Source organism: Streptomyces sp. BK022 (assembly GCF_004217355.1).
Taxonomy (GTDB): domain Bacteria; phylum Actinomycetota; class Actinomycetes; order Streptomycetales; family Streptomycetaceae; genus Streptomyces; species Streptomyces griseoluteus.
On record NZ_SHKU01000007.1, the window covers coordinates 397,668 to 508,571 of the forward strand.

The following is a 110,904-nucleotide window of genomic DNA, read 5'->3' on the forward strand; positions in this document are numbered from 1 at the left end:
TGGTGGTGCCCGGCTCCACGACGTGCCGGGACCGGATGCCGGAGCGTTGGAAGATCCAGTCGGCCGAGCACCCCAGCCGCTCCGCCAGCTCCTCGTTGCCCACCCTGCGCGGCGGGACGCACGACCCGACCCCCGCCAGAACAGACGCCGGAACCGCTCGGTTGCTCACTGCCCCTGCCCTCACTCCGGGAGACCGACCGGAAGCCTCACGGGGATCGCTGCTGCACAGCTTCTCCAGGCGTCCGGATAAAGGACCCATGTAGTCATGAGCGTGCGCAAATCCCCCACAGGGAACAGTGGTACCACACCCGAGCCCGACGCTCCCAGCGACGCGCGGTCCTGCAGCCCGCGACGCCGCCGGCCACCGCAGGGTAGGGCGAGGACGGCCCACAGCGGCATGAGCTGCAGCGCACCGACCACGCCGCGCGAGAGGACGACGGCGAGAAGAAGAAGGCCGGCGACCTCGGCTGGGCTGTCCCGGCCCTGGTCGGTGTGGGGTGTGCGAGGCACCTGCTTCTGTCGCCTCCTCCTTCCGCCGCTGACGCACCTCCCTAGCACGTCGAGGATGTGCTGGTTGCCGCGCACGAGGCGGAACATCTCGGAGATGTGCACCGTGTCGCCCGGCCGCGCGTACCTCAGCAGCTCGCCGAACTTCGGCCGCTGGAGCGGGTGGAAGGGCTGGAGGTGCCGGGGTCCTCCTCGAAGAAGACCGGGTCCTCGATCCCGGCCTCCTCCAGGACGAGGTCCTGCCGGGCGGTGGACTGCTGGTCGGTCGAGACCCGCTTGTAGACCAGGTTCGCCACCGTGGGCCCCTTCCGTACGGAGGATCGGACCCTATCTGTCGTCAAACCCTGTCAGCAATCACCATCGGATCTGATTGGATTCGCGCCGCCGTGAACCCCCGGATTGCACGGGTTCATTGGACGCACCGGCGGCCTGTCGTCAAACGATCGTTTGACGACAGCAATGAAGTAGCAGCGCCCGCCCTGCCTGGCGGCGAGGGCGGGCGGGGGCGGCTGCGCTCCCGAATCTACGGCGAGGTGACGAGTAGCTCTCTGTAGCGAATTCCCGACTGGACCGTTGGCCGCGGGTGAGGTGTCGGGCCAGGGAGAGTCCGAGGAACGGCGAGGGCGGTCGTTCGTTTTACTGAACGCTATGTTCACCAACTCATTCGTTCGTTATAGTGAACATATGGTTCATTCAAGCGAGACGCTTCGGGAAGCTGTCCAGGACGCCACCTACCTGGATGACACGTATCTGGATCAGACCGACACGCGGGTGACCGCCGTGGGTGAGCGGGACGGTGCGCCGTGGGCTGCCGTCGAGCACTGCCTGTTCCATCCGCAGGGCGGCGGTCAGCCCGCTGACCGGGGCTGGCTGGACGACGTGGAGGTCGTCCCGGTCCGGGACCGGGAGTCGGGGCTGGTCGTGACGGTGGCGCCCGAGGGCGGCAAGCTGCCGCCCCTCGCCGTGGGGCAGGAGGTGAGGGCACGGATCGACCTGCAGGCCAGGATGACGCACGCCGCGCTGCACACGGCCGGGCACCTGGTCGAGGCGGTCGGACGCCTTCAGGGGTGGGAGATGCTCAGCAACAACCACTTCCCCGGTCAGGCCCGCATCGAGTTCCAGGCGCCGCAGGAAGACGCCCGGCTGGCCGATGCGGAAGGGCGGGAGGCGGCCACCGCCGCACTGCGGGACGCGGTGGCCGCCGCGATCGCCGACAATCTGCCGGTCTTCGCGCGGTACGAGGGTGAGGGTCGGCGCGTGGTGCACCTGGACGCACTGCACTGCGCGCCGTGCGGGGGCACCCACGTGCGCAGCCTCGGCGATCTGGCCGAGGTGGTCCTGCCGACGCTGAAGGTGAAGAAGGGCCGTATCAAGGTGTCCTACTCCGCCGCCCACCGGAGCCACTGATGGCCGCGCCTGGGCTTGGCCGGCAGCCGGTGAGTAGTACCGCGGCCGCGGTCGGCGCGAAGATCCGTCTGCGTCGCCAGCAGCGCGGCATGAGCGCCGCAGAGATGGCCCGGCGCGCCGGGCTGAGCAAGGCCACGCTGTCGCAGCTGGAGGCTGGCAACGGCAATCCGACGATCGACACCCTGGACGCGATCGCCGTCGCGCTGCGCATCCCGATCGCGGACCTGCTGGCGCGCGACGCCGACACCGGGCCCGTCTACCGGCCGGGCACACCCGCCGAACCGGGCGAGGTCGCCCGGGAGCTACTGCGCCGCATCAGCAGCGGCAACAGCCTGGAGATCTGGCGGCTGCGCATCCCGCCCGAGACGGAGCTGGCCGGCGTCCCCCACGCCACCGGCACGATCGAGCACCTGCTTATCGCCTCCGGGCACGTGACCGCCGGACCGGTCGATGCCCCGCAGGACCTGGGCCCCGGCGACATGCTCGCTTTCGCCGGCGACGCCCCGCACTTCTACCGCACCGGTACCGAGGCGGTGGACATCACCGTTGTCTTCGCCTCCCCTATCAGCACCTGAGCAAAGGAAGACCCACCCATGAGCACCACCACCGACGTCATCGGCTCCAACCGGGCCTTCATCAGCGACAACATGGCGGGCGCCTCACCCGAGATAGCGCGGGCCGTCGCCGCGGCGGCGGCCGGGCACACCCTGCCCTACGGCAACGACCCCTTCACCGGCAGCGTCCGCCACCAGCTGAGCGAGATCTTCGAACGTGACGTCGAGGTCTTCCCGGTCTCTACCGGAACCGCCGCGAACTGCCTGGCCCTGGCCGCCCTGACCCCGCCCTGGGGCAGCGTGCTGTGCCACCCCGACAGCCACATCAACAACGACGAATGCGGCGCGCCGGAGTTCTTCACGAACGGCGCCAAACTCGTCACCGTCCTGGGCGACGACAGCAAGATCGACCCCGACGCGCTCCGCGAGGCGGTGCGCCGCAAGGCCGGTGACGTACACAGCGTGCAGCCTTCCGTGGTGAGCATCAGCCAGGCCACGGAGAGCGGCAGCGTCTACACCCTCGACGAGATACGCCGCCTGACCGTCATCGCCAAGGACGCGGGACTGCGCGTCCACATGGACGGCGCCCGCTTCGCCAACGCCCTGGACCACCTCGGAGCCACCCCGGCCGAGATGACCTGGAAGACCGGCATCGACGTCCTGTCCTTCGGCGCCACCAAGAACGGCGGGATGACCGCCGACGCCATCGTCTCCTTCGATCCCGCACTGGCCACCGAACTCGCCTTCCGTACCAAGCGCGCCGGCCAGCTCGCCTCCAAGATGCGCTTCCACACCGCCCAGCTCGACGCCTACCTCACGGACGGTCTGTGGCTGCGCAACGCCCGCCAGGCCAACACGATGGCCACCCGGCTCGGCGACGGCCTCAAGGCCCTCCCCGGCACCGAACTCCTGGGCAGCCCGCAGGCCAACATCCTCTTCTGCCGCCTGACCCAGCAGGTCACCGAGGGGCTCCTCGCGGAGGGCTACACCTTCTACCACGACCGCTGGGCACCGGGCATCGTCCGCCTCGTCACCTCCTTCTCCCACACCCCCGAAGACATCGACCAGCTCCTGGACGCGGTCCGCCGCCACACCCGCTGACCACCAGGCCCGACCTGGCCAGGCGGCTTGGGAGAACCCAGGCGGCTTGGGAGAACAGGGCCTCAGCAGCGGCTTACTCCCGACTGCCGCCGTCGTCGTCCTCGTCCAGTTCCGGCGCGTCTGGGTCGCGCAGCCGGGCGCAGGGCGCCGGCGGCCGGGACGCTGGCGGTGAAGCTGTAGCGGCCGAGGAGGTTCAGGTTGCGGTGCTTGAGCGGGGACAGACGGGCGATGTCCTCGTCGCGGATCTCGTGGCCCTCGGCGCGGAGCTGGGCGACGGCGGCGTCGATGTACTTCGTGGTCCACAGCACGATGGCGTTGAGGACCAGGCCGAGCGCGCCGAGCTGGTCCTCCATGCCGTCCCGGTACGCCTGGTGGATGGTGCCGCGCTTGCCGTGGCACACGTCCCGGGCGAGCTTGTGGCGGGACTCCTGCACGGTGAGCTGCCGGTTCATCTGCCGGCGGTAGGTGTCGTCGACCGGGTCGACCACGCGCAGCAGGTGCTCGGTCTTCGCGATCCGCCCGTACTCGGCGAACGCCGCCCCGAGCGGGGTGGGGCGGCCGTCGCGGCCGAACATGCGCAGCAGGTCGTAGGCGCGGACCTGGTTGGTGACCAGGGAACCGGCGACCTTCAGCATGTCGGGCCAGTGCGTGATCACCTTGTTCAGGTTCACGCGGTTGCGGGCCAGGTCTTCCACCGCGCCGTACGTTCCGGTTTCGACGCCGGGCATGGTGGCCCGCCAGAACCGCTGGTCGTCCAGGTCGCGGAAGCGGGCTGAAGTTGTAGCCGAGGATCTTGAACAGGCCGAACACCATGTCGGAGTACGAGGCGTTGTCGGTCGCCACCATCTCCGGCTTCACCCCGCCATCCAGGTTCAGCAGGGCGTCCAGGATGTGCAGGGAGTCGCGCGGGGTGCCGGGGACGACCATCTGCCCGATGCCTGCGACCTGGTCGTTGACGGCGTTGAGCCAGGTGATGCCGCGCTTGAACCCGAAGTACTTCGGCGACGGGGCGGCGTTGACGGTGCGCACCGGCACCTGGAAGCGCAGCCCGTCCACGGAGGCGAGCAGCCCGTCGCCCCAGTAGCGCACGATCGGGATGTCGGCCTGGGCGGCGATGAGAGCTGCGTTCGCCGCGGCGATGGTGTCGGCGCGCAGGTAGTACTGGTCGACGTGCACGAGCCGGGCCCGGGTCAGGGCCCACATAGAACTGCTGCCGGGAACGAAGCCGAAGGCGCTGATCTGGACCGACGAGCGCATTGCTCGCTGGCTGGAGACAGGCGAGAAGCCATCGCCGGTCATGGTCTGGACACCGGAACAGACCGCTGTCTTCCTCGACTTCGTCGCAGGGGACCGGCTGTACATGCTCTGGCGGCTCATCGCCTTCCGAGGCACCCGCCGAGGAGAAGCCTGCGGCGTCCGCTGGGAGGACCACTCCGCGAAGGGGCGCTCCCTGGCCATCGCCACCCAGCTCGTCCAGGACGGTTGGGAGGTCCACGAGGGTGCTCCCAAGACCGACAGCGGCCTCCGCCTGATCGCCCTGGACGACGACACCAACGAGGGCCTGCGTAGCCACAGGGCCCACCAGCAGCGGGAGCGTGAGGCGTGGGGCGAGGGCTGGCAGGAAACCGGGCGCATCTTCACCCAGGAAGACGGCTCTCTTCTCCACCCAGGGAAGGTCAGTGACCTGTTCGAGCGTCTCGTGCAGGCGGCTGGCCTACCGCCCATCCGTCTTCACGACCTTCGCCACGTCGCCGCGACTCTGATGCTCTCGGCCGGGGTCGATATCAAGGTCGTCTCGGAGACCCTCGGCCACTCCGATACCCGGATCACGCGGGACATCTACCAATCCGTCCTCGACGACCTCGCCCGCGACGCCGCCGAGAAGGTCGTGCAGCTCGTGCCGCACGCCCGCAACCCGCTGTCTGCTGTTCCCGATGTTGCGCCGAAGACCAACACGGCTTCTCGCCTGCCGAGGATGGCGCCGCCGCGCAAGGAGGTTGCACAACAGCAGAATCGTTCAGCCTAACGGCGAACAGAAGGGAGCCCCGGTCAGAGGGAAGCTGACCGGGGCTCCGGCCTTTGTGTGGGACTGATCCGCGTACCCGTCACGTGCTCAGACGGGTTTGTCCACGACCGTCAAGAGCGCTGCGGCGATGGCGAGCAGCGCTTTAGCCTCGTCCCGGCTGTACTTGAATGCCGACGTCACGTCGTCCTTGTGCATCGCTCCGCTCGCCTGGTCCTCAACGGCAAAGCGGATCGAGGCCCACCGTTCGTCCTGCAGACGCTCCAACCTGGGCTTGCTGCCAGGCCAGTTCCAGCCGCTATGGCCCTTGACCCATTCGAGGGCGCGGCGGGCTTCCAGGATCGCGCCGTCGATGTCGTCGTCCAGGAGCCGACGCTGGGCGTCACGCAGGTACCGTGCCGGCTCGGCGCGGGGGTCGTCCTCCAGGGGGAACGGAACCTGCATCTCGAAGGCGACCGAGGGGCCGAGCGCGGTGATCTGATCGATCCAACGGCTCTTTGCCACACTGAAATGCAGCACCTCCGTAGTGCTACCGGGGTAACCAGGGGCCTGCGGGAGCGCGCCGGTAACCTCCAGCTCCATCCGCAGGTCCCCGTCGCGAGCCTCGTTGATGGCGTGGAGCTGGGCCGGGGTGATGAGGAACTTCAGGACCGGGCGCTGGACGCCGATCTCGGGGGTGAACGACAGCATCTCCGTCACGCGCCCGACAAGCATCCGTTCGTACGAACCCCGGACACCGTAGAGGTCAGCCTGCAAGGCCAGGAACCTGCCGGCCTTCGTGGCGACGGGTGCCTTCACGTCCAGCCCCAGTTGGAGGCAGATCGTTCCCATACCTCTGAGGAGCTGCACGCTCTCCTCCCGGACGACGAGGGCGAACTCCCCCGCCTCCGCATCGAAGCGCATCACGTTCACGACTGGCTCCTCCGTAACGATCTCCAGGCGTGCCGATTCTCCATCACCCAGCGCCGCGGGATCGCACTTTTATGGGAACCCCCCAAGAGCGCGAGCGGCACGGCATCCCCGGCGAGCAGCGGATACGCCCATGAGGCGCCCCCTTCATCGCCCTCCGGCGGCCACCCGCTTGTCCACCGGTTTGCACGCTCGCTGCACGCCTGTCCACCGGTTGTCCACCGGTGGCGATCATGGTGTCCCGAGATGAGCGCCTCATCGCCACGGATTGCCCTTGGAAAGCACAAAGGCCCAGGTCAGACGGCGTCTGTCCTGGGCCTCGTAAGAGCCCCCTGTCGGATTCGAACCGACGACCTACGCATTACAAGCTGTCCGGGCTTGGTCCGTGGCGGTCCGGGAACGTCCGTCAACAGGTTCGCGTTGCAGGTCAGGCGACGTGCCGGATGTCTACGGACGAGCACGCACCGAGTCGGATTGAGCAGCAATCGAGACTGAAACTGAGACTGGCTGCCAAGTCCACGAGGCGGCTTGTAAGGCACCCTCGACAGCGCGCTCCGCCTCCCCTAGACAGCGTGGGGCCGGCAACTCCTTTCACCAGTTGGCTACATGCCGCTACGCCGAGCTGGGTCGATAGAAGAAGCGGGCACGTGGCGGCATGGCAATCGGTCAACTTGCTGGCCGCACCGTGCCGAGCTGCTGAGGGCCGCTGGTGTCCGCAGTGATTGCCGTCAGGCGTTGCGGTGGGCGCTGGCGCCCTACTGCAGACTCGGCCGACGACAGCCATAGAACAGCTGACCGGTGGGTATGGAGGCTCTAAGGCTCAAGCGCGACCTCGCTATGTCCCGTAAGTTTCTTGTGTCATCAGCAACACGACGGCGATCATGTGCTATCGCTAGACGAGCATGACCCGCTGATGCCGACGGGACGACTCACCGCATATGGGTCAGACCACTCAAACTTGATCGCTACCGACAGAAAGGGGGGGGAATGCTATTGCGATTCCGAGTGTCGAATTCCTATTCAATTCGCGATGAGCAAGAGTTCACCATGATCGCTCTTGAGAGTATGCCAGACTACGCAGAGTTTGACGTTCCTGGCACCTCGGAGAGAGCGCTACCGGTTTTGGCGATTTTTGGACCGAATGCATCTGGGAAGTCGAACTTTGCCCTGTCTCTAGGGAGCATGGTCACGGCAGTAAAATATTCCCATCAGCGCTGGAAGCCGGAAGACGGCTTTCATCGCCATCCGTTCTCATTGGATGAACAAAGTCGAGAGCTACCCACCACCTATGCGGTCGACTTTCTGGTAGACGGAATTCGCTACGAGTACGGCTTCGCTGCGGATGACGAAAGGGTTATTGAGGAGTGGCTTTACAGCTATCCCAAAAGACAGAAAAGAATTCTGTTCGAACGTGATGGAAGTCGTGACGTAAAGTTTGGCGATACTCTGCGCGGCCAGAAAAAACTTATCGCTGATGTGACCCGGCCGAATAGCCTTTATCTCTCAGCAGGCGCAGCCAACAATCACCCGCAACTAGCACCTATCTACAACTGGTTCCGCAAGCTGCGAGTGGCCCTCTCTACGAACGCATTGGGTCGCCTCGAAGAGACCGTTCGCATGACTCGGCAGGAGGATGAGCGTAATCTGATTCTTTCGATGCTTCGTTTCGCGGATCTCGGAGTATCCGGGATAGTCGTGGACGACAGGACAGAAGATGAAAGCGAGGACGGGGAAGACGAAAATGATCGCCAAGAAAGGCCGCAGCGCCGAAAGTTCCGTCGCAGGGATGTGCGCCTAATCCACAGCGTGGGAGGCCATGAAGAATCACTGCCCCTTTATACTGAATCTTCAGGAACCCAAGCTTGGATGGAGATCTTGGGGCCGATTGTCTCGACCCTACGCGGCGGAATGGTCCTGGTGATGGACGAAATGGATGCAAGTCTGCATCCATTGCTGTCAGCGCGCATCGTTTCGTTTTTCCAAGACCCCAAAATCAACACACGGGGCGCCCAGCTGGTATTCAACTCACACGACGTTACGCTATTGTCCCCCGGATCCGCAGCAAAACTGAGGCCAGACGAAGTGTGGTTCACAGAAAAGGACGAGACGGGGGCCACTCAAATCATGCCTCTGACAGAATGGGCTGACAGTGATTCCATCGAGGATCTGGAGAAAACATACATCGTCGGACGGCTAGGTTCAGTGCCTTTCCTCGATCAGAATCTAGTTGAAAAGGTGCTTGGCGCCTGAGGTACGCACAGTGGGGGGAAAATGAAGCGTGTCGGCGGGAATCTCAAAAGGTCGAGAGGGCGGCGAGCTCTTAAACAACGCTTCTTGATCTATTGCGAGGGAGCTGTAACCGAGAAAGAATATCTCGACGGCTATCGACTCCTGCTTCGAAGCCCAAATATTCAAATTAAGTTCGGGAGAACTCACGGGGTTCCGTCTGAGCTGATCGAAGACGCCGTCGCTCATCAAGCGCGTGCACCGCGTAGTGCCGAAGATAAGCATGAGCGATATGACCAGGTGTGGTGCGTGATGGATGTTGAGGCTCCGCAACAGCACCCCAACCTGGAATCAGTACTCACAAAGGCGCGTAAAAACCAGATTAAATGCGCTATATCGAACCCTTGTTTCGAGGTCTGGCTCATATTGCATTTTGTTAATCGCTGCTCCTACCTGAGTTCACATCAGGCTTGCGTTGAGCTGCAGGGTCATGACTGCGGATATAGCAGAGACGCCAAACACTTGGATTTTGAAAAGTTTCCACCCCTGTATGAGATGGCTAAGAATCGCGCCGTTCAGCTTCGAGCGGGCGCTGGATCCTTCTCTATCGGCGGCAATCCTTCCTCAAGCGTGTATGAACTTGTAGATGAGCTTATAGCTCACTCGTAGCCCGTAAGTGGGCGGAGCGGATTTGGGTTTAAAGCTGGCTTGGGGGCGAGTAATCGTAGTGGCTCCGTAGGCTTCCGGCGTGTCGGGCAGTCTGGGGACCCGCTCGTTAAACACGACGCTGAGGTCATGATCTGAGAAGGCCCGCCCCATAGCGGCTGCCAAAAGCCGTGGAGGCGACCGCCCCAGCCACAGAGGGTCCTCACCTCGATGCCCGCAGCCACCGAGCGTGTCGCCGGGCGCGGCAAGCCGGGGCGGAGACAGGAGGCATGCCGCGCGCTGGCGCCGTGCGCGAGCCTTGGGGGAGTAGAGGAAGTTCTACGGCGCTGAGAGCAGGCGGCGTCTCGGCCCCATAGACCCATCCTTGTCTCCAAGTGCCTGTCACTCCACAGCGTGCCCGGTGAGCCCCAGGTTGGCCGTAGCCAGCCTCACAAGGCTCCCGTGATGGCGTCATTTCCGCTCTGCGGTGCCCGCCACCAGTCGACTCGTGAACCCGGCGGCGCGCAGGCGCTCAAACGCTGCGACCACGTCTTCGGGTACGAACTGCTCGACCATGAACCCCTGTTGCGGGTAGATCATGAGCCGTTGCTGCGCGCCGGCCAACATGTCGATCACCAGGCGTGCGTCACCGATCGAGTCTATGTAGTCAGACAAAGACATGGGTGTGGACGCGCTGACCCACTCGACTTCGGGCCACAGTTTGCGGGCGGTGGCGTAGGCCCGTCGTTCCTCGTACGGCTTGCTGACCAGCAGGACGGATGACACTGCGGCCCGGTGCTCTTCGAGCAATGCGCGAGAGAAGCGGATGTTCTCTCCCGTGTTCCGGGCCCGCGGTTCGACCAGGATGGCATCGGCCGGCACCCCCAGTTCCATCGCCCGCTCCCGGTAGTGCTCAGCCTCACCACGCGGCATGCGGTCGCGGGTGGTGAGACTGGTCGCCCCAGTAAAGACGATCAGCGGCACCACGCCCTGGTGATACAGATCAGCGGTTGTCTCCGCGACCCCGAGGTCATGACTGCCGAGTCCGATCGCGACAGAGCACGGACGCAGCTCATGGCCCATCTGCTGAAAGTCCCAGAGCCGCTGAGCGTCGGCCCACGCTTGTGCTGAGATCACGTGCTCTCGCCCTTCGCCTGCGCCGAGTCGGGGACCTTGAAGTCGTACGTCCAGGCGAAGCGTGTCGCCGCGTGAACCCCGATCGCGAACTCCACCACGGTGCCGTCGGCCGTATACGTCGTTCGGTGCAGCTCCATCACCCATTCGCCCGGCGCGAGCTGGAGGAGTTGGACTTCGTCCGCCGTGGGAACCCGAGCGAACAGCGTCTCCTGCATGTGGTCGATCTCGTATCCGGCGTCGTACAGGACGCGGAAGCCACCGCCCCGGCCGGCAGGCCCCGGCGTCGGGTCGACGATGCGCGTCCCTTCCACGTGCTCGGGACGGTAGTAGCTCGTCAGCGTGTGGGTGGGCTGTGCGCCCTCCTTGACCACGCGCGCACGTGCGTAGACCTCCGCACCTTCCGGCAGACCGTGCGCCTGAGCCACGGCGGCGGGCGCCGGCACGCGGCTGACGGTCTGAGTCTGTTCATTTCTCTTGTACGTGCGTCCGGATGCCACGCGGTCCGCGATGAACGCCACTTCATCGCCGTCTCGCCACTTGGCTTTGTCGTATCGCGCGATGCCGAGCCGCTTGAGCGGGGCCCGCTCACGGACGACCGTGCCGTGTCCACGTGACGACGTGACCAGCCCTTCGGCTTCCAACGCCTTGTAGGCCGCATGGACCGTGGACTTTGAGCCTTCGCCCGCTTCCACCAGGTCCCTGATCTGCGGCAACTGGGCACCGGGCGCGTATTCGCCGTTCCTGATCTGTTCGGCCAGTCGGTCCGCAAGCTCCCGCCACTTGGGCGCCATGCAGCACTCCTCTCGACACCGACCAGTGAAACACAGTCCCAGGACTGTTGACAGTCCTGGGACTGTGCGCCATGGTCTTATTGAGCGGCCCGCAGTCCTAGGACAGTGGGCTCGGAGTGTCCCCATTGGGCTGCTCCCACGCCGCCCGGAGGGCTCCGTGAAACGGGCTCGAAGGAAGCGCAAGCGCCTTGAAAACTGCACACAGGGAACTGCCGGTAACCCGTGGTCCGCCTGCCCGAAGGGGTCGGAAACAAGGCGGAGAAGACCGGCATGCCTCCTACGGAAGTCTGATCGGTTCAAGCCCGGTCCGAGGCGCTGCGGCCACTACTCAGTGGCCATGCCGCGCGTGATGTGCGGCTTTCCCCATCAACGGCGCGCACCCCCGGAGCGGCTACTCCGAGGGTGCTGTTCGGGCCGTCCCACTGTGAGAGGAACACGACCCAATGGACCACGTTACTGTTCAGGACGCTGTTACGGCGTTCGAGGACTTCATGGAGCCGACGGCTGCGGAGCTGGACGCGATTGAGCGGGAGATGCCCGTCATCCTGGCGGACGTTGAGCTGCTGGACGCGCAGATCATCACGATCGACCGTACGCCGAGTGAGCTGGATGCCCGCCGTATCCGCCGGGCCCGGCGCCGCTTGCTCGCTGCTCACCGTGACCACGTCAACGGCCTGAGCGGGCAGACGGGCGGTGCCGCGTGATCCGCATCGTCACCCGATCCCGCCTCGCGCAGCTTGAGGAAGACGCCCGCGCCGCTATCGACCGTGCGGAGCGTGCTAAGGCCACCACCGCCGAGGTGGGCGCGATCCTCACCCAGGTCATGCGGGAGCTGTCCGCCGCGCAGCAGGAGCTGCTGCTGAAGGACATCGAGATCCGCCGGCTCCGCGAGGAGCTGGGGCGCGGGCCGGTGGAGGGCGAGACGCTGACGGTGCTGCTGCACCACGGTGAGCCGCACACCATCTACGCCTCCCGCGCGGACGCCTACGCCGACACCGCCACGCACGGGGCGCCGCCGGACCAGGTGTGGAAGCCGTGCGGTGAACGTCCGGCCGCCGCGTTCACGTGGCGCTGTGAGGCGTTCATCTACAACCCGGCCTCCAACGGGTTCCGTCGTCTGCACCTGCCCGCTGAGAAGACGCTCGGGGAGGCGGCGTGAACAGCGTTCAGACCCGTTCAGCCGAGCGCGCGTTGTCGGGTGGGACGTGGCTGATCGTGTGTGGGGCGATGCTCTACTCCATCCTCACGGTCACCCCGTTGATGGCCAAGCACACGGCCGACCAGTGGGCCTGGACGGCTCCGATCCTGCCCCTCGTGGTGGACGCGGCTGTGGTCATCGTGGTCAAGCTCGATGACGTGCTGGCCCGGTTGGGTGGGCACGGCGGACGCTGGCCGATCGTCCTGCGATGGATGACCGGGCTCATGACGCTCGCCCTCAACACGGCCGACTCCGCGTTGAAGAAAGACCTGGTCGGCGTGGCTGTCCACTCGGTTGCGCCGCTGCTGCTGATCGTCACGGCTGAGACCAGCCTCGCCTACCGCCGCGCCATCGCCGCCGCGATGGCGCGGCTGGAGACCGAGCAGCGTGCCGAGCGGGAAGCCCGCGAGCGGGCCGCACTCGAACGACGGGAAGCGGCGGATCGGCGGGCCCGTGAGGAACGCGAGCATGCAGCGCAGTTGGCGCGTGAGCAGCGTGAGCATGAGGCCCGGCTTGCCCGTGAGCAGACCGAACGCGAGGAAGCCGCGCGGCGTGCCGAGCGGTCCGAGCGTGAGGCGCGTGAGCGGGCGGAGCGGGAGGCTCGTGAACGCCGTGAGCGGGAGCGTGAACAGCAGCAGCGCGAGCGTGAACGCGTCGAGCGGGAGGCTGCGCAGCGCCGTGAGTGGGAGCGGCTGGAGCGCGAGCAGGAAGCACGCCGGCAGCAGCAGGAGCGGGCCGAGCGTGAACGCCGTGAACGCGCCGCCCTGCTGTCCGGTGGGCCCGCCACGGAGAAGCTTCCCGAGGACCGGGCCCGCGTCGTGGTGCACGCGGCGTTCGGTGAGGGCCTGCCGGTGCGTGCGGCTGCGGAGCTGTGCGGCTGGTCGGTCGGCTGGGTGTCCGCCCGCTACTCCGAGCACCGCGACGGTGCGGGGCTCGTGCTTGAGGGGGCGTCCTCATGAGCGCTCTCACTCTTGCCGTGGCCGCGGCCGTGCTGGGCACGACGTGGTCCGTGCACACGGTGTGGATGGTGCGCCGGTTACGGACCGCCCGCCGTGACCCGCTGACGGGGCTGTGGACGCGGGACGCCTTCACCCGCCGCGCTCGCCGCCTGCTGCGCAACAAGCGGGCGGTCGTCCTGTTGGCGGACGTGGACCACTTCAAGCAGGTCAACGACCGCTTCGGCCACGCCGCCGGTGACGCCCTGCTCGCCACAACCGCCGCCCGCCTCACCCACGCTGTGGGTCACGGCGGCACGGTCGGCCGGCTCGGTGGGGATGAGTTCGCGGCCGTCTTCATCGACCGCGACCACACCGCCCCGGACCAGCTCGACATCCTCGCTCGCATCCTCGCCCGCCCCGTCGACGGCACCCCGCACGTGCACACCACGGTGTCACTCGGCTGGGTCCGCGCCGCCGACCACCACGGCGAGGACTTGTCCGGGTTGCTGCGCCGGGCGGATGAGGCGATGTACGCGGCCAAGCGGTCGTCCTCGCTCGTGCACCGGGCGCGGCTCGGTCGGTTGCTCGCGTCGGTCGCCGGGCGCCGCCCTGGCCGCCGGGGTGCGGCATGAGCACGCTGCCGGTCTACCGGTGGCGCCTCGCCCCGGACGGCTTGGCCACGCGGCGGCAGCTCCGTGCCGCTGGTCTTCGGCCCGGCGGTCAGGACGTGGCCGCACAGCTCGAACGTCCCCGCCGCCGGAGCGGCCCGCTGGTCGCCTACCTCTACCGCATCGACCTGGCCAAGCCGGTCCGGCCGATGACCCCGGCCCGGCGGTCCGCTCTCGCCGAGCCAATCGCGCCCGGCGCATCTGCCCTACGTGCCGGCGTGATGCCGGATACGTCATCCCCGCCTCGCTGGGTGCGTGCGTGCCCTGCGCTGACTCCGACTGACCTGGGAGATTCCCCGTGGACTCCAGCAACCTGCCCGTGCCGAGCGTCGTCCGTCACCCGGACGGCCGCTACGTCTACAGCGACACCGCCCCCGCGTACGTCGTCCCGATGCCGCCCGAGCAGGCGGTGCCGACGGTGATTCAGCACATCCACCAGGCTCCGCCGGACCGCACGGTGCAACGCATCGCGCTCGGATCCGGGGTCGGCGCCGGGGCGGTCGCCGCCGGCGTCTACTTCGGCCCGCTCCTCGTGGGCGTCCTCACTGCGATCGCCGCGAACCTGGCGATCCTCGCCCTGCTGGCCGCAGTCGTGGCGTGGGGCGTGGTCACCGTCGTCCGCTACGTCGGCGGCACCGACGGCAAGGCCGCCGCCAAACGGCTTGGCCGCAAGGACCGTTGATCCGAAACCCGTAGGCGCCCCGCAGAACCTCCGACCCCCCTCGCGTGTGGGGTAAGACCCCCCGGCCCATGAAGGGCCGTGGAGGGCCCCGCGAGGGGGTTGCACGGCCCCGTTTTCCGGCGCCCTACGCGCGCGTGCGCGTAGGGCCCCCACCCCTCCCTACCGCTCAACTCTGCAACTTCGCAGGTCACAGGCGGTTGCAGGGGGTCAACCGGTCTTGTCGACGCAACCGACAGCCGCGCCCCCTGCAACCAGGGCGGGCCGGTGACGCCACGCAACGGTGCACCGGTCCTCATCCACGGTCTTGAAGGGACCCTCTCGTGGACTGGAAACAAGCATGGTCGACCACCGCCAACACCACCAACAGCGCGCTGGACGCGCTCGCCCCCGTCTGCGTGCCGTTCGCGGTCCGTTGGGATCTTGAGGCGGACCGCCGGGACAAGCTGCGCACCCCGGAGCACTTGAAGGCGCTCATGGCGGCGCAGAAGGAGCACAACGCCGCGCGCTCCACGCACGCCACGGCCAAGTCGCAGCAACTCACCGCGCGGGCCGCGTCGAACAACCCGTTCGCGGCCGGCCGCCGCGCGGCGCGAGTGGCGAGCAAGGCAGCCTCGCGGCACGAGCGCGACACCCGCGCCAAGCTCAAGGCCGCGCGGGTGAACTACCCGAGCACACTCAAGGCCCGCGCGATTCAGGCGCACTCGCTGCACGCCGTGCCCACCGTCATCACGTCCGTGGTCATGTCCGCCTCGCATCTGACGCTGTGGCCGGCCGCCACGTCGGCCGTGCTGATCGGGGCGAACGTGGCCGGTCTCGCGCTCGGTCGCCGCAAGCTCCGCGTGCCGGTCGATGAGTCCGTCACGGTGGAAGAGCGTCAGCTCATGGAACGTCTCGACCCGTCGTACTGGGTGGAGCACGCCCCGGACCGTGGTCTGTCCGGCACGGTGACCACGCCGCCCGCGATGGAGCCCGGCGGCATCCGGTGTGAGATCCGTCTGGACGGCACGTGGACGGTCAAGACGCTCGCGGACAAGGCCGACTCCATCCGTGCGCTGCTCGGTGCCCGCACCGCGCTGCGCATACGGATCACCTCCGCCTCCCGTGGCGGTTGGGCCGCCCTCACGCTGGCCACCCGATCGGCAGCCGCGGGCGTTTCCTCGCTGTGGACACCGGACCGCATCCCGGCCGATCCGCTGGCGATGAGCCTCGGTCTGGACACCGAGACCGGCGATGAGGTCCTGATCCCGTTTGACGAGCGGCTGTTGGTGTCCGGCGCGTCCGGCACCGGCAAGTCCTGGTCGTTCCGCCCGCTCATGGCAACCGCGCACCTGCGCGGGGACCTGCTGCTGATCGACGGCAAGGGCGAAGAGGCCACCGTCTGGGAGCACGCATGCCGCGTCGCCGTAGAGAGCGACGAGATCACGGCCGGTGTGGACGACGCGCACGCGGAGATGACCCGTCGCAAGGCGGACATGAAGCAGCGCGGCATCTCTGTCTGGGACGGGCGTCAGCTCACCGTCGTGGTGGATGAGGGACAGGTAATCCTTGCCCTGATCAGCAAGGACAAGGAACGGCTGCAACGCCTGATCGAGTTGTCCTCGCTCGGTCGCTCACGTGGGGTTGTGCTGTGGTGGGCGACTCAGTACCCGCTCACCGATGGCGGGGCGCCGGGCGTGCACAAGCTGATCGCACCGAACCTCCTGACTCGGTTCTCGCTGAGGGTCGCCGGCACGACTCAGGCACAGGTCGCCTTGGACGACTGCGCGCACTACGCCCCGCACCAGATCCCCGAGGGCCGCGAGTACCGAGGTCACGGCTACCTCAAGGGCTACGGACCGCGCATGCTCCGCACCTGGACCCTGGACGACGCGGGCGTCCGCAAGCTGCCCAAGTCCATCTGGACCCCCGAACAGTCCGGGCAAGGACCGGCCGCCCCTCTGCACCTGGTAAAGGAGCCCGCCGCATCGTCCGGCGCGCTGAGCAACCGGGACAAGGTGCTGGCAGCCGTGCAGGCCGGTGCCCGCACGGCCAAGGACGTTGCCGACGCGACGGGCCTGAACAAGGGCACCGTCTCCCGCGAGATCAAGAGCCTCGTGGCATCCGGCGCACTGGTCCGCAGCGCTGACGGGCGGCTCCTGCCCGGCCAGCAGGCTGCCTGACCACCCCGGACGCACGAAAACGGCGGCCCCAATCCGACCAAGAGCCGGGGCCGCCGCCCATCCAGCACGCTGATACCGAACTGGAGACCTCCAGCATGACCCAACCGACCGACATCCGGCGAGACCACCTCGCCACCGCGCTCTACCTCGCAGCATCCAGGGTGCCGCCGCTCCCGTTACGAGCGGGAAAGGTGCCGTTCGGAAACTGCCCGACCTGCGCCAAAAACGCCTGCGGGGGCCGACCCAACATGAAGACCCCCGGCCCCTGCAACTGCCCCGCCCCGTGCCACGGCTGGGCCGCCGCCACCACCGACCCGAACGTCATCAACTCGGCGCCGTGGGCACGGGCGTGGCGGGAAGCGGCGGGCGTTGCCTACCACCCCGGCGGTGCTGGTCTCACCGTCGTGGACCTCGACAACGCCGAAGCCATCGCATGGGCCCGCGAGAGCCTGCCCGCCACAAGGACCGTGCCGACGACCCGTGGTCAGCACTGGATTTACCGGGGCGCCATGCAAGGCGCCAACGGCGTACGGCCCGGCGTAGACATCAAGTCGACCATGGCCTACGCCCGATGGCTCGGACCCGGCACCGGCACTATGACAACCCTGCCGGACGCCGTGCGCGCCTTGACGGTAAAGGAGCCGACCCCGGCCCGACCGGTGGCCCTTACGGTGCCCTCGCTGGCCGGTGGCGGCCAGTGCCCGCACCGCACGCCGACCTACCTGGATCGTGGCATCGCCATGGCGGAGCAGCGCATCACCGAGGCACGCAGCGCGGTGCACGCCACCGTCTATCACACGTTCCTCGCGGTGCTGTCCACACACGGCCGATGCGGCTGCCTCACCCAGACGCACACCGCGCGCCTGTTCACCGCCGCACAGGCCAAGGGCGAATCGCCCCGGCACTGCACCGAGGCGTGGACCAACGCCCTGACCACGTTGGGACTGACCCATGGCTGAGGACGAAAAGACCCCCGCCCGCCAGATCATCGCGGACTACGCGCAAGAACACTTCCGCTACTTCCGCACTGCCGACGGGACCGTGTACGCGCAGCGCAACGGCCACCCCGTCGCCCGCCCGATCCGCTCCCAGGGCACCACCGGCAGCCACCGCCAGGAACTCATGGTCGGTCTGTACCGGGACGGACGCGGCTCGTTCAACGGGTCCGCGATCAAAGAGGCATTGGACCTGATCGAAGCACTCGCGCTGACCGAGGACGTGCAGCCCGTGCACATCCGCGTGGCTCCGGGGTTCGACGGGGCGACGTGGCTGGACCTAGGACGCGATGACGGGCAGTCCGTCCGCATCCATCCGTCGGGATGGGACATCCTCACGCCGGACCCGCGCGAGGTCTGCTGGCGGCGCACCCAGCTCACCGGGGAACTTCCCCTGCCGGCCAAGGACACCGACGGCAAGGGCATCGACCTGCTGATGCGACTGTGCAACTTCGCCAACGCCGAGACCGAATGCCTCGCCATCGCGTGGCTCATCGGCTGCCTCGGGCCCTCGGTGCCGGTCCCCGCACCGTTCCTCACGGGTCCGCAAGGGGCGGGCAAGTCGACCGGGGGCCGGATGCTCACCCGAATCATCGAAGGCATGAGCGGGGACCTGCGCCGGGCACCGAAGGACGAGGAGAACCTCATCGCGGCCGTGGCGGCGGGATGGATCACCGCGCTGGACAACCTGTCCCACATGACGCCGGACCTGTCCGACGCCATGTGCTGCATCGTCACCGGAGCCGAGAGCGTCAAGCGCGCTCTGTTCACCGACGGGGACGTGTTCCGCGTCGGCTACCGCCGCCCCCTGCTCCTGACCGGCATCGACGTGGGGGTCATCCGGCCCGACCTTGCCGAACGGCTCCTGCCCCTGCGGTTGGAGCGTCCCAAGGTCCGGCGTACCGAGGCCGAACTGTGGGCCGACTACGCGGAAGCACTGCCCGTCGTACTCGGCTCGCTCCTGGACCTCACGGTGAAGGTCCGCGCCGTGGACGCGGAGACACCGACCGATCTGCGGATGGCGGACTTCGCCCACCTGTGCGCACAGTTCGACGCGGCAACCGGGCTCGGGGCTCTGCCTGCGTACCGGGCGAGCTTGGACGATCTGAACGACGATGTGATCGAGGGTGATCTCCTCGCGCAGACCGTCCTTCTGCATGCCGAGAGCATCGAGCCCGGCGCGGCGCAGCAGATGACCTCCACGGAGTGGCTGGCATGCCTGAGCCGCCTCTACAGCGGCGACGACTGCCGGGCGCTGCCCAAGGGGTGGCCAACCACCGGCAAGGTGCTCTCGGACCGTCTCAAGCGCCTCCAGCCCACCCTGGCGGCTCGGGGGGTGCTCATCGACTCCGGGCGCACCAAGGCAGGCCGTTACCTCGAAATGACCCGCACGGCCGCCCTGACCCTGCCTCCGCAGGAGCAGACGCAGGCGTTCTGACCCGCGATCCGCAGGCTCAAGCGAACGACAAGAGGAGCACGTGCTCCTCTTGCTGTTCGGCGGAACGCCGCCCCAAGGACGCGCCGCGCAGCGGCTCCTTCTTCGCTCTGTAAGGCGCACCCAGGTACTACAGGCAGCCCCTTCTTTGTCCTAAGTAGGAAGACGCTGCGTCACCTGCGTCACCACGGCCGGAAAACAGCCCCTGGCCTGCGGCAACAGCGGTGACGCAGACGGATTTCTCTGCGTCATCCTGCGTCACCTGCGTCACCTGCGTCACCCGGTGACGCAGACGGTGACGCACGGGTGACGCAGGCCCGTCCCACCTCGTCACCGAAAGATGCAGGTCAGAGCCCTAAATGACGCAGGTGACGCGGTGACGCAGGAATCCGAGCTTCGGACACACACCGGCCTAGGACCCGCGCACCACTCCCCCTGGCAATGCCGAACTGCCCCGGAGGCACCCCGGATGAGCACCACACTCGCCGCCCCCATTGATCGGCTCCTGTACAAGCCCGAAGAAGCGGCCGAAGCCCTCGCGATCGGCCGCTCCACCGTCTACGAGCTGATGGCCGAAGGCTCCCTGCCGTACATCAAGTTGGGCCGCACGCGCCGGATTCGGCGGGCCGACCTTGAGACGTACGTGGCGAACCTCGCTCCCCTGCCCAACTGACCCCGAACACGTCACCGAGGCGCTCCGAGCATCACGCTCGGGGCGCCTCCCGCATGGAGGAACAGATGAGCCCTCGCAAGTCGAACCTGGAATCCACCATCTACTTCGGCGATGACGGTTGGTGGCACGGCCGCGTCACCATGGGCGTGCTCCCCGACGGCAGCCCCGACCGCCGGCACCGTATGGCTCGCACCGAAGCGGCGGTGCGCCGTAAGGTCCGCGAGCTGGAGAAGCTGCGGGAGGAGGGACGCGCGACCAAGGCGGGCCGTAAGCCCACGGTCGCACAATGGATGGAGACCTACCTGACTGACATCGCGAGCCTGAAGCTCAGGCCGCGCTCCCTGGACGACTACTGGTCCAAGACTCGCAACGACATCATCCCCGGCGTTGGGAAGCACCGCATCGACAAGCTTGCCCCCGAGCATCTTGAGCAGATGTACCGGGCGTTGCTCGATGCCGGGCGGGCCCCGTCCCACGTAGTCAAGGTGCACCGGATCCTGTCGCGGGCTCTGAAGATTGCCCACCGTCGACGGATGATCGGTGAGAACGTCGCCGTCTTGGTCGACCCGCCCAGCATCGAGGAGACCGAGACGAACCCGTTCACTCAGGAAGAGGCGAAAGCCTTCCTGCTAGCGGCGGCCAAGCGCCCCACGTTCATGCGATGGATCGTCGGGGTCGGCATGGGGTTCCGGCAGGGCGAGACCCTCGGGCTCCGGTGGCCATACGTAGACCTTGAGGCGGAGCTGTTCCACCCTAGGTGGCAACTCCAGCGGCTCACGTGGCGGCACGGTTGCAGTGACGCACACGCCTGTGGGGCGCGTCTGCACCGGTTCGAGCCGTGCCCGCCGGACTGCACCACGCACAGGGGCTACAAGCGCGGTTGCCCGAAGCCCTGCACGACGACGTGCGTCAAGCACGCGAGTAGCTGCCCTGAGCGCAAGGGTGGAGGTCTGGCGTTCACCCGGCCGAAGACGAAGAAGAGCACGAACCCCGTGCCGATCCCGCCGGCCTTCATCCCGTACCTGCTCGCGCACAAGACGCAGCAGGACAACCTGCGCGAGGCGGCCGGGGAACTCTGGCAGGAGCACGAGGCCGTTTTTACTAGGACCGACGGTCGGCCCATCGACCCGCGTGACGACTGGGGAGAGTTCAAGGAGCTACTGGCCGAGGCGGGCATCGGTGACCGTCGTCTCTACGACGGGAGCCGCCACACGGCAGGCACGATCCTGAATGAGCTGGGCGTGGACATGCCCACGATCATGGAGATCCTGCGGCACACCCAGATCAGCCAAACCCGCCGCTACGTCAAGGGCCGCTCGCACCTCTCCAAGGACGCCATGCGCCGCATGGGAAACGCCTTCCTGCCCGCCCCGGCTACAGCCCCTGAGCCCGCGACTGAGACTAGAACTGAGACTGCGGACCGCCGTGCGGCCCGCGCCCGCGCTCGCCGCCGTATCCGCTGAACACAAAAGCCCAGCTCAGATCCTGTCTGAGCTGGGCCTTTCCGGAGCCCCCTGTCGGATTCGAACCGACGACCTACGCATTACAAGTGCGTTGCTCTGGCCGGACTGAGCTAAGGAGGCGGGGGCCGGTGGGCCCGCGTGTGTGCAGTGTACCCATGAGGGGGTGTGGGGCGGTGGGGGAAATTCGGGGGCGTCCGGGTACTGACAGGGCAGGTCGGAGGCGGGTACGGTCCTGCCAGTTCACCTGGGTGAACCAATGAACCACCTTCCTACAACGGATCGTCCGGCACGTTCCTGCCGGTAGAAGGGGGCCCCTCACCATGGCCACTGTCACGTTCGACAAGGCGACCCGGATCTATCCGGGCTCCACCAAGCCCGCCGTCGACGCGCTGGAGATCGCGATCGAGGACGGCGAGTTCCTCGTCCTCGTCGGTCCGTCCGGCTGCGGCAAGTCCACCTCGCTCCGCATGCTCGCGGGGCTCGAGGACGTCAACGGCGGCGCCATCCGCATCGGTGACCGCGACGTCACCCACCTGCCGCCCAAGGACCGGGACATCGCCATGGTGTTCCAGAACTACGCCCTCTACCCGCACATGACGGTCGCCGACAACATGGGCTTCGCCCTGAAGATCGCGGGCGTCAACAAGGCGGAGATCCGGGCGAAGGTCGAGGAGGCCGCCAAGATCCTCGACCTCACCGAGTACCTGGACCGCAAGCCCAAGGCGCTCTCCGGCGGTCAGCGCCAGCGTGTCGCCATGGGCCGCGCGATCGTCCGCGAGCCGCAGGTCTTCCTCATGGACGAGCCGCTGTCCAACCTGGACGCCAAGCTCCGCGTCTCCACCCGTACCCAGATCGCCTCCCTCCAGCGGCGCCTGGGCATCACCACCGTCTACGTCACCCACGACCAGGTCGAGGCCATGACGATGGGCGACCGGGTGGCCGTGCTCAAGGACGGGCTGCTCCAGCAGGTCGACACCCCGCGCAACATGTACGACCGCCCCGCCAACCTCTTCGTGGCCGGCTTCATCGGCTCACCCGCGATGAACCTGGTCGAGGTGCCGATCGCCGACGGCGGTGTGAAGTTCGGCAACAGCGTGGTGCCGGTCAGCCGGGACGCGCTCTCGGCCGCCGCCGACCGCGGTGACACCACGGTGACGGTCGGCGTCCGCCCCGAGCACTTCGACGTGGTCGAGCTGGGCGGCGGCACGGCGGCCGCCACGCTCACCAAGGACAGCGCCGACGCCCCGGCCGGCCTCGCCGTCTCGGTGAACGTCGTCGAGGAGCTGGGCGCCGACGGGTACGTGTACGGCGCCGTCGAGGTCGACGGTGACGTGCGGGACCTCGTCGTCCGGGTGAACGGGCGTCAGGTGCCGGAGAAGGGCTCCACGCTGCACGTCGTGCCGCGGCCGGGCGAGATCCACGTGTTCTCGACCTCCACGGGCGAGCGTCTCTCCGACTGACCGGGCAGCACAGGCAGTTCACAGGAAGGGGGTCCCCCGGGGCCCCCTTCCGCCGTACCCGGCGCGGTTCGGCGGATATCCCGGCACAGGGACCAATTCGGGCACCCGGCGTCAACCCCCTACCCAGAAAGCAGCGCGACTTCATCCCCCGTAAGGGTGACTAAATGTCGCCAAATCAGTACCGAGCGCTACCCTCACTCGCGTGACGCACTCCACCACCCCTCAGACCCGACGCGGCCACCGGGGCGGCCCTGCCCGCCGGATCGGCCGCACTCTCGCCCTCGTCCTGCCTGTCGTCCTGGTGCTCTCGGGAACCCTCGCGGTCACGCGGGTCAACTGGACCGGGGACTCCGAAGGCTCCGTGCTCACCGCCTCGGACGTCGCCCAGGCCCCCGCGAAGGCCGGCACCGCCCGTACGGTCACCGCGAAGAAGGCGGCGCCCCAGGACGTGCTGCGCGACCGGCTGCTGACCGAGCTTCAGGACAAGAACCCCGGCGTGGTCCTCACCCACCTCCAGCAGGCGGTCAACGGCCACCCCGCGCTCGCCGAGCACTGCACCTCCATCGCCCGCACCCTCGGCCGCGCCGCGGTCCGCCTCTACGGCGCCTCCCGAGCCCAGTCCTACGCCCGCCCGGTGTGCGACACGTCCTTCGCGACGGGTGTGCTGGCAGCACACAGCTGACCGGCACACAGCTGACAGCCACATAGTCGCCCGCCACACAGCCGATCGGCACACAGCCGATCGGCACACACAAGCGGCCCTGTCATGCCCCTGGACGCCGCCGGGGCGCCACGTACAGTTCGGGGCATGACCCATCCGAACGTCGCTGCGCGCCCCACCCAAGCCGTTGTCCTGGCCGGGGGCCAGGGGTCCCGGCTGCGCCCCTACACGGACGACCGGCCCAAGCCGATGGTCGAGATCCCCGGCACGGGCACCCCGATCATCGGCCACCAGCTGAGCTGGCTGGCCGAAGAGGGCGTCACGGACGTGGTGGTCTCCTGCGGCCACCTCGCCGAGGTCCTCCAGAAGTGGCTGGCCACGGCCGAGCTGCCGCTGTCCGTCACCACCGTCGTGGAGACCGAGCCGCTCGGCCGCGGCGGCGGCCTGAAGTACGCCGCCGCTCACCTCCCCCGCCCCGACCGGCCCTGGTACGCCACCAACGGCGACATCTGGACCCGCTTCTCGCTGCGGGACATGGCCGACTTCCACACCGAGCGGGACGCGGTCGCCACCCTCGCGCTGGCCCGGCCGCGCATCCCCTGGGGCGCCGTACGCACGGACGGCTTCGGACACATCACCGACTTCATCGAGGCCCCGCCGTCCACCGTCGAGATCAACGCCGGTGTGTACGTGTTCTCCCCCGAGTTCCGCGACCTGCTGCCCGACCGGGGCGACCACGAGCGCGCGACCTTCCCCCGCCTGGCCCGCGAGCGCAAGCTCGCCGGGTTCCCGCTGCCCCAGGGCTCGTACTGGCGGGCCATCGACACCGTCAAGGACCTGACCGAGGCCGCCAAGGAACTGGACGCCGGCCGCGCCTGACGAACACGCGCCGAAGGGCCCCGTACCTCACCGCGAGGTACGGGGCCCTTGGCGTGCCGAGGGGATCAGTTGCCGAACAGACCGCCCACCAGGCCGGGCTGACCGGTGGAGGACCCACCCGCGTCGCCGCCCCCGCCCGGCTGGGTGCCGCCGCCCGACGTACCGGAGCCGGTGCCGCCGGTCGCGGTACCGCCCGCGCTGCTCGGCCCCGCCGTGGTGCTGGGGGCACCGCCACCGCCCCCGGTGGTCGGGGTGGTCCGCTGGGGCGGAGCCTGGCCCGTGGTGCCCTGGGTCTGGCTCGGCGCGGCAGGAGCCGTACCGGCCGTACGGCCCGCGCCGGGAGTGCCGGCCGCGCCGGACGGGCTCGCGCCCGCCGAGGCGCCGCCCGTGGGCGAGCTGGACGCCGAGGGGCTGGCCTGCCGGCGCGGAGCGCCGGGCTCCGAGGGCAGTGGTGAGCCGGGCTGGTTGTTGCGCGGCGCCTCACCCGGACCGGGCACGACCACCCGGCTCGAGTCGCGCACCGCACCGCCGAGCAGCGAGCCGACCAGCAGGGTCAGCCCGACGGTGACGGCCGTGATCAGCGCGCCCCGGCGCAGCACGTAGCGGCGCAGGTCCCAGATGGCGGCGCGCGGGCCCAGCGTGCGCCATGCGCTGCCCGCGAGCCTGCCGTCCACCGAGTACACCGGGGCGCCCGCGATGACCAGCGGGGACCAGGCGGCCAGGTAGATGATGTCGGGCGCGTCGTACGCCGGGACCGTCTTCCAGCTCACGGTGACGATGAGCGCGGCCGAGAGCAGCGCGCCCACCACCGCGGCGACCCGCTGCCAGCAGCCCAGGATGGTCAGCACGCCGACCACGACCTGGAGGAAGGCGATGACCAGCCCGGAGCCCACCGGGTGGTGCAGCGCGAACTGGCGCAGCGGCTCCGCCACGTCCCACGGGTGCAGGGTGTTGAGCCACTTGACCATGGAGCCGCGCTCGCCGCCGTCGAAGTAGACGGGGTCGCACAGCTTGCCCATGCCGGCGTAGATCGAGATGAAGCCGAGGAAGACGCGCAGCGGGAGCAGCACCACGCCGAGGTTCAGCCGGCGGCCGGGGTAGTACGCGTGCCGCGCCGGGTCGTCGCCGCGCCGGGCCGCCCGTGAGCCGGCGGGCCGGACGGATGACTCGTCGGGGTCGAACTCCTCGCCCGCGTACGGGGGTTCGTCGTACGGGGGCTCGTCGTAGGCGCTGCCGACCGGGCGCATGTGGGGCAGCAGGCGGGTGCCGCCGTCGGGGCCGGTGCGCTGGTGGCCGAGGACGGGGGTCTCGACGGTCGGGTCGAGCCGGTCGTAGGCGTCCGCGTAGCCGGTGTGGTCCGGGTCGAGGCGCGGGATGACCTGGGTGGCACCGGCCGGTTCGTCGGGGTGGCGCACGCTGCTGCCCCGGACGGCCTGGAGCAGGCGGTGGGTACCGGTGTCGTCGGGCGCGGAGCGGCCGGTCCAGACGACCGGACGGCGCCGGCCCGCGGCCCCGCCCGCCGGGCCCGCGGCGGACAGGCGCGCGGGGTCCTGAGCGCTCAGATGCCGGGCGATTCCCGGGGACTGGGCGCGCCTGCCCGCCGTCCCCAACTGCACGCGGAAACTGGCGTGATTGACGATGACCTGCGCCGGATCGCTCGGCACCTTCACCATGCTCAGCGCGGGAGCGTCGTCGAAGCCCGACGAGCGGTCCCCCGTGGGAGTGCGGGGTGTTCTGGTGTCCACACTCATCTAACCGAGTGACACCGAGTTAGGACACTGCTTTGACCGGCCCGATGTGTCCGGGCCGCGTCAAAGTCGTCGTGAACGCCGGTCATCCCCCGGAATTACCGCATCCGGGGGAATCGCCGAACGGTCGTTCAGGAGCGGCGGCGGGACGCCTCGTACAGCACGACACCGGCGGCGACACCGGCGTTGAGGGACTCCGCGCCACCCGGCATGGGGATGCGGACGCGGTGGTCGCAGGTCTCGCCGACCAGGCGGGACAGGCCCTTGCCCTCGCTGCCGACCACGATGACGACCGGCCCGGACAGCTCCGCGAGGTCGCCCACCTCGGCCTCGCCGTCGGCGGCCAGGCCGACCACGGTGATCCCGGCCTTCTTGTACTGCTCCAGGGTCCGCGTGAGGTTGGTGGCACGGGCGACCGGCGTACGGGCGGCCGCACCGGCCGACGACTTCCAGGCACCGGCGCTCATGCCGGCCGAGCGGCGCTCGGGCACGACCACGCCGTGCCCGCCGAAGGCGGAGACGGAGCGGACGACGGCGCCGAGGTTGCGCGGGTCCGTGACGCCGTCGAGGGCGACGATCAGCGGGTCCTCGCCCTTGTCGTAGGCGCCGGCGGGCAGGTCCTCGGGGTGCGCGTACTCGTACGGCGGGACCTGGAGGACGAGGCCCTGGTGGTTCAGGCCGTTGGTCATGCGGTCCAGCTCGGGGCGCGGGGCCTCCATGAGGTGGATGTTGCCGCGCTCGGCGGCGAGCTGCAGGGCCTCGCGGACGCGCTCGTCGTTGTCGATGAACTGCTGGACGTAGAGCATGGTGGCGGGCACCCCGTCGCGCAGTGCCTCGAACACCGGGTTGCGGCCGACGACCAGCTCGGAGGTGGACCGGCCGCCGCCCTTGCGCTGCTGGGGGCGGCCCTGGGCACGGCGGACCTTGGCGGCGGCGGCACGCTGCTTGGCGTGGCCCTTGCGCGCCTCGGCGGGGGGCGTGGGGCCCTTGCCCTCCAGGCCACGGCGCCGCTGGCCGCCGCTGCCGACCTGGGCACCCTTCTTGCCTGACATGCGGCGGTTGTTCGCCATGAGTTACCCGTCTCCGTGAGCGTTCGTACGTATGTATGCAGTGTGCCGCCCGGATCGCCGGGCGGCACACTCGATCAAGCCGTGTGGCTAGCGCGGGCCGAGGCTCCAGCGCGGGCCCTGCGGGCTGTCCTCGACGACCAGGCCGGACTGGCCCAGCTGGTCGCGGATGGCGTCGGCGGTGGCCCAGTCCTTGCGGCCGCGGGCGGACTCGCGCTGCTCCAGCACGAGCCGGACGAGGCTGTCCACCACACCGTGGAGGTCTTCGCCGCGCTCGCCGCCCTCACCGGACCACTGGGGGTCCAGCGGGTCGAGTCCGAGGACGCCGAGCATGGCGCGCACCTCGGCGAGGCGGGCGACGGCCGCCTCCTTGTCGTCGGCGGCCAGCGCGCTGTTGCCCTGGCGGACCGTGGTGTGCACGACGGCGAGGGCCTGCGGCACGCCCAGGTCGTCGTCCATCGCCTCGGCGAAGGCCGGCGGCACCTCGGTGGCCGGTTCGACCTCGCCCCCGGCCTTCTCCAGCGCGCGCTGCACGAAGCCCTCGATGCGCGCGAACGCCACCTCGGCCTCGCGCAGCGACTCCTCGCTGTACTCGATCATCGAGCGGTAGTGCGGGGTGCCGAGGTAGTAGCGCAGGACGATGGGACGCCACTGCTTGACCATCTCGGAGACCAGCACGCTGTTGCCCAGCGACTTGGACATCTTGTCGCCCGCCATGGTCACCCAGGCGTTGTGCACCCAGTACCGCGCGAAGTCGTCGCCGAACGCCTTGGCCTGGGCGATCTCGTTCTCGTGGTGCGGGAAGATCAGGTCCAGGCCGCCGCCGTGGATGTCGAACACGGTGCCCAGGTATTTGTGCGCCATGGCCGAGCACTCCAGGTGCCAGCCGGGGCGGCCGGGCCCCCAGGGCGTCGGCCAGCTCGGCTCGCCCGGCTTGACCGCCTTCCACATGGCGAAGTCGCGCGGGTCCCGCTTGCCGGTCTCGCCCTCGCCGGACGGCTGGAGCAGGTTGTCCAGCTCCTGGCGGGACAGCTGAAGGTAGCCGTCGAAGGAGCGCACGTCGAAGTAGACGTTGCCGTCGGCCTCGTAGGCGTGGCCGCGCTCGATGAGGCCCTGCATCATCTCGATCATCTCGGTGATGTGGCCGGTCGCGCGGGGCTCGTAGGTGGGCGGCAGGCAGCCGAGCGCGGCGTAGGCGTCGTTGAACGCCCGCTCGTTCTCGTACCCGATGGCCCACCAGGGGCGCTTCTGCTCGTGGGCCTTGTTGATGATCTTGTCGTCGATGTCCGTGACGTTGCGGATGAACGTCACGTCGTAGCCGCGGTACTCGAACCAGCGGCGCATGATGTCGAAGTTCAGGCCCGAGCGGATGTGCCCGATGTGCGGTGCCGCCTGCACGGTGGCGCCACACAGGTAGATCGAGACACAGCCCGGCTGGGCCGGGGTGAAGTCGCGGATCTGCCGGGCGCTGGTGTCGTACAGGCGAATGGTCACCACACCAGGGTAGTGGGAGCGGGGCCGTGCGATGCCACCGGACGGTGACATCGCCGCTCCGGGCTGTCCCCTACAGGCTGCCGACCACCTTGCGGGGGGTGATGCGGACGACGACGCGCTCGGCGTCGTCGGCGGAGGCCGGGTTGAACTCGGCGTACTTCTTGCCGGTGTACTTCAGGGACAGCTCGTCGATGAGGGCCTGGCCGCCCTCGGTGGTCAGCTCGGCGGTGCCGCGGATCTCGGCGTACTCGTAGGGGTTCTCCGGGTCCACGACGACGACGGTGACCCGCGGGTCGCGCCTGAGGTTCTTCTCCTTGCGCCGGCCGACCGTGGTGGAGATCAGGACGTCGTCCCCGTCCCGCTTCACCCACACCGGTGACATCTGCGGGCTGCCGTCGGGCTGGAGGGTGCCGACGACGATGAACACGGGTGTGTCCAGCAGGGACTTGAGCCGGTCGGACAGCGCTGCGGACATGAAGATCCTCCTCGATCGACGGTGGCTGTGCGGGTACCCTCGCACGCCCCTACGACACGCGCACCACGAGGGCCGTGGCGACCGCCATCAGCCCCTCGTCCCGGCCGGGGAAGCCGAGCCCGTCGGTGGTCGCGCCGGAGACGGACACCGGTGCCCCGGCGGCGGCGCTGAGAATCCGCTGCGCCTCGTCCCGCCGCTTGCCGATCTTCGGGCGGGGCCCGACGACCTGCACAGCGACATTGCCGATGGCGAAGCCGGCGTCCCGCACGATCCGGGCCGCCTCGGTGAGCAGGACGACCCCGGACGCGCCGGACCACTCGGGCCGGCCGGTGCCGAAGTGCTGCCCCAGGTCACCGAGGCCGGCGGCGGAGAACAGCGCGTTGCAGGCGGCGTGCGCGACCACGTCGGCGTCGGAGTGCCCGGCCAGGCCCGGCCCGGCGTCCTCCCACTTCAGCCCGGCGCACCACAGCTCGCGGCCGTCCTCGAAGGCGTGGATGTCGGTGCCGATGCCCACCTGGGGCAGCGCGGGGAGCTCAGAAGCCATCGTTGAGCCTCCTGCGGGTGAGGACCGCCTCGGCGAGGACGAGGTCCAGCGGCCGGGTCACCTTGAACGCCTCCTCGTGACCGGGCACGGTCACGACCCGCTCACCCAGCCGCTCGACCATGCTCGCGTCGTCGGTGACGTCCTCGCTGACCGTCTCGTGGGCGCGGACCAGCGTGGCCCGGTCGAAGCCCTGCGGGGTCTGTACGGCGCGCAGCCGGGCCCGGCGAGGGGTTCCGAGCACCGGCTCGGGCTCGCCCGGGACGGCCGCGGGCTCGACCTCCTTGACCGTGTCGGCCAGCGGCAGGGCGGGGACCACGGCCGGGGCGCCGTCGCGCACCGCCTCGACGACCGTGTCCACGGTGTCGACGGGGACGAGGGGGCGGGCGGCGTCGTGCACCAGGACGACGTCGTAGGCGGGGGGCAGGGCGTCCAGGCCCAGGCGGACCGACTCCTGGCGGCTCTCTCCGCCGGGCACGACCAGGAAGTCCGTGCGCTCGGGCAGCGCGTGCGCGTCCAGCAGCGACTTGACCTCGGCGGCGCCGTCCGGCGGGGCGACGACGACCACCAGGGAGACGTGCCGGGAGGCGGCCAGGGCGCGGATCGCGTGGATCAGCATGGGGGTGCCGTTCAGCGCCCGGAGCGCCTTGGGGGCGCCCGGACCGAGGCGTACGCCCCGGCCGGCGGCGGGGATCACGGCGGCGACACGGCTGTCCTGGCGCGGCTCGGCGGGCGCGGGACGCGATTCGTCAGACATCGGTTCCTGTCAGGTTTGTGTGCTCGGGGCCGGTGGGTATTGGCTGGAGGAGCGCCGGGCACGACGCCTCGACCGGACCCTTTCCGTGAACCGCGGTCGAGCCGTCCACCCCCGGAGGAGAACAACACAGGGGAGCTGAACGACAGGGGCAGTGCACAGGGGAGGCATGCGGGGACGAATATGCCGCAGCGCCCGGCGACAGGGTGAGTGTCATCGGGCACCACGGCATTTTTGCTGCGCTGGACGTGAAGGCGGGCGCGGCACGCCGCCCGCTCCGTGTCAGGAGGCGAGTACCTCGTCGAGCAGCGCCTCGGCCTTGTCCTCGTTGGTGTTCTCCGCGAGGGCCAGCTCGCTCACCAGGATCTGGCGGGCCTTGGCGAGCATGCGCTTCTCACCGGCGGAGAGTCCGCGCTCGCGCTCGCGGCGCCACAGGTCACGCACGACTTCCGCGACCTTGATGACGTCGCCGGAGGCGAGCTTCTCCAGATTTGCCTTGTAGCGGCGCGACCAGTTCGTGGGCTCTTCGGCGTACGGTGCGCGCAGCACCTCGAAGACCCGGTCCAGCCCGTCCTGACCGACCACATCACGCACGCCGACGAACTCCGCATTGTCCGCTGGCACACGTACCGTCAGGTCGCCCTGGGCGACCTTCAGCACCAAGTAGGTCTTGTCCACGCCTTTGATCTGACGAGTTTCGATTGCCTCGATCAGCGCGGCCCCGTGATGGGGATAGACCACGGTGTCGCCAACCTTGAACGTCATGTGACAGGTACCCCTTCCGTGGCTATCCAGGGTAACACGGATACGGCGTCTTCTGAATGGCGTTTTCGCAGGTCAGGGCATATCTCGGGGCTTGACAACAGCAACAGGAACGTGCTGCGGGCCACCCGCGGAAGCGGGAATTCGCAGGTGAGGGCCACTCTGCGTGCAGAGTGAAACATCTACGTCACACGCCCCAGACGGCCGCCTCGATTGGTTGAATGTCCCGGTTTGACCGCTTCCAAGCGTACGACTTCCGCTCCTTCGTTCGATGACCGGAGTCGGGTACGAGACGATTCCGGAATTGATCACGCCACCCGGCGGTGATCAATTCCGGACACGCGCGTATTCCTTCACGGAAATGCCGCCCGGAGTGTCGCGGCGCGTCACCGGGATGCCGTCAACGGCGTCGTACGGCGTTATCCGAATGGCGGACGGGAAGCTCGTGGCGGGTGGTCAGCGAGGTGGCCGGTACCCCCAGCGGGAGGGAAGCGGGGCGGTTGGGGAGGGTCGGGTGCGGCGGCGCGTGAACGGCTCGGTAGCCTGAGGGCGCTGACAGATCCTTAGGGCGGCTTTACAGGACAGCCGCCCCTGTGCGTTCAAGGAGTTGCCGCCGCCGTGAGCAGCAGCCTTCGACGCGGCGCCCTCGCCGCATCCGCCCTCGCGTTCTCGATCGCCTCGCTCGCCGCCTGCGGCGCCGGCAACAACGCCCAGACGCTGGAGATCCGGCCGGACAACGCCGCGACCAGTGTCGGGGCCATCAAGGTGCAGAACGCCCTGGTCATCACCCAGCCCGACGCCAAGGCCAACGGTCCGGCCGCCGTCGCCGCCACGCTGTTCAACGACGGCTCGACCGACCAGGACCTCCAGTCGATCGCCGTCGAGGGCAGCAACGAGAAGGTCGAGCTGAAGCCCGCCAAGGGCGGAACGCTCACCGTCCCGGCCCACGGCCGCCTCGTCATCGGCGGCAAGGGCAACGCCTCCGCCATGCTGGCCAGCGGCCGCGAGGCGGTCCAGAACGGCAACGCGCAGAAGGTCACCTTCACCTTCAGCAAGACCGGTGCGGTCAGCCTGCGCGCCTTCGTCGTCCCGGCGACCAGCTACTTCAGCGGCTGGGGCCCGAGCGAGGTGCCGTCCGCCCCGGCCGCCGCGTCCTCCTCGCCCTCGGGCAGCCCGTCCGCGAGCGACAAGCCCGCGGGCGACAAGCCCAGCGCACCGGCGTCCTCCCCGAGCGACTCCGCCTCGGCGTCCGCGGGGCAGTGAGCACGTACGCGTGACTGAGGGGGGCACCCGGCCGGGTGCCCCCCTCAGTCCTGTCAGGCCCGTACGGCCTACGGCTCGAACTTGTAGCCGAGCCCGCGCACCGTCACCAGATAGCGCGGCGCGCCCGGGTCCGGCTCGATCTTGGCGCGCAGCCGCTTCACATGGACGTCGAGGGTCTTGGTGTCGCCCACGTAGTCGGCGCCCCACACCCGGTCGATGAGCTGCATCCGGGTCAGCACCCGGCCGGCGTTGCGCAGCAGCATCTCCAGCAGGTCGAACTCCTTGAGCGGCAGGTCGACCTTGGCCCCGGACACCGTCACCACATGGCGGTCGACGTCCATCCGGACCGGCCCGGCCTCCAGCGCCGCCGGGGTGACCTCCTCCGGCTCGCCGCGCCGGCGCAGCACCGCGCGGATACGGGCGACCAGCTCGCGCGAGGAGAAGGGCTTGGTGACGTAGTCGTCGGCCCCTATCTCCAGGCCGACGACCTTGTCGATCTCGCTGTCCTTGGCGGTCACCATGATCACCGGGACGTTGGAGCGGCCGCGCAACTGGCGGCACACCTCGGTGCCGGGCAGCCCCGGCAGCATCAGGTCCAGCAGCACCAGGTCGGCGCCGTTGCGTTCGAACTCGTCCAGGCCGTCGGGGCCGGTCGCGGCGACGGCGACCTCGAAGCCCTCCTTGCGCAGCATGTACGACAGGGCGTCGGAGAAGGACTCCTCGTCCTCGACGACGAGCACTCGGGTCACGGAAGGACCTCCGGGGAGGGAAGCGAAGCGTACGGGGACTGATCGGCGGTACCGGACGCGTCGTCGAGTCCGGGGTGCCTGGCAGCGCGGTCGCGGGCGACGCCCGCCTCCGGCAGCCGCAGGGTGAAGGTGGAGCCCTGGCCCTCGGCGCTCCAGACCGAGACCTCGCCGCCGTGCGAGGCGACCACGTGCTTGACGATGGCGAGGCCGAGGCCGGTGCCGCCGGTGGCGCGCGAGCGGGCGGGGTCGACGCGGTAGAAGCGCTCGAAGATGCGCTCCTTGTCCTTGTCGGAGATGCCGATGCCCTGGTCGGTGACGGCGAGCTCGATCAGCTCGCCGCCCGGGGCGGCGATCCGGCGGGCGGAGATGCCGACGCGGGTGTGGGCCGGGGAGTAGTTGACCGCGTTCTCGACCAGGTTGCCGAGGGCGGCGGCGAGCTGGCCGCGGTTGCCCCAGACGTGCAGGCCGGCCCGTACCGCGCCGGGCGGGTCCTGGATGGCGGTGGCCATGGTGATCTGCTTCGTACCGGCCTGGTGGCGGCAGCGGTCGACGGCCTCGGCGACCAGCTCCGCCACGCGCACCGGCTCGGCGTCCTCCAGCGGGTCGTCGTTCTGCACGCGCGAGAGGTCGATCAGCTCCTGGACGAGGTTGGTCAGCCGGGTGGCCTCGATCTGCATCCGCCCGGCGAAGCGCTGGACCGCGTCGGGCTCGTCGGCGGCGTCCATGACAGCCTCGGAGAGCAGGGAGAGCGCTCCTACGGGGGTCTTCAGCTCGTGGCTCACGTTGGCCACGAAGTCACGGCGTACCGCCTCGATGCGGCGGGCCTCGGTCAGGTCCTCGACCAGCAGCAGTACCAGCCGGGAGCCGAGCGGGGCCACGCGGGCGGACACGGCTAGGGCCTCGCCCCGTCCGGTGCCGCGCCGGGGCAGGTCCAGCTCGACCTGTCGTATCTCCCCGTCGCGCCGGGTGTCGCGCGCCATCTGGAGCATCGGCTCCACGGCGAGCTTTCCGCCCCGGACCAGTCCGAGGGCGTACGCGGCGGAGCTGGCCTTGACCACGGCGTCGGCCTCGTCGAGGACGACGGCGGAGGAGCGGAGCACCGACAGCACGGTGTCCACGCCGGGCGGGAGCACCGCGTCGGTGTGCAGGGAGGTACGGGTGGGGCGCTTCTGGTCGCGTTCGCTCCAGCGGAACGCCAGCATGGCGATGACACCGGTGAGTACACCGGCGATCGCCGCCGCTGCGGCGACCGCCGCGTTCACGTCCATGTCACCAGGTTAGGCATGGCGTCCAGCCTGGCCACAGCCACCGTCGTGCGACCTCGGGCACTCGTCGCCCAGAGTTCACCTTCCATCCAGTGGTGGTTCATTCGGGAGGGCGGAAACGGACGCGTACGGGACGGAACGTGGGAGCGTGGGGTTCGCACCGGCCACGGGCTTGGACCCCCCGACGACACGTAGTAGGAGAGGGAACCTGATGCGGGACGCGTACCACGAGGAACTGGACTCGATCGGCGACGGTCTGGTGGAGATGGCCCGGCTGGTCGGCTCCGCCATCGGGCGCGCCACCACCGCCATCCTGGACGCCGACCTCAAGCTGGCCGAGAGCGTGATCGAGGCCGACCAGCGGGTCGACGAACTCCAGCACGACCTGGAGGCGCGGGCGATAGCCCTGCTGGCGCGGCAGCAGCCGGTGGCGACGGACCTGCGCATCGTCGTCACCTCGCTGCGGATGTCGGCCGACCTGGAGCGCTCGGGCGACCTCGCCCAGCACGTGGCCAAGCTGACCCGGCTGCGGTTCCCCGAGCGCGCCGTCCCGCAGGACCTGCACGCCACCATCCTGGAGATGGGCCAGCTCGCGCAGCGCCTCATGGCGAAGGCGGCGGAGGTCATCATCACCAAGGACGTCGACCTCGCGCTCCAGCTGGAGCAGGACGACGACGACATGGACCTCCTCCACCGCACCCTCTTCCAGCACCTCATCGACGACCGCTGGAAGCACGGCATCGAGACGGCCGTCGACGTCACCCTCCTCGGCCGCTACTACGAGCGCTACGCGGACCACGCGGTGTCCGTCGCGAAGCGCGTCGTGTACCTGGTGACGGGTGAACACGCGGACGAGATCCAGCAGGAGGGCACGACGGGCTGAGCCGCCCCCTTCTGAGTACGGGTGCTCATGTGCGGCCCCGCCCGCCTGCCGCACCCTGCCTTCATGGCAGAAACCCTTCCGGCCCCGAGACGCCGGTTCCCCTGGTCCCGCCGGACCCGCCTGGGCGTGGACCTGGCCCTGGCGATCCCCCTGTTCCTGCTGGAGACCGGCTGGGTGGTGCTGGACGCGGTGTACGGCGTCGGCCTGGAGGTGTGGGCCGCGCAGGGCGAACAGGCGCGGATCGACGCGGCGCACCTGGCGTTCATGGAACGGCTGCGGGTGCTGCAGATCGCGGCGCTCGTCGTGGTCGTGCTCGCGGCACTCTTCCGCGCCCGCTGGACGGTGACCGCCCACCTGCTGCTGGCCCTCCTGCTGGGCGGCGCGCTGGCGGGCGAGCGGCACGACTGGGAGAAGAGCCACTCGGCACCGGGATGCGTGCGGTACAGCGCGGGTTGCTGAGCGAGCCTGCCTGCGGGCGTCGGCGCAGGTGGGGGCGTTCGCCGGGAGGACAGCAGGCAGGCCCGGGCATGAGGTGACCCGTCACGCGTCCGCTCCACCCCACGGCACCGCCCGTACGGCACCATGGCCCGTTATGACCCACCCCACCCCCTGGCACCGCCCCATGCTCCCCCGTCCCAGTACCGAACGGCACCGGACGGCCACCGTCCTGGAGCTGTTCTTCGACCTCTGTTTCGTCACCGCCGTGGCCCAGACCGCCGCGGCCTTCGAGCACGAGCTCGCCGCCGGGAAGCTCGGTCACGGAGTCCTCGGCTACGTGCTCGTGTTCTTCGCCATCTGGTGGGCGTGGATGAACTTCACGTGGTTCGCCTCGGCCTACGACACCGACGACGTGCCGTACCGCCTCCTCACGCTGCTCCAGATCGCCGGCGCGCTGGTGCTGGCGGCGGGTGCGTCGAAGGCGCTGGAGGAGTACGACTTCACGGTCATCACGTACGGGTACGTCGTGATGCGGCTGGCCATGGTGAGCCAGTGGCTGCGCGCCGCCCGCAGCGACCCGGAGCGGCGGCGGACGTGTCTGCGGTACGCGGCCGGCATCCTCGTCGTACAGATCGGCTGGGTCGCGCGGCTGTGGCTGCCGGAGGACGCCGGGCTGCCGTCCTTCCTGGTGCTCGTCGTCGCCGAACTCGCCGTCCCCGCCTGGGCGGAGCGCGCCGGTCAGACCACCTGGCACCCGCACCACATCGCCGAGCGGTACGGGCTGTTCACCCTGATCGTCCTCGGCGAGTCCATCACCGCCGCGACCGCCACGGTCCGCGCCGCCCTCGACACCGAGGTCTCCCTCGGCGACATCGCCCCGCTCGTGGTCGGCGGCGTCCTCACCGTCTTCGCCATGTGGTGGCTGTACTTCACCCAGAGCGCCGCCGGGAAACTCAACTCCCTGGGGACGGCGCTCCGCTGGGGTTACGGCCACTACTTCGTCTACGCCTCCGCGGCGGCCGTCGCCGCCGGGCTCGCCGTCGAGATCGCGCACCTCACGGGGCACGCGCACCTCGACCGGCCGGTGGTCGCGGCGGCGTACACGGTGCCGGTCGCCCTGTACGTCGCGGTGCTCCGGCTGCTGCACCGGGGCGCCGTCCCTTTCGGTGCTCCGGACGCCATCTGGGCGGCGGGCGTCCTCGCCGTCCTCGCGGTCACCTTCACGCCGAGCCCCGTGCTGGCCACGGGGTGCGTGATGTCGGTGCTGGTGGCGGCGGTGGTCACGGTGACGGAGCGGGCCGGACGTCCGGCGCGTGATCCGGCCCGGACGTAGCTCAGACCTGGAGCGGTACCGGGTGCACCTCGTCCGGCGCGTGTCCGGCGCGTTCGTGGACGCGCTGGACCGCCTCCGCCGAGGGGGCCTCGGACAGGCAGTAGACCGTGCCGGATTCCGGGTCCGCCCAGGCGGTCTCGAAGTGCACGTTCTCCTCGTGCTCGATGGCGAGGTCGGCCTGATGGGCCTGCGCCAGCTGGTCGGCGGTGATGCCTTCCATGCCGTGGTGGACGTCCATGAACCTGGTCATGGTCACACCTCCTTGCGATGTCCCTCCCTCCATGCTGGGCCCGGGTGTCCCGGTATGGCCACTCGTTCGGTGACCCGTACACGACGGAGGGGCACCGGCCTCCGGAGCCCCTCCACCGCCGCCTCCCTCAGCCGCACTGGCAGGGCGCGCCCTGCTGGCAGCCGCAGCCGCACCCCGAGCCGCAGCCGCAGGCGGCCACCAACGGCAGGCTTCTGATCTGGGCGGGCTGTTCGCCGTCGCGGTCCTGGGTGGGGTCGGTCGTGGTGCTCGGGGATTCGGGCATGGGTCCTCCTCGACACGGGGGCCAGCTGCCCCCGCCCATTCCATGCCCGCTCCCCCGGGCGCATCAACGGCGCACGGATGCGCCCGTACGCCGCGAATCACCACCACGAGCCCCCTGCGACCTCGCCACGGACCGGTGTCCGCGCAGCGGGTCGCTATCCGGCTCCGCCCGGGCGCGCGGGTGTGGACAGCAGGATGTCGTACTCCCTGGGCAGCTGGGCGGTCGCGTCGCGGAACTCCTGGTCGCCGACCGCTTCCCTGAGGGTGGCCAGGACCGCGGGGATCCCGGCCTCGGCGAGCTCGCGGGGCACTTCCGCGCGGTCCGCCACACGCCGGACGAACGAGCTGGCACCGTAACCCTTCGCGATCTCCTCGTCCGTACGCAGCCAGCCCTTCAGCGGCTCCGGCAGCGGCTCCGCGAGGTACTGGGCCTCTCCCCCGCTGATCCAGTCGGCCAGCACCTCGAAGGTGGCGCGTGTGAGTGTCTCCGCGACGTCGGGGGAGACGCCCGCCCGCTCGGCTTCCTTCGTCAGGAATGCGTCGTACTCCACGCGACCCTGCCCCAGTCGTCGTCAGGCCGTCCGCCGGCGTGATCACCAACAGAATCCAGCCAAACCCATACCCGTCGCCTCGGCCACTGGACAGGGACGGCGTCGATCACGCCGTGCCGCGGGCGGCCCACAAGTACTGCAGGTCAGCCGCACACCCCGGGTGGGGAAATGCCTGCCGGTTGCTGCCGGATGCCGGGCGGGGTCCACTGGGTAGAGGGCCTCACCCGGAAGGGGGCTGTTCCATGGAACGACAGGCGAAGGACCCCACAGCGGGGGTGGCCGCGTGCGGCCGAGCACTCCCGGCGGTGCCGTCGTGACCGCCCGGGTCGAGTGCGTGGTGACGACCGGCGTCCTGGCCGGGCCGGACGCCGATGCCACGCCGATGGAGAACAACGTGTGGATCGTCGGTGACGACGAGCAGGTCATGGTGGTCGACCCCGCACACGAGCCCGACACCATCGCCACGGCGCTCGGCGACCGCCGCGTGGTGGCGATCGCGTGCACCCACGCCCACAGCGGACACGTCGACGCGGCGGTGGCTCTGTCGGACCAGACCGGCGCTCCGATCATGCTGCACCCGGACGACCTGGAGCTGTGGCGCCGCAGCTATCCCGGCCGTGTCCCCGACGAGGAACTCGTCGACGGCCGGGTGATCGACGTCGCCGGGACCACCATGACGGCGCGTCACACTCCGGGACACACGCCCGGGTCCGTGAGTCTGTACGATCCTGCGCTGCACAGCGTCTTCACCGGGGACATGCTGTTCTCGCGCGGCCCTGGGACCATCGGGCCGGAGGACTCCGACTTCCAGTCGATGATCCAGTCGATCCGCGAGCGCCTCGTCACCCTGCCCCCCGAGACGGTGGTGTGCCCGGGCCACGGCGACATCACCACGGTCGGCGAGGTGGGCGAACGCGTGGAGGACTGGCTCCGCCGCATCGAGTGAGGACCCAGCCCCACCAGCCCCCGACCTGCCAAGAAACGGTCGGGGCTGGCGAAGCTCACTTCTCCTGGCCCGGTCGCCGTGCTGACCTGCGACCCGTATGTGTCGGTCGTGTCTGCGGTCGTTGATGTCATCGTTGGATTTCAGCTGGAACAGCTCCGGCACCGGACAGGCATGCAAAGGCTCATCCGGCCGATCGGCGCAGCGCCACCAGACATGGCGGCCAGTACACCTCCCTAGCGTCCGACACATCCGCCGGCCATCGTCCTGCCCCTCGGCGAGGACGACTATCGCCTGACTTGACGTCAGATCCTGTGCCCCGCACTGCTGCAGAGTGCGGCCCCGGCTTTGAACGGGTTCGAAATCCTCTTCCGTGGCCTGTGAGCCTGTTGCTAGGGTCGATCACTCGGGTGTGGGGGGGCGGGGGCGCCGGGATTGACCGGCTTGCTTGCTGTGAGTACTGAGGACCGAGCCGATTCCCCTGCCTGCTCCAGGGCCTTTCACGTCAGGGGTTGAATCAAGTGGCCAAGCGTGTCCTCCTCCGCAGTGCCGTCACGGCGGTCGTGTCGCTCTCGCTGGCTGTCGGACCTGCCTCCTGGGTCGCATCGGCCGATGCGGGAACGTTCAGTGAGACCACGATCCCCGCGACCATGCGTGCCACACCGGGCTACGGATCTGTGGTGAGCGTCGGGCCTTCCGGGTTTCTGCACACCGCCATCACCACGAGCGGTCCCTCCGGACTGGAGTGGACGGGGGCGGACGGCTCGACCCGAAAGCTCGAGGGCACGCAGTCGTCCGACCCTGTCGAGCTCTACGGAGCGGCGTCGGACGTCGTGGCGCTGCCGCCGAGCGGTGGCACGGGCCAGGTGCTGCTGCGGAACATGGTCACCGACGAGACCACGACCGTCACCGTCCCCGCAGGTCAGGTGTACAGCAGGACGATCGGGAGCACCGTGGTGACCCAGGGCCGAGCCGGTGCCGACGTGAAGGGGACCGGGTTTCATCTGCTGAGCAATGAGAACGGGACCACGGTGGACCGCCGCGTGACAGGCCTTCCGGAGGGTGCCTCCGTCATCGTCAACGGGCGGGCGGGCGTCCACGGGTTCCTCTCACTTCTGAAGGTCCCCGGAGAGGACGTCGGACAGTACGCCTGGATCGATCTCCGCACCGCGGAAGCCACGTCTCTGCCGTACGGCACGGTGTACGGGAATTCCGTGGTGACCGCCGTTCACCTGGTTACCCCACAGGCCGGCGGCGTGCGGATCTATGAGCAGGGCCGGTTCGACACCCCCGTGCGCGAGGTCCAGGTCAGTCTCAATGACGCGAAGGTTCTCGGCGTCGTCGGCGACTCGCTGATCGTGGCCCGCTATGACTCTTCGCTCGGTCAGAAGGTGCAAGGTGCGTCGATCTGGAAGGTTGTGGCCGTCCCCTTCGACGGTTCCGGCGAGCGGACGCTTCTCGCCCGTGCGGTGGCGGACCGTGTTGCCGTCCGGCCGGACGGCGGCGTTCAACTCGTCGGCGGCCAGTCCGCGGAGGACTACGGCTACCAGGACATCACCGCCGGGGCGGACGGCGTGCCGTACGCGGTTCGTGTGCTCCGCATCCCCCAGGTCCCGATGCGGCTCCAGCGGCTGACGCTGGATCACGGTACCGTCAGGACCCTTGAGTACGGCGACGGGGCCACCTTCGCGTACGACCGCCTGCTCACCGAAACCGCGCCCGGATACGGCGAGCGCGGGCGGATCGGCAGCCCGCCGGTTCCGTACAACAAGTGCAGCGTCGGCTACGGGCTGTGCCCCGAGCTGTATCCCACCGGGGACGGCCGGACCGTGTACCGCGGGGCAGTGAGCGTGGACGGCGGCTGGCAGCCCAAGCTGTTCGTCGTGGGCAAGGGCGAGACGTTTCCCGGAACGCCGGTCGAAACGGGCCTCCAGGATTCTTTCTACGATTCCCCGGACCAGATGATTATCGTGGGGGCATCCAAGAACCTGGTGCTGGTCGAAGGGACACCTGCCGGCGGCAGCCGGGAACTCCGGGTCGTGGACATCGACTCCGGCAAGGTCGTGCACACGGAGCCGGACCAGGTGGGTGCGATCTGGGGGACCACTCTGTGGTCCTCGGCCCCGGGCGGCAAGGTCACGGCCAAGGATGCGCGCACCGGAGCCTCGTTGACATCCTTCACGGTGAACACCGGGTGCTCCTCCATGGTCGATCTGCAGGCCGTCGGCCGGTGGCTGTACTGGAAGTGCAACTTCAGTAACGCTCCGGAAGCCGCGGGCGTCTACGACCTCCAGTCCAGGAAGAACATTCCGCTTCCCTCCACCGCGCAGGCCTACCTCGGCGACGGTGTCGTCGCCGTCTGGGGCGGGCAGGGGCTGGGTGTCTACGGCCTGCGGACCGGGACTGCCGTCCAGCGGTGGGCGACCGACGCCGCGGGCCTTGTGGCGCTCGACCCGCGTAACGGTGACCTCGCGTACTCCACGCTGGACCAGGCCGTCCACGTCCTGCACACCGGGCGGCCCGAGGCGGCGCTGGTCTCTCCCTACCGGAATGTCACCGCGCGGGTGGAGACGGACGTGACCCCGCTCTCCTGGCGCGGCGAATGGTGGCTCTCCGAGCCGACGGCTTCCTGGAGGTTGGAGATACGCCACAAGGCCACGGGCCGCGTGGTGGCCACGCGCAGTGGCGGACCGGCCGAGTACTCGATCGCGACGACGTGGGACGGCCGGGACACGACGGGCGGACTACTTCCCAACGGCTCGTACACCTGGACGCTGACGGCTCAGCCGGCGGACGGGCAGGGAGCGGCGTTGGTCCAGTCCGGCACGGTCCGGCTGACGGGTGGCACAGCGGTGTGGCGGGACCACGTCGGCGGCTCGGCCCTGCCCGACGGTGCTGGCGACCTCCTGACGATGAACTCCTCGGGGTGGCTCACCTTCCACCAGGGTGATGGGGCCGGGAGGTTCTCCGGGAGCGTTTCGGCGAGCGGCTGGTCGACCTCGGTCAGGGCCGTGCCGTTCGGCGACCTCAACCGCGACCGCTGCAACGACGTCCTGGTCCGGCTGAGCACCGGCGCCCTGCGCCTGTACAAGCCGGTCTGCGGCGCCCCGCTCAAGCCGGCGACGTCGTACACCACCCTCGCCACCAGCGGCTGGAACCAGTACGACGTCCTCACCTCGCCCGGAGACCTCACGAAGGACGGCCGCCCGGATCTGATCGCCCGCAACGCCTCGACCGGCGCGGTGTACCTGTACAAGGGGACCGCCGGCGGCACACTCGCAGCTCGCGTGAAGCTCTACGACAACTGGAAGACGTACAAAAAGGTCGTGGGCGCCGGAGACCTCAACGGCGACGGCATCGGCGACCTGGTCGCGCAGGACACGGCGAACAACCTGTACCGGTACTACGGGAAGGGCAACGGCACCTTCGCCGCGCGGGTGAGGATCGCCACCGGGTGGGGAATCACCTACAACGCGGTCGTCGGCGTCGGGGACATCACCGGGGACGGCAAGGGCGACATGGTCATGCGGGACACGGCGGGCAACCTGTACCGCCAGACCGGGACCGGCAAGGGGACGTTCGCCTCCCGGGTGAAGATCGCGACGGGCTGGCAGGGCTATAAGGGTCTTTTCTAGGCAAGTTGTCACGTGCGTCATGCCTCCGGCGAGGGAATCGCTGGGGGCGTGACAGATGAACGCGATAGTGAATGGGCGGCTGGGCTGCCACCCGGCACGGTCAAGGCGCTCTGCACTCCGAGGCCGAACTGGTCGAGCACTACGGCGTTTCCCGGATGACGGTCCGGAACTCCTTCTCGATCCTCACGGGCGAGGGCCTGGTCCACGCCGAGCACGGCAAGGGCGTCTTCGTCCGCCCCCGGCCGCCCGTGCGCCGGCTCGCCTCCGACCGCTTCGCCCGCCGCCACCGCGAGCAGGGCAAGTCCGCGTTCATCGCGGAGGCCGATGCCGCCGGCAGCCATCCGCAGGTCGACAGCCTGGAGGTCAAGGAGGAGAAGGCGAGCCAGGACATCTCCACGCGGCTCGGCTCGGTACGCCGTGTACTCGCCCGGCGTCGTCGGTACCTGCTCGACGGGCGCCCGGTGGAGTTCGCCACGTCCTACCTGCCGCTCGACATCGCCCGCGGCACCCCGATCGCCGAGCCCACCCCCCCGGCCCCGGCCCCGGCCCCGGCCCCGGCGGCATCTACGCCCGTCTCGAAGAGTTGGGCCACCACCTCGACCACTTCGAGGAGGAGATCCGCGCCCGGATGCCTTCGCCCGCCGAGGTGAAGACGCTGCGCGTGGCCGCAGGCGTGCCGGTGATCCACCTCGTCCGCACCGCCTTCGACAGCGAGGGCCGGGCCGTGGAGGTCTGCGACACGGTGATGGCGTCCGACGCCTACGTCCTCTCCTGCCAACTCCCGGCGACCTGATCGGATGGGCTGCGGTACACCTTTAGGAGGTCAGCTTGCTCTCGTCGTCCTCCGGGGCGGGAGACGCGAACATGTGGCCGATGTTGTTCCACATGAAGCCGGCCGACCAGGCGGACTCGCCTGCGACCCAGCCGAGGAGTGCTTGCAGAACCTTGTCCTGCGAGACCGTCTGCGTCTGGAAGTGCTCCGCGGGCACACCGTCGCGGTACTCGAGTCGGTAGGTGTTGTTGTCGCAGAACCACACCTGGATGTACCAGTCGCCCTCGCGCCCCTCGTCCTGCCGCTCCAGGGTCAAGTACCGATTGTCGCGTTGGAGGTTGGCGAGCATGGTTCCGATGGCCGGCTTCGAGGGTCGCTTCACCTGGTAGCCACGGCCAGTCGTCGCAATCAGCATGGGTGGATTCTGGCGGGTGGGTCTGACAGTAGAGCAGGGCGTCCCTCTGAACTCGTACCCACCGATAGATATCGCCATATAGACGAGTTGCCAGGTTGCGTGGCGGCGACGACCCTACTGACTGAGGCGCCCGAGCCCAAGGTCCGTGACCGGCAGACGGGCGAGATCGCGAGCGGCGCCGTCAGCGGCGAGGTGCTGATGACGAGCGGAAACGCTCCAGGAGCACATCAAGCGGTTTCCACCCGTGGGGATCACACTGCCTTGGACGCGGGCGAACGGCCGGTCCGTGACCAAGCACCTGATCTTTACCGGCCCCCACGGCGGTCACGTCTGGCGCACCTCGCTCAATGAGGACCGCTGGAAGCCCGCTCTGGCATCCGTGGGCGTCATCTCCAAGACCGAGCAGCCGGACGCGGGTCCGGAAGGCTCTCAGTCAGGCATTCCGGCCGGCGCAGGAACCGCCGCGCTGAGGTCCCACCGGGGGCCCAGGCCGTGAAAACGCCCCCGTCCCGCGCCGTATGCGCAGTTCGGGGGCGTGATCGCACGACTTACTTCTTCTTGCCCTGGTTCTTCACGGCCTCGATCGCGGCCTTCGCAGCCTCCGGGTCGAGGTACTTGCCGCCGGGGGTGACCGGCTTGAAGTCGGCGTCGAGCTCGTAGTACAGCGGGATGCCCGTCGGGATGTTCAGGCCCGCGATGTCCTCGTCCGAGATGCCGTCGAGGTGCTTGACGAGGGCGCGGAGGCTGTTGCCGTGGGCGGCGACGAGGACCGTCTTGCCGTCGATGAGGTCGGGGACGATGTCGTCGTACCAGTAGGGGAGCATGCGGACGACGACGTCCTTGAGGCACTCCGTCTGGGGACGCAGCTCCGGCGGGAGGTCCGCGTAGCGGGCGTCGTTGAACTGGGAGTACTCCGCGTCGCGGGGGAGCGGCGGCGGCGGGGTGTCGTAGGAGCGGCGCCAGAGCATGAACTGCTCCTCGCCGAACTCGGCCAGCGTCGCCGCCTTGTCCTTGCCCTGGAGGGCGCCGTAGTGGCGCTCGTTCAGGCGCCAGCTCCGGTTCACCGGAATCCAGAGGCGGTCCGCGGCCTCCAGCGAGAGCTGGGCCGTGCGGATCGCGCGCTTCTGGAGCGACGTGTGGACCACGTCGGGCAGGAGATCGGCGTCCTTCAGCAGCTCGCCACCGCGTACCGCCTCCTTCTCGCCCTTCTCGTTGAGGTTGACGTCCACCCAGCCGGTGAACAGGTTCTTCGCGTTCCACTCGCTCTCGCCGTGGCGGAGGAGGATCAGCTTGTACGGTGCGTCGGCCATGCCTCAGAGCGTAATCCACCCCCAAGACGGGTCGCCGCGCCGCCGACGGTTGACGGCTTCTGTTAATCCGGTGGCTTCCGACGACCTCGCCTCAGTAAGTTGCACCTACCGCACGCGCCACTTACCGGGGGGTCCCTTCATGTCCACCGCCGCACCAGGCCGGCTGATCGCCGCCGCCCGGTCCTCCGTCTCCGGGCTCCCCCGCGCCTTCTGGTGGCTGTGGGCCAGCACGCTCGTCAACCGGCTCGGCGCGTTCGTCGCCACCTTCATGGCGCTCTACCTCACCCTCGACCGCGGCTACTCCGCCTCCTTCGCGGGTCTCGTCGCCGCCCTGCACGGCCTCGGCGGGGTCGTCTCCTCGCTCGGCGCCGGGGTGATGGCGGACCGGCTCGGCCGGCGGCCCACCCTGCTGATCGCGCAGGTCGGCACCGCCGCCTCCGTCGCGCTGCTCGGCTTCATGCACGACCCCGTCGCCATCGCGGCCGTCGCCTTCCTGGTCGGCGCCGCCAACAACGCCTCCCGGCCCGCCGTGCAGGCGATGATGGCGGACATCGTGCGGCCCGAGGACCGCGTACGGGCGTTCTCGCTGAACTACTGGGCGCTCAACCTCGGCTTCGCGGTCTCCTCCGTCGCCGCCGGTTTCATCGCCGAGTTCAGCTATCTCGCCGGGTTCCTCATCGAGGCCGGGATGACGCTGGCGTGCGCGGTCCTCGTCTTCCTCAAGCTCCCCGAGTCCCGGCCCGCACCCGTCGCCAAGGAGGCCGGGGAGCCGGAGATCGGCCTCGGTACGGTACTGCGCGACCGGCGCTACATGGCGGTCGTCGGCCTCTCCTTCCTCGTCGCCCTCCTCTTCATGCAGGGCTCGGTCGGCCTTCCGGTCGCGATGGGCCAGGCCGGGTTCTCCCCCGCCGACTACGGCACCGCCATCGCCGTCAACGGCGTCCTGATCGTCGTCCTCCAGATCCCGGTCACCCGCTTCATCGAGCACCGCGACCCGCGCCGCCTGCTGGTCGTCTCCTCGCTGCTCGCGGGCTACGGCTTCGGGCTCACCGCCTTCGCCGGCTCGCTCGGCGTCTTCGCGCTCACCGTCTGCGTGTGGACCCTCGCGGAGATCGTCAACGCGCCGACCCAGACCGGCCTCGTCGTCCGCCTCTCCCCCGTCCACGGCCGCGGCCGCTACCAGGGCGTCTACAGCCTCTCCTGGTCCGTCGCCGCCCTGGTCGCCCCCCTGATGTCCGGCACGGTCATCGACCACCTCGGCGCCGAGTGGCTCTGGGGCGGGTGCGCGGTCATCGGCACGGTGGCGGGGCTGGGGTACGCACTGCTGATGCGGGGACTCCCGGCGGAGGAGGCGGAGATCGCCCCCACGACGGTCCCGGCCCGCCCCGCCGTGGAGAAGGCGGCCTGACCCGCGGGGGCCGGGAAGGCGGGGCGCGGACGTGACGGCCCCGGCCGTCCACCGAGCGCGCCCGACGGGGGCCGGCCGGTCTACGGGTGCATCCTCGCCCCCTTGACCACCTTGTCCACCCCGCCCTTCGGGCCGTACACCGCGAGGCCGACCAGATCCAGGTCGGCGGTGGGTACGGCCCGTACCGCTGCCCGGTTGTCGGTGTCGTTTCCCGTCGAGAAGAGGTCGGCCGTGAAGATCGCGCGGGGCAGGGCCCGGGTCAGGGTCCGGGTGTGGGCCGCCCTCAGGACCTCCTTCGTGGCCTCGAAGACCAGCACCGGCTGGCGGAACATCGGGAGGTAGGCGATGCCGTCGGCATCCTCGTAGGGTGCGCCGATCACCTCGGGTACCTGGCTGCCCAGGCCGCTGACCAGGAACGACGTGACGTTGAGGCGCTGCCAGGGGGCGAGGTCGTCGCGGAGGAGTACGGCGATCTTGGTGTCGAAACGCAGGGGCTGTCCGTCCATGCCCCGAGACTGCCGACCACGCCCCGCCCGGGTCTTGTACGTTTCTTGCGTGGCCGCTGACCAGCCGGAAGTCTCCGCGTGGCGCCCTTCGGTACCGGGCGTCGTGGAGGTCTTCCACGCCCGGTTCACCGAGTACGCGTACCCGATGCACGTGCACGACGCCTGGACGCTGCTGATCGTGGACGACGGCGCCGTACGGTACGACCTCGACCGGCACGAGCACGGCACCCCGCGCGACACCGTCACCCTGCTGCCCCCGCACGTCCCGCACAACGGCTCCCCCGCCACCCCGCACGGCTTCCGCAAGCGGGTGCTGTACCTGGACGGCAGCCGGCTCAGCCATGATCTGATCGGTCCCGCCGTCGACCGTCCCGACCTGCGGGACCCGGAACTGCGTGAGCACGTGGGCCGGTTGCACCGGGCCCTCGCCAGCCCGGGGGACGAACTCGCCGCGGAGAGCGGGCTCGTGCTCGTCGGTGAGCGCCTCAGGGACCATCTGCGTCACCGCGGTCCCGAACCCCCGCGTCCCGACCCGCTGTTGGCCCGCCGGCTCCGCGAACTTCTCGACGAGCACCTCGCGGACGGCCTCACCCTCACCACGGCGGCCGCGCTGCTGCACGCCCATCCCGCCCACCTGGTACGGGCGTTCAGCGCCGCGTACGGCATCGCCCCGCACCGCTACCTGACCTCGCGACGGGTCGGCAGGGCCAGGCGGCTGCTGCTGGACGGGCTGGCTCCGGGCGAGGTGGCGGTGGCGTCCGGCTTCTACGACCAGGCCCATCTGACCCGGCACTTCAAGAAGTTGGTCGGGGTCACACCGGGCCGCTACCGCAACGGCGCCTGATCCGGGCTCAGTCGCGTTCGATCAGGTGCGTGAAGGCGTCCAGGTTGCGCGTGGACTCCCCGCGCGAGACGCGCCACGCGTGCTCGCGGCGGATCGCGGAGGCGTACCCCAGTTCCAGCAGGGTGTTGAAGGCGCCGTCGGCCGCTTCGAGGATCTGGCCGAGCAGGCGGTCGACCTCCTCGGGGGTGACGGCGGCGAGCGGGAGGCGGGCGGTGACATAGACGTCGCCGAGCCGGTCGACCGCGTAACTCACGCCGTACAGCTTGAGGTTGCGCTCCAGGAGCCAGCGGTGGACGCCCGCCTCGTTCTCGTCGGGGTGCCGGATGACGAAGGCGTTGACGGAGAGGGTGTGGCGGCCCACCAGCAGCGAGACGGTGGTGGAGAGCTTGGCGGTGCCGGGGAGTTTGACCACGTAGGAACCCGGTTCGGGGTTCTCCCACTCCAGCTCGGCGTCCTTCAGCGCGTCCTCGAGGGTGCGCGCGGCCCGTTCCGTCGCCTCGGTGTCAGCCATGCTGCGAGCGTACGCGACGGCGGTGGGACTGGGTCGCGGCCGCGTACACGTCGGCGGTGGTGGCGGCGGAGGCGTCCCAGCCGAAGCCGAGGGCGTGCCGGGCGGCGGCGGCGCCCATGCGGTCCGACAGGGCGGGGTCGTCGGCGAAGCGGCGCAGCACGCGCGCGTAGTCGGCGGGGTCGTGGCCCTGCACGAGGAAGCCGGTCTCGCCGTCGCGCACGGCCACCGGCAGCCCGCCGACGGCGGCGGCGACGACCGGTGTGCCGGCCGCCTGCGCCTCGATGGCGACGAGCCCGAAGGACTCGCTGTAGGACGGCATGACCAGCACGGACGCGGCCCGGAACCAGTCCGCGAGCTGCTCCTGCCCGACCGGCGGCCGGAACCGTACGACGTCCGCGATACCGAGCCGCGCGGCGAGCTTCTGCAGCCCCTCCGGCTTGGCGAGCCCGCTGCCGCTGGGCCCGCCGACGACGGGGACGACGATGTTCCGGCGCAGTTCGGGACGCTCGTCCAGCAGGTGGGCGACGGCGCGGAGCAGCACGTCGGGGGCCTTGAGGGGCTGTATGCGGCCGGCGAAGAGCGGTATGAGCGCGTCCTGGGGCAGGCCGAGGCGGGCGCGGGCGGCGGCCCGGCCGTCCAGCGGGCGGAAGCGGTCGAGGTTGACGCCGGGGTGGACGACGGCGACCTTCGCGGGGTCGGCCTCGTAGTGCCGGACCAGCTCCGCGGCCTCCTCGGCGGTGTTGGCGATGAGGCGGCGGGCGGCGGAGACGATCTGGGTCTCGCCGATGACGCGGGCGGCGGGCTCGGGGGTGTCGCCGGTGGCCAGGCTGGCGTTCTTGACCTTGGCCATGGTGTGCATGGCGTGCACCAGCGGGACGCCCCAGCGCTGGGCGGCGAGCCAGCCGACGTGGCCGGAGAGCCAGTAGTGGGAGTGGACGAGGTCGTAGTAGCCGGGGCGGTGGCCGGCCCACGCCTGCATCACACCGTGGGTGAAGGCGCAGAGCTGGGCGGGCAGCTCCTCCTTGGCCAGGCCCTCGTAGGGGCCCGCGTCGACGTGCCGGACGAGCACGCCGGGGGCCAGTTCGACCTTGGGGGCGAGGTCTTTGGAGGTGGCCCGCGTGAAGATCTCGACCTCGATGTTGAGGGCGGCCAGCCGCTGGGCCAGCTCCACGATGTAGACGTTCATCCCGCCCGCGTCGCCGGTGCCGGGCTGGTGGAGCGGCGAGGTGTGCACGGAGAGCATGGCGACCCGGCGTGGCCTGCGGTGCAGCCTCAGCCGCGGGGCGGTCGCCGGAGAGCGGCGCCCGAGCCTGCTGACGTACTGGCTCACTGGGGCTTCCTCCTCGCTCGGGCATGCCTGCCGGAGGACCGTCCGAGTCCTCCGAGGGGTGCAACAGCGGAGGGGGTTCTTCCCATTTCCCGATCAAGCGGTTTTACCCAATCATGACCTGTACTCGCTCAACCGTTCGGCCGGAGGTCGTCACCGCGCCCGCTTACCCTCATAGACATGGCATCCCGCACGACCCGCCCCGTAGGAACGGTGACGCGCGGGACGACCAACCCCAACCGGCTGCGCCGCATGGACCGCTGGATCGCGGCCACGCACGGCCCCGAGCTGCGCCGCGCTGCCGACCCGCTGGCCATCGACCTCGGGTACGGGGCCGCGCCCTGGACCGCCGTCGAGCTGCTCGGCCGGCTCCGCACGGTCGCCCCGCACGCGCGCGTGGTCGGCGTCGAGATCGAACCGGAGCGGGTCGCGGCGGCGAAGCCGTACGAGCGCGAGGGGCTCGCCTTCCGGCACGGCGGCTTCGAGATCCCGGTGCCCGGCCGCCCGCTGCTGATCCGGGCGGCCAATGTGCTGCGGCAGTACGACGAGGAGCAGGTCGCCGCCGTGTGGCGGGGGCTGTGCGCGCGGCTGGCCCCGGCGGGCGACGGCTCGCGCGGCGGGCTCCTGGTGGAGGGCACCTGCGACGAGATCGGGCGGCGGCACGTCTGGGTCGCGCTCGGTCCCGAGGGGCCGCGCACGGTCACCTTCGCCACCCGGCTCGGCTCGCTGGAGCGCCCCTCCGACCTCGCCGAACGGCTGCCGAAGGCGCTGATCCACCGCAATGTGCCGGGCGAACCGGTGCACGCCTTCCTGCGCGACTTCGACCGCGCCTGGGCGGCCGCCGCGCCCTACGCCTCCTACGGCGCCCGCCAGCGCTGGCTGCGCACGGTCCGGGACCTCCGGGCCGACTGGCCGGTGACGGACGGGCCGGCGCGCTGGCGGCAGGGGGAAGTGACGCTGGCCTGGGAGGCGTTGGCGCCACGCTGACGCCGGCTCACCTGGCGCCGGTTCAGTCGGCGCCGGGCCGCCTGTTCGAGGGAATCGCACGGCATTCGGGAGCCGGGGGGAACGATGTCCTGGCCCGGTACGTCAGACGGGCGGGAAGATCGCGGGGAGGCGTGAGGCGCCAGGGGATGTACGACTTCGTACGACCTCTGTCACTTCGCGCGGGATCGTGGCACGATCCTGCGGACGGACCGTAAGTTACTGACGGTAAATCAGCTTGGGGGGACTGTTATGGGTAGGGGCAAGCGCGGGCTGCTCGCCGCCGCCGTGACCGTGGTGTGCGCGGTGACCGTACTGGCGGTACCGGGTACGGCGTTCGCATCGGTACCGGCGGGACCTGCCGACCCCTCCCCGGCGCCGTCCGCGAGCGCGACCCCGTCGCCCGCCGTCACGCCGGCCCCCGTTCCCGACGCCGAACTGGAGAAGGTCCGCGCGCGGCTCGACGGGCTGTACCACGACGCGGCCGTCGCCACCGACGCCTACAACGCGGCCGAGGAGAAGACGCGGAAGCAGTCCGTCCAGCTCGCCCGGCTGGAGAAGCGGACCGACGCGGCCCGGACGAAGCTGGCCGAGCTGAAGGACCAGGCGGGCGCGGCGGCGCGGGCCCAGTACCGGGACAGCGGGATGCCGCCGATGGCGCGGTTCCTGCTCAGCGACAACCCGGAGCACTTCGCCGACGGCGCCGGCACCCTGCTGAACGGCGCGCGGGCCACCAAGAAGCTGATCGCCGAGACGGACCGCGTCGAGCGGGAGCTGAAGCGGGACACCGACGACGCGGCCGCGCGCTGGAAGAAGCTGGAGCGGGACCGCAAGGACAAGGACGCCGCCCGGAAGACGATCCAGGAGCGGATCAAGGACGCCGAGAAGCTCGAGTCGCGGCTGGAGAAGAAGGAGAAGGAGCGGCTGGCCGAGCTGGAGCGGCAGGCCGCCCGCAAGGCGCAGACCGCCTGGCTGGACACCGGCGTCCTGAAGAGGAAGGCCGGCGCGTCGAGCACCGGCGCCGACGCCACCTCCGCCGGAGCCAAGGCCGTCGCCTTCGCCACCGCCCAGCTCGGCAAGCCGTACGTCTGGGGGGCCGAGGGTCCCGACTCCTTCGACTGCTCCGGCCTGACCTCCCAGGCGTGGGCCGACGCGGGCACGCTGATCCCGCGCACCTCCCAGGAGCAGTGGAAGCGGCTCACCCACGTGGACGTGACGGAGATGCGCCCCGGCGACCTCATCATCTACTTCTCCGACGCCACCCACGTCGGGATGTACGTGGGCGACGGCAAGATCATCCACGCCCCCCGGCCGGGCCGCACGGTCACCGTCGCGGGCGCGGGCACCATGCCGATCCTGGGGGTCGTACGCCCGGACGCGTGACCGGCGCCACACTCCGCCCCGCCCTGTGACCAACGGCACGCGGGCGGGCTGGAACCAAGTGAGCTTCGTCATCCCGCGCCCCCCGCCGCCCCGCCCAACTGCCGTACGGGCCAGGGCATATGACGGCGGTCTACGCGATACGGACGCCGCGCGCCCCATTCCGTCGGGGCGGCCCATGCCGCTAGGGTCACCCGACGGCGCTATGAGGACCCTCGGCGTCGCCGTGCCCTCGGGGGGAGGGAAGGAAACCAGGACATGCCCGTACCCGTACCGCGGCAGAGAGCAGTCCCGGCCGCCGAGTGCGGTCCGGCGCAGGTCTCGGCCGTAGCCCTCACCGAAGAGGCGCGCCGTGACACCGCCGCCCTCGGCGCGGCACTCACCGTGCTCCTCGTCGAGGACGACCCGTCCGGCGCGCTCGTCCCCGAGCTGCGGGACTCGGCCGGCCGGCCGATCCGCGTACGTACCGCCCGCAACCTCACCGAGGCGGGGCGGCTGCTCACTCCCGACGTCAATTGCATCCTGCTCGACCTCGCCCTCCCGGCCGCCGGCTGCGCCGACCCCGGGGACGGCGACGAGCTGGCCGTGCTCCGTCAGGTGCTGGAGCTGGCGCCCAGGCACGCCGTGATCGCGCTGACCGCCTCCGGCGACGCCGAGCGCGGCGCGGAGGCCGTGCGCGTGGGCGCCCAGGACTATCTCTTCCGCGACGAGCTGGACAGCCGGCTGCTGAGCCGCGCCATCCGGTACGCCGTGGAGCGCAAGCGTTCCGACACCGCCGAGCGGCGGCTCGCGGAGGGCCGGCTGCGCGCGCAGGAGAACCGGCGCCTGGAGCGCGGGCTGCTGCCGACGCCGCTGCTGGAGGGCGCCGCGCTGCGGTTCGCCGCGCGCTACCGCCCCGGCCGCTCGCGCGCGCTGCTCGGCGGCGACTTCTACGACGCGGTCCGCACCCCCGACGGCACCGTGCACGCGATGATCGGCGATGTCTGCGGCCACGGCCCGGACGAGGCCGCGCTCGGCGTGGAGCTGCGGATCGCCTGGCGGGCGCTGACCCTGGCCGGGCTCTGCGGGGACGAGCTGCTGGGCACGCTGCAGGAGGTGCTGGAGCACGAGCGCTCGGACGAGGAGATCTTCGCAACCCTCTGCACGGTGGACATCGCGCCCGACGGCCGCCGCGCGGGCCTCTGCCTCGCCGGGCACCCCGCCCCGCTGCTGATCCGGCCCGGCGCGACCCAGGCCCCCCGCCTGCTCCCCTTCGACAACAACGGCCCCGCCCTCGGGCTCCTCCCCGGCGCCCGCTGGCCCCGCACCCAGGTCGAGCTGGGCGCCGAGTGGAGCCTCATGCTCTACACCGACGGCCTCATAGAAGGCCGCACCTCCCCCGGCGGCCCCCGCCTCGGCCAGGACGGCATGCTCGACATGATCCACCGCCAGCTCTCCGAGGGTCTGCGCGGGGAGGAGCTGCTGCGCGCCGCGGTCAGCGAAGTCCGCCACCTGAACGGCGACGAGCTGACGGACGACGTGGCCGTGGTCCTCCTGGACCGGGTGGCTTAGGCCCCCCGACCCGCCCCCGGACCGGCGGGGCCCTCAGCCGTTGTACGGGCCGTACGGGCCGTCGCTGCTGCTGCCGCCCCGGCCCTTGCCCCGGCCCCAGCCGCCGCGGTTACCGCCGGTGAGGGCCCTGACCGCGGGACGGACGTCGACGAGGTAGACGATGCTGGCGACGGCGCCCGCGGCCGGCAGGATGGACAGGATCGAGAAGAGGTAGCTGACCACGAGGGCGATGCCCAGGATGATCAGCCAGAAGACCTTGGTCTGCTTGCCCGCCGCGCGGAACGCGTCCTCACGCCGGAAGGCCGCGTCGACGAGCGCGAACGCGGCCAGTGCCATGAGGACGATCTTCAGGAGTCCCATGAACCCCTCGAAGCCCAGCATCAGCATGTTGCCCACCGCTCCTTGCCTTCTGAATCGCTGCCGTCACGCTACCCGCAGAACGGGCCGGGCACCCCGATGGTGCCCGGCCCGTGCTCTCACGCCGTCCGCCGTCACTTGGCCGGCGGGGTCGGCTTCTTCGGCTGAGGAGCCTTGCGGGCGGCGCCCGGAGCCGGCTTCTTCGCGACGGGCTTGCTCCCGGCGGCCGGGTCGGGCTCGGCGACGGCCGGACCGGCGGCACCGGCGGCCGGCTTCGGGGTCTCCTTGACCACGCCCGGCTCGGGCTGGCCCTCGACCGCGATGGCGAGCTCCTCGATCTCCTCGGCGGCGTCGCCGCGCCAGGTCTTCACGGCCTGCTCGCCGTGCTCGGCGACCTTCTCGTACGCCTCACGCGCCTTGACGGCGTACTCGGCGGCCACGCCGACACCGCGCAGGGCGAGGTCCTGGGCCTGCTCGCCGACCTTCTTCAGGTCGACGTCGAGGTTGCCGATGAAGCCGTTGACCTTGGTCTGGATGGTCTCCTGCGCCTCCTTGGCGCGGGCGGTGGCCCGCTCCTGTACGACCTTGGGGTCGGTCCCGCGGACCTGCTCGATCCGGGCCGGGGCCTGGGCGCGCAGCTGCTCCACCAGCGAGGGCACCTTCCGGACCTGCCGGATGGCGAGATCGGCGGTACCGGCGGCGAAGTAGAGCGGAGTCGGGTCGCTGAAGGTCTTGCGCAGGTCGTCGGTGATGGCCATGGTGAAGGTCCTCCCGGATTCGCGTTCGGCTGAGGTAGGTGTGGTCCGTGTGCGGAGGCCGGAGCCCTGGTCCGGCTTCATCCGGCCGTCCGCCGCGGACCGGCATCACTGTCGGGGGTGTCGCTGGGCCGCTCTTCCGTACCGTCGAACTCCTCGGGTCGTACGGGGCCTTCGCCGCCGAGTCCGTTCTCCTTGCGGAAGGACTCGTAGATCTGGAGCAGGACCTGCTTCTGCCGTTCGTTGAGCGAGGGGTCGGCGAGGATGACGGCGCGCGTCTCCACCTCGTCCCGGTCCCGCTCGGCGTCGAGGATGCCCGCGCGGACGTACAGCGTCTCGGCGGAGATGCGCAGCGCCTTGGCGACCTGCTGCAGCACCTCCGCGCTGGGCTTGCGCAGCCCGCGCTCGATCTGGCTCAGGTACGGATTCGACACCCCGGCGGCATCGGCGAGCTGCCGCAGCGAGAGCTGGGCGTTGCGCCGCTGCTCGCGCAGGTAGTCACCGAGGTTGCCGACGTTGAGCGATGCCATGCCTCCACCATGCCCATCCTCGCTAACTTTTGCAAGCACCCTGCTTGCAAAAGTGTTGCGACCGGGGCGTGAGGAGGGGGTTTCAGCCGGTATGCCCCTGTCCCAGCTGCGCGGTACGGAGGTCTCGGCCGGCCGGAAACCGCCCGCTCCCTCCCCCGGGTGCGGAAGCATGAGGCATGCGGTCAAGCGGCTGGTATCTCACCGAAGACGTCGACGACTTCCTCGCCCGTGCCGGGGGCTTTCTCCGGGCGCGGCCCGCCGAGCACGTCATGCAGCTCACGTGGGCCGAGAGGGTGCGTACACGGGGGCGGGGGGCGTTCGAGCGGGCGCCCCTGTTCGGGGTGCTGGAGGAGGAGGGCCAGGTCGGCGGGACCTTCTACCATCTGCCGCCCCGCCCCCTCGGCCTCTCCCCGCTCACCCCGGCGCAGGCCGACAGCCTCGCCGCCCGCCTCGCGGACCTCGGGCACGCACCGGCCTCCGTCGGCGCGGACCACGACACCGCCACCGCCTTCGCCGAGGCGTGGCAGCGGTACACGGGGGCGACGCCGAGGCTCCGTGACGTGGGGGTCCGCCTGTACCGGCTCGGCACCCTCACCCCGCCCGACCCGCGGCCGAAGGGCCGGGCCCGTGTCCTCGGTGAGGGGGACCTCGACCAAGCCGTCTTCTGGTGCGGGGAGTTCGCCAAGGCCGTCGGGGAGGGCGTGACCGTCGACGCCGAGACCTGGCCGAGCACGCGGTACGCCGACAAGCGGTACACCCTGTGGGAGACCGAGGACGGCACCCCCGTCTCCCTCGCCGGCATGAACCCCCTCATCGGCGGCCAGATCCAGGTGGACATCGTCTACACCCCGGCCCACCTGCGCGGCCACGGCTACGCCGCCGCCGTCTCGGCCGAGGTCAGCCGCGCCGCCCTGGCCGCCGGGGCCCAGGAGGTCGTCCTCTTCGCCGACCGGTCCAACCCCACCAGCAACGCCCTCTACCGACGCCTCGGCTACCGCCCGTTGAGCGACTGGTCGGGATACGACCTCCTCGCCGCCGACCGAGCGCACTCCCCGGCGGACCCGGACGGCACCACCCTGGCGAGCCGGTGACCGCTCAGCTCGTCCGTGCGACCTGAGGTTCCGCCACGCCGACCGCCGCGCGCGTCCGCAGCCTCCGTACCTGCGGAGCCAGCAGCGCCGCCCCCGTGGCCAGGACCACCAGCGCCGCGCAGCCGGTCAGGGCCCAGCCGGTGCCCGCCGCCGAGGCGATCGGACCGGCGAGGAGGATGCCCAGGGGCGCCAGGGCGAGGGACCCGAACCAGTCGTAGGAGGCGACCCGGGAGAGGACGTGTTCGGGGATCTCCCGTTGCAGCGTGGTGGACCACAGGACACCGAAGACGTCGTTCGCCACCCCGGCCCCGAACATGGCCGCCGCCGTCGTCCAGAGGGGCGCGCCGAGGCTGAGCAGGAGCATCGGTACGGCGGCCGGGAAGGTGCTCAGCACGGCCACGAGGATGGGGCGCTGGACTCGTACCCGCGCCGCGAGGCCCGCGCCCGCGATGGTGCCGAGGGCCTGGGCGCCCACGATGACCGACCAGCTCCGGGCCCCGCCCTGGTGTTCGACGGTGAGGGGGCCCAGGACACCGACCTCGGCGTTCAGCGCGGCGATCACGACCGCGTACTGGGCGACGACGACCCACAGCCATTGCCGGGAGGCGAACTCCTGCCACCCTTCGCGGAGTTCGGACCACCCCGAGGCCCGTACGCGCGGACGCCCGGCGACCTTCAGGCGCGCGGTGAGGGCCGCGCTGACGACGAAGGAGGCGGCGTTGAGGGCGAGTGCCCAGCCCGCGCCGACCAGGGCGACGGTCACACCGGACAGGCCGAGGCCGAGGAGGAGGGAGGTGTTGGTGCCGACGCGGAGGAGGCCGTTGGCCCGCTGGAGCCCGTCGGCGGGGACGATCAGGGGGACCAGGCCCTCCATCGCGGGGGCGAAGAGGGAGTTCGCCGTTCCGGCCACCACCGCGAGGAGGCACATCGCGGGCAGCGGGGCGTGCCCGGCCAGCACGATGGCGGCGAGGGCCGCGTACGCGCCGGCGCCCAGGACGTCGGCCAGCATCATCAGCCGCGACCGTGACATCCGGTCCGCGATCACGCCGCCCACCAGGACGAGCGCCAACTGCGGCAACGCCTGGCAGGCCAGCACCAGCGACAGCCGGCCCGCGCTTGCTCCCGGCAACGCGAGCACCGCGAAGCCGAGCGCGACCCGCGCGAAGCCGTTGCCCAGCACGGAGACGACCCGTGCGCCGAGAAGCAGAACGAAGCGCCGGTCGCGCCAGAGGGGGGTAGCCACGGCCCCGCACCCTACGCCCGCCGGATCAACCCCAGCCCGCTTCACCGCACTTCGGGGCTGGTTTCCCGCCAGGCGAGCGGCCGATCACTTCCCGGCCGCGCCCCCGTACCGCAGCCCGTCCAGCAGCAACCCCACCATCCGCCCCGTGTGCCCGTCGTCGTCCTGGGCCGGGAGGGTCAGGTTGGCGACGGCTCGGAGGAGGTCCTCGGGGTCGGTGTCGCTGCGGATCTCGCCCGACTTGGCCGCGGCGCCGAGCAGTTCCTCCAGGGCCGGCACCAGGCGGAGCTGGAAGTAGGACGGGAGGCTGTCGTAGGCCGGGTCGCCGGAGTGGAGGGCTGCGCTGAGACCGCGCTTGGTGGCGATGAAGTGGGTGAAGCGGAGGAGCCAGAGGCGCAGGGCCTCGACGGGGGCGTGGCCGGCGGCGAGCACGGGCGCGGTGTCGGCGCAGGCGTCGACCTCGTGGCGGAAGACGGCCGCGATGAGGTCGGAGCGCTGCGGAAAGTGCCGGTAGAGGGTGCCCGCCCCGACGCCCGCGCGAGCGGTGATCTGCCGTACCGGCGCGTCCACGCCGGACTCGGCGAACACCTCGGCGGCGGCCGCGAGCAGCGTGTCGACGCTGCGCCGCGCGTCGGCCCTCAGACGCGGCCGGGACGGCTCGGCGTCGGCCATGGCAGACCTCCACTTGCTAACCGGAACAGTGTTCCGTATCGTTCTTCCCGGAACACCGTTCCGTTTTCGTGAGCGTAGCGCGCCGCGGCGGGCCCTGGCCACCGCGGGTTGGAGGAGACTCATGAAGTACCGCACGCTGGGCCGGACCGGCATGAAGGTCAGCCCCTACTGCCTGGGCGCGATGATGTTCGGCGCCGTCGGCAACCCCGACCACGACGACTCCGTACGCATGATCCACAAGGCGCTGGACGCCGGGATCAACTTCATCGACACCGCCGACATGTACTCGTACGGGGAGTCGGAGGAGATCGTCGGCAAGGCGCTGAAGGGGCGGCGGGACTCCGTCGTGCTCGCCACCAAGGCGCGGCTGCCCATGAACGCCGACGGCGCCGACCCCAACATGCAGGGAGCGTCCCGGCGTTGGCTGACGCGGGCGCTGGACGACTCGCTGCGCCGGCTCGGCACGGACCACGTGGACCTCTTCCAGATCCACCGCCCCGACCCGGACACCGACCTCGAGGAGACCCTCTCCGCCCTCACCGACCTGGTGCGCGCGGGCAAGGTCCGCGCGATCGGCACCTCCAGCTACCCGGCCTCCGACATCGTCGAGGCGCAGTGGGTCGCCGAACACCACCGGCTCCAGCGGTTCCGTACCGAGCAGCCGACGTATTCGCTGCTCAACCGGGGTGTCGAGCGCGAGGTGCTGCCGGTGTGCGAGCGGTACGGCATGGGGACGCTGGTCTACAGCCCGCTGGCCGGGGGCATGCTCACCGGGCGCTACCGCAAGGACCGGCCGGCCGACACCCACCGCTCCACCTACGGCTTCCGGCACCTGCGCGACGAGCGGCGGCTGGACACCGTGGAACGCCTGATCCCGGTCGCCGAGGAGGCCGGTGTCTCGCTGACGCACCTCGCGCTGGCCTTCGTGATCAGCCACCCCGGCGTCACCTCCGCGATCATCGGCCCGCGCACCATGGAGCAGCTCGACGACCTGCTCGCCGGCGACAAGGTCACGCTGTCCGACGAGATCCTGGACCGCGTCGACGCGGTCGTCCCGCCCGGTACGGACGTCGGCGCCCTCGACATGGAGTACGCCCCGCCCGCGATCACCGAGGCACATCTGCGGCGCCGCTGGGCCGGGGAGCGGTCGGCCGCCTGAGGGTCAGCCCGACGGGTGCCTGCTCAGCCACTCCCGCAGGGTGGCGAAGTCGGCCGGGGTCAGCCCGTAGGCGTGGTCCACACGGTGCGGCAGAGCCGGGGCGGGGTGGTGGACGGCGACGTAGGCCAGGTCGGCCTCGGTGATCTCGTCGTCGACCCAGATGAACGGCCGGCCCGCCGCGAACTCCACCAGCGGGCGCGTCTTCCAGTGGATCAGGGCGGGCGGCTCGTCCTCGTCCGGCCACGGCACCACCGGCAACCGGGGCAGCCCCAGCCACGGCCCGACCACCGCGTTCGCGTCATCCATCCAGGTCGACGCCCACACCAGCTCGCACCCCAGCGCGGCCAGCCGGGCGCCGAGCCCGGGATCGACCCGCCCGAGCAGCGGATGGCCGCCCGGCCCGCCGCCTCCCGCGAACTCGGGGTACGTGCCGTCGGGGGCGCCGAAGGGGATGAGCGGACCGTCGATGTCGAGAAAGAGCAGCATCACCCCTCAGCATCGGGCATACCCCCACCTCCGGCCAGGAGACCGGCGCGAGTGCGGCACCCCGTGCTCAGACCCCGGGCGCCCCGTGCTCAGCTCCCCTGCGCCGCGTGCCACCGCTTCAGCGCCTCCGCCACCCGCCCCACGTCCGGCACCTCGACCACACCCAGCGGACGCGCCCCCCTCGCCAGGATCTCCCGGAGCTTCGCCGCGAGGGCGGCGGCCGGGGGCGCGGCGGGGTCCTCCAGCGCCAGGGCCGAGCGGATGACGTCCGTGAAGACGGACTGGGCGCGCTTGTAGGCGAGCAGGGGGGCCAGGTCCTCCGTCCAGCCGCGCACACTCGGTGGGCGGACCGCGCGCACGGCCGTGTGCCAGCGGGCGGCGATCTCGCGGGACTGCGCGGCCGGGTAGCGCATGAGGTGGAGGTGGGTGGCGAGGTCGTACAGGGGGTCGCCGACCATGGCCAGTTCCCAGTCGATGGTCCACAGGCGGTCTACGGGATCGACGATGAAGTTCTCGCGGTGCAGGTCGGCGTGGAGGAGGCAGAAGGGGCGCCGGGACAGCCCGTGCACATGGGCCCGCAGATGCTTGAACGAGGTCTCGGTGAGGCCGAGTTCGGCGAAGAGAGCCTCGAAGCGGTCGAGGTTGCGGCGGTAGACGCGGTGCTCGGTGAAGTGGACGAGGCGTTCCAGGAAGCCGTCGCTGTCGCCGTCCGCGGGGCGGTCCTCGGTGGCGCAGCGCCGCTCGGCGGTCACGTCGTCCGGGCCGATCGCGGCGAGCCTGCCGAACAGCTCGGTGATCTGTCGGCACAGCCCCTCCGGCACCTCGGTGCCGGAGGGGTGGAGCGCGCCGAGGGTGGCGCCCTCGATGAACCGCATCAGCCGCATCCCGCCGACCTCCACCAGGCCGGGGACGCGCGGCACGCGGTCGCCCACCGCGGTGAGCAGGCGTTCCTCCGAGGCGAAGCAGCGCCGGTCGAACCAGAGCAGTCCGTCGCGGGGCTCCCGGCACTTCCACCGCCCCGGGTGGAGCCGCGCGGCCTCACCGGCCAGCGGGAAGACGTACGTCTCGTGGTGGTAGCCCTGGAGCGGGCCCTCGACCAGCTTGTCGTCGCCGCTGGCTCCGGCCGCGTTCAGCCGGGCAATCGAAACCGTCTCGGGGGACATGGCCCGTTCTCTCGCCGTGCGCCCTGCCGAAAGGGGCGGAAGTGGCAGCACGGTACCGCCTCGGGAGTGGGTCCCGGCCCCACGACCCCAGCCCGGTTCCCCCGGACCGGGGACAGAGCGCACACACGTGCCCGCAAGCTAGCCGCGCAGGGCCAGCAGCAGGGGCTCCAGGGAGGTGAGGACCGTCTCGGCGCCCGAGGCGCGGAGCTGCTTGGCCCGGCGCTCACCGCTCGCGTAGCCGAGGAAGCGCACCCCGGCCCGCTCGGCGGCGACGAGGTCGGTGGGCGAGTCCCCGATCATCAGCGCGGCGCCGGGGGCGGCGCCCAGGGCGACGAGGGCCCGGTTGAGGCAGTGCGGGTCGGGCTTGAGACGGTGCAGGTCGGCGGTACGGCCGTAGACGTGGGGGGCGAAGCAGCCGGTCAGGCCGCGTCCGGCGAGGTAGGCGTCGACCACGCGCGGGGAGTTGTTGGTGGTGACGGCCAGCCGGGAGCCCACGGCGGACCAGGTGCGGATCAGCGGGTCGGCGTACGGGGTCGGCCACGCGGAGGCGGCGGCCAGCAGCTCGTCCTGGGTCAGGCGTTCCTCCAGCTCGGCGACGAGGTCGCTGCCGGGGTGGCGGCGGTCCACCGCGCGCAGCACCACCTGCGGGTCCAGCGTCTCCCGCTCGTCCTCGGTGAGCAGCCCGCGCAGTCCGCGTCCGGCCAGCCACTCCACCAGCCCGGCCGCCACCCGCTCGGCGCGGTGCCGGGCGAAGAGGCGGCAGACCGGGCCGTCGAAGTCCCAGAGGACGACCCGCGCGCCGATCAGTTCCCGTAGCTTCTCGATCCCCTGGTCGCTCTGCTCCTCGACCGTTTCGGTCGCCACCAGCTCATGCTGCGTCGTTTCCGGCGTCTTGGAAGTCACTAGGAGAGTGTCAGGTCCGTCGTGATGGTTTCCCAGAGGGCGTCGAACCACTTCTGCGACTGTTCCACGAAGGAGGCGTCCCGTTGGCCCGACCGCTTCTCGAAGGAGAACAGCATCGACTCCGAGCCGAGGGTGTCGAACATCTCCAGGGTGCCGGTGTCGGTGGACTCCTCGCGCCGGGTGACCATGTAGTACGCGTACAGCGCCTCCGCCCCGTTGAGCAGGTACAGCTTGGCCGGCGGGGTGAAGGGCAGCGCGCGGAAGGTGACGTGGACGTCGATGCCGTGCGTGGCGCGGAGGGCGTTGAGGTTGTACTGGAGCACCTGTCCCTGGGCGTTGCGCATCGCCAGCCAGCGCCGGTGCACCGGGTCCGCGTCGTCACCCCCGGGGTCCACCGGGACCGGGAAGGCGAGGCTGATGTCCCGTGAGGGCAGCAGGACGCGTACGTCGACGCGCTCGGGGCACACCCGGCCCTCGTGGATCAGCCGGAGCGGCTCGCCGAGCGCGGGGATCAGGCTCTGCGCGGTGAGGCAGACGGCGTCCACGCGGACGTGCGGCACGGTGAACGCCTCCGCCAGCCGGTGGGCGAGGGCGACCATCGTGGGCTGGGGGCCGTCCTGCACGGGGGCGGGCCGCGCGACGCGCGGCGGGCTGCCCTTGGTCACGCCGGTGAGCAGGCCCTCGGCGTGCAGCAGGCGCAGCGCCTGGCGGACCGCGCCGCGCTCCACGCCGAACTCCTCGGCCAGCTCGGCCTGGGTGGGCAGCCGCTCGCCCGCCCTCAGCTCGCCGGCGCGGATGCGGGCGCGCAGGGCGTCGGCGATCTCCTGGGCGGTGAACCGTCTGCCGCTCACTGCCACGTTCTCCTGGGTCACGACCAAACGGTACAACCTCAGTCCATCTACGGGCAGTTGTCGGCAAGTAGCAGCCAAGTGCGGACCACCGGTCAAGAGTTGGCCGCCAACTCGGCTACCCCAGCACCAGCTCCGAGCTGATCGTCTCCCACAGCGCGTCGAACCAGAGCCGGGACTGCGTCACGAACTCGGCGTCCCGCTCCCCCGCCCCCCGCGCGAAGGCGAACAGCATCGACCGGGTGCCCTCGGCGTCGTACAGCGTCAGGTGCTCGGGGCCGATGTCCCGCTCCCGCCGGGACAGCGTGTAGTACGCGAACAGCGCCTCGGAGCCGTTGAGCAGGTACAGCTTGACCGGGGGCGTGAAGGGGAGCGCGCGGAAGCGGACCCGGACGTCGATGCCGTGCGTGGCGCGCAGGGCGAGCAGGTTGTGCCGGAGCACCTGGCCCTGGGCGTTGCGCTGGGCCAGCCAGCGCCGGTGCAGCAGAGCGGTGTCGGCGGCGTCCACCGGGGCGGGGAAGGCGAGGGCGATGTCACGGCTCGGCAGCAGCAGCCGTACGTCGATCTTGGCCGGTTTCAGCCCTCCCGCATGGATCTGGCGGAGCGGTTCGCCGATGGCGAGGGTGAGCGAGACGGAGGTCAGGCAGAGGGCGTCCACGCGGACGTGCGGGACCGCGAAGGCGGCCGCGACACGGGGCGCGAGGCCCGCCATCGTGGGCTGCGGCGGCGCGGCCGGGCCCACCGCGCCGGGCAGGACGGCCACCGTGGCCGGGCTGCCCTGCGACGATCCGGCGAGCAGCCGCTCCACCCGCAGGATGCGCAGCGCCTCGCGGACCGTGCCGCGCTCGACCCCGAACTCCTCGGCCAGCTCCGCCTGGGTGGGCAGCCGCTCGCCGGGGCGCAGCACGCCGGTGTCGATACGGGTGCGCAGGGTGTCGGCCACCACCCGAGAGGTGACGCGTGAGGGCTGTGACCGTGGTGACCTCTTCCGCCCAGTGGCGGAGACGTGTTCCGGGTCCACGGACAAAGGCTACAACTTCCCGCCATCTTCCGGCAGTTCGCGGGATGATGGTTATGAGCCGCTTCCACGCGGCTATAACTACAGTGAAGTTGGCAGCCAACTTGACCGACATGGTCGGGCTTCCCGACGGTTGGCCGACCGGGTTCCCCTCCGGAGGGGAGCCGGGAGCCCGGCAGGGGGCGGCCACGGGAGCGCACAGCCACAACTGAACACCCGCACAGCCACAACCGAACAGCGTCAGCGCACAGCCACAACCGAACAGCACGCTACGGATGAACGGCCGCCGGCACGGCAGGAGACGACCGGGGCCGGGTCAGAAGGAGTCCGGGCACCATGGGCGCACGGACGTGCGGAACAGGGCGTCGCCCGCACGGGCGGCGCCCTCCCGCTCCTCCTGGACCCGCCCCAGCGCCGCCAGCCGTGCCAGCGAGCCGTCTCCGAGCCACACCGTGGCCAGCTCGGCCACCGGCAGCGTCAACTCGGCGGACGCGCCGCCCGCCGGGGTGCAGGACGCGCCCTCGGGGGACGCCTCCAGCCGGTACCGCCCGCCCGCCGTGCCGTCCTCGTCCAGCACCTGAAGCACCAGCGACCCGGACCGCTCGTAGCTCCGCGCCCGAAGCGCCCCCGCGACGTCCAGCAGCCGGACCCACAGCCAGTCCGTGTGCGTCGCGACGCGGGCCGCGCGGGCGTCCGGCAGCAGGAAGGGCAGCAGGGAGTCCGGCGCCCGCCAGCCGCTCTTGACGTGGGTGATCCAGTCGATCGAGCACAGGTAGCGCCACAGCGCGGTCTCGGCCGCCGGGGTCGCGGCGGTCAGCCACTCCACCTTGGCCGTGTTGTCCGGCTGCTGCCCCTCCCACTTGGCCTCGCAGCGGTACGACACCAGCCCCTCCACCTCACCGGAGGCGGACCGGTACACCGCGTGGAACGGCTCGGTCCAGTCCCGGCCGAAGCGGGCCACGCCGGTACGGGCGTCCCACCACAGCTCGTCCCGTCCGATCGCGCCCGGCGTCACCGCGCGCACCCGCTCGGACAGCTTCGGGCCGAGCGCGCGCACCTCGGCGCCGTCCACCAGGTCGATCCGGGCGCCGTCCGCCGGACCCGCCCAGCGCGGATCGAGGCCCGAACGGCCCACGTCCACCGTCCAGTTGGTCGCCCAGGTCGCGGGGCCGAAGCCGTGCTTCCCGTAGATCGGGTACTCGGCGGCGATCAGCGTGGCGATCACGTCCCCGCGCTCCCGCGCGGCCGCCAGGTCATGGCGCATCATGCGCGTGAGCAGGCCGCGGCGGCGGTGGGTCGGGGAGACGGTGACGTTGGAGACGGCGTTGGAGGGGACATACGCGCCGCCGACCGCGGTGACCTCCTGCGCGAAGGAGCGGAAGGTGCCCACGCAGCGGGCACCGTCGAAGGCGCCGAGCAGGCGGCCCGGCTCGAACTGCCTCAGCCTCGCCGCGCGTTGCTCCGCGGTGAGCACGGGCTCCTGGAGGAAGCCGGTGTCCAGTGCGCGGTGCCAGTTGTCGAACTCGTCCTGGGCCACGGGGCGTACGTCGATCATGGGACCACGGTAGGCGCGGGACCCGCCGGGTGTCGCGCGCATTTCCCGCGCCCCGGTCCGCTCAGGCCAGCAGGTCGTCCACCTGCGCCTCGCCCGCCCGGTACCGGCGCGCGATCTCGCCCCCGCAGTCGTCGGCGGTGCGCTGGAGGCCCTGGCGGCGGTGGGAGATCTCCTGCTCGTACCGGGTCAGCCGGCCCATCGCGTCCGCCAGCTCGGCGTCCGTGCGGGCGGTGAGGTCGGACAGCTCGACCTCGGCGAGCATCTCCGCCGCGAGTCGGCCGTACTCCTCGCTGTGCGGGGTGCCGAGGGTGACGTGGCGGGCGGAGGAGCGGTGGCGGGCCGGGGCGTCGGCCAGGATCTCGGACAGCCGCTCCACCACCGACCCGTCCACCGGCGCCGGTACGCGCTCCCCGCCCCGGCGGGCCAGCTCGGCGCGCAGGATGTCGATCCGGCCCTGGAGCAGCCGCCGGACGTAGCTCAGATCGGCCTCCTCCCGCTGGGCGTCCCGGCGCAGGGCGCGCAGATCGGGCAGGCTCAGCGGGGCCAGGACGCCCGTGGCGGGCTCCTCGGGCGGCGGGCTCGGCGGGCTCTCGGCGCGTTGCGCGGGCGGCCGATGCGTGACCGGACCCCTGGTGCTCGGTGTGCTCATGTGCGGTGGACCGTCCCCTCGACCGGCGTGTGGGAAGCATCGTGCCACCCCCAGTGGCCGCTATGTGACCGACTGCCCACGAACGGCCCTGGATGGGGGGTATTGATTGGTTGTGGGCCCCCAGGACCGGGGCGCCGCCGACGGCACGGCATGATGGGGCGCATGCGTGCGGTGGTGCAACGGGTGGACGGCGCGAGCGTCGTCGTGGACGGCGAGACGGTGGGCGCGATCGAGGGCGAGGGCCTGTGCGTCCTGGTCGGCGTGACCCACGAGGACACCAAGGAGAAGGCGGCCCAGCTGGCCCGCAAACTCTGGTCGGTGCGCATGCTGTCCGACGAGCGGTCATGCAGCGACATCGACGCCCCGCTGCTGGTCGTCAGCCAGTTCACCCTCTACGGCGACGCCCGCAAGGGCCGCCGCCCCACCTGGAACGCGGCCGCCCCCGGCCCGGTCGCCGAACCCCTGGTGGACGAGGTCGTCGCCCAGCTCCGCGCCCTCGGCGCCACGGTGGCCACGGGCCGCTTCGGGGCCCGGATGCGGGTCTCCCTGGTGAACGACGGCCCCTTCACGATCCTGCTGGACATCTGAGGCCCTCGCGGGGCCGCTAGTCCTCGTCGAGGAGGCGGCGCCAGATGCGGGTGCGGTGCAGCACGTAGACGGAGCCCAGCAGGACCATCGCCTGCAGCCCGATGGCGAGCAGCCAGAAGTCGTCCCTGGTCTCCAGCTTGTCGGTCAGGAACGTGAAGTTCATGCCGAAGAACCCCGTGAGGAACGACAACGGCAGGAAGATCACCGACACGATCGCCAGCCGGTTGATCACCCCGTTCTGCTCGCCCGCGACGAGCGAGGAGTAGCTGGCGAACGACCGGCGGGTGGCCTCCTGGAGCGACTCGATGTCGGCCAGCACCAGCCGCCCGGCCGTCTGGAACTCCCGGGCGGAGCGCTGCCGCTCCTCAGGGAAGGAGGGGTTGATCATCCGCCGGGTGAGGACCGCGTCGGTCACCTGGAGGAAGGGCAGCAGGGCGTGGTGCAGCTGGGCGGAGCGCCGGCGCAGCCGCGCCAGGGACTGGAGCTGCTCGGCCTTGCGGTCCTCGAACATCTCGTCCTCGAGTTCCTCGGTCTCCAGCAGGTTCCGCACCGCGGACAGCCGGAAGGTCGCCAGGGCCTCCTGGAGCACGATGAAGAGCATGTGCACCGGGTCGACCGGCCGCTCGTGCCGCAGCCCCTGGGCGATCTTGTGCGCGAGGTCCCCCTGGCCGTGGTGCGCGGTGGCCAGGAAGCGCTCGGTGACCACGACGTGCACGTGCCTGATCGCGTCCCCCTGCACCACGGGGACCACGAAGCCGGCCCGGTCCCCCAGGAAGTCGGCCCGCGCCGGCTCTCCGGGCCTGCCGAACCAGTCCAGCTCCGCGGCGTCGAGCCCCAGCCGGGCGGCGAGCGGCACCGGCTCGGCGTCCGGTGGCAGTTCGACGTCGACGAGGAGCAGGGAATCCCCGGCCAGCCGCTCCCTGGCGCCGGCGAGGTCCGTACGGGTGACGGTCACCTCCGGCATCGACACCACCGTTACAGTCATCGCTCCGCCGTCGCTCCCGGGGCCCTGTGCGTGCAGCCTCTCCGTCCGACGGCGTCCCCGCAACCGCAGCCACCCCCAGGCGCCTCGGCAGGCGCCGGCCGGTGAGTCCGCGTCGCCTACGGCTCGACCACCGTCTCCTGGGCCGCCGCCGTGTCTCCGGCCAGGAGCCGCGCGTCGGTCGGGACGTTGCGCTTGATGACGGCCAGGGCGACCGGGCCGAGCTCGTGGTGGCGTACGGAGGTGGTCACGAGGCCGATCTTGCGGCCGTCCGGGCCGTCGTCGGCGAGGCGGATCTCGGTGCCGGGCGGAGGGAGGTGGACGTCGCTGCCGTCGAGGTGGAGGAAGACCAGGCGGCGCGGCGGCTTGCCGAGGTTCTGGACGCGGGCGACCGTCTCCTGGCCCCGGTAGCAGCCCTTCTGCAGGTGCACGGCGGTGCCGATCCAGCCCAGCTCGTGCGGGATCGTGCGGTGGTCGGTCTCGAAGCCGAGGCGGGGCCGGTGCTGCTCGACCCGGAGCGCCTCGTGGGCGAGGAGACCGGCGGCCGGGCCGGAGCCGGCGGCGAACTCCTCCAGCTCCGCACGGGGCAGGAAGAGATCACGGCCGTACGGCGTCTCGCGGACCACCGCGCCCTCGGGGACCGCGGTGATGGAGCCGGCGGGGAGGTGGACCACCGCGGTGTCGGCGGTGCGGTCGGCGACCTCGACGCGGTAGAAGAACTTCATCGACTCCAGGTAGGCGATCAGCGCCTCCTGCGTGCCGGGCTCGACGTGCGCCCAGACGGTCGTCCCGTCGTCCACCAGGTACAGGGCGTGCTCGATGTGCCCATTGGCGGAGAGGACCAGCGCCTCGGTGGCCTCGCCGGCCGGCAGGTCGCTGACGTGCTGGGTCAGCAGCAGATGCAGCCAGCTCAGCCGGTCCGCGCCGGTCACGGCGACGACACCCCGGTGGGAGAGGTCGACGAAACCGGTGCCGTCGGCGAGGGCGCGCTGCTCGCGGAACAGGTCGCCGTAGTGGGCGGCGACGCCTTCGTCCACGCCCTCGGCGGGAACGGCGCCGGGCAGGGACAGCAGGGGGCTCTTCATACGGGCCAGCCTACGACGGCGTGGTCGGACTCTTCCGCGTGCAGTCCGCGCACCGGCCGAAGATCGCGAAGTGCTTCATGTCGGTGTCGAACCCGAACTGCTCGCGCAGCCGCGCGGTGAAGTCCGCGGCGACCTCCAGGTCCGCCTCGATCACGTTCTCGCAGTCCCGGCAGACCAGGTGGAGATGGTGGTGGCGGTCGGCGAGGTGATAGGTCGGCGCGCCGTGGCCGAGGTGGGCGTGGCTGACCAGGCCCAGCTCCTCCAGCAGCTCCAGCGTGCGGTACACGGTGGAGATGTTGACCCCGGAGGCGGTCTTCCGGACCTCCACGAGGATGTCGTCCGGCGTCGCGTGCTCCAGGGAGTCCACGGCTTCGAGCACGAGTTGCCGCTGCGGCGTCAGCCGGTAGCCGCGCTGCCTGAGATCACTCTTCCAGTCGGTGCTCACCACACTGGAAGTGTAGGGCCGCCGGGCCGGGAGCCCCGCTCGGACGGGACGCCCGGCCCGGTTCGGCACAGGCCTACTTGAAGAACGCGATGCCGTCGTCCGGCATGTCCTCGGGGAGGTCCTTCGCCCAGCGCTCGACGTCCTCGGGGGTGACGGCCTTCTTGAGCTGGGCCGACATGTAGGGGCGCAGCTCGACCTCGGGGGTCTGCTTCTCGCCGACCCACATGAGGTCGCCCTTGACGTAGCCGTACAGCCGCTTGCCGCCGGTGTACGCCGGGGACTCCGGGGTGCGGGCGACCGCGTCGGTGACGAGGTCGATCTGCGGCTTCTTGTCCGCCAGCTCGCCGTACCAGATCTCCACCACGCCGTCGTCACGGGTCATCGTGACCGTGATCTTGCGCTCGGCGTCGATCCGCCAGAAGCCGGCCTCGGACTCCAGCGGGCGGACCTTGTTGCCCTCGTTGTCCAGGACCCAGGTGTGGGACCGGTACTCCAGGAAGTCCCGGCCGTCGTGGGTGAAGCTCACCTCCTGGCCGAAGTTGCACTTCTCGGAGCCGGGGAAGTCGTGGACCCCAGCGCCCGCCCAGTTGCCCAGCAGAAAGGCGAGGGGGACGAGGTCCTTGTGCAGGTCAGACGGGATCTCGATCATGAGCGGCCGTTCCTGTCGGTTCTGGGGCGGTGCTTCAGCGCTGGCCCTGGTACAGCTTCTTCACGGTCAGCCCGGCGAAGGCGAGCACGCCGACGCAGACCAGGACCAGCAGCAGTTCGAAGAAGATCTCCACGGGTGTGCTCCTTGAGCGGAAGTGGACGTACGACAGAGCCGCGCCCAGCTTACGCGGCCGGGGTCGGAGTCTCCTGGCGAGGTGGCCCTCAGGCGAGCAGCTCGCTCTGCAACGTCACCGTCTGCCAGAACGGAACGGCCGCCGCACCCCCCGGACGGGACTGCGTGACCATGGCGACGGTGTCCCCGGCGGCCGCGTACGCCACCCGCGTCTGCTCCTTGCCGTACGGCTTGGCCTCGGCGAACGCGGCGAGCCAGACCTTGTCCAGCCGGGCCGCCTCCGGGAAGCCCTCGGGCTCGAAGGCGGGGGCGCCGCGCAGTGGATGCAGGGGCCCGTTGTAGCTCACGAACATGCTCGCCGAGTCCTCGGCGACCTCGGCCGTGGCGAACTGGAGCAGATCGATCCGGGTGCGCGTGCCGTCCGGGGTGGTCCAGCCACGGCTCGTCACATGCCGCAGACCGCGGTCGGTCAGCGCCTGCCCCAGTTCCCCGCGCCCCGACGCGTCGTACTGCGCGAGGAAGTCCTTCACGGGCAGCCAGCCGTCCGTGCCGGACAGGGTCTTGTCCACCGTGGCGTTCTTCGGTGCGGGCAGCCGCAGGGCGCGCAGGTCGGCATAGTGCGTGCCCGCCTTGTTCGCGGCGGCCAGCGGGCCGGGGCTCCCGGACGGCAGCGGGGGCCTGACGAGGGCCGGGTACTCCCAGCGCCCGTCGGTGCGGGTGGCGAGACCGGGCAGGTCCGCGCGGTCCGCCCGGCTGATCCCGTACGCCGTCCCGGTCCCGGTGAGCGCGAACACGGCGACGACGGCGGCCCAGCGCAGGACCGCGCCCGTGCGACGGCGGTCCCTCCCGGACCGCGCGGGCGGCGGCTCGGGCAGCGGCGGTGTCTGTGACTCGGTCATACGGCCTCACCCGGTTCCTTGATGCGGTCGAACTGGGCGCGCATCATGTCGGCGGCCCCCTTCAGGTCGAGCGGCGCGGTGCCCTCGATCCAGGCGGTGACGCCGATGTCCCCGACATAGCCGGAGCACGACATCGAGTCGAGCTTCTCCCCGTCGACGGCCGGCGGCAGGAAGCACGCGGCGTGGTCCTGGTGGCCCTTGATGGCGGGCCCCTTGCGGAAGACCTTCATGGCGTCGACGAACTGCTGCTGGGAGCGGTTGCGCGCGCGCAGGGTGCTCCGGTCCGACCGGCTCAGCACCATCTCCACGGTGAAGACGCGGGAGTCCCCGCCGGGCCAGGATGTGCTCGCGTAACTGCGCACCGCCATGCCCTTGACCGGGTTCTTCTCGAACCGCTTCTCCAGCTGGAGCCGTTGGGACCGGGGCATGCTCCGGAGCGACTGGCGCAGGAGGTCGGAGGTCTGCCGTCCGGTCAGCTCGGTGTCCGAGCCGAACTGTTCCACGTCCGGGCCCCGGACGTACCGCTCCTCACCGAAGGGCAGGAGCAGGGCGCGCAGCCCGGACTGCTCCTCCGCGCCCTTCCTCTCCTTCGCGGCCTGCGGCAGCCGCCAGGCGGGCGCGCCCGGCGAACGGTCGGCCCCGTGCACCACAGCGGCGGTGCAGCCGATCCCGGCCACGGCGGCCAGGGCGAGGGCGGCGCCCACGATCCGCGCGGTGCGGCGGGGTCGGGCGGGCTTGCTCACCATGTCACTGTCCGTGCTCACAGCCGCTCCATCTGCGCTCGTGCCAGCTCCCGGACCCGGGAGGGAGAGACCGGCTTGGTGTCCCCCACCCACATCTCCATGGCGATGTCCCCGCGATGGGCATGCGCCTCGGCCTCGTACACGGAGCCGCTCCGGGGCCGGTCGTGGACGAAGAACTCGCCATCGCCCGTGCCCGGGACGGGCCAGCTCCGGGTGTGGGCGTCGTCGGCGGCATAGCTGCGGCCGTCGAAGGCCGCTTCCCGGGCGGATTGCGACTCCACCTGTCGGTACTGGATCAGGCGGATCTCCACCCTGCGGTTTCCGGACTCGATCCAGCCCGTGATGGCGGCGCGGCGGAACTCGTCGCCGACGAGATCGCGGAAGGCAGCGTCCGGTTTGGTGTACAGCTCCGCGTAGGCGGAGAGGTCCAGCCAGCCGTCGTCGCTCTCGATGGCCGGGTTCGCACGGGTGCCGCCCGGCCTCTTCAGCAGCAGCTCGCGCAGATCGCCTTCCACCTTTGCCTGGTGGTCCTGGGCGGCGGACAGCGGCGCGGGGCCGTTGCCCGTGGCCTGCGCGAGGCTCGGCTGGGAGAGCGGGGGCAGCTTGACCGGCGCGCGGCCGGCCTGGACGAGGTAACCGGCGCAGGTCCCGGCGGCGAGCCCGAGCGCCACGGCGACCGCCAGACGGCGCACGATACGACGGCTCCGGCGCGGCGCAGGTGCGGCCTCGGCCGGCTCGGGGCTCTCAGCTTGCTCGGGTACCGGTCTTTCCGGACTTTCCGTGGTGCTCAACGTGTCGTCCCCCCACAGGACAGGAAGCACGGACCCGGTGGTCCGCGCCCCACAGCAGACTCATGGCATGTCCATGTAGTTGCAGGGCGCCGGATTACGATTCGGTCATGGCGAACAAGCTCGTGATCAAGGTGACCGCCGGGGCCGATGCTCCGGAGCGGTGTTCCCAGGCGTTCACGGTGGCCGCGGTGGCCGTGGCGAGTGGGGTGGACGTGTCGGTGTGGCTGACCGGGGAGTCGGCGTGGTTCGCGCTGCCGGGGCGGGCGGCGGAGTTCGAGCTGCCGCACGCGGCGCCGTTGCAGGACCTGCTGGAGTCGGTGCTCTCGGCGGGGCGGGTCACGCTGTGCACGCAGTGCGCGGTGCGCCGGGACATCGGCGAGGGGGACGTCATCGAGGGCGTACGGATCGCCGGGGCGCAGGTCTTCGTGCAGGAGGTCATGGCGGACGGCACGCAGGCCCTCGTCTACTGACCGTCCGCCGGACACCCCTCAGGGGCGCGGGCGCTTCTTGCCGTCCAGCTCGTCCCACCACTCGTCGGACTCGGGGTCCCCGGAGGGGGCGTCCCACCAGCGGTCCTCCGGGCCGCGCCGGTTGGCGACCATCGCGGCCACCGGCGGGATCACCATGGCGAACAGGCACATCCCGACAGCCGCCGGGACGGACCAGATCCGGACCACCGCCCAGGCGAGGACGAAGAGGACGACGCAGACCCCCATCATCACGAAGTACAGACGACGCCGCCGTGCGTACATGAGTCCAGAGTAGGGCCGGACAGCCGGAAGGGCCGCGCCCCAGGTGTCCAACCCGGTGGGCGCGGCCCCTGCCCGGCCGCGAGCGTCCGCCTACGTCTCAGACGGCGATGGCGACCTCGGCCAGACCGCCCTGCTGGGCGACGACCGTGCGGTCCGCGGTGCCGCCCGGCACCAGGGCGCGTACGGTCCACGTGCCCTCGGCCGCGTAGAAGCGGAACTGCCCCGTGGCGGAGGTGGGGACCTCCGCGGTGAACTCGCCCGTCGAGTCCAGCAGGCGGACGTAGCCCGTCACCGGCTCGCCGTCCCGCGTCACCTGCCCCTGGATGGTGGTCTCACCGGGCTGAATCGTCGAGGCGTCCGGGCCGCCGGCCTTCGCTCCACACATGGCTTTCTCCGTAAGGGGTCTGACCAGAAGGTCGGTCGGGGTTGCTTACTGGCTTACTTGGCTGCGCCCAGCTCGATCGGCACGCCGACCAGCGAGCCGTACTCGGTCCAGGAACCGTCGTAGTTCTTGACGTTCTCCACGCCCAGCAGCTCGTGCAGCACGAACCAGGTGAGCGCCGAGCGCTCGCCGATGCGGCAGTAGGCGATGGTGTCCTTGGCGAGGTCGACGTCCTCCGCCGCGTACAGCTCCTTCAGCTCCTCGTCGGACTTGAAGGTGCCGTCGTCGTTGGCGTTCTTCGACCACGGGATGTTCCGGGCGCTCGGCACGTGGCCGGGGCGCTGGGACTGCTCCTGCGGGAGGTGGGCCGGGGCGAGCAGCTTGCCGGAGAACTCGTCGGGCGAGCGCACGTCGACCAGGTTCTGCTTGCCGATCGCGGCCACCACGTCGTCGCGGAAGGCGCGGATCGCGGTGTTCTGCGGCTTGGCCTTGTACTCGGTCTTCGGCCGCTCGGGCACCTCGTCCCCGGGGACCAGCTCGCGGGCGTCCAGCTCCCACTTCTTGCGGCCGCCGTCGAGGAGCTTGACGTTGTCGTGGCCGTAGAGCTTGAAGTACCAGTACGCGTAGGACGCGAACCAGTTGTTGTTGCCGCCGTAGAGGACGACCAGGGTGTCGTTGCCGATGCCCTTCTCCGACAGGAGCTTCTCGAAGCCCTCCTGGTCGATGAAGTCGCGGCGGACCGGGTCCTGGAGGTCCTTGGTCCAGTCGACGCGGATCGCGTTGCGGATGTGGTTCTTCTCGTAGGCGGACGTGTCCTCGTCCACCTCCACGAGGGCGATGGTCGGGTCGTCGAGGTGCTCCTGCACCCAGTCGGCGTCGACCAGGACGTCGCTGCGGCTCATGCTTTTTCTCCTCCGGGGCAGTCACGGTGGCGTGCGGTGAGAGGGGTGCGCGCGCATACGGGTGCGGCGGCGCACCAATGCCCTTCCAGCAGGGCGGCATGGAGATGCGGGAGTGCGGTGACTTCCGCTCAGAAGGGGCGACAGAGCATGGCGGATACGCGGCACAGGTCCACTGCCCGCCGCTTCGTGAGATCCGCCTGTCGCTTCATGGCGTCGATCGTAAGGAGATCCGGGCGCACGTGTCACCGGCGTGTCGGATGATGAGACGCTATCGTCCGCATATTGGTCAAAGTCGAGGGGTCGGACAACGGGAGAAGCGCCCCGGCGCCCGGATTACCGGCCTCAGGACGCCTTTTCGGGTCTTCACGTCCACCGCACATCTGCGGTGCGGACACCGCGTCTCGTCACTCGGACAGACGTACGACGCTCCGGCGGGGTCCTACCCGGCCAGGTTCAGGTCCGAACCCGTCACGCCGATCCGCACCCCGTCCGCCGTGGCCCGCACGCTGCTCACCGCGATGCCGCCGGGCAGCTTGTCCAGGGCCTGCTGGAAGTCGGTGATCTGGCGGAAGGTGCCGTCCGCCAGGTTGGCGCCCGCGATGACCGGCAGCGCGTCCGCGTGCACAGAGACCTTGCCCCCCTTGACGTCGAGGGAACTGAGCACCGGGATGGTCCGCTGGATGCCGAGCGCCGGGATGCCGAGCTTCACCGAGACCTTGATCTTGCCGTCGCCTCCGTCGCCGAGGCCGGTGATCCGGGCGGTGATGCCGGGCGCCAGCTCGGTCGGCTCGGTCTTGGCGGCCTGCATGAGCTGGTCGTAGGCGATGGTCGCGGAACCGGTACCGGTCCTGGCGGTGGCCGAGGAGTAGTCGCCGGAGAACTTCACGTCCTTCAGGTCGGCCTTGAGGTCGTCGATGCGGATCGTGCGGCCCTCGGTGCCGGTGGGCACCGGGTACGACGCGATGCCCAGCTCCACGTCGTCCAGCGAGCCGGAGGCCACCTGGGTGAGGAACGGGAAGCCCTTGATGTCCACGTCCGGCGAAGAGGCGAGGTTCTCCCGCGCCCGCACCCGGTCCGCGACCTCGCCCTCGGCGAAGTGCACCGCCACGCGGTCCGCGATCACGAAGAGCCCGCCGAGGATCACGACGAGGATCAGGAGTATTCGCAGGGCCCGCATGTTCTCCCCAAGGGTCGGCGGCTCGGTTCCGGCGCCGCCACCGTAGCCCCGCCGGAGCCGCTCGGACGGCAATTGTGGATCACCTGTGACGGGCCCATGCCGTAGTGCGGCTTTTCCCGCGTTTACCCCCGGCGCCTTCAGGAAACCCCGGCCGGAAATCGCTCCCGGCCGGGGCAGAGCGGGTCAGGTGAAGACGCGGCCCAGGAGCCAGACCGCCGGGGCGGCCGCGGCGAGGGGGAGGGCCACGCCCGCCGTGAAGTGGACGAAGCGGGAGGGGTAGTCGTAAGCGGCGACGCGGTGGCCGACGAGGGCGCAGACCGCCGCGCCCGCGCCGAGGGCCGCGCCCTGGGAGCCGAGGTCGGTCAGGCCGCCGACGGCGAAGCCGGCGCCCGCGCCCGCGAGCAGGGCGAAGACGACCGACACCGGGGTGGGCATCGGCAGCGCGCGGGCCAGGACGGCGACCGCGACGGCCGCCGCGCCGACCGACACCGCGGCCGGGGCGGCGCCCAGGTAGCCGGTGGCGAGGATGGCGAGCGCCGAGGAGGCGACCGTGGCCATCAGGCCGTACATCCGCTCGTCCGGCGAGGCGTGCGAACGGAGCTGGAGGACCAGGGCCAGCAGGACCCAGATGCCGAGCGGGCCGAGGATCGCCACCGGCGCCTGGTCACGGCCCGCCGCCAGTACGGCCGCGTCGGCGACCAGGCCGCCGAGGAAGGCCAGCGCGATGCCCTGCCGGGCGGGCCACATGCCGTTCAGCCGGAACCAGCCGGCCGCCGTCACGGCCTGGAGCAGCACCAGCGGCACCACCAGGGCGTACGAGCCGAGCGGCGCCGCCCCCGCGAGCAGGGCGCCGAGGAGCGCGGTGAGCGCCGCGGGCTGGATGCCGGGCTCGATGATCGGCGAACGGCCCTCCAGCCGGGCCCGCTGGGCGTCGGTGATCCGGGCGTTCCCGGCGAGGGTGGCGGGACCGAAGGCGGGCTCCTCCGGCTCCGGCGCGGGGGGCTGCTGGTACGGCTGCTCGGCCACCGGCACCCGCGCGTGGTTCTGCGTGTCCCAGGTCTGCCCCTGCCACTGCTGGGCCGCGCCCTGCCGGCCCCCGTAGGGGTCGGCGTAGGGGTTCGGGAACTGCGGCTGCTCCGGTGGCGGGGCCCAGTTGCCGGGGGTCTGCTGCTGCCCGTAGGGGTCGTACCCCGAGTAGGGGCCGCCCTCGTACGACTGCTGGTCGCTCAACGCCTCATCCTCCTGCGAACGGCGGGAGCACCTCGACCGTGCCGCCCTCGGCCAGCCGTACCGTCTCATGCGCGCGGGTCCCGACGGGAGCGCCGTCGACGAGGAACGCGCACCGGTCCAGCACGCGGGTGAGTTCGCCGGGGTGCCGTTCCCGCACGGCGGCCAGCGCCTCGGCGAGCGTGTCGGCGTCGTACGGTTCGTCGGCGGTGCCGGCCGCGGCCTTGGCGGCGGCCCAGTAGCGCACCGTGACCTTGGGCATCTCGTTCCTCATCGGACAGCGGAAACAACAAATAAAGACGGTGCCGCCCAGGCTAGTCCGTCCCCCGCCCGGTCCGCGCCCGCGCCCAGCGCCCGATCCGGGCCAGCAGCTCCTCCCCGGCCGCGTTCTCCGCGTGGCCCATGCCCGGCTCCAGCCAGAGTTCGCCCGTCTCCCCGGCGGCGTCCGCGAGCATCCGGGGGTGGTCGAGCGGGAAGTAGCCGTCGCTGTCGCCGTGCACCACCAGCAGCGGGACCGGCCCCAGCCGGGCGGCCGCCTCCACCGGGGAGAGCGGCACGGGGTCCCAGTCGCGGTGGTGGATGCGGGTGCGGAAGCCGTACCGGCCGACCAGCCGGCCCGAGGGGCGGGTGACCAGCCAGTGCAGCCGGCGCATCGGCGCGGTGCCCCGGTAGTACCAGCGGGCGGGCGAGCTGACCGAGACCACCGCGTCGACCGCGCCGGGGTCCAGCGCCGCGTGCCGCAGCACCACCGAGCCGCCCATGGAGAAGCCGACGCTCACCACCCGCGCGTGCCCGAAGCCGCGCGCCCAGTCCACGGCCGCCGCCAGGTCCAGGACTTCCCGGTCGCCCACCGTGGAGCGCCCGCCGGACGCGCCGTGGCCCCGGAAGGAGAAGGTCACCACCGCCCCGTACGCGGCCAGCGCGCGGGCCACCCGGCGCACGTGCGGCCGGTCCACGTCCCCGGTGAAGCCGTGCGCGACCACGAATACGGTCTCGGCGGGGCCCGCCGGGCCCGTTTCGTATACGACGGGTCCGGGATCGTATACGGAATCGACGGCGATTCCGTCGGCCGTACGCAGAAAAGTCCGGACACCGGTGCCTTGACGCGTCTCGGAGTTCGGACGAATGGTGGAACGTGTCGCATGACCCGCCGGACGGTTGCTCATGTGGGCTATTCTGCTGGGCAGAGGACTCGGGCAGTGAAGCCCCCGAGTCCTTTTGTGCTTTCGGTACCGCACCGGAGGCGTCCTCGCAGGGACCGAGGAGGAACCAGACGTATGAGTTCGCTGCTGCTCCTGACCAACGCCCTCCAGCCGTCGACGGAGGTGCTTCCCGCCCTCGGCCTCCTGCTGCACAACGTGCGGGTCGCCCCGGCGGAGGGACCCGCACTCGTCGACACCCCCGGTGCCGACGTCATCCTCGTCGACGGCCGGCGGGACCTCCCCCAGGTGCGCAGCCTGTGTCAGCTGCTGCGCTCCACCGGGCCGGGCTGTCCGCTCGTCCTGGTGGTCACCGAGGGCGGGCTCGCCGCCGTCACCGCCGACTGGGGCATCGACGACGTCCTGCTGGACACCGCGGGCCCGGCCGAGGTCGAGGCCCGGCTCCGGCTCGCGATGGGCCGCCAGCAGCTCGTCACCGACGACTCCCCCATGGAGATCCGCAACGGCGACCTCTCCGTGGACGAGGCCACCTACTCCGCGAAGCTCAAGGGCCGCGTGCTCGACCTGACCTTCAAGGAGTTCGAGCTGCTGAAGTACCTGGCCCAGCACCCCGGCCGCGTCTTCACCCGGGCCCAGCTCCTCCAGGAGGTCTGGGGGTACGACTACTTCGGGGGCACCCGCACGGTGGACGTGCACGTGCGGCGGCTGCGGGCCAAGCTCGGCCCGGAGCACGAGTCGCTGATCGGCACCGTCCGCAATGTGGGATACCGCTTCGTCACCCCGGAGAAGCCGGACCGGGCCGCCGAGGAGGCCCGTGCCGAGGCCCGGCGGGCCGCGTCCGGGCGGGCAAAGGCGGCGGAAGGGGACGCCTCCACCGTCCGCGAGGACAGCGAGGTGGCGGCGGACGCGTAAAGCCGCCGCAGCCGGGGTAGTGCCAGGGCACCCCCGGCTGTCTCCGGCCCGCGGTCCACGCCATGAATGCCCTGCCCAGGGCGGGTCAATCCGCGTAGACTCCGCGCGTGGCGAAGGTGACTCGGGATGATGTGGCACGGCTGGCGGGGACCTCCACCGCCGTGGTCAGTTATGTCATCAACAACGGACCCCGGCCGGTCGCCCCGGCCACGCGCGAGCGTGTCCTCGCGGCCATCCAGGAGCTGGGGTACCGCCCGGACCGGGTGGCCCAGGCGATGGCCTCGCGCCGTACCGACCTGATAGGTCTGATCATCCCGGACGCCCGCCAGCCCTTCTTCGGGGAGATGGCGCACGCGGTCGAACAGGCCGCCTCCGAGCGCGGGAAGATGGTCCTGGTCGGCAACACCGACTACATCGCCGAGCGCGAGGTCCACTATCTGCGGGCCTTCCTCGGCATGCGGGTCTCCGGCCTCATCCTCGTCTCGCACGCGCTGAACGACCAGGCCGCCGCCGAGATCGAGGCGTGGGACGCCCGCGTGGTGCTGCTGCACGAGCGCCCGGAGGCCATCGACGACGTCGCCGTCACCACCGACGACCTCGGCGGCGCCCAGCTCGCCGTACGCCACCTGCTGGAGCACGGATACGAGTACGTGGCCTGCATGGGCGGCACCGCCGACACCCCGGCCGTGGGCGACCCGGTCTCCGACCACGTCGAGGGCTGGCGCCGGGCGATGTCCGAGGCGGGCCTGTCCACCGAGGGCCGCCTCTTCGAGGCCGCGTACAACCGCTACGACGCCTACCGGGTGGCGCTGGAGATCCTCGCCGGGCCCCGGCGGCCGCCCGCGATCTTCTGCTCCACCGACGACCAGGCCATCGGCGTGCTCCGAGCCGCCCGCGAGCTGCGGCTCGACGTGCCGGGCCAGCTGGCGGTGGCCGGGTTCGACGACATCAAGGAGGCGGCGCTCGCCGACCCGCCGCTGACCACGGTGGCCTCCGACCGCCCGGCGATGGCCCGCGCGGCGGTCGACCTGGTCCTGGACGACGGTCTGCGCGTGGCGGGCTCCCGCCGGGAGCGGCTGAAGACCTTCCCGTCCCGTCTCCAGGTCCGCGCAAGCTGCGGCTGCGGCAGCTGAATCCGCAGGTCAGCGGGGTCTCATAGGAACCGAAGGCGGTTCTGCCGGGGTTCTCAGCCGGGCCTCACGAAGCTCTCATGGTCGCGGGACATGCTCCTCGTATGACCGAGAGCACGCGCCGCGGTGGCGGCCACGAGGACGAGCACCCCGAGGGAACTCCCGCACAGCCGTACGCGGCCTTCCCCGCGGCCGTTGCGCACCCCGAGTGGCCGCCCCCGCCCGCCCACGCCCCCCTCGCGGGGCCGGGGGCCGGACACCGGCGCAGGCGTCCCGGCGGTCCGGTCACGCTGCTCGCGGCGGTCGCGCTGGTCGCGGCCGCGGTCGGCGGAGGCACCGCCTACGCCTTCCAGCAGCTCACCGGGCACGGCACCACCGCCACCGACACGGCCACCCCGGTGGTCGCGGCCGGCAAGAAGGGCGACGTGGCGAACATCGCCGCGGCGCTCACCCCGAGCGTGGTCGAGGTCAACGCGACCCTCGCGAACGGCTCGTCCACCGGCTCCGGCGTGATCGTCAGCGGCGACGGCGAGATCGTCACCAACAACCACGTCGTCTCCGGCGCCACCTCGGTGAAGGTGCGCACCAGCGACGGCACCAGCCGCACCGCCCGCGTGGTCGGCACCGACAGCTCCAAGGACCTGGCGCTGCTGAAGGTGGAGGGCGCCTCGGGCTTCCAGGCGGCGCCGCTCGGCACCTCGTCGGGCGTCCAGGTCGGTGACACGGTCGTGGCGATCGGCTCCCCCGAGGGGCTGACCTCCACCGTGACCAGCGGCATCGTCTCCGCGCTCGACCGGGACGTGACCGTCTCCACCGGCGAGGGCCAGGGCGCGCAGGGGCAGGGCGGCGACGAGCAGTGGCCGTTCCGGTTCGGCGGCCGCCAGTTCAACGGCGAGACCGGCTCCTCCACCACCACCTACAAGGCTATCCAGACCGACGCCTCGCTCAACCCCGGCAACTCCGGCGGCGCCCTCATCGACGCCTCCGGCCGGGTGATCGGGATCAACTCCGCCATGTACTCCTCGGGTTCCCAGGCTTCCTCGTCCTCGGACGCGGGCAGCATCGGGCTCGGCTTCGCCATCCCCGTCGACACCGTCAAGGCCGACCTGGCGAAGCTCCGGGCGGGTTCCACGAGCTGACAGCACGTCCCCACGGACCAGCGCAGTACCGAGCAGCAGGGAGAACGTCATGATCAAGCACGTCTCGCACCAGGCCCCTGTCTCCGGACCGGCGAACGTCGCCGTCGCCCTCGAGGTGGCGCACGAGCTGCACACCCCCGACCCCAGCCCCCGCCTGCCCGAGCTGCCCACTCCCGCGCCCCAGCTCATGGGTCTGCGCACCTCCGCCGCCCGCCCCCACCGCCGCAAGGTGCCGCTGAACCGCCTCACCGCCCTGACCCGGCTCACCCCGGCCGGGGTCTGACCCTCCGGCCTCGAACGCGGCGGAGCCGAAACGTGCGAGGCTGAGAACCGCCCGTCCACGCCCCACCGCACCTACGAGGTACCGCCAGCGATGAGCCCCGCCGAAGGCGACCGTGACCCCCAGCGCATCCTGATCGTCGACGACGAACCGGCCGTACGCGAGGCCCTGGAACGCAGCCTCGCCTTCGAGGGGTACGACACCCGAGCCGCCGTCGACGGGGCGGACGCGCTGGAGCAGGCCGGGGACTACCGGCCCGACCTGGTCGTGCTGGACATCCAGATGCCCCGCATGGACGGCCTGACCGCCGCCCGCCGCATCCGGAACACCGGGGACACCACCCCCATCCTGATGCTGACGGCCCGTGACACGGTCGGGGACCGGGTCACCGGACTGGACGCCGGGGCCGACGACTACCTGGTCAAGCCCTTCGAGCTGGACGAGCTGTTCGCCCGCATCAGGGCCCTGCTGCGGCGCAGCTCGTACGCGGGAAGCGTGTCCGCCGAGGCCCGCGAGGACGAGGCGCTCACCTTCGGCGACCTGCGGATGGACCTCGCCACCCGCGAGGTCCGGCGGGGCGAGCGGCCGGTGGAGCTGACCCGCACGGAGTTCACCCTGCTGGAGATGTTCATGGCGCATCCGCGCCAGGTGCTCACCCGTGAGCAGATCCTCAAGGCGGTGTGGGGCTTCGACTTCGAACCCTCCTCCAACTCCCTCGACGTGTACGTGATGTACCTGCGCCGCAAGACCGAGGCGGGCGGCGAGCCCCGGCTCGTGCACACCGTCCGGGGCGTCGGGTACGTCCTGCGGCAGGGCGGCGCCGAGTGAGGAGGGTGATGCGGCGCTACCGGGCGCTGCCGATCCGGGCGAGGCTCGCGATGCTGGTCGCGGCGGCCGTCGCCTTCGCGGTGGCCGCGGTGTCGGTGACCTGCTGGTTCATCGTGCAGGGCAAGCTGTACGGCGAGATGGACGAGCGCCTGCAGAGCCTCGGCCGCCCGCTCAGCCCCGACCAGGTGACCACGCTGCTGCTCACCTGCCCGCAGTCGCCCGGCGCGGACGAGGGCCCGCCCTCCTTCCTCTACCTCCAGATCGTCACCGCCGAGGGCAAGACCTGCGTCACCCCGTTCTCCGAGGGCACGGTGAAGACCACGGACGCGGACGTGGCCGCCGCCCGGCACGCCACCCTCGGCCGGCGCACCCTGCGCGACGGCGTCGACTCCAAGGGCGACGACGTACGGGTCATGACCAGCGCCGTGCCGGTCGGCGGGGCTCCGGGGACGCAGCCCTACCCGGAGGTCGCCGTGATGGTGGCCTTCTCCCTGAAGGACACCCAGCGCACCCTGAGCGACCTGGCGCTGATCCTGCTGCTCGTCTCCGGGATCGGGGTGGTGGGCGCGGGCGTGGCCGGGCTCGCGGTGGCGCGGGCCGGGCTGCGGCCGGTGGACAAGCTGACCGAGGCGGTCGAGCACGTGGCCCGCACCGAGGACCTGGCCGTCCGCATCCCGGTGGCCGACGACAGCGACGACGAGGTGGCCCGGCTCTCCCGGTCCTTCAACTCGATGACGACCGCGCTGGCCGGGTCCCGCGACCTCCAGCAGCAGTTGATCGCGGACGCCGGACACGAGCTGCGCACCCCGCTGACCTCGCTGCGCACCAACATCGAGCTGCTGACCCGCAGCGAGGAGACCGGCCGCCCGATCCCGGCCGCCGACCGCAAGGCGCTGCTGGCCTCGGTGAAGGCGCAGATGACCGAACTGGCGGCGCTGATCGGGGACCTGCAGGAGCTGTCCCGCGCCGAGGGGCAGCGCGGGGAGCGGGTCCAGGTGTTCTCCTTCCAGGAGACCGTCGAGGAGGCGCTGCGCCGGGCCCGGCTGCGCGGACCGGAGCTGACGATCACCTCCGGCCTGGAGCCCTGGTTCGTCCGGGCGGAGCCCTCCGCGCTGGAGCGCGCGGTGGTCAACATCCTCGACAACGCGGTGAAGTTCAGCCCCGAGGGCGGCACGGTCGAGGTCCGGCTGACCGACGGCGTGCTGACCGTACGGGACCACGGTCCGGGCATCCCGGCCGATGAACTCCCCTACGTCTTCGACCGGTTCTGGCGCTCCCCCAGCGCCCGCGCGCTGCCCGGCTCGGGACTCGGCCTGTCCATCGTGGCCCGCACGGTGCGGCAGGCGGGCGGCGAGGTCACACTCGACCGCGCCCCGGACGGCGGCACGGTCGCCACCGTCCGGCTGCCGGGGGCGCCGACGCCCCCGCCGGAGACACCCGAGGAGGGCTAGCGGGCGCGCTCCACCCGGCGTTCGTCCCACACCGGTTCCGGGGTCTCGCGGACCCGGCCGTCCGAGCCGAAGACCAGGAAGCGGTCGAAGGAGCGGGCGAACCAGCGGTCGTGGGTGACGGCCAGCACGGTCCCCTCGTACGCCTCCAGCGCCTCCTGGAGGGCCTCGGCGCTCTCCAGGTCGAGGTTGTCGGTGGGCTCGTCCAGCAGCAGGGCGGTGGTGCCGGCGAGTTCCAGCAGCAGGATCTGGAGCCGGGCCTGCTGGCCGCCGGAGAGCCGCTCGAAGTTCTGCTCCGCCTGCCGGTCCAGGCCGTAGCGGCGCAGGACCGACATGGCCGGGCCGCGCGCCTGGGAGTGCTCGGTCCACAGGATGTCCAGCAGGGTGCGGCCGACCAGCTCCGGGTGGGCGTGGGTCTGCGCGAAGTGACCCGGCACCACCCGCGCGCCGAGCTTGAACAGCCCGGTGTGCGCGACGTCCGCCCCGGCCAGCAGGCGCAGGAAGTGGGACTTGCCGGAGCCGTTGGAGCCGAGGACCGCGACCCGCTCGCCGTAGAAGACCTCCAGGTCGAACGGTTTCATCAGCCCGGTCAGCTCCAGCGCCTCGCAGGTGACCGCGCGCACGCCGGTACGGCCGCCGCGCAGCCGCATCCGGATGTCCTGCTCCTTGGGCGGCTCGGGGGGCGGGCCGGCCTCCTCGAACTTCCGCAGCCGGGTCTGCGCGGCCGCGTACCGCGAGGCCATCTCGTGGCTGACCGAGGCCGCCTGCTGGAGGGTGACCACCAGCTTCTTGAGCTGGGCGTGCTTCTCCGCCCACCGCCTGCGCAGCTCCTCGAAGCGCGCGAAGCGCTCGCGCCGGGCGTCGTGGTAGGTGGCGAAGCCGCCGCCGTGCACCCAGACGTCGGCGCCGCCCTCGGCGGGCTCCACGCTGACGATCCGCTCGGCACAGCGGGCGAGCAGCTCCCGGTCGTGCGAGATGAACAGCACGGTCTTGCGGGTGGCCCGGATCTGCTCCTCCAGCCAGCGCTTGCCGGGCACGTCCAGGTAGTTGTCCGGCTCGTCCAGCAGCAGCACCTCGTCGTGGCCCCGGAAGAAGTACTCCAGCACCAGCCGCTTCTGCTCACCGCCGGACAGGGTGTTCACCTGGCGCCACTGGGCCTGGTCGTAGGGGATGCCCAGGGCCGCCGTGGTGCAGATGTCCCACAGGGTCTCCGTCTCGTACCCCTGGGCCTCGGCCCAGTCGGAGAGGGCCTGGGCGTACGCCATCTGCGCGGCCTCGTCGTCCACGGTCATGATCGCGTGCTCGGCCTCGTCGACCGCCTTCGCGGCCGTGCGGATGCGCTTCGGGGCGACGGAGACGAGGAGGTCGCGGACGGTCGACCCGTCCCGGACGCCCCCGACGAACTGGGGCATCACACCGAGCCCGCCGCTGACGCTCACCTTGCCGCCGTGTGCGTCGAGTTCGCCCGCGATGATCCTGAGCAGCGTCGTCTTGCCCGCGCCGTTCGGGCCGACCAGCGCGACGGCCGAGCCCTCGCCGACCCGGAACGACACATCACCGAGCAGCGCCCGCCCGTCCGGCAGGTAGTACTCGAGATGCGCGACGTCCAGATGTCCCATGGCCCGCATTCTCCCCGCTCCACCCCGCCGGACGGAAACGGATTCCCACGCACCCGGCGCCGGCCGCGCGCGCCGTACCCTCGTACGCATGAGCAGCGACGACTCCGTACGGTCCTTCCCCGCCCGCTCCATCGAGACGCACGCCGCACTCACGCCGGGCCAGGCCGAGGCCGTGCTCGCACTCCTCGCCGAGGCCGCCGGCGCGGACGGGCAGCAGCCGGTGTCCGAGCAGGGCCGGCTGCAACTGCGCGGCGGCGCCCGGCCGGGCGTCTCCCATCTGATGCTGTACGCCGGGGACGAACTGGTCGGCTACGCCCAGCTGGAGGACACCGACCCGGTGGAGGCACCCGCCGCCGAGCTGGTCGTGCGCCCCTCGCACCGGGGACGCGGGCACGGACGGGCGCTCGGCACCGCCCTGCTGGCCGCCTCCGGCAAGCGACTGCGGGTCTGGGCGCACGGCGGCCACCCGGCGGCCCGGCACCTCGCGCAGGTGCTCGGCCTGACCCTGTTCCGCGAACTGCGCCAGATGCGCAGGCCGTTGACCGGCCTGGAGCTGCCCGACCCCGTGCTGCCCCAGGGCGTGACGGTACGGGCCTTCGAGCCGGGCCGGGACGAGGAGGCGTGGCTCGCGGTCAACGCGGCCGCGTTCGCCCACCACCCGGAGCAGGGCTCGCTGACCCGGCGCGACCTGGACGACCGGGAGAGCGAGGCGTGGTTCGACCCGGCGGGGTTCTTCCTGGCCGAGCAGGACGGCGAGCTGGTCGGCTTCCACTGGACCAAGGCGCACGCCGAGGAGGGGCTCGGCGAGGTGTACGTGGTCGGGGTGCGCCCCGGCCGCCAGGGCGGCGGCCTCGGCAAGGCGCTCACCACGATCGGCCTGCGCCACCTGGCCGGGCGCGGCCTGCCCACCGCGATGCTCTACGTCGACGCGGACAACAAGGCGGCGGTGTCGGTCTACGAGCGGCTGGGCTTCACCACCCACGAGACGGACCTGATGTACCGCACGGAGACGTGAACCCTGGTTCCCACGAGCTGAGTTGAGGGGCGTCCGGACTTGACGGGCGCCCCTTCTCCACACCACCCTTCCACTACTCAATTAGTGAAAGGGTGGTTCAACGCGTGGTCGAATACCGCATCGACCGGCACAGCGGGGTCGCCACCTACGTCCAGATCGTCCAGCAGACCAGACAGGCCCTGCGCCTCGGACTGCTGCGCCCCGGCGACCAACTTCCCACCGCCCGCGAGGTGGTGGAGGCCACCGCCATCAACCCCAACACCGTCCTGAAGGCGTACCGCGAGCTGGAGCGGGAGGGACTGGTGGAGGCGCGGCGCGGGATGGGCACCTTCGTCCGCCGCACGCTCGGCGCCGCCCCGGCCGACTCGCCGCTGCGGGCCGAGCTGGAGGAGTGGGCCCGGCGGGCGGTCGAGGCCGGGTGGGACCGGGACGACATGGCGGCGCTCTTCACGGCCGTCCTCGACAAGAACTTCCAGGGAGAACGTTCATGAGCGACACCGCGATCGAGGCCGCCGGCCTCGGCAGACGGTACGGACGGCGCGGCGCCTGGGCGCTGCGCGACTGCGCGTTCCGGCTGCCCGCCGGGCGCGTGTGTGCCGTGGTGGGTCCCAACGGGGCCGGGAAGAGCACCCTGTTCGCCATCGCGGCGGGCCTTCTCCAGCCGTCCGAGGGTGAGTTGCACGTCCTCGGTGTGACACCCGCCGAAGCCCGGCCCCGCGTGGGCTACGTCGCCCAGGCCAAGCCGCTGTACCCGCAGCTCACGGTCGCGGAGACGCTGCGCATGGGCGCCGACCTCAACCCCGGTCACTGGGACGCGGCCGGTGCCGAGCGCATCGTCGCCGCGGGCGACCTGGACCCCGGTGCCCGGACACGGTCCCTCTCCGGCGGCCAGCGCACCCGCGTGGCGCTCGCCCTGGCGCTGGGCAAACGGCCCGAACTGCTGCTGCTGGACGAGCCGATGGCCGACCTCGATCCGCTGGCCCGGCACGACCTGATGGGCGTGCTGATGGGCACGGCAGCCGAGCACGGCACCACCATCGCCATGTCCTCCCACGTCGTCGCCGAGGTGGAGGAGTCCTGCGACCACCTGCTGCTCGTCGGCGCCGGCCGGGTGCGGCTGGCCGGGGACATCGATGACCTGCTCGGCGCCCACCTGCGCGTCGCCGGGTCCACGGAGACCGAGGGGCTGGCCGGGCACACGGTGGTCGAGTCCCGCACCACCGGGCGCCAGCTCTCCGCGCTGATCCGGCCGGCGGGTCCGGTCCGGGGCGACTGGCGCACCGAGACCCCCACCCTGGAGGACCTGGTCCTCGCCCACCTGCGCAGCCCCGGGGCCCCGGCGCTCAGCACGACCGAGGAGTACGCCGCGTGAGCACTCTTTCCGCCTCCGCCCGCTGGACGTTCCGCCTGCACCGGTGGGCGCTGATCGTGTGGGCCGCGCTGGTGGTCGTGGGCATCGGGCTGCTGCTGTGGCTGGCGGGGCCGCTGACGGACGAGGCGGCACGCGCCTGGCGGCTGTACGACACGTGCCGTACGGCCTCGTGCGACGCCGATGACAGCGCCTTCATGCGCTACCTGCACGTGTCCAACCTGCTGAGCCAAATCCTGCTGGGGCTGCCGTTCCTGGTGGCGGGGTGGGCGGGCGCCTCGCTGACCGGCCGGGACATGGAGTCCGGCACCGCGTCACTGGCCTGGACGCAGGCGGCCACTCCCGCCCGCTGGCTGGCGTCCCGGCTGGCCGCCGCGGGGGCCCCGGTGGCCGTGGGCGCGGCCTGTCTGGTGGCCCTGCACCGGTACGCCTGGTCGGTGGCCGACGGCCGGGTCGGCGTCGCCGACCGCTGGTGGCAGCTGCAAGCCTTCTACGGAAACGGCCCCGTCATCGTCACCCTGTGCCTGGCCGCGCTGGCGACAGGGGTCCTCACGGGGCTGGTGGTGCGCCGCGTCCTGCCCGCCCTCGGCATCTCCCTCGTACTCACCGCGCTGCTGTTCACCGCCGCCCACTGGCTGATGCCCCACCTCTGGACACCCGTGACCGAGATCTCGCGCTTCCAGGACGGATACCGCGGCCTGTACACCGGCGTCGAGCTCTCCCACGGCCTGGTCACCCGTACCGGAGCGCACCTGCCCACCCCGGAGTGCCACGCGCACACCATGGACGTATGCCGGCGGATCTACGAGCAGCACGGGGGCACCGGCTTCTACGTCACCTTCCACCCCGCCTCCCACTACTGGCCGCTCCAGCTCACCACCACCGCCCTGCTGCTCCTCGTGACCGCCCTGCTCACGGCCGCCTCCTTCGTGGTGCTGCGCCGCCGTACCGGCTGACCCGCGGGGGCGGTCCCCTGCGGGCCGCCCCCCGATTTCCCGGACGTCATGTGCCCGTAACCCTTGATTCAGAACCGCTTGCGACCCTCGGGCGATGGAACCCGTGGCCCCCCACTCTCAGCCGCGCCCCGAGGGGGCCGAGGGCTGCGCGTCCGTTCCCGTGGATCACTTGGGAACAGACGCTGCCGTAACGCCCCTGGCGCGGAAGAATGGGTTCATGAGTCAGCGAGAAGCCCAGGTACCGGCCCACCCGTCCCCCGACGCCGCCCTGCGGCCGCAGCCCCCCGTGGGCTCGATCGCGGCCCACCGGCCGCACACGGTCGCGGCGGCCGTCTCCGACCTGGAACCCGATCTCGACGCCGACCTCGACGTGTACGAGGAGCGGGTCACGGACGGCGCCCCGCTGCCGCAGGGCCGCTTCCTGGACCGGGAGCGGAGCTGGCTCGCCTTCAACGAGCGCGTGCTGGAGCTGGCCGAGGACCCCACCACCCCGCTGCTGGAGCGCGCCAACTTCCTCGCGATCTTCGCCAGCAACCTGGACGAGTTCTTCATGGTCCGGGTGGCCGGTCTGAAGCGGCGCATCGCCACCGGGGTCGCCACCCGCTCCGCCTCCGGGCTCCAGCCCCGCGAGGTGCTGGAGATGATCTGGGCCCGCTCGCGCGAGCTGATGGCGCGGCACGCCGCCTGCTACCACGAGGACGTCGCCCCCGCGCTCGCGGAGGAGGGCATCCACCTGGTCCGCTGGAGCGAGCTGACCGACAAGGAGCAGGCCCGCCTGTTCACCCTGTTCCGGCACCAGATCTTCCCGGTGCTGACCCCGCTCGCGGTGGACCCCGCGCACCCCTTCCCCTACATCTCCGGCCTCTCGCTGAACCTGGCCGTGGTGGTGCGGAACCCGGTCAGCGGCCACAAGCACTTCGCGCGCGTGAAGGTGCCCCCGCTGCTGTCCCGCTTCCTGGAGAGCAGCCCCGGCCGTTTCGTCCCGCTGGAGGACGTGATCGGGGCGCACCTGGAGGAGCTGTTCCCCGGCATGGAGGTGCTGGAGCACCATGCCTTCCGGCTCACCCGCAACGAGGACCTGGAGGTCGAGGAGGACGACGCGGAGAACCTGCTCCAGGCGCTGGAGAAGGAACTCATGCGGCGCCGCTTCGGGCCCCCGGTGCGCCTGGAGGTCGAGGAGGACATCGACCGCGAGGTGCTGGACCTCCTGGTGCGCGAGCTGAAGATCTCCGAGGCCGAGGTCTATCCGCTGCCCGGCCCGCTCGACCTCACCGGTCTCTTCCGCATCCACAGCCTGGACCGCCCCGAGCTGAAGTACCGCAAGTTCGTCGCGGGCACCCACCGGGACCTCTCCGAGGTGGAGACCGCCTCCGCGCCCGACATCTTCGCCGCGCTGCGCCAGCGGGACGTGCTGCTGCACCACCCGTACGACTCCTTCTCCACCTCCGTGCAGGCGTTCCTGGAGCAGGCCGCGCAGGACCCGGACGTGCTGGCGATCAAGCAGACGCTGTACCGCACCTCCGGCGACTCGCCCATAGTGGACGCGCTGATCGACGCGGCCGAGTCCGGCAAGCAGGTCCTCGTCCTGGTCGAGATCAAGGCCCGCTTCGACGAGCACGCCAACATCAAGTGGGCGCGCAAGCTGGAGGAGGCCGGCTGTCACGTCGTCTACGGCCTGGTCGGGCTGAAGACGCACTGCAAGCTGTCGCTGGTGGTCCGCCAGGAGGGCGAGACCCTGCGCCGCTACAGCCACGTCGGCACCGGCAACTACCACCCGAAGACGGCCCGGCTGTACGAGGACCTCGGGCTGCTCACCGCCGACCCGCAGGTCGGCGCGGACCTCTCCGACCTCTTCAACCGGCTCTCCGGCTACTCCCGCCGCGAGACCTACCGCCGCCTGCTGGTCGCCCCCAAGTCCCTGCGGGACGGGCTGATATCGCGCATCGACAAGGAGATCCAGCACCACCGCGCGGGCCGCCCGGCCTTCGTCAAGATCAAGGTCAACTCCATGGTCGACGAGGCCGTCATCGACGCCTGCTACCGGGCCTCCCAGGCGGGTGTGCCGGTGGACATCTGGGTGCGCGGCATCTGCGCGGTACGGCCCGGTGTCGAAGGGCTCTCGGAGAACATCCGGGTCCGCTCGATCCTCGGCCGGTTCCTGGAGCACTCCCGCGTGTTCGCCTTCGGCAACGGCGGCGAGCCCGAAGTCTGGTTCGGCAGCGCCGACATGATGCACCGCAACCTCGACCGCCGGATCGAGGCGCTGGTCCGCGTCACCGACCCCGCCCACCGGGCGACCCTCAACCGCCTGCTGGACACCGGCATGTCCGACACCACCGCCTCCTGGCACCTGGGCCCCGACGGCGAGTGGACCCGGCACGCGGTGGACGCCGACGGACACCCCCTGCGCAACGTTCAGGAGATGCTCATTGACGCCCGGAGGCGCCGGCGTGGCACCACGACACCCTGACCGTCCCCACCCGGAGACCGTCCCGGCGGGGGCCGCCCCCGCCGGGACGGACCCCACCGGGGAGGATCTCGCCGCGTATCTGCGGGCGCAGGCGACGGAGTTCCTGCGCGCGCTGCGGACCCAGCGGGAGCACGGCAACGGGGCCGACGGTGCCGCCGGCGCGGGACGCGCGCTGCGCCGCTCCGGCCGCCGGATCAGCGCCGCCCTGCACACCTTCCGGACCCTGCTCGACCCCGCCTGGGCCGACTCGCTGCGGCCCGAACTGGCCTGGGTGTCGGGCAGCCTGGCCCTGGAGCACGCCCAGGAGGCCCGGCTGGACCGGCTGTTGCTCGCACTGCACCGGCTCTCCGGATCGACTCCGGCGCCGGTACGGGCGGTGGTGCACGCCGGTGCCCCGGCGCCGGTCCCCGAGCGGAGCAGTCTCACCGTGGGCGCGGCCAAGGCGGGGGCGCTGCTGGAACGCCGGCTCACCCTGGCCCGGACGCGCGCCCACTCCGCCGCGCTGGAGGCGCTGGGCTCCGCCCGCTTCCACGCGGTCGCCGACCGGGTCGCCCTGCTGGCCAGCGACGTGCCGCTGGCGCCGGGCGCCGCGACCGCCGGCCTGGGGCCGTCGGCCGCCGCCGCCGAGGACCGCCTCGCCGGTGCCGTCTCCGTGCTGCCCCTGGTCACCGCCGGGGACCCCTACAACGCGCAGGCCCTGATCCACGGCCTCTCCCCCGACCCCGCCCCGCACCCCCAGGACGGCCCCTGGCACCAGGTCCGGCTCCTGCTCCGCCTGCACCGCTACGCCCGCGAGATCCCGCACACCGCCCCCGCCGACCCCCGCCTCCGTCCCGCCGCCGAGGCCCTCACCCGCCACCGTGACGCCGCCGAGGCCGCCGCCGAGGCCGCCCAGGCCGCCCGCACCCCCCGCATCACCCCCGCCACCGCCTACGCCCTCGGCGTCCTCCACGCCGACCAACGCCACGAGGTCGAAGCCGCGAGGTTCACCTTCCAGCAGACCTGGCAGTCCTGACCCCCGAGGAGCCCCCCGTGCCCACCGGCCCCCACGCGCTCCCCAAGCCCGTCCGTGCCGCCGGCTGTGTCCTGTGGCGCCGCGCCCCCGGCACCGGCGCGCTGGAGGTGTGCCTCGTGCACCGGCCCCGGTACGACGACTGGTCGCATCCCAAGGGCAAGCTGAAGCGCGGGGAGAGTGCGCAGGCGGCGGCCGTGCGGGAGGTCGGGGAGGAGACCGGGTTCGCGGCCGAGCTGGGGGCCGAGCTGCCGACGCTGCGGTATCCGGTCGACGGGCGCCCCAAGCAGGTCCGGTACTGGGCCGCCGAGGCCGTCTCCGGGGGGTTCGTGCCCAACTCCGAGGTGGACCGGGTGGCGTGGCTGGCGCCCGCCGAGGCGCGTACCCGGCTCAGCCACCCCCGCGACCGGGACCTGCTCGACGCGCTCACCCAGCGGCTCGAACACCACTGAAAGCGCGGGCAAAAAGACCGGCGCCGCTCATGCTCCCCCGTGGTGCCCCTCCGCGTCCGTCCGGGCCTGGCTGCGCGCGCGCCGGGCCGGACCCCGCCAGCCGCAGCTGCACCGCGCCACGCAGAAGCGCCCCTGCTCGGTCGTCTCCGTACGGTGTTCCCGCGCCCCCTCGGGGCCCTCCTCAGACGCCACGGCGCCACGCTACCGGCCGCGCGCGCCGGGGCGTTCGGGTGCCCCCCGACGCCTCCGCCGGGGCCGGCCGGCGCGTGACGGCACTCCCTACCCGTCGTTAACCGGAACGACAGGGGGCCAGTGACGGACATAACCGGCTGGGGGTAAGGCAGGCCATGGATCGGCGGCAGCACACGCGCGCGGGCAGGACGGGCGTCGCGGTGGGGATCATGGGACTCACGGTCGGGCTCGGGGCGGGCGCCTCGGGCTGTTCCGGCAGCGGAGTCGCCGCCGAGGGGGTGAACGGCGCGGGCGGCGAGCCGGTGGCCGTGCTCCGGCAGGCCGCCGACACCCTGCGCGCGGCGGGCACCGCCCGGGCCACCACCTCCATGGAGATGGCCACCGGCGGCACCCGGGTCACCATCCGGGGCCGGGGCGTCTACGACTTCCGGCGCCGCCTCGGCGAACTGACCGTGGTCCTCCCCGCGGACCCCACCGGCACCCCGGAGCACCGGCCCATCACCGAGCTCCTCACCCCCGGCGCCCTGTTCATGAAGAACCGGGGCGCCGGCGTGCCCGCCGACAAGTGGGTGCGGATGGAGGCGGCCACGGCCTCCGACGGCAACCTGGTCACCGGCGGCGCGACCGACCCGTACGCCGCCGCCGAGGTGCTGCGCGGGACCCGTACCGCGGCGTACGTGGGCCGCACCAGCGTGGGCGGCACCGCCGTACGGCACTACCGGGGCACCGCCGATCTGGCGGGCGCGGCCCGCGCGGCCTCGGCGGACAGCCGGGCGCCGCTCGCGGCGGCGGCGAGAGGGTTCGCCACGGCCGAGGTCCCCTTCGACGCGTATCTGGACGACGAGGGCCGCGTCCGCAAGCTCCGTCAGCGCTTCAGCTTCGTCAACGGACGGCAGGCGGCGGCCGTGGCGGTCGCCTCCACCACCCTGCTGCACGCCTTCGGCACCGCCGTCGACGTGACGCTCCCCCGTGCGGCCGACATCTACGCGGGCCGCCTCGCGGAGGGCCAGGGGGCCCCGGCGGACTAGCCCGTCCGTGCCATGCGCGGCGTGTGGCGCGATCCCTACTCTAGGAAACCGGTACCGGCAGGCAGGACCAAGAGGATGAGGTGACGCGCGTGGCTCCGGTCGGCGGTACGGCGGTGCAGGACCACGTGGCCCTCGCCGAGATAGAGCTGTGCGGCGAGCTGATCATCGCCGCCTCGGCCGCCGAGGACCGGCTGAGCCTGGCGAGCATAGACGAGGTGCTCCGGGTCACCGAGGAGCGCGCGGCCGCCGCCTAGCGGGCCGGCTCAGGTGCGCAGCAGGCGCCCGATGGCCTTCGTCGCCTCGTCCACCTTCGCGTCGATCTCTCCGCCGCCCTTGAGGGCCGCGTCCGCGACGCAGTGCCGCAGGTGCTCCTCCAGCAGCTGGAGCGCGAAGGACTGCAGCGCCTTGGTGGAGGCGGAGACCTGGGTGAGCACGTCGATGCAGTACGTGTCCTCCTCGACCATGCGCTGGAGCCCCCGGATCTGGCCCTCGATCCGGCGCAGCCGCTTGAGGTGCTCGTCCTTCTGGTGGTGGTAACCGTGCGTGGCGCCGGCCTCGGTCGTCGTCATCGCGGGCCTCCATCTCGGGACGGGCGGGAACACATACCCCTGGCGGGTATATCGTAACGAATTCCGCGGGGTAGCGGACCGGTCGGAGGTCCCCCGTGCCGAGCACGGTGCCCGATGGGCGACACTGGGGGATGGCCCGATAGCCGTGGCCGGATGATGCGCCTAGCATCAGCCTGACCGAAACCAAAGCATCCCGAGGACCACACGTGCGCTTTCGTCTGACCCCCAGGGAGACGAGCTTCTACGACATGTTCGCCGCGTCCGCGGACAACATCGTCACCGGCTCGAAGCTCCTGATGGAACTGCTCGGGGCGGACTCCTCCGCCCGAGCCGAGATCGCAGAGCGTATGCGGGCCGCGGAACACGCCGGTGACGACGCCACGCACGCGATCTTCCACCAGCTCAACTCCTCCTTCATCACGCCGTTCGACCGCGAGGACATCTACAACCTCGCCTCGTCGCTCGACGACATCATGGACTTCATGGAGGAGGCCGTCGACCTGGTCGTCCTCTACAACATCGAGGAGCTGCCGAAGGGCGTCGAGCAGCAGATCGAGGTGCTGGCGCGGGCCGCGGTGCTGACGGCGGAGGCCATGCCGAACCTGCGCACCATGTCGAACCTCACCGAGTACTGGATCGAGGTCAACCGGCTGGAGAACCAGGCCGACCAGATCCACCGCAAGCTGCTCGCCCAGCTCTTCAACGGCAAGTACGACGCGATCGAGGTGCTGAAGCTCAAGCAGGTCGTGGACGTGCTGGAAGAGGCGGCCGACGCGTTCGAACACGTGGCGAACACGGTGGAGACCATCGCCGTCAAGGAGTCCTGAGGCGTCGATGGACACCTTCGCTCTGATCGTGACCGTCGGGGTCGCGCTCGGCTTCACGTACACCAACGGCTTCCACGACTCCGCGAACGCGATCGCCACCTCGGTGTCGACGCGCGCGCTGACCCCCCGCGCCGCACTGGCGATGGCGGCCGTGATGAACCTCGCCGGCGCCTTCCTCGGCTCCGGCGTCGCCAAGACCGTCTCCGAGGGCCTGATCGAGACCCCGCACGGCTCCCGGGGGATGGCCATCCTCTTCGCCGCGCTGATCGGCGCGATCGTCTGGAACCTCGCCACCTGGTACTTCGGCCTGCCCTCGTCCTCCTCCCACGCGCTGTTCGGCGGCATGGTGGGCGCGGCGCTGGCGGGCGGCATCGACGTGCTGTGGAGCGGGGTGGTCGAGAAGATCGTCATCCCGATGTTCCTCTCCCCGGTGGTCGGTCTCATCGGCGGCTATCTCGTGATGACGGCCATCCTGTGGCTGTTCCGCAACGCCAACCCGCACAAGGCCAAGCGCGGTTTCCGCATAGCCCAGACGGTGTCGGCGGCGGGCATGGCGCTCGGCCACGGCCTCCAGGACGCGCAGAAGACCATGGGTGTCGTGGTGCTCGCCCTGGTCATCTCCGGCAACGAGACCTTCGGCGACCCGATCCCGGTCTGGGTCAAGATCGCCTGTGCGCTGATGCTCTCGCTGGGCACCTACGCGGGCGGCTGGCGCATCATGCGCACCCTCGGCCGCAAGATCATCGAGCTGGACCCGCCGCAGGGCTTCGCCGCCGAGGCGACCGGTGCCTCGATCATGTTCACCACGGCGTTCCTGTTCAAGGCGCCGATCTCCACGACCCATGTGATCACCTCGGCGATCATGGGTGTGGGCGCGACCAAGCGGGTCAACGCGGTCCGCTGGGGCGTCGCCAAGAACATCGTGCTCGGCTGGTTCATCACCATGCCGGCCGCCGCGCTGGTCGCCGCGGGCGCCTTCGAGCTGGTCAACCTGGCCGTGCTGTAGGACCCCCCGCGCAACGGAGCAAGGGCCCGCCCCCGGAACACCGGGAGCGGGCCCTTCCCACGTCCTCGCGGTGGCACCGCCATGCAGCACCGCGAGGGGCTCGGCGGCTCAGCCGAAGCGGCCGGAGATGTAGTCCTCCGTGGCCTGGACCGACGGGTTGGAGAAGATCCGCTCGGTGTCGTCGATCTCCACCAGCCGGCCCGGCTGCCCCACTCCGGCCAGGTTGAAGAAGGCCGTACGGTCCGAGACGCGCGCCGCCTGCTGCATGTTGTGCGTCACGATGACGATCGTGAACCGCTCCTTCAGCTCGCCGATCAGGTCCTCGATCGCCAGCGTGGAGATCGGGTCGAGCGCGGAGCACGGCTCGTCCATCAGCAGCACCCGCGGCTGGACGGCGATGGCCCGCGCGATGCACAGCCGCTGCTGCTGGCCGCCGGAGAGGCCGGAGCCCGGCTTGTTCAGCCGGTCCTTGACCTCGTTCCACAGGTTGGCGCCGCGCAGCGACTTCTCCACCACGTCGTCCAGCTCGCTCTTGCGGTAGCCGCCGTTCAGGCGCAGGCCCGCCGCCACGTTCTCGAATATCGACATCGTGGGGAAGGGGTTCGGGCGCTGGAACACCATGCCGACCTCGCGCCGCACCGACACCGGGTCGACCCCGCTGCCGTACAGGTCCTCGTCGTCCAGCAGCACCTTGCCCTCGACGCGGCCGCCGGGGGTCACCTCGTGCATGCGGTTCAGGGTGCGCAGGAACGTCGACTTGCCGCAGCCGGAGGGGCCGATGAACGCCGTCACCGAACGCGGTTCCACGGTCATCGAGATGTCCTCGATCGCCTTGTGGGCTCCGTAGAAGGCGGTGAGTCCGCTCACGTCGATTCGCTTGGCCATTGCTTCACTTCCAGTCGGTCACTGAGGGGGGCCGCGGTCAGCGACCGGTCTTGGGGGCCTTCCAGCGGGCGATGCCGCGGGCCACCAGGTTGAGGATCATCACGAACGCGATCAGGGTCAGCGAGGCCGCCCAGGCGCGGTCGTAGGCCGCGCCCGCGCCCGCGCTCTGCGCGTACTGCTGGTAGATGTACAGCGGCAGCGACGCCTGGGCGCCCTCGAAGGGGTTGGCGTTGATGAAGGGGTTGCCGAACACCAGCAGCAGCACCGGGGCGGTCTCGCCCGCGATCCGGGCGACGGCCAGCATGACGCCGGTCGTGATGCCGCCGAGCGAGGTCGGCAGGACCACCTTGAGGATGGTCCGCCACTTCGGGATGCCGAGCGCCAGGGACGCCTCGCGCAGTTCGTTCGGGACCAGCTTCAGCATCTCCTCGGTGGAGCGCACCACCACCGGCATCATCAGGATCGCCAGGGCCAGCGAACCGGCGAACCCGAAGGGCTGGAGGTCGAGGATCAGCATCAGGCTGAGGATGAACAGGCCCGCGACGATGGACGGGATGCCCGTCATCACGTCGACGAAGAAGGTCACCGCCAGGGCGAGCCGGCCGCGGCCGTACTCCACCAGGTAGATCGCGGTGAGCACACCGACGGGTGCGCCGATCGCGGTGGCGAGGCCCACCTGCTCCAGGCTGCCGAGGATGGCGTGGTAGATGCCGCCGCCGGGCTCGGAGTCGGCGACCAGGCCCATGGAGTGGCTGAGGAAGTAGCCGTCGAGGACCTTCACACCGCGCGAGACGGTCGTCCAGACCAGCGACACCAGCGGGACCACGGCCAGCAGGAACGCCACCCAGACCAGCGCGGTGGCGACCCGGTCCTTGGCCTGGCGGCGGCCCTCGACGCGGGCGGCGACCAGGTAGGTGCCGAGGACGAACAGCAGCGCGGCGATCAGGCCCCACTGCACGTGGCTGGTGAGCCCGGCCACCAGGCCGATGCCCACGGCCAGGGCGAGAGACCCGGCCGCGACGGCCCACAGGGACCACTTCGGCAGCCCGGCGCCGCGCCGGACACCGGCGCCCTCACGGGGATCGAGTGCGGTGCTCATGCGTTGGCCCCCGAGTACTCCTTGCGGCGGGCGATGATCGCGCGGGCCGCGCCGTTGACCAGCAGGGTGATGACGAACAGGACCAGACCGGAGGCGATCAGCGCGTCCCGGCCCTGCACGGACGCCTCACCGAACTTGGAGGCGATGTTCTGGGCGAAGGTGCCGCCGCCGGGGTCGAGGAGGCTGGCCTGGATGTCGTAGCTCGGGGAGAGCACGGTGGCCACGGCCATCGTCTCGCCGAGCGCGCGGCCGAGGCCGAGCATCGCGGCCGAGATCACACCGGAGCGCCCGAAGGGCAGCACCGCCATGCGGACGACCTCCCAGCGGGTGGCGCCGAGCGCCAGCGCGGCCTCCTCGTGCATCCGGGGCACCTGGCGGAAGACCTCGCGGCTCACGTTGGTGATGATCGGCAGGATCATGATCGCCAGCAGGATGCCGACGGTGAGCATCGCGCGCGGGGCACCGCCGTTCCAGGCGAAGATCCCGGTCCAGCCGAGGAACTGGTCCAGCCAGCCGTACAGGCCCTGCATGTGCGGGACGAGGATCAGGGCGCCCCACAGGCCGTAGACGATCGAGGGCACGGCGGCGAGCAGGTCGATCACGTAGGCGATCGGGCCGCTCAGCCGGCGCGGGGCGTAGTGCGTGAGGAACAGCGCGATGGCCACCGCGACCGGCAGGGCCAGCGCCATGGCGACGACCGAGGAGACGACCGTGCCGAAGGCCAGCACCGCGATGCCGAAGACCGGCGGGTCGGCGTTGGTGTTCCACTCGAAGGTGGTCAGGAAGTTGCCGTCGTCGGCGCTGATCGCCAGGCACGCCCGGTAGGTGAGGAAGACCGCGATCGCGGCCATGACCACCAGCAGCAGGATGCCCGAGCCGCGCGAGAGGGCGAGGAAGATCCGGTCGCCGGGGCGGGTCACGCCCCGTGCGGTCCGCCGCTCGTCGGCGCCTTGCCGGGGGGCGGAGGGGGGTACGTCGGTTGTCGTCGATATGTCCATCGGGTTCTCCGGTCTGCTGAGCCGCGCGGGGCGGCTCGGGCGGCGGTGCACCGGACGGTGCGCCCGGCCCCGCTGGGCGGGGCCGGCGCGCACACTCGGGATCGGGGTCAGCTCAAGGAGGCGACGGTGGTGCGGACCTTGGCGATGATCTCTTCGGGGATGGGCGCGTAGTCGTTCTGCGACAGCACCTTCTGGCCGTCCTCACTGGCGAGGTAGGTCAGGAACGCCTTGGTCGCGGCCAGCGTCTCGGGCTTGTTGCCCTTGTCGCAGACGATCTCGTACGTGACCAGGGTGATCGGGTAGGCGCCCTCGGCCTTGGTGTTGTAGTCCAGCTTCAGCGCGAGGTCCTGGCCCGTGCCGACGACCTTGGCGGCCGCGATGTCGGCGGTGGCGGAGTCGGTGGAGGGCTTCACCGGGGTCTTGGCACCGGTGTCGATGGCCACGGTGGTCATGTCCTTGGCGTAGGACAGCTCGAAGTAGCCGATCGCGCCCTGGTTCTGCTTGACGCCCTGGGCCACACCGGACGACCCGGAGGCCGCCTGACCGCCCTTGGCCTGCCACGCCTTGCCGCCCTCGTACTTCCAGTTGTCCGGGGTGGTGGCGATCAGGTACTTGGTGAAGTTGTCCGTGGTGCCGGAGTCCTCGGAGCGGTGGAACGGCTGGATCTTCAGGTCGGGCAGCTTCGCCGAGGGGTTCAGCTTCTTGATCGCCGGGTCGTTCCACTTCTGGATCTTGCTGTCGAAGATCTTGGCGAGCGTCGGGGCGTCCAGCACCAGGTTGTCCACGCCGGGCACGTTGTAGCCGAGCGCGATCGGGCCGCCGACCATCGGGAGGTCGATGCCCTGGCCGCCCTTGCAGACCTTCTTGGAGGCGACGACCTCTTCCGGCTTCAGCGCGGAGTCGGAGCCGGCGAAGGCGATCTGGCCCTGGTTGAAGGAGGTGACACCGGCACCGGAGCCGGCGCCCTTGTAGTTGATCTGCACGCCGCACGCCTGGGAGAAGTTCTTCACCCACGCGTCGATCGCGTTCTTCTGCGCCGAGGACCCGTCGGCCAGGAGCTGGCCCTTGGCGTCGTCGCACTTGATCGAACCGGCGGCGGCCGACGAGGACGAGCCGGTGCCCGTCTTCGTGCCCGTGTCGTCGGAACCGCACGCCGTCAGGGCCAGGGCACCGGAGACGGCGACCGCACCGAGTGAGAGGGCGCGCAGCCGGTTCTTGCGCTGAAGCTTCACGTTCGGAAGTTCCTTCCAGGAGCCGCCGCTAGGGGCGGCGTGCGACGTTGGGTGGTACGCGAGTGCATCCTGTCCGCACTCCGTACCGGCTACGGCCGAAATTAGGCAGAACAGGTGAAGCCGCCGATGGCCCGAAGTGAACGAGGGGTGAACCCCTGCCGTCGGCCTGGTGAGGTGACGGAACGCTTACGGCCAGGACACGCGGAGGTCCCGACGGCCCTCCGCGTCTGACGCGTTCTCGCCCCTGCCCGGAACCCCGCTCCCCCGGACGCCGTCTGGCTCCCCGAAGGATCACCGCAAGGGCGAGGGGACGGCGAGCGACATGGACCGGCGGACGTTTCTCACGGGCGGCGCCACCGCCCTCACCGCACTCACCGCCTGCGCACCCGCGGGCGCCTCCGCCCGGCCGGGGCCTTCCGCCGCGCGGGGGTCCACCACCATGACCACGGCGTCCGTGAAGGCCGCCGCCGGCTGGGCCGCCCTCGCCCGCGACCTCGACGGCACCCTGGTCCGCCCCGGCGACGCCTCCTGGACCCCGGCCCGCCGCCTCTACAACACCCGCTTCGACTCCCTGCGCCCGGCCGCCGTCGCCTACGCGGCCCACGCGGGCGACATCCGCACCCTGCTGGCGTACGCCCGCGCCCACCGGATCAAGGTGGCCATCCGCAACGGCGGCCACTCCTACGCCGGTTACTCCTCCGGCGACGGCCGCCTGATCGTCGACGTGTCCGCGCTGAACCGGGTGAGCGCCTCGGGCGGGCACGCCGTGGTGGGCGCGGGGGCCAAGCTGATCGACGTGTACCGGACGCTGGGCGCCAAGGGCGCGGCCATACCGGCCGGCTCCTGCCCGACCGTCGGGATATCCGGGCTGGTGCTCGGCGGCGGCCACGGTGTCGCCTCCCGGGCCTACGGCCTGACCTGCGACAGCCTCACCCAGGCCACCCTGGTCACGGCGGACGGCCGTACCCGCACGGCCGACGCCCAGGAGAACCCGGACCTGTTCTGGGCGCTGCGCGGCGCGGGCAACGGCAACTTCGGCGTCGTCACCGAGCTGCGCTTCACCACCCACCGCGCCCCGCGGGCCGTCACCGCCTCCCTGCGCTGGCCCTGGGCGAAGGCGGCGGCCGTGCTGACGGCGTGGCAGGAGTGGGGGCCCGCCCAGCCGGACGAGATCTGGTCCGCGCTGCACCTGGAACGCGCCGGGAGCCGCACCCCGACCGTCTCCCTCTCCTGCTTCTCCCTGGGCTCCAGGAACGACCTGGAGAACGCCGTGGACCGCCTCGCCCACCGCGCGGGCGCCGACGCCTCGGCCGTCTCCCTGCGCGACCACGGCTACGAGGAGGCGATGGAGATCTACGCCGGCTGCTCCGCCTTCGCCACCGACGCCCAGTGCCATCTGCCGGGCACCACCCCCGGCCGCTCCCCGCGCGGCGCCCTGCACCGCGAGACCTACGCGGCCCGCTCCGACTTCTTCGACCGCTCGCTGTCCCCGGCCGGCGTCGCGGCCCTGCTGAAGCGGGTCGGCGCGATGTCCGGCGGCGCGGGCAGCGTGGCGCTCACCGCGCTGGGCGGCGCCGTCAACCGGGTCCCGCCCACCGCCACCGCCTTCGTGCACCGCCGCTCCCGGATGCTGGCCCAGTACCTCGCCTCCTGGGACGCGGGCACCTCCGGCTCGGCCGCCCGCTCCTGGCTGGACGCCACCCACACCGCGATGCGTCCCCACGCCTCGGGCGCCGCCTACCAGAACTACACCGACGCCGCCCTGACCGACTGGCGCCGCGCCTACTACGGCAGCGCGGGCGCCCGGCTCGCCGAGGTGAAGAAGCGGTACGACCCGGACCGGTTCTTCGGGTACGCGCAGGGGCTGTGACACGGCGGAAGGCCGCGGCGAACGCGCCGCGGCCTTCTCGCACCAGGTCCCGGAAGCCGCCTACGCGGCCAGGTCCTTCTCTCCCGAGCCCGCCGGCTCCCGGCCGCCGGAGAACAGCGTGTCCCCGCGCTCACCGGTCACCGGACGGGCACTCACCAGCCGTCCCGCGCGCGGCGAGCGGGCGATGGCCCGCACCAGCGGGGTCAGCAGCGCCGTCGCGGGCGGGGAGAGCAGCAGCGCGACCGCCGTACCGAGGGCGAAGCCGCCGATCACGTCGGTCGGGTAGTGCACGCCCATGAAGACCCGGCAGAAGCCCTCCAGCAGGGCGAGCGCGATACCGGCGATGCCGAAGCGGCGGTTGGCGACGAAGAGGCCGACCCCGATCGCCATGGTGATCGTCGCGTGGTCGCTGACGAAGGAGTAGTCGCTCTTGCCCGCGATCAGGACGTCCAGCCCCTGGTGGTCCAGGAAGGGGCGGGGCCGCTCCACGAAGCCCCGGATGGGCACGTTCACCAGCACGGCCACGGCCGCCGCCAGCGGTGCCCAGACCAGCGCGGCCACCGAGGACACCGCGTCCGGGCCGCCCCGGCGCCGGACCGTCAGCCAGCAGCCGAGGACCAGCAGGAGCATGGCCACCGGGAGTCCGTACTCGCCGGTGAACTCCATGACCCGGTCGAACCAGTGAGGGGCGGCCTTCGCCAGGCCGTTGATGTCGTAGAGCAGCTCGACGTCGGGGTTGGATCCGGATTCGGCGAGTACAGCCATGGTGCTGCGGCCCCTTCGTCGTCTTACCGGACGCACCCAGTGTGCGTCGCGCCAACCCCCCGTGGGTCGTAGATCCGCTTCCGTTGCACTGGCGCACTGACGTCTGCTCGGCTACGTGAACAGGAACGCACAGCCCCTGCGCATACGTTCCACCCTCCACCGAATGATCACTCAGACGTTATCGAAGAGAAACCCGTACGCGCAGCTCAGGGGGTGGGTTCACGCTCCGCTACACATGTGTGGGGAGCGCTTTCGCGCCATCCTCGGTGACCCGCGTGGCCCCGAAGTAGTCACCGCCGTCGATCGGGTCGAACCGGATCACCGCACCCGTGCGCGGCGCGTCGATCATGTACCCGCCGCCCACGTAGATGCCCACGTGGTGGATGGCCCGCGAGTCGGTCGGATCGTGCGAGAAGAACACCAGGTCGCCGGGGAGCAGTTCGTTCCGCGCGGGATGCGGACCCGCGTTGTACTGGTCGTTCGCCACCCGCGGCAGCTTGATCCCGACTTTGTCGTACGACGCCTGGGTCAGCCCCGAGCAGTCGAACCGCCCGCTCTGCGCGGCCGTACCGGTGCCGCCCCACAGATACGGGGTGCCGAGCTTGCTCTGCGCGTAGGCGATGGCCCCCGCCGCCTGCCGGGAGGGGTCGACCCGGGCGACGGGCGCGGCGAAGCTCTTCGCCAGCGTCGTGATCGTCTTCACGTAGTTCCGGGTCTCCCGGTACGGCGGCACGCCCCCGTACCGGATGACCGCGTACGCGCCCGCGTTGTAGGCGGCGAGCATGTTGGCCGAGACGTCACCGGGAACGTCCCTCACGTACTTGGCCAGCTCGCAGTCGTAGGAGGCCGCCGACGGGATCGCGTCGTCCGGGTCCCACACGTCCCGGTCCCCGTCGCCGTCCCCGTCCACGCCGTGGGTGGCCCAGGTGCCGGGGATGAACTGCGCTATCCCCTGCGCCTTCGCGGGGCTGCGCGCACCGGGGTTGAACCCGCTCTCCTGGTACAACTGGGCTGCCAGCAAGGCCGGGTTGATGGCAGGACAGAGGTTGCCCCACTTCTGCACCAGCGTCTGGTACGCCGCCGGGACGGCACCCTTGGCCAGCCCGACACCGCCACCGGCTGCCCCGCCCGCGAGGTTCCCCGCGACGATGTACACCCCGACGACGAGCAGCATCACGAAGCTCAGGCCGAGTCCGATCGCCGCGCCCCCGGCCACCCATACTTTGCGCACGGGTCAACTTTCCCCCATGAAGGGCCGGTTCACGGCCCCTTTGCGCCCGTGGCCGACACTCAGGCCAACAATTCGGCCTATCCGCGCCCGTTCCGACGCCCTGTCAGCCCCCGGTCGCCGTCCGGTACAGCGCGGCCGCCGCCCGCCCCAGCACCACGCTGTAGGAGACGTCCGCCGTCGCCCCGCCCCGCTGGTGCCCGCCGAGCACCCCGACCACCTGCCCGGACCCGTTCAGCCACGGGCTCCCGCTGGTCCCGGCGGTGAAACCGGGGCAGCGCACCCGCTGCTGGGTCAGGCCGCGCGCCACCGGCCGGTCGGTGCACATCACCGGCGTCTCCCGGGCGTCCGGCAGGCCGAAGAGCGTGACGGCACCCGCGCCGGCCACGGTCCCGGGGGCGAACCGGTTGCCGCCGACCACGTCCTCCACCCGTCGGCCGTCCACCTCGTCCACGTGCGCGAGGGCCACGTCGCTGTCCTCGTCCTCGTCCGCCGTCCACCCCGCCGGCAGCACCCGCTCCCCCACCGGCCACATCCCGTACGGCGCCCGGCCGCCGCGGTAGCCCGGCGCGAAGAACAGCCCGCCGTCGACATGGGTGAGGCAGTGCGCGGCGGTGACCAGCAGATCACGGGCGGGGCTGTGCACCACCGAGGCGGTGCAGAAGTGACCGTGCTCCGGCCGGCCCGCGGCGTCCGCCCCGAACAGCGCGCCCACCCGGGCGGTCCGCGCGTCGACGGGCGCGGTGACGGTCACCTGGAGCGGGCCACGCCCGTCGTCGGCGGCCGCGACGGAGGCCGAGGTGAGGGCGAGCATCACGACCGCGCCGAGCAGGGCGGGCCGCGAGGTGACCGGGTTGCGTGCGCTGCGCTTCATCAGTCCTCACTCTGTCCCCATAGGGTGAGAAACCTGCCCGGCCGACGCTGAGATTCTCCTGTGAACCGCTTTCCCGGAACTCACCCGCCGTCGGCCCGGAGTGCCGACCAGCCTAGCGGCGCCGGTGACACTCCGCCCCTTGTGCGGTCACACCCTGTCAACACCGCCGGTCGCGGGCTCCGCGAGCCCCCAGGTGACGCCGGTCAGCTCCTCGGAGAGCGTCCACAGCCGCCGGGCCGCCGCGGGGTCGCTCGCCGCCGCGCTCCGGCCGACCAGCGCGGGGGCGCCGCGCATCTCACCGAGGCCGCCGGGGCCGACGTAGGACGCGCCGGGCAGGTCCTGGGTGGCCGCGTACAGGGTGGGCAGGGAGCCGCCCTTGTCGTCCTGGGCGAACACCTTGTTGCCGACGCCCATGAAGAGGCGGGCCAGCGGGTTCGCGGCATGGCTCTGGAGGTTGGTCGCGGCGTAGCCGGGGTGAGCGGCGAGGGCGCGCACCCGGGACCCCGCCTCGGTGAGGCGGCGCTGGAGTTCCAGGGTGAACAGGAGGTTGGCCAGCTTGGACTGGGCGTAGGCGCGGGTCGGGGTGTAGCGGCCGCGCAGATTGACGTCGTCGAAGCTGATCCGGCCGTCCCCGCCCCGGTGCAGCCCGGAGGAGACGGTCACCACGCGGTCGGTGAGGTGCGGCAGCAGCAGGTTGGTCAGGGCGAAGTGCCCGAGGTGGTTGGTGCCGAACTGGGTCTCGAAGCCCTGCTTCGTCCGCCCCTCGGGCAGCATCATCACGCCCGCGTTGTTGACCAGCAGGTCCAGCGGGCGGTCCCAGCCGGCCGCGAACTCGGCGACCGAGTCCAGGTCCGCCAGGTCCAGCCGGCGCACCTCGGTGCTGCCGCTCACCCGCCCCGCCGCGGCGGCGCCCCGCGCCAGGTCGCGCACCGCGAACACCACATGGGCCCCCGCCCGGGCCAGCGCGGCGGCGGCCATGAAGCCGATCCCGCTGTTGGCGCCGGTCACCACGGCCGTACGGCCGCTCAGATCCGGCAGACGGTCCACATTCCACTGGCGCGCACCGCGCGCTTCACTCGTCTCGGCCATGGCCTCAATGTAGACAACGCCAACAATGATGTCAACGACAACAATGCAGTCACCGCCAACAAAGCTGGCGCCGACAACATCGGGATACGATGACCCCCATGCCGCGCATCCCCACCAGCCGCCCGTACCACCACGGCGATCTGCGCGCCGCCCTGCTCCAGAGCGCCGAGCACACCCTGCGCGAGAAGGGGGCCGCCGCCCTCTCCCTGCGCGAGCTGGCCCGCGCCACCGGCGTCAGCCACGCCGCCCCCGGCCGCCACTTCAAGGACAAGCAGGCCCTCCTCGACGCCCTCGCCCTCGCCGGCTACGAGCGCCTGGACCAGGCCCTCACCACCGCTGCCGCCGCCACCCCCGGGGCGGACTTCGAGCAGCGGCTGACCGCCCTCGCGCGGGCCTACCTCGGCTTCGCCGTCGACAACCCGGAGCTGCTGGAGCTGATGTTCGCGCGCAAGCACGAACCCGACAGCTCCGGCCGGCTCGCCGCCGCCGCCGACCGGTCCCTCGGCTCCCTCACCCGCACCTTCGCCCAGGCGCAGGAGCGGGGCGAGATCGTCCAGGGCGACCCCGAGCGCATCACCCTGGTCGCCGCCGCCAGCCTGCACGGCCTCGCCGCCCTCATCGCCGGCTGCGTGCTGGACGCCGAGGAGGCCCTGGCCGGCCTCGACACCCACGTCCACCTGCTGCTGCACGGGCTCGAACCGCGCTGACACCGCGTGAGAACATCGTCTCGACGCCTCACCCGACCAGCCGTCAGAAACCGCGCGGGGGACGGAAGAGCCGTAAGAGAGCCCAACGACGGAACCACACCACAGGTTTCGCACCCGCGTCATTGCCCGGCGTGACCTGCCGTGATACACAGAGTGACCGTACGCGCCAAATGTACGAGACCCGCCTGTGAATGCCGCCAAGTCGACATACGACGGCGACGTTGTCGGCGACAATGAGACCTGACCTCTGCACACCGCAGGGGAGCGGCACAACTACCCACCAGGGGCGGTGACTTACATGCTCTTTGCGGCCGACAAGGGAGACATCAACACCATCATCGGCGGGATCGCTCCGGACTGGGGGCCTTTCGGTAGCCTGGGCAACGAAGCGAAGGTGATGATCGAGGTCGTGATGGCCGTCGCCATTCTGCTCTGCCTCGGCATCGCCATCTGGGGCGCGGCCAAACAGCGCATCGGCGCCACCGCGCTGCGGGACACCTTCAGCGCGGAACAGGGCAAGGGACTCATCATCGCGGGCCTCACCGGGGTCTTCATCATCGGCTCCCTCGGCACGCTGTTCACCATCGTGTACGGCATGGCCGTCTGACGCCCGGACTCGAGGTCGCGTTTCCCTGATGTCCAGTCACCACACCGCGCCCGCGCGAGGACCAGCCCGGCTACCGTCGTATGAACACAAGGCGGAGAGGGCGGACGCGGCATGAGCACCTCAGGCGAACACGGTTACCCCGACACCGGGCACACCCGCACCCACCTGCCCGGCGGCGACCCCTACGGCGGCGCCCCCCGCCGCACCCCCCGCTCCTCCTCCCGCAGCCTCATCACCGTCGTCGGCGTCGTCGTCCTCCTCATCGCAGCCATCGCCTTCGCCAACCGCGACAACTCCTCTTCCCCGGACAACCCGGCCAAGGGCGCCCCCCACCAACCGGCCGCCCCCACCGCCGCTTCCGGAACCACCCCGGTCCCCACCACCGAGAACGGCATCCCCACGCACTTCCCCCACACCCAGCAGGGGGCAGAGAGCGCGGCGGCGAACTACGCGGTGGCGCTGGGGTCTGACGGGATGTTCAACACCACTAAGCGGCACGCGATCGTGCAGACCATCGCGGTTCCCAGCTCCGCAGGCCGACTTCAGTCCGGGTTCGACGCGGATTACTCTGCTGCCTTCCTCAAAAAGGTAGGACTCACCGACGACGGGAGTGCCCCCGCGGGCAGCACCTTCGTGAACCGCACGCTCCCGGCGGGCTCCAAGGTCACCTCGTACAGCGACGGCGCGGCCACCGTTGAGGTGTGGTGCAACGGCATGTTCGGCCTCGCCGGTGACCGCTCGACGAACCCGGTGACCAGCAGTTGGTTCACCGTGACACTGAAGCTTCGGTGGAGCGACAACGACTGGAAGGTCCTCGATTCCAGCCAGCGGACCGGTCCCACCCCGGTCACCGGTGACAACCCGGTGTCCGGAGCCGATGAGATCAGCAAGGCGGTCCAGGAGTTCGGAGGCTTCACCTATGCCCGGTAGCCAGCACCGCGCGCTCAAGCTCACCGGCTTGACCGCCGCGATTCAAACAGCGACCGTGCTCTTCGCCACGAACGTCATGGCGGCCCCCACCCCGACCCCCACGAAGAGCGGGGACCCCTGCGCGCTGATCGCCGGCCCCGCCAAGAAGTACTGCGAACAGAACAGCCACGGCGGAGGCAGCGCCCGCAAGGGCCTCACCACCGACAACCCCCTCACCTCCTCACTCGACCCCCTCTCCTCGCTGGCCAAGGGCTGCGCGGACGCGGCCTCGTGGACGATCGGGAAGCTGAGCGACGCGGTGAAGGAGACGGCGAACGTCGACTTCACGAATCCGAAGTTCCTCCAGCAGTACGCCGTCGTCTTCGCCGCCTCCACCATCCTCACCCTCGTCCTGTGGGTCCTGGCCGTGGCCAAGCGAGCGGTGCGGGGCGTCCCCCTCACCACCGCCATCTCCGAAGCCGTCGGCTTCCTCTGGCTCACGGTCCTGGCCTCCGCCTTCACCCCCCTGATCCTCTACACCGTCGTCTCCGCGGCGGACGGCGTCACCGACGTCCTGGCGAAGGCCACCGGAGACCAGGCCGACACGTTCTTCGGCACCTTCTCCGGCGCCCTGGAGAAGGGCGACGACATCGGCGGCGGCCCCATCATGCTGATCGTCGTCTCCCTCGTCAGCATCCTCGCCGCAGGCGTCCTCTGGCTCGAACTCGTCATCCGCGCCGCCCTGCTGTACGTGGGCGCCCTCCTCGGCACCGTCGTCTACGCGGGCCTCGTCGACAAGAACCTGTGGGGCCACGTCCGCCGCTGGGCCGGCATCATGATCGCCGTCATCATGGTCAAACCGGTCATCGTCATCGTCCTCGGCCTCGCCGGCGCCCTCTCCGGCGACAGCGGCCCCGACGCCTTCGGCGCCGTCGTCTCCGGCCTCTCCATCATCCTGCTCGCCATCTTCGCCAGCGCGATGATCTACCGCTTCGTCCCCGGCTTCGGCGACGAGATCGCCGGCTCCCGCAACAACCGCATCATGCAGGGCGCCGAGGGCAAGGCCGCCGCCGTCATCAGTTCCCCCGCCACCCTCGTCGCCCAGGGCATCAAGGCCCACAGCACCCGCGCCGACAGCAACGCGGGCGGCGGCCAGGGCGGGAGCACCCCCCGCCCCGCCAACCCCGCCTCCGGAGGCGTCGCGGCCCACAGCGGCCGCACCCCCCAGAGCGCCCCCGCCGCGGCCCCCGCGCCCCGCGCGCCCAGCCCGGTCAACACCCCGCACGCAGGCAACACCCGCAACAGCAGCACCAACCGCTCTGGAGGTGAAGGGCGTTGACGACCGAGGCCCACCTGTCCCATCCGGTCTCGCCCCGCCGTACGTATCTCATCGGCCGCGCCCGGCCCAACGCGATCATCGGCCGCAACCGCGAGTCCGGCGAGATCGCGCTGATCGTCGTCGGCGCGTTCCTCGGCATGATGTGCGGCCTCCTCGTACCCGCCCTCCCCCTGCGCATCGCGCTCCTCAGCGGCCTCCCGATGCTCGCGGTCGCCGCGGTCTATGTGCCGTACAAGCGCCGCACCTTCTACAAGTGGTTCGAGATCAACCGCTCCTACAAGCGCACCGTCAAGCGCCAGGCCGTCTACCGCTCCCCCGTCATGGAGGCCGGCGTCCGCCTCGACGGCCGCGAGGTCGAGATCGGCCCGCCCCCCGGCATCGGCCGCATCACCTGGCTCGCCGCCCCCTTCGGCCCCGACGAGATCGCCGTACTGCTGCACGCCGACCGCAAGACCGTCACCGCCGCCATCGAGATCGAGGGCCCCGGCGTCGGCCTGCGCGACTCCGAGGACCAGGAAGCCCTCGTCGACCGCTTCGGCACCCTCCTCAAGCACGTGGCCAACGGCGACGGCTTCGTCACCCGCATCCAGATGCTCGCCCGCACGCTGCCCGCCGACCCCGACGCGCACGCCAAGGACGTCGTCCTGCGCGGCGACGGCCGCTCCCCCGAGTGGCTCCAGCGGTCCTACGACCAGCTCCAGTCCATGGTGTCCACCAGCAGCGAGCAGCACCGCGCCTACCTCGTCGCCTGCATGAGC

The 110,904-nt window shown here is 71.2% G+C and carries 114 protein-coding genes, 1 tRNA gene and 5 pseudogenes (2 of these 120 running past the window's edge); 60 read left to right on the plus strand and 60 right to left on the minus strand.

Annotated elements, in window-relative coordinates:
* Positions 1-139 carry the start of a beta-ketoacyl-ACP synthase 3 gene (locus EV284_RS28365; RefSeq protein WP_278045872.1) on the minus strand. The gene continues 842 nt to the left of window position 1, outside the view, so only the first 139 of its 981 coding nucleotides appear in the window; its start codon is at positions 137-139; its stop codon lies beyond the left edge, outside the window.
* Between the two features lie 496 nt (positions 140-635).
* Positions 636-803 (minus strand): hypothetical protein, encoded by a 168-nt coding sequence (locus EV284_RS28370; protein ID WP_242625851.1) that lies wholly within the window; start codon positions 801-803, stop codon positions 636-638.
* A 388-nt stretch (positions 804-1,191) separates the two neighbouring features.
* On the opposite strand from EV284_RS28370, the gene EV284_RS28375 reads away from it, so the two are divergent.
* The 3 genes from EV284_RS28375 to EV284_RS28385 are packed head-to-tail and all read left to right on the plus strand — an operon-like array spanning position 1,192 to position 3,569.
* Complete coding sequence (locus EV284_RS28375; RefSeq protein ID WP_130339094.1) at positions 1,192-1,914, plus strand: metal-dependent hydrolase; 723 nt, start codon at positions 1,192-1,194, stop codon at positions 1,912-1,914.
* Entirely contained in the window at positions 1,914-2,489 is a 576-nt protein-coding gene (locus EV284_RS28380; protein ID WP_130339096.1) for an XRE family transcriptional regulator, read from the plus strand. The genes EV284_RS28375 and EV284_RS28380 overlap by 1 nt, the downstream gene beginning before the upstream one ends.
* 18 nt (positions 2,490-2,507) lie before the next feature.
* Positions 2,508-3,569, plus strand: coding sequence for a low specificity L-threonine aldolase (locus EV284_RS28385; RefSeq protein WP_130339098.1), 1,062 nt, complete (start codon positions 2,508-2,510; stop codon positions 3,567-3,569).
* A 73-nt stretch (positions 3,570-3,642) separates the two neighbouring features.
* On the opposite strand, the pseudogene EV284_RS28390 reads toward EV284_RS28385, so the two are convergent.
* Positions 3,643-4,766, minus strand: a pseudogene (locus EV284_RS28390) (transposase); the annotation flags it as partial.
* Between EV284_RS28390 and EV284_RS28395 the strand changes: the two are divergent.
* Positions 4,765-5,595, plus strand: a pseudogene (locus EV284_RS28395) (site-specific integrase); the annotation flags it as partial. The pseudogenes EV284_RS28390 and EV284_RS28395 sit on opposite strands and share 2 nt — an antisense overlap.
* A gap of 87 nt (positions 5,596-5,682) precedes the next feature.
* On the opposite strand, the gene EV284_RS28400 reads toward EV284_RS28395, so the two are convergent.
* Positions 5,683-6,504: a hypothetical protein gene (locus EV284_RS28400; RefSeq protein WP_130339100.1), complete on the minus strand. Its 822-nt coding sequence runs from the start codon at positions 6,502-6,504 to the stop codon at positions 5,683-5,685.
* 1,044 nt (positions 6,505-7,548) lie between these two features.
* Between EV284_RS28400 and EV284_RS28405 the strand changes: the two genes are divergently transcribed.
* A complete protein-coding gene (locus tag EV284_RS28405) occupies positions 7,549-8,751 on the plus strand; it encodes an ATP-binding protein (RefSeq protein WP_165425666.1) in 1,203 nt (400 codons plus the stop codon).
* A 21-nt stretch (positions 8,752-8,772) separates the two neighbouring features.
* Positions 8,773-9,396, plus strand: a complete 624-nt coding sequence (locus tag EV284_RS28410) for an RloB family protein (protein ID WP_130339104.1) — start codon at positions 8,773-8,775, stop codon at positions 9,394-9,396.
* A 447-nt stretch (positions 9,397-9,843) separates the two neighbouring features.
* Here the strand turns inward: EV284_RS28410 and EV284_RS28415 are convergent, their stop codons facing one another.
* The gene (locus tag EV284_RS28415; protein WP_130339106.1) at positions 9,844-10,509 is read right to left on the minus strand and encodes a YdcF family protein; all 666 of its coding nucleotides are present in this window, start codon (positions 10,507-10,509) and stop codon (positions 9,844-9,846) included.
* A complete protein-coding gene (locus EV284_RS28420; protein ID WP_130339108.1) occupies positions 10,506-11,300 on the minus strand; it encodes a GntR family transcriptional regulator in 795 nt (264 codons plus the stop codon). Before EV284_RS28420 ends, EV284_RS28415 begins: the two co-directional genes overlap by 4 nt.
* 443 nt (positions 11,301-11,743) lie before the next feature.
* On the opposite strand from EV284_RS28420, the gene EV284_RS28425 reads away from it, so the two are divergent.
* From EV284_RS28425 to EV284_RS28475, 11 genes and pseudogenes are all read left to right on the plus strand, one after another.
* Positions 11,744-12,004 carry a DUF6284 family protein gene (locus EV284_RS28425; RefSeq protein ID WP_130339110.1) on the plus strand — a complete coding sequence of 87 codons (261 nt, stop codon included), beginning with the start codon at positions 11,744-11,746 and terminating at the stop codon, positions 12,002-12,004.
* Complete coding sequence (locus tag EV284_RS28430; protein ID WP_130339112.1) at positions 12,001-12,459, plus strand: hypothetical protein; 459 nt, start codon at positions 12,001-12,003, stop codon at positions 12,457-12,459. Before EV284_RS28425 ends, EV284_RS28430 begins: the two co-directional genes overlap by 4 nt.
* The gene (locus tag EV284_RS28435) at positions 12,456-13,457 is read left to right on the plus strand and encodes a DUF2637 domain-containing protein (protein WP_130339114.1); all 1,002 of its coding nucleotides are present in this window, start codon (positions 12,456-12,458) and stop codon (positions 13,455-13,457) included. Before EV284_RS28430 ends, EV284_RS28435 begins: the two co-directional genes overlap by 4 nt.
* Positions 13,454-14,068 carry a GGDEF domain-containing protein gene (locus tag EV284_RS28440; protein WP_130339116.1) on the plus strand — a complete coding sequence of 205 codons (615 nt, stop codon included), beginning with the start codon at positions 13,454-13,456 and terminating at the stop codon, positions 14,066-14,068. Before EV284_RS28435 ends, EV284_RS28440 begins: the two co-directional genes overlap by 4 nt.
* A pseudogene (locus EV284_RS33445) lies at positions 14,065-14,387 on the plus strand (RRQRL motif-containing zinc-binding protein). Before EV284_RS28440 ends, EV284_RS33445 begins: the two are co-directional and overlap by 4 nt.
* Positions 14,388-14,402: 15 nt before the next feature.
* A complete protein-coding gene (locus EV284_RS28450; RefSeq protein WP_130339118.1) occupies positions 14,403-14,786 on the plus strand; it encodes a DUF6251 family protein in 384 nt (127 codons plus the stop codon).
* A gap of 320 nt (positions 14,787-15,106) precedes the next feature.
* Positions 15,107-16,945, plus strand: coding sequence for an ATP-binding protein (locus tag EV284_RS28455; RefSeq protein ID WP_130339120.1), 1,839 nt, complete (start codon positions 15,107-15,109; stop codon positions 16,943-16,945).
* Between the two features lie 95 nt (positions 16,946-17,040).
* Positions 17,041-17,904 (plus strand): bifunctional DNA primase/polymerase, encoded by an 864-nt coding sequence (locus EV284_RS28460; RefSeq protein ID WP_130339122.1) that lies wholly within the window; start codon positions 17,041-17,043, stop codon positions 17,902-17,904.
* Positions 17,897-19,378: an ATP-binding protein gene (locus EV284_RS28465; protein ID WP_130339124.1), complete on the plus strand. Its 1,482-nt coding sequence runs from the start codon at positions 17,897-17,899 to the stop codon at positions 19,376-19,378. The genes EV284_RS28460 and EV284_RS28465 overlap by 8 nt, the downstream gene beginning before the upstream one ends.
* Before the next feature lie 466 nt (positions 19,379-19,844).
* Positions 19,845-20,048 carry a helix-turn-helix domain-containing protein gene (locus EV284_RS28470; protein ID WP_130339126.1) on the plus strand — a complete coding sequence of 68 codons (204 nt, stop codon included), beginning with the start codon at positions 19,845-19,847 and terminating at the stop codon, positions 20,046-20,048.
* A gap of 65 nt (positions 20,049-20,113) precedes the next feature.
* Positions 20,114-21,511 (plus strand): tyrosine-type recombinase/integrase, encoded by a 1,398-nt coding sequence (locus EV284_RS28475; RefSeq protein WP_130339128.1) that lies wholly within the window; start codon positions 20,114-20,116, stop codon positions 21,509-21,511.
* 45 nt (positions 21,512-21,556) lie between these two features.
* On the opposite strand, the gene EV284_RS28480 is transcribed toward EV284_RS28475, so the two are convergent.
* Positions 21,557-21,631 (minus strand) — tRNA-Thr (locus tag EV284_RS28480).
* Between the two features lie 200 nt (positions 21,632-21,831).
* On the opposite strand from EV284_RS28480, the gene ugpC reads away from it, so the two are divergent.
* The 3 genes from ugpC (at position 21,832) to EV284_RS28495 (ending at position 24,511) form a co-directional block, all read left to right on the plus strand.
* Positions 21,832-22,971: a sn-glycerol-3-phosphate ABC transporter ATP-binding protein UgpC gene (gene ugpC / locus EV284_RS28485; RefSeq protein WP_130339130.1), complete on the plus strand. Its 1,140-nt coding sequence runs from the start codon at positions 21,832-21,834 to the stop codon at positions 22,969-22,971.
* Positions 22,972-23,173: 202 nt separating this feature from the next.
* A complete protein-coding gene (locus EV284_RS28490) occupies positions 23,174-23,653 on the plus strand; it encodes a hypothetical protein (RefSeq protein WP_031184007.1) in 480 nt (159 codons plus the stop codon).
* 126 nt (positions 23,654-23,779) lie between these two features.
* Positions 23,780-24,511: a nucleotidyltransferase family protein gene (locus EV284_RS28495; protein ID WP_130339132.1), complete on the plus strand. Its 732-nt coding sequence runs from the start codon at positions 23,780-23,782 to the stop codon at positions 24,509-24,511.
* Between the two features lie 65 nt (positions 24,512-24,576).
* On the opposite strand, the gene EV284_RS28500 is transcribed toward EV284_RS28495, so the two are convergent.
* The 7 genes from EV284_RS28500 to EV284_RS28530 form a co-directional block, all read right to left on the minus strand.
* Entirely contained in the window at positions 24,577-26,262 is a 1,686-nt protein-coding gene (locus EV284_RS28500; protein WP_207229159.1) for a DoxX family protein, read from the minus strand.
* Between the two features lie 128 nt (positions 26,263-26,390).
* Complete coding sequence (gene rlmB / locus EV284_RS28505) at positions 26,391-27,329, minus strand: 23S rRNA (guanosine(2251)-2'-O)-methyltransferase RlmB (protein ID WP_130339134.1); 939 nt, start codon at positions 27,327-27,329, stop codon at positions 26,391-26,393.
* An 87-nt stretch (positions 27,330-27,416) separates the two neighbouring features.
* Complete coding sequence (gene cysS / locus EV284_RS28510; RefSeq protein WP_130339136.1) at positions 27,417-28,820, minus strand: cysteine--tRNA ligase; 1,404 nt, start codon at positions 28,818-28,820, stop codon at positions 27,417-27,419.
* A gap of 70 nt (positions 28,821-28,890) precedes the next feature.
* The gene (locus EV284_RS28515) at positions 28,891-29,295 is read right to left on the minus strand and encodes a PPOX class F420-dependent oxidoreductase (RefSeq protein WP_130339138.1); all 405 of its coding nucleotides are present in this window, start codon (positions 29,293-29,295) and stop codon (positions 28,891-28,893) included.
* A gap of 49 nt (positions 29,296-29,344) precedes the next feature.
* Complete coding sequence (gene ispF / locus EV284_RS28520; protein ID WP_130339140.1) at positions 29,345-29,839, minus strand: 2-C-methyl-D-erythritol 2,4-cyclodiphosphate synthase; 495 nt, start codon at positions 29,837-29,839, stop codon at positions 29,345-29,347.
* A complete protein-coding gene (ispD, locus tag EV284_RS28525; RefSeq protein ID WP_130339142.1) occupies positions 29,829-30,593 on the minus strand; it encodes a 2-C-methyl-D-erythritol 4-phosphate cytidylyltransferase in 765 nt (254 codons plus the stop codon). Before ispD ends, ispF begins: the two co-directional genes overlap by 11 nt.
* Before the next feature lie 279 nt (positions 30,594-30,872).
* Entirely contained in the window at positions 30,873-31,355 is a 483-nt protein-coding gene (locus EV284_RS28530) for a CarD family transcriptional regulator (RefSeq protein ID WP_003953493.1), read from the minus strand.
* A gap of 615 nt (positions 31,356-31,970) precedes the next feature.
* Here EV284_RS28530 and EV284_RS28540 point away from each other — a divergent pair.
* Complete coding sequence (locus tag EV284_RS28540) at positions 31,971-32,615, plus strand: DUF461 domain-containing protein (RefSeq protein WP_130339144.1); 645 nt, start codon at positions 31,971-31,973, stop codon at positions 32,613-32,615.
* Positions 32,616-32,683: 68 nt separating this feature from the next.
* On the opposite strand, the gene EV284_RS28545 is transcribed toward EV284_RS28540, so the two are convergent.
* Together EV284_RS28545 and EV284_RS28550 are read right to left on the minus strand one after the other, a co-directional pair.
* A complete protein-coding gene (locus EV284_RS28545) occupies positions 32,684-33,364 on the minus strand; it encodes a response regulator transcription factor (protein ID WP_031183999.1) in 681 nt (226 codons plus the stop codon).
* Complete coding sequence (locus tag EV284_RS28550; protein WP_130339146.1) at positions 33,361-34,632, minus strand: ATP-binding protein; 1,272 nt, start codon at positions 34,630-34,632, stop codon at positions 33,361-33,363. The genes EV284_RS28545 and EV284_RS28550 overlap by 4 nt, the downstream gene beginning before the upstream one ends.
* Positions 34,633-34,840: 208 nt before the next feature.
* Here EV284_RS28550 and phoU point away from each other — a divergent pair, with 208 nt between their 5' ends.
* The 3 genes from phoU to EV284_RS28565 all read left to right on the plus strand — a co-directional run bounded on the left by phoU (position 34,841) and on the right by EV284_RS28565 (position 37,283).
* Positions 34,841-35,512 (plus strand): phosphate signaling complex protein PhoU, encoded by a 672-nt coding sequence (gene phoU, locus EV284_RS28555; RefSeq protein ID WP_130339148.1) that lies wholly within the window; start codon positions 34,841-34,843, stop codon positions 35,510-35,512.
* Between the two features lie 63 nt (positions 35,513-35,575).
* Positions 35,576-35,971, plus strand: coding sequence for a DUF6234 family protein (locus tag EV284_RS28560; protein WP_242625853.1), 396 nt, complete (start codon positions 35,576-35,578; stop codon positions 35,969-35,971).
* Between the two features lie 133 nt (positions 35,972-36,104).
* Positions 36,105-37,283, plus strand: coding sequence for a low temperature requirement protein A (locus EV284_RS28565; RefSeq protein ID WP_130339150.1), 1,179 nt, complete (start codon positions 36,105-36,107; stop codon positions 37,281-37,283).
* A gap of 1 nt (position 37,284) precedes the next feature.
* Here the strand turns inward: EV284_RS28565 and EV284_RS28570 are convergent, their stop codons facing one another.
* The 3 genes from EV284_RS28570 to EV284_RS28575 all read right to left on the minus strand — a co-directional run bounded on the left by EV284_RS28570 (position 37,285) and on the right by EV284_RS28575 (position 38,366).
* Positions 37,285-37,533, minus strand: coding sequence for an SCO4226 family nickel-binding protein (locus EV284_RS28570; protein ID WP_130339152.1), 249 nt, complete (start codon positions 37,531-37,533; stop codon positions 37,285-37,287).
* 127 nt (positions 37,534-37,660) lie between these two features.
* Positions 37,661-37,816, minus strand: coding sequence for a hypothetical protein (locus EV284_RS32855; protein ID WP_165425667.1), 156 nt, complete (start codon positions 37,814-37,816; stop codon positions 37,661-37,663).
* Between the two features lie 154 nt (positions 37,817-37,970).
* Complete coding sequence (locus EV284_RS28575) at positions 37,971-38,366, minus strand: DUF2267 domain-containing protein (RefSeq protein ID WP_165425668.1); 396 nt, start codon at positions 38,364-38,366, stop codon at positions 37,971-37,973.
* 313 nt (positions 38,367-38,679) lie between these two features.
* Here EV284_RS28575 and EV284_RS28580 point away from each other — a divergent pair, with 313 nt between their 5' ends.
* From EV284_RS28580 to EV284_RS28595, 3 genes and pseudogenes are all read left to right on the plus strand, one after another.
* A complete protein-coding gene (locus EV284_RS28580; RefSeq protein WP_130339156.1) occupies positions 38,680-39,312 on the plus strand; it encodes an MBL fold metallo-hydrolase in 633 nt (210 codons plus the stop codon).
* Between the two features lie 647 nt (positions 39,313-39,959).
* Positions 39,960-42,944: a VCBS repeat-containing protein gene (locus EV284_RS28590; RefSeq protein WP_130339159.1), complete on the plus strand. Its 2,985-nt coding sequence runs from the start codon at positions 39,960-39,962 to the stop codon at positions 42,942-42,944.
* Between the two features lie 116 nt (positions 42,945-43,060).
* A pseudogene (locus EV284_RS28595) lies at positions 43,061-43,737 on the plus strand (GntR family transcriptional regulator); the annotation flags it as partial.
* Between the two features lie 22 nt (positions 43,738-43,759).
* On the opposite strand, the gene EV284_RS28600 reads toward EV284_RS28595, so the two are convergent.
* Positions 43,760-44,131, minus strand: coding sequence for a hypothetical protein (locus EV284_RS28600; protein ID WP_242625854.1), 372 nt, complete (start codon positions 44,129-44,131; stop codon positions 43,760-43,762).
* A 205-nt stretch (positions 44,132-44,336) separates the two neighbouring features.
* Between EV284_RS28600 and EV284_RS33450 the strand changes: the two are divergent.
* Positions 44,337-44,601: pseudogene (locus tag EV284_RS33450) on the plus strand (hypothetical protein); the annotation flags it as partial.
* A gap of 78 nt (positions 44,602-44,679) precedes the next feature.
* Here the strand turns inward: EV284_RS33450 and EV284_RS28610 are convergent.
* Positions 44,680-45,441 carry a phosphoglyceromutase gene (locus tag EV284_RS28610; protein ID WP_130339163.1) on the minus strand — a complete coding sequence of 254 codons (762 nt, stop codon included), beginning with the start codon at positions 45,439-45,441 and terminating at the stop codon, positions 44,680-44,682.
* A gap of 139 nt (positions 45,442-45,580) precedes the next feature.
* On the opposite strand from EV284_RS28610, the gene EV284_RS28615 reads away from it, so the two are divergent.
* Entirely contained in the window at positions 45,581-46,849 is a 1,269-nt protein-coding gene (locus EV284_RS28615; protein WP_130339165.1) for an MFS transporter, read from the plus strand.
* Positions 46,850-46,929: 80 nt separating this feature from the next.
* Here EV284_RS28615 and EV284_RS28620 read toward each other — a convergent pair whose 3' ends face one another.
* Positions 46,930-47,355 carry a DUF2000 domain-containing protein gene (locus tag EV284_RS28620; RefSeq protein ID WP_130339167.1) on the minus strand — a complete coding sequence of 142 codons (426 nt, stop codon included), beginning with the start codon at positions 47,353-47,355 and terminating at the stop codon, positions 46,930-46,932.
* A gap of 49 nt (positions 47,356-47,404) precedes the next feature.
* Here EV284_RS28620 and EV284_RS28625 point away from each other — a divergent pair, with 49 nt between their 5' ends.
* Positions 47,405-48,199, plus strand: a complete 795-nt coding sequence (locus tag EV284_RS28625) for an AraC family transcriptional regulator (RefSeq protein ID WP_165425669.1) — start codon at positions 47,405-47,407, stop codon at positions 48,197-48,199.
* Positions 48,200-48,206: 7 nt separating this feature from the next.
* Here EV284_RS28625 and EV284_RS28630 read toward each other — a convergent pair whose 3' ends face one another.
* Positions 48,207-48,710, minus strand: a complete 504-nt coding sequence (locus EV284_RS28630; RefSeq protein WP_030804386.1) for a YbjN domain-containing protein — start codon at positions 48,708-48,710, stop codon at positions 48,207-48,209.
* Complete coding sequence (mshA, locus tag EV284_RS28635; RefSeq protein ID WP_130339171.1) at positions 48,703-50,040, minus strand: D-inositol-3-phosphate glycosyltransferase; 1,338 nt, start codon at positions 50,038-50,040, stop codon at positions 48,703-48,705. Before mshA ends, EV284_RS28630 begins: the two co-directional genes overlap by 8 nt.
* A gap of 177 nt (positions 50,041-50,217) precedes the next feature.
* Here mshA and EV284_RS28640 point away from each other — a divergent pair, with 177 nt between their 5' ends.
* The 3 genes from EV284_RS28640 to EV284_RS28650 all read left to right on the plus strand — a co-directional run bounded on the left by EV284_RS28640 (position 50,218) and on the right by EV284_RS28650 (position 53,952).
* A complete protein-coding gene (locus EV284_RS28640) occupies positions 50,218-51,024 on the plus strand; it encodes a class I SAM-dependent methyltransferase (protein ID WP_130339173.1) in 807 nt (268 codons plus the stop codon).
* A gap of 249 nt (positions 51,025-51,273) precedes the next feature.
* A complete protein-coding gene (locus tag EV284_RS28645) occupies positions 51,274-52,404 on the plus strand; it encodes a C40 family peptidase (RefSeq protein ID WP_130339175.1) in 1,131 nt (376 codons plus the stop codon).
* Between the two features lie 255 nt (positions 52,405-52,659).
* Positions 52,660-53,952 (plus strand): response regulator, encoded by a 1,293-nt coding sequence (locus EV284_RS28650; protein WP_130339177.1) that lies wholly within the window; start codon positions 52,660-52,662, stop codon positions 53,950-53,952.
* A gap of 33 nt (positions 53,953-53,985) precedes the next feature.
* On the opposite strand, the gene EV284_RS28655 is transcribed toward EV284_RS28650, so the two are convergent.
* The 3 genes from EV284_RS28655 to EV284_RS28665 all read right to left on the minus strand — a co-directional run bounded on the left by EV284_RS28655 (position 53,986) and on the right by EV284_RS28665 (position 55,594).
* A complete protein-coding gene (locus EV284_RS28655; protein ID WP_207229166.1) occupies positions 53,986-54,339 on the minus strand; it encodes a DUF2516 family protein in 354 nt (117 codons plus the stop codon).
* Between the two features lie 104 nt (positions 54,340-54,443).
* Positions 54,444-55,067, minus strand: a complete 624-nt coding sequence (locus EV284_RS28660; RefSeq protein ID WP_130339181.1) for a hypothetical protein — start codon at positions 55,065-55,067, stop codon at positions 54,444-54,446.
* Positions 55,068-55,144: 77 nt separating this feature from the next.
* Positions 55,145-55,594 (minus strand): helix-turn-helix transcriptional regulator, encoded by a 450-nt coding sequence (locus EV284_RS28665; RefSeq protein WP_242625855.1) that lies wholly within the window; start codon positions 55,592-55,594, stop codon positions 55,145-55,147.
* A gap of 176 nt (positions 55,595-55,770) precedes the next feature.
* Here EV284_RS28665 and EV284_RS28670 point away from each other — a divergent pair, with 176 nt between their 5' ends.
* Positions 55,771-56,685 carry a GNAT family N-acetyltransferase gene (locus tag EV284_RS28670; protein WP_130339183.1) on the plus strand — a complete coding sequence of 305 codons (915 nt, stop codon included), beginning with the start codon at positions 55,771-55,773 and terminating at the stop codon, positions 56,683-56,685.
* Between the two features lie 4 nt (positions 56,686-56,689).
* Here the strand turns inward: EV284_RS28670 and EV284_RS28675 are convergent, their stop codons facing one another.
* Both EV284_RS28675 and EV284_RS28680 read right to left on the minus strand, forming a co-directional pair.
* Positions 56,690-57,928: an MFS transporter gene (locus EV284_RS28675; protein ID WP_165425670.1), complete on the minus strand. Its 1,239-nt coding sequence runs from the start codon at positions 57,926-57,928 to the stop codon at positions 56,690-56,692.
* 84 nt (positions 57,929-58,012) lie between these two features.
* A complete protein-coding gene (locus tag EV284_RS28680; RefSeq protein ID WP_130339187.1) occupies positions 58,013-58,597 on the minus strand; it encodes a TetR/AcrR family transcriptional regulator in 585 nt (194 codons plus the stop codon).
* Between the two features lie 121 nt (positions 58,598-58,718).
* On the opposite strand from EV284_RS28680, the gene EV284_RS28685 reads away from it, so the two are divergent.
* Complete coding sequence (locus EV284_RS28685; protein ID WP_130339189.1) at positions 58,719-59,756, plus strand: aldo/keto reductase; 1,038 nt, start codon at positions 58,719-58,721, stop codon at positions 59,754-59,756.
* A gap of 3 nt (positions 59,757-59,759) precedes the next feature.
* Here EV284_RS28685 and EV284_RS28690 read toward each other — a convergent pair whose 3' ends face one another.
* The 7 genes from EV284_RS28690 to EV284_RS28720 all read right to left on the minus strand — a co-directional run bounded on the left by EV284_RS28690 (position 59,760) and on the right by EV284_RS28720 (position 66,378).
* Complete coding sequence (locus EV284_RS28690) at positions 59,760-60,242, minus strand: hypothetical protein (RefSeq protein WP_130339191.1); 483 nt, start codon at positions 60,240-60,242, stop codon at positions 59,760-59,762.
* 89 nt (positions 60,243-60,331) lie between these two features.
* Entirely contained in the window at positions 60,332-61,405 is a 1,074-nt protein-coding gene (locus tag EV284_RS28695) for an aminoglycoside phosphotransferase family protein (RefSeq protein WP_130339193.1), read from the minus strand.
* Positions 61,406-61,543: 138 nt separating this feature from the next.
* Positions 61,544-62,269, minus strand: coding sequence for an HAD family hydrolase (locus EV284_RS28700; protein WP_242625856.1), 726 nt, complete (start codon positions 62,267-62,269; stop codon positions 61,544-61,546).
* A 38-nt stretch (positions 62,270-62,307) separates the two neighbouring features.
* Complete coding sequence (locus EV284_RS28705; protein ID WP_207229160.1) at positions 62,308-63,186, minus strand: winged helix-turn-helix domain-containing protein; 879 nt, start codon at positions 63,184-63,186, stop codon at positions 62,308-62,310.
* A gap of 88 nt (positions 63,187-63,274) precedes the next feature.
* Entirely contained in the window at positions 63,275-64,183 is a 909-nt protein-coding gene (locus EV284_RS28710; protein WP_130339197.1) for a GntR family transcriptional regulator, read from the minus strand.
* A 307-nt stretch (positions 64,184-64,490) separates the two neighbouring features.
* Positions 64,491-65,729, minus strand: coding sequence for a GNAT family N-acetyltransferase (locus EV284_RS28715; RefSeq protein ID WP_130339199.1), 1,239 nt, complete (start codon positions 65,727-65,729; stop codon positions 64,491-64,493).
* Positions 65,730-65,790: 61 nt separating this feature from the next.
* On the minus strand, positions 65,791-66,378 hold the full coding sequence (locus tag EV284_RS28720; RefSeq protein WP_130339201.1) for an aerial mycelium formation protein: 588 nt from the start codon (positions 66,376-66,378) through the stop codon (positions 65,791-65,793).
* A gap of 162 nt (positions 66,379-66,540) precedes the next feature.
* Between EV284_RS28720 and dtd the strand changes: the two genes are divergently transcribed.
* Complete coding sequence (gene dtd / locus EV284_RS28725; RefSeq protein ID WP_086694132.1) at positions 66,541-66,966, plus strand: D-aminoacyl-tRNA deacylase; 426 nt, start codon at positions 66,541-66,543, stop codon at positions 66,964-66,966.
* Positions 66,967-66,982: 16 nt separating this feature from the next.
* Here the strand turns inward: dtd and EV284_RS28730 are convergent, their stop codons facing one another.
* The 7 genes from EV284_RS28730 to EV284_RS28765 all read right to left on the minus strand — a co-directional run bounded on the left by EV284_RS28730 (position 66,983) and on the right by EV284_RS28765 (position 72,593).
* Positions 66,983-67,951 carry a CorA family divalent cation transporter gene (locus tag EV284_RS28730; RefSeq protein ID WP_242625857.1) on the minus strand — a complete coding sequence of 323 codons (969 nt, stop codon included), beginning with the start codon at positions 67,949-67,951 and terminating at the stop codon, positions 66,983-66,985.
* A gap of 116 nt (positions 67,952-68,067) precedes the next feature.
* Positions 68,068-69,033: a folate-binding protein YgfZ gene (locus EV284_RS28735; RefSeq protein ID WP_130339203.1), complete on the minus strand. Its 966-nt coding sequence runs from the start codon at positions 69,031-69,033 to the stop codon at positions 68,068-68,070.
* A 10-nt stretch (positions 69,034-69,043) separates the two neighbouring features.
* Positions 69,044-69,481, minus strand: a complete 438-nt coding sequence (locus EV284_RS28740) for a Fur family transcriptional regulator (RefSeq protein ID WP_130339205.1) — start codon at positions 69,479-69,481, stop codon at positions 69,044-69,046.
* A 70-nt stretch (positions 69,482-69,551) separates the two neighbouring features.
* Positions 69,552-70,127: an FABP family protein gene (locus EV284_RS28745; protein ID WP_130339207.1), complete on the minus strand. Its 576-nt coding sequence runs from the start codon at positions 70,125-70,127 to the stop codon at positions 69,552-69,554.
* Positions 70,128-70,348: 221 nt separating this feature from the next.
* Positions 70,349-71,158, minus strand: coding sequence for a hypothetical protein (locus EV284_RS28755; protein WP_130339209.1), 810 nt, complete (start codon positions 71,156-71,158; stop codon positions 70,349-70,351).
* On the minus strand, positions 71,155-71,922 hold the full coding sequence (locus EV284_RS28760) for a hypothetical protein (protein WP_130339211.1): 768 nt from the start codon (positions 71,920-71,922) through the stop codon (positions 71,155-71,157). The genes EV284_RS28755 and EV284_RS28760 overlap by 4 nt, the downstream gene beginning before the upstream one ends.
* Positions 71,919-72,593, minus strand: coding sequence for a hypothetical protein (locus EV284_RS28765; protein WP_242625858.1), 675 nt, complete (start codon positions 72,591-72,593; stop codon positions 71,919-71,921). The genes EV284_RS28760 and EV284_RS28765 overlap by 4 nt, the downstream gene beginning before the upstream one ends.
* 206 nt (positions 72,594-72,799) lie before the next feature.
* Between EV284_RS28765 and EV284_RS28770 the strand changes: the two genes are divergently transcribed.
* Positions 72,800-73,162, plus strand: a complete 363-nt coding sequence (locus EV284_RS28770; protein WP_130339213.1) for a DsrE family protein — start codon at positions 72,800-72,802, stop codon at positions 73,160-73,162.
* An 18-nt stretch (positions 73,163-73,180) separates the two neighbouring features.
* Here the strand turns inward: EV284_RS28770 and EV284_RS28775 are convergent, their stop codons facing one another.
* The 7 genes from EV284_RS28775 to EV284_RS28805 form a co-directional block, all read right to left on the minus strand.
* A complete protein-coding gene (locus tag EV284_RS28775; protein WP_130339215.1) occupies positions 73,181-73,444 on the minus strand; it encodes a DUF3099 domain-containing protein in 264 nt (87 codons plus the stop codon).
* A 97-nt stretch (positions 73,445-73,541) separates the two neighbouring features.
* A complete protein-coding gene (locus EV284_RS28780; RefSeq protein WP_130339217.1) occupies positions 73,542-73,829 on the minus strand; it encodes a DUF1416 domain-containing protein in 288 nt (95 codons plus the stop codon).
* 53 nt (positions 73,830-73,882) lie between these two features.
* The gene (locus EV284_RS28785) at positions 73,883-74,728 is read right to left on the minus strand and encodes a sulfurtransferase (RefSeq protein WP_130339219.1); all 846 of its coding nucleotides are present in this window, start codon (positions 74,726-74,728) and stop codon (positions 73,883-73,885) included.
* A 439-nt stretch (positions 74,729-75,167) separates the two neighbouring features.
* A complete protein-coding gene (locus EV284_RS28790; protein WP_130339221.1) occupies positions 75,168-75,905 on the minus strand; it encodes a DUF2993 domain-containing protein in 738 nt (245 codons plus the stop codon).
* A gap of 183 nt (positions 75,906-76,088) precedes the next feature.
* Positions 76,089-77,135, minus strand: coding sequence for a hypothetical protein (locus tag EV284_RS28795; protein ID WP_130339223.1), 1,047 nt, complete (start codon positions 77,133-77,135; stop codon positions 76,089-76,091).
* Between the two features lie 4 nt (positions 77,136-77,139).
* Positions 77,140-77,394 (minus strand): MoaD/ThiS family protein, encoded by a 255-nt coding sequence (locus tag EV284_RS28800; RefSeq protein WP_130339225.1) that lies wholly within the window; start codon positions 77,392-77,394, stop codon positions 77,140-77,142.
* A 52-nt stretch (positions 77,395-77,446) separates the two neighbouring features.
* On the minus strand, positions 77,447-78,298 hold the full coding sequence (locus EV284_RS28805) for an alpha/beta fold hydrolase (protein WP_130339228.1): 852 nt from the start codon (positions 78,296-78,298) through the stop codon (positions 77,447-77,449).
* 111 nt (positions 78,299-78,409) lie between these two features.
* On the opposite strand from EV284_RS28805, the gene EV284_RS28810 reads away from it, so the two are divergent.
* The 6 genes from EV284_RS28810 to EV284_RS28835 all read left to right on the plus strand — a co-directional run bounded on the left by EV284_RS28810 (position 78,410) and on the right by EV284_RS28835 (position 84,032).
* Positions 78,410-79,204, plus strand: a complete 795-nt coding sequence (locus EV284_RS28810; protein WP_130339230.1) for a response regulator transcription factor — start codon at positions 78,410-78,412, stop codon at positions 79,202-79,204.
* A 107-nt stretch (positions 79,205-79,311) separates the two neighbouring features.
* Positions 79,312-80,337: a LacI family DNA-binding transcriptional regulator gene (locus tag EV284_RS28815; protein ID WP_130339232.1), complete on the plus strand. Its 1,026-nt coding sequence runs from the start codon at positions 79,312-79,314 to the stop codon at positions 80,335-80,337.
* A gap of 101 nt (positions 80,338-80,438) precedes the next feature.
* Entirely contained in the window at positions 80,439-81,473 is a 1,035-nt protein-coding gene (locus tag EV284_RS28820; protein WP_130339234.1) for a trypsin-like peptidase domain-containing protein, read from the plus strand.
* Positions 81,474-81,522: 49 nt separating this feature from the next.
* Entirely contained in the window at positions 81,523-81,756 is a 234-nt protein-coding gene (locus EV284_RS28825; protein WP_130339236.1) for a hypothetical protein, read from the plus strand.
* Between the two features lie 90 nt (positions 81,757-81,846).
* Entirely contained in the window at positions 81,847-82,581 is a 735-nt protein-coding gene (locus EV284_RS28830) for a response regulator transcription factor (protein WP_130339238.1), read from the plus strand.
* A gap of 8 nt (positions 82,582-82,589) precedes the next feature.
* The gene (locus EV284_RS28835) at positions 82,590-84,032 is read left to right on the plus strand and encodes a HAMP domain-containing sensor histidine kinase (RefSeq protein WP_242625859.1); all 1,443 of its coding nucleotides are present in this window, start codon (positions 82,590-82,592) and stop codon (positions 84,030-84,032) included.
* Here EV284_RS28835 and EV284_RS28840 read toward each other — a convergent pair.
* Positions 84,029-85,648 carry an ATP-binding cassette domain-containing protein gene (locus EV284_RS28840; RefSeq protein ID WP_130339242.1) on the minus strand — a complete coding sequence of 540 codons (1,620 nt, stop codon included), beginning with the start codon at positions 85,646-85,648 and terminating at the stop codon, positions 84,029-84,031. The two genes, EV284_RS28835 and EV284_RS28840, sit on opposite strands and share 4 nt — an antisense overlap.
* An 88-nt stretch (positions 85,649-85,736) precedes the next feature.
* On the opposite strand from EV284_RS28840, the gene mshD reads away from it, so the two are divergent.
* The 9 genes from mshD to EV284_RS32860 all read left to right on the plus strand — a co-directional run bounded on the left by mshD (position 85,737) and on the right by EV284_RS32860 (position 94,396).
* Entirely contained in the window at positions 85,737-86,663 is a 927-nt protein-coding gene (mshD, locus tag EV284_RS28845) for a mycothiol synthase (RefSeq protein WP_130339244.1), read from the plus strand.
* A gap of 104 nt (positions 86,664-86,767) precedes the next feature.
* Complete coding sequence (locus tag EV284_RS28850; protein WP_130339246.1) at positions 86,768-87,154, plus strand: GntR family transcriptional regulator; 387 nt, start codon at positions 86,768-86,770, stop codon at positions 87,152-87,154.
* A complete protein-coding gene (locus EV284_RS28855) occupies positions 87,151-88,035 on the plus strand; it encodes an ABC transporter ATP-binding protein (RefSeq protein ID WP_130339248.1) in 885 nt (294 codons plus the stop codon). The genes EV284_RS28850 and EV284_RS28855 overlap by 4 nt, the downstream gene beginning before the upstream one ends.
* Positions 88,032-88,988 (plus strand): ABC transporter permease, encoded by a 957-nt coding sequence (locus tag EV284_RS28860; protein WP_130339250.1) that lies wholly within the window; start codon positions 88,032-88,034, stop codon positions 88,986-88,988. The genes EV284_RS28855 and EV284_RS28860 overlap by 4 nt, the downstream gene beginning before the upstream one ends.
* A gap of 217 nt (positions 88,989-89,205) precedes the next feature.
* Positions 89,206-91,458: an RNA degradosome polyphosphate kinase gene (locus tag EV284_RS28865; RefSeq protein WP_165425671.1), complete on the plus strand. Its 2,253-nt coding sequence runs from the start codon at positions 89,206-89,208 to the stop codon at positions 91,456-91,458.
* Entirely contained in the window at positions 91,439-92,473 is a 1,035-nt protein-coding gene (locus EV284_RS28870; protein ID WP_242625860.1) for a CHAD domain-containing protein, read from the plus strand. The genes EV284_RS28865 and EV284_RS28870 overlap by 20 nt, the downstream gene beginning before the upstream one ends.
* Positions 92,474-92,490: 17 nt before the next feature.
* Positions 92,491-92,922 carry an NUDIX hydrolase gene (locus EV284_RS28875; RefSeq protein WP_130339256.1) on the plus strand — a complete coding sequence of 144 codons (432 nt, stop codon included), beginning with the start codon at positions 92,491-92,493 and terminating at the stop codon, positions 92,920-92,922.
* Between the two features lie 347 nt (positions 92,923-93,269).
* Positions 93,270-94,142: a hypothetical protein gene (locus tag EV284_RS28880; RefSeq protein WP_130339258.1), complete on the plus strand. Its 873-nt coding sequence runs from the start codon at positions 93,270-93,272 to the stop codon at positions 94,140-94,142.
* An 89-nt stretch (positions 94,143-94,231) separates the two neighbouring features.
* A complete protein-coding gene (locus EV284_RS32860) occupies positions 94,232-94,396 on the plus strand; it encodes a hypothetical protein (RefSeq protein WP_165425657.1) in 165 nt (54 codons plus the stop codon).
* 9 nt (positions 94,397-94,405) lie between these two features.
* Here EV284_RS32860 and EV284_RS28885 read toward each other — a convergent pair whose 3' ends face one another.
* On the minus strand, positions 94,406-94,711 hold the full coding sequence (locus EV284_RS28885) for a metal-sensitive transcriptional regulator (protein ID WP_130339260.1): 306 nt from the start codon (positions 94,709-94,711) through the stop codon (positions 94,406-94,408).
* A 206-nt stretch (positions 94,712-94,917) separates the two neighbouring features.
* Here EV284_RS28885 and EV284_RS28890 point away from each other — a divergent pair, with 206 nt between their 5' ends.
* Both EV284_RS28890 and EV284_RS28895 read left to right on the plus strand, forming a co-directional pair.
* Positions 94,918-95,538: a DUF47 family protein gene (locus EV284_RS28890; protein ID WP_030804247.1), complete on the plus strand. Its 621-nt coding sequence runs from the start codon at positions 94,918-94,920 to the stop codon at positions 95,536-95,538.
* 7 nt (positions 95,539-95,545) lie between these two features.
* Positions 95,546-96,544, plus strand: coding sequence for an inorganic phosphate transporter (locus EV284_RS28895; RefSeq protein WP_130339262.1), 999 nt, complete (start codon positions 95,546-95,548; stop codon positions 96,542-96,544).
* A 108-nt stretch (positions 96,545-96,652) separates the two neighbouring features.
* On the opposite strand, the gene pstB is transcribed toward EV284_RS28895, so the two are convergent.
* The 4 genes from pstB to pstS form a co-directional block, all read right to left on the minus strand.
* A complete protein-coding gene (pstB, locus tag EV284_RS28900) occupies positions 96,653-97,429 on the minus strand; it encodes a phosphate ABC transporter ATP-binding protein PstB (RefSeq protein ID WP_030804241.1) in 777 nt (258 codons plus the stop codon).
* A gap of 37 nt (positions 97,430-97,466) precedes the next feature.
* Positions 97,467-98,528: a phosphate ABC transporter permease PstA gene (gene pstA, locus EV284_RS28905; protein ID WP_130339264.1), complete on the minus strand. Its 1,062-nt coding sequence runs from the start codon at positions 98,526-98,528 to the stop codon at positions 97,467-97,469.
* The gene (gene pstC / locus EV284_RS28910) at positions 98,525-99,526 is read right to left on the minus strand and encodes a phosphate ABC transporter permease subunit PstC (protein ID WP_130339266.1); all 1,002 of its coding nucleotides are present in this window, start codon (positions 99,524-99,526) and stop codon (positions 98,525-98,527) included. The genes pstA and pstC overlap by 4 nt, the downstream gene beginning before the upstream one ends.
* 107 nt (positions 99,527-99,633) lie before the next feature.
* Complete coding sequence (pstS, locus tag EV284_RS28915) at positions 99,634-100,758, minus strand: phosphate ABC transporter substrate-binding protein PstS (RefSeq protein ID WP_130339268.1); 1,125 nt, start codon at positions 100,756-100,758, stop codon at positions 99,634-99,636.
* A 322-nt stretch (positions 100,759-101,080) separates the two neighbouring features.
* Here pstS and EV284_RS28920 point away from each other — a divergent pair, with 322 nt between their 5' ends.
* Positions 101,081-102,628 (plus strand): FAD-binding oxidoreductase, encoded by a 1,548-nt coding sequence (locus EV284_RS28920; RefSeq protein ID WP_130339270.1) that lies wholly within the window; start codon positions 101,081-101,083, stop codon positions 102,626-102,628.
* 60 nt (positions 102,629-102,688) lie between these two features.
* On the opposite strand, the gene EV284_RS28925 is transcribed toward EV284_RS28920, so the two are convergent.
* From EV284_RS28925 to EV284_RS28940, 4 genes are all read right to left on the minus strand, one after another.
* Positions 102,689-103,393, minus strand: coding sequence for a phosphatase PAP2 family protein (locus EV284_RS28925; RefSeq protein ID WP_130339272.1), 705 nt, complete (start codon positions 103,391-103,393; stop codon positions 102,689-102,691).
* A gap of 229 nt (positions 103,394-103,622) precedes the next feature.
* The gene (locus EV284_RS28930; RefSeq protein WP_207229167.1) at positions 103,623-104,567 is read right to left on the minus strand and encodes a bifunctional lytic transglycosylase/C40 family peptidase; all 945 of its coding nucleotides are present in this window, start codon (positions 104,565-104,567) and stop codon (positions 103,623-103,625) included.
* Positions 104,568-104,727: 160 nt separating this feature from the next.
* On the minus strand, positions 104,728-105,495 hold the full coding sequence (locus EV284_RS28935; protein WP_130339276.1) for a trypsin-like peptidase domain-containing protein: 768 nt from the start codon (positions 105,493-105,495) through the stop codon (positions 104,728-104,730).
* Positions 105,496-105,642: 147 nt separating this feature from the next.
* The gene (locus EV284_RS28940; protein ID WP_130339278.1) at positions 105,643-106,584 is read right to left on the minus strand and encodes an oxidoreductase; all 942 of its coding nucleotides are present in this window, start codon (positions 106,582-106,584) and stop codon (positions 105,643-105,645) included.
* A 98-nt stretch (positions 106,585-106,682) separates the two neighbouring features.
* Between EV284_RS28940 and EV284_RS28945 the strand changes: the two genes are divergently transcribed.
* The 5 genes from EV284_RS28945 to EV284_RS28965 form a co-directional block, all read left to right on the plus strand.
* Entirely contained in the window at positions 106,683-107,291 is a 609-nt protein-coding gene (locus EV284_RS28945; protein WP_130339280.1) for a TetR/AcrR family transcriptional regulator, read from the plus strand.
* Positions 107,292-107,589: 298 nt separating this feature from the next.
* Complete coding sequence (locus EV284_RS28950; RefSeq protein ID WP_003991275.1) at positions 107,590-107,898, plus strand: hypothetical protein; 309 nt, start codon at positions 107,590-107,592, stop codon at positions 107,896-107,898.
* Between the two features lie 111 nt (positions 107,899-108,009).
* Entirely contained in the window at positions 108,010-108,828 is an 819-nt protein-coding gene (locus tag EV284_RS28955; protein WP_130339282.1) for a hypothetical protein, read from the plus strand.
* A complete protein-coding gene (locus EV284_RS28960) occupies positions 108,818-110,146 on the plus strand; it encodes a hypothetical protein (RefSeq protein WP_130339284.1) in 1,329 nt (442 codons plus the stop codon). Before EV284_RS28955 ends, EV284_RS28960 begins: the two co-directional genes overlap by 11 nt.
* A protein-coding gene (locus tag EV284_RS28965) for an SCO6880 family protein (RefSeq protein ID WP_130339286.1) crosses the window boundary here: on the plus strand, positions 110,143-110,904 show its start. The gene runs 798 nt beyond the window's last position; the window shows 762 of its 1,560 coding nt (coding positions 1-762); its start codon is at positions 110,143-110,145; its stop codon lies beyond the right edge, outside the window. The genes EV284_RS28960 and EV284_RS28965 overlap by 4 nt, the downstream gene beginning before the upstream one ends.

What these genes read in the sequence shown, in the direction of transcription:
- EV284_RS28375 (WP_130339094.1), top strand. Translation starts at nt 1,192, where the DNA reads ATGGTTCATTCAAGCGAGACGCTTCGGGAAGCTGTCCAGGACGCCACC.
- EV284_RS28380 (WP_130339096.1), top strand. Translation starts at nt 1,914, where the DNA reads ATGGCCGCGCCTGGGCTTGGCCGGCAGCCGGTGAGTAGTACCGCGGCC.
- EV284_RS28385 (WP_130339098.1), top strand. Translation starts at nt 2,508, where the DNA reads ATGAGCACCACCACCGACGTCATCGGCTCCAACCGGGCCTTCATCAGC.
- EV284_RS28405 (WP_165425666.1), top strand. Translation starts at nt 7,549, where the DNA reads ATGATCGCTCTTGAGAGTATGCCAGACTACGCAGAGTTTGACGTTCCT.
- EV284_RS28410 (WP_130339104.1), top strand. Translation starts at nt 8,773, where the DNA reads ATGAAGCGTGTCGGCGGGAATCTCAAAAGGTCGAGAGGGCGGCGAGCT.
- EV284_RS28420 (WP_130339108.1), bottom strand. Translation starts at nt 11,300, where the DNA reads ATGGCGCCCAAGTGGCGGGAGCTTGCGGACCGACTGGCCGAACAGATC.
- EV284_RS28425 (WP_130339110.1), top strand. Translation starts at nt 11,744, where the DNA reads ATGGACCACGTTACTGTTCAGGACGCTGTTACGGCGTTCGAGGACTTC.
- EV284_RS28440 (WP_130339116.1), top strand. Translation starts at nt 13,454, where the DNA reads ATGAGCGCTCTCACTCTTGCCGTGGCCGCGGCCGTGCTGGGCACGACG.
- EV284_RS28460 (WP_130339122.1), top strand. Translation starts at nt 17,041, where the DNA reads ATGACCCAACCGACCGACATCCGGCGAGACCACCTCGCCACCGCGCTC.
- EV284_RS28465 (WP_130339124.1), top strand. Translation starts at nt 17,897, where the DNA reads ATGGCTGAGGACGAAAAGACCCCCGCCCGCCAGATCATCGCGGACTAC.
- EV284_RS28470 (WP_130339126.1), top strand. Translation starts at nt 19,845, where the DNA reads ATGAGCACCACACTCGCCGCCCCCATTGATCGGCTCCTGTACAAGCCC.
- EV284_RS28475 (WP_130339128.1), top strand. Translation starts at nt 20,114, where the DNA reads ATGAGCCCTCGCAAGTCGAACCTGGAATCCACCATCTACTTCGGCGAT.
- ugpC (WP_130339130.1), top strand. Translation starts at nt 21,832, where the DNA reads ATGGCCACTGTCACGTTCGACAAGGCGACCCGGATCTATCCGGGCTCC.
- EV284_RS28495 (WP_130339132.1), top strand. Translation starts at nt 23,780, where the DNA reads ATGACCCATCCGAACGTCGCTGCGCGCCCCACCCAAGCCGTTGTCCTG.
- EV284_RS28500 (WP_207229159.1), bottom strand. Translation starts at nt 26,262, where the DNA reads ATGAGTGTGGACACCAGAACACCCCGCACTCCCACGGGGGACCGCTCG.
- rlmB (WP_130339134.1), bottom strand. Translation starts at nt 27,329, where the DNA reads ATGGCGAACAACCGCCGCATGTCAGGCAAGAAGGGTGCCCAGGTCGGC.
- EV284_RS28515 (WP_130339138.1), bottom strand. Translation starts at nt 29,295, where the DNA reads ATGTCCGCAGCGCTGTCCGACCGGCTCAAGTCCCTGCTGGACACACCC.
- ispF (WP_130339140.1), bottom strand. Translation starts at nt 29,839, where the DNA reads ATGGCTTCTGAGCTCCCCGCGCTGCCCCAGGTGGGCATCGGCACCGAC.
- ispD (WP_130339142.1), bottom strand. Translation starts at nt 30,593, where the DNA reads ATGTCTGACGAATCGCGTCCCGCGCCCGCCGAGCCGCGCCAGGACAGC.
- EV284_RS28530 (WP_003953493.1), bottom strand. Translation starts at nt 31,355, where the DNA reads ATGACGTTCAAGGTTGGCGACACCGTGGTCTATCCCCATCACGGGGCC.
- EV284_RS28550 (WP_130339146.1), bottom strand. Translation starts at nt 34,632, where the DNA reads ATGGACGTGAACGCGGCGGTCGCCGCAGCGGCGGCGATCGCCGGTGTA.
- phoU (WP_130339148.1), top strand. Translation starts at nt 34,841, where the DNA reads ATGCGGGACGCGTACCACGAGGAACTGGACTCGATCGGCGACGGTCTG.
- EV284_RS28560 (WP_242625853.1), top strand. Translation starts at nt 35,576, where the DNA reads ATGGCAGAAACCCTTCCGGCCCCGAGACGCCGGTTCCCCTGGTCCCGC.
- EV284_RS28565 (WP_130339150.1), top strand. Translation starts at nt 36,105, where the DNA reads ATGACCCACCCCACCCCCTGGCACCGCCCCATGCTCCCCCGTCCCAGT.
- EV284_RS28570 (WP_130339152.1), bottom strand. Translation starts at nt 37,533, where the DNA reads ATGACCAGGTTCATGGACGTCCACCACGGCATGGAAGGCATCACCGCC.
- EV284_RS32855 (WP_165425667.1), bottom strand. Translation starts at nt 37,816, where the DNA reads ATGCCCGAATCCCCGAGCACCACGACCGACCCCACCCAGGACCGCGAC.
- EV284_RS28590 (WP_130339159.1), top strand. Translation starts at nt 39,960, where the DNA reads ATGCGTGCCACACCGGGCTACGGATCTGTGGTGAGCGTCGGGCCTTCC.
- EV284_RS28600 (WP_242625854.1), bottom strand. Translation starts at nt 44,131, where the DNA reads ATGCTGATTGCGACGACTGGCCGTGGCTACCAGGTGAAGCGACCCTCG.
- EV284_RS28610 (WP_130339163.1), bottom strand. Translation starts at nt 45,441, where the DNA reads ATGGCCGACGCACCGTACAAGCTGATCCTCCTCCGCCACGGCGAGAGC.
- EV284_RS28615 (WP_130339165.1), top strand. Translation starts at nt 45,581, where the DNA reads ATGTCCACCGCCGCACCAGGCCGGCTGATCGCCGCCGCCCGGTCCTCC.
- EV284_RS28620 (WP_130339167.1), bottom strand. Translation starts at nt 47,355, where the DNA reads ATGGACGGACAGCCCCTGCGTTTCGACACCAAGATCGCCGTACTCCTC.
- EV284_RS28630 (WP_030804386.1), bottom strand. Translation starts at nt 48,710, where the DNA reads ATGGCTGACACCGAGGCGACGGAACGGGCCGCGCGCACCCTCGAGGAC.
- EV284_RS28640 (WP_130339173.1), top strand. Translation starts at nt 50,218, where the DNA reads ATGGCATCCCGCACGACCCGCCCCGTAGGAACGGTGACGCGCGGGACG.
- EV284_RS28645 (WP_130339175.1), top strand. Translation starts at nt 51,274, where the DNA reads ATGGGTAGGGGCAAGCGCGGGCTGCTCGCCGCCGCCGTGACCGTGGTG.
- EV284_RS28650 (WP_130339177.1), top strand. Translation starts at nt 52,660, where the DNA reads ATGCCCGTACCCGTACCGCGGCAGAGAGCAGTCCCGGCCGCCGAGTGC.
- EV284_RS28655 (WP_207229166.1), bottom strand. Translation starts at nt 54,339, where the DNA reads ATGCTGATGCTGGGCTTCGAGGGGTTCATGGGACTCCTGAAGATCGTC.
- EV284_RS28660 (WP_130339181.1), bottom strand. Translation starts at nt 55,067, where the DNA reads ATGGCCATCACCGACGACCTGCGCAAGACCTTCAGCGACCCGACTCCG.
- EV284_RS28665 (WP_242625855.1), bottom strand. Translation starts at nt 55,594, where the DNA reads ATGGCATCGCTCAACGTCGGCAACCTCGGTGACTACCTGCGCGAGCAG.
- EV284_RS28670 (WP_130339183.1), top strand. Translation starts at nt 55,771, where the DNA reads ATGCGGTCAAGCGGCTGGTATCTCACCGAAGACGTCGACGACTTCCTC.
- EV284_RS28680 (WP_130339187.1), bottom strand. Translation starts at nt 58,597, where the DNA reads ATGGCCGACGCCGAGCCGTCCCGGCCGCGTCTGAGGGCCGACGCGCGG.
- EV284_RS28685 (WP_130339189.1), top strand. Translation starts at nt 58,719, where the DNA reads ATGAAGTACCGCACGCTGGGCCGGACCGGCATGAAGGTCAGCCCCTAC.
- EV284_RS28690 (WP_130339191.1), bottom strand. Translation starts at nt 60,242, where the DNA reads ATGCTGCTCTTTCTCGACATCGACGGTCCGCTCATCCCCTTCGGCGCC.
- EV284_RS28695 (WP_130339193.1), bottom strand. Translation starts at nt 61,405, where the DNA reads ATGTCCCCCGAGACGGTTTCGATTGCCCGGCTGAACGCGGCCGGAGCC.
- EV284_RS28715 (WP_130339199.1), bottom strand. Translation starts at nt 65,729, where the DNA reads ATGATCGACGTACGCCCCGTGGCCCAGGACGAGTTCGACAACTGGCAC.
- EV284_RS28720 (WP_130339201.1), bottom strand. Translation starts at nt 66,378, where the DNA reads ATGAGCACACCGAGCACCAGGGGTCCGGTCACGCATCGGCCGCCCGCG.
- dtd (WP_086694132.1), top strand. Translation starts at nt 66,541, where the DNA reads ATGCGTGCGGTGGTGCAACGGGTGGACGGCGCGAGCGTCGTCGTGGAC.
- EV284_RS28730 (WP_242625857.1), bottom strand. Translation starts at nt 67,951, where the DNA reads ATGACTGTAACGGTGGTGTCGATGCCGGAGGTGACCGTCACCCGTACG.
- EV284_RS28735 (WP_130339203.1), bottom strand. Translation starts at nt 69,033, where the DNA reads ATGAAGAGCCCCCTGCTGTCCCTGCCCGGCGCCGTTCCCGCCGAGGGC.
- EV284_RS28745 (WP_130339207.1), bottom strand. Translation starts at nt 70,127, where the DNA reads ATGATCGAGATCCCGTCTGACCTGCACAAGGACCTCGTCCCCCTCGCC.
- EV284_RS28755 (WP_130339209.1), bottom strand. Translation starts at nt 71,158, where the DNA reads ATGACCGAGTCACAGACACCGCCGCTGCCCGAGCCGCCGCCCGCGCGG.
- EV284_RS28770 (WP_130339213.1), top strand. Translation starts at nt 72,800, where the DNA reads ATGGCGAACAAGCTCGTGATCAAGGTGACCGCCGGGGCCGATGCTCCG.
- EV284_RS28775 (WP_130339215.1), bottom strand. Translation starts at nt 73,444, where the DNA reads ATGTACGCACGGCGGCGTCGTCTGTACTTCGTGATGATGGGGGTCTGC.
- EV284_RS28780 (WP_130339217.1), bottom strand. Translation starts at nt 73,829, where the DNA reads ATGTGTGGAGCGAAGGCCGGCGGCCCGGACGCCTCGACGATTCAGCCC.
- EV284_RS28785 (WP_130339219.1), bottom strand. Translation starts at nt 74,728, where the DNA reads ATGAGCCGCAGCGACGTCCTGGTCGACGCCGACTGGGTGCAGGAGCAC.
- EV284_RS28790 (WP_130339221.1), bottom strand. Translation starts at nt 75,905, where the DNA reads ATGCGGGCCCTGCGAATACTCCTGATCCTCGTCGTGATCCTCGGCGGG.
- EV284_RS28800 (WP_130339225.1), bottom strand. Translation starts at nt 77,394, where the DNA reads ATGCCCAAGGTCACGGTGCGCTACTGGGCCGCCGCCAAGGCCGCGGCC.
- EV284_RS28805 (WP_130339228.1), bottom strand. Translation starts at nt 78,298, where the DNA reads ATGAGCAACCGTCCGGCGGGTCATGCGACACGTTCCACCATTCGTCCG.
- EV284_RS28810 (WP_130339230.1), top strand. Translation starts at nt 78,410, where the DNA reads ATGAGTTCGCTGCTGCTCCTGACCAACGCCCTCCAGCCGTCGACGGAG.
- EV284_RS28820 (WP_130339234.1), top strand. Translation starts at nt 80,439, where the DNA reads ATGACCGAGAGCACGCGCCGCGGTGGCGGCCACGAGGACGAGCACCCC.
- EV284_RS28825 (WP_130339236.1), top strand. Translation starts at nt 81,523, where the DNA reads ATGATCAAGCACGTCTCGCACCAGGCCCCTGTCTCCGGACCGGCGAAC.
- EV284_RS28830 (WP_130339238.1), top strand. Translation starts at nt 81,847, where the DNA reads ATGAGCCCCGCCGAAGGCGACCGTGACCCCCAGCGCATCCTGATCGTC.
- EV284_RS28835 (WP_242625859.1), top strand. Translation starts at nt 82,590, where the DNA reads ATGCGGCGCTACCGGGCGCTGCCGATCCGGGCGAGGCTCGCGATGCTG.
- EV284_RS28840 (WP_130339242.1), bottom strand. Translation starts at nt 85,648, where the DNA reads ATGGGACATCTGGACGTCGCGCATCTCGAGTACTACCTGCCGGACGGG.
- mshD (WP_130339244.1), top strand. Translation starts at nt 85,737, where the DNA reads ATGAGCAGCGACGACTCCGTACGGTCCTTCCCCGCCCGCTCCATCGAG.
- EV284_RS28855 (WP_130339248.1), top strand. Translation starts at nt 87,151, where the DNA reads ATGAGCGACACCGCGATCGAGGCCGCCGGCCTCGGCAGACGGTACGGA.
- EV284_RS28865 (WP_165425671.1), top strand. Translation starts at nt 89,206, where the DNA reads ATGAGTCAGCGAGAAGCCCAGGTACCGGCCCACCCGTCCCCCGACGCC.
- EV284_RS28880 (WP_130339258.1), top strand. Translation starts at nt 93,270, where the DNA reads ATGGATCGGCGGCAGCACACGCGCGCGGGCAGGACGGGCGTCGCGGTG.
- EV284_RS28885 (WP_130339260.1), bottom strand. Translation starts at nt 94,711, where the DNA reads ATGACGACGACCGAGGCCGGCGCCACGCACGGTTACCACCACCAGAAG.
- EV284_RS28895 (WP_130339262.1), top strand. Translation starts at nt 95,546, where the DNA reads ATGGACACCTTCGCTCTGATCGTGACCGTCGGGGTCGCGCTCGGCTTC.
- pstB (WP_030804241.1), bottom strand. Translation starts at nt 97,429, where the DNA reads ATGGCCAAGCGAATCGACGTGAGCGGACTCACCGCCTTCTACGGAGCC.
- pstA (WP_130339264.1), bottom strand. Translation starts at nt 98,528, where the DNA reads ATGAGCACCGCACTCGATCCCCGTGAGGGCGCCGGTGTCCGGCGCGGC.
- pstC (WP_130339266.1), bottom strand. Translation starts at nt 99,526, where the DNA reads ATGGACATATCGACGACAACCGACGTACCCCCCTCCGCCCCCCGGCAA.
- EV284_RS28920 (WP_130339270.1), top strand. Translation starts at nt 101,081, where the DNA reads ATGGACCGGCGGACGTTTCTCACGGGCGGCGCCACCGCCCTCACCGCA.
- EV284_RS28925 (WP_130339272.1), bottom strand. Translation starts at nt 103,393, where the DNA reads ATGGCTGTACTCGCCGAATCCGGATCCAACCCCGACGTCGAGCTGCTC.
- EV284_RS28930 (WP_207229167.1), bottom strand. Translation starts at nt 104,567, where the DNA reads ATGCTGCTCGTCGTCGGGGTGTACATCGTCGCGGGGAACCTCGCGGGC.
- EV284_RS28935 (WP_130339276.1), bottom strand. Translation starts at nt 105,495, where the DNA reads ATGAAGCGCAGCGCACGCAACCCGGTCACCTCGCGGCCCGCCCTGCTC.
- EV284_RS28940 (WP_130339278.1), bottom strand. Translation starts at nt 106,584, where the DNA reads ATGGCCGAGACGAGTGAAGCGCGCGGTGCGCGCCAGTGGAATGTGGAC.
- EV284_RS28945 (WP_130339280.1), top strand. Translation starts at nt 106,683, where the DNA reads ATGCCGCGCATCCCCACCAGCCGCCCGTACCACCACGGCGATCTGCGC.
- EV284_RS28950 (WP_003991275.1), top strand. Translation starts at nt 107,590, where the DNA reads ATGCTCTTTGCGGCCGACAAGGGAGACATCAACACCATCATCGGCGGG.
- EV284_RS28955 (WP_130339282.1), top strand. Translation starts at nt 108,010, where the DNA reads ATGAGCACCTCAGGCGAACACGGTTACCCCGACACCGGGCACACCCGC.
- EV284_RS28960 (WP_130339284.1), top strand. Translation starts at nt 108,818, where the DNA reads ATGCCCGGTAGCCAGCACCGCGCGCTCAAGCTCACCGGCTTGACCGCC.